Genomic DNA, 115,343 nt, shown 5'->3' on the forward strand with positions numbered 1-115,343 from the left:
ATTAACGTGAAATCTGGCGGCCGAGGCAGACTGTCTGCTTTGGTGGCTGGTGTCTTTTTAATGGTGTTAATCATACTTTTAAACGATTTTCTTGTTCAAATTCCTATGGCTGCATTAGTTGGAGTTATGTTTATGGTTTCAATCGGAACATTTGATTGGTCATCGATTAAAAACATTCATAAAACCCCTATTTCTGATACACTCGTTATGATTGTGACCGTGGGGACGGTTCTTGTGACCCATGATTTATCAAAAGGTGTTTTAGTAGGAATTCTATTAAGTGCAGTTTTCTTTGCTTCTAAGATTTCTAAGGTAAAGGTAACTCCCCTGGCTAAAGAAGGTGCACACAGAAAAGTTTACACTGTTTCAGGACAATTGTTCTTTGCATCAGTTACTGAATTTGTTGAGAGTTTCAATTATTCCGATTCAGTGAAAGAGGTAGCCGTCGATTTGACACAAGCCCATTTATGGGATGATTCAGCTGTCGGCGCTATTGATAAGGTTATTATGAAATACCATCAGAATGGAATTAATGTTCAGTTAATAGGTCTTAATAAAGAGAGTAATAAGCTGCTAGAAAAGCTGGCACTTCACAACAAACCAGACGGTCTTAAAAAGGCAGTCGGGCATTAATAAAAATAGAAACACGCTGATCATTGAAAATCAGCGTGTTTTTTTGTTCAATAGAACTTTTCACAACACAAAACGATCATATTTTTCAAATATTACATCGTTTGTATTCGACATAAACACTTAGCTCGGAGTATTGGATATTTAGGATTTTTAGTACATTTTTGCAAGTTGCAAGGAATATCGTCGAATAACCGTTTTACTCGTCGTAATTTATAGATATGTTCCATTTCATAAGGGTGCTACAATGAAGGCGGATAAGTATTACATAAGCAGAGATTTTAGTTGTAAAGGAGGGATTCCCATGAAAAGAAAACAATGTGTTGCCATGTTATTAGCAGGAGGGAAGGGATCAAGGCTGAAGGAACTAACTAAAAACGTAGCTAAGCCGGCCGTTCCCTTTGGAGGTAAATACCGGATTATTGATTTTGCACTAAGTAATTGCAAAAACTCTAGCATTGATACCATTGGAGTCCTTACACAATATAAACAGGAAAGCCTTCAAAACTATATTGAAGATGGTAAAAAATGGGGGTTAAATCGGAAAATTGGCGGAGTGGCAATACTGCAGCCGAAACAACAAGATCATAAAGAAGGCGGCTATGAAGGTACCGCACATGCCGTTTTCGAAAATCTTCGCTATATTGAAAATCAAAACCCAGAATATGTACTCATTCTTTCAGGTGATCACATTTACAAGATGGATTACAGTCAAATGGTAGAAGAGCATAAGCGTTCTGGAGCAGATGCTACCATATCTGTTATCAAAGTCCCTTGGAGTGAAGCCAGCAGATTCGGAATCATGAATATTGATCCTGAGTCAAATCGGATCATCGAGTTTGAGGAAAAGCCAGTTTATCCCAAATCAAACTTAGCTTCAATGGGGATCTATTTATTTAATTGGTCCATTTTAAAAAAATTCCTAGTTAAAGAAGAAAACAATCCATTATCTACAAAGGATTTCGGCAAGGATGTGATTCCTTCTATGATTCAGGAGAACTGCACCCTGCATGCCTATCATTTTAATGGTTATTGGAAGGATGTTGGTACGGTTCATAGCTTTTGGGAGGCTCATATGGACCTCCTATCCGTAAACACTAACCCGATCCTAAAAGATGAGGAATGGATCATCTATACCAATGGAATGAGCCATCCCCCCATGTATTTAGATGGAAATGCCTCACTGCATCAATCCATAATAAGTGAAGGATGTAAGGTTTATGGAAGCGTGGAAAATTCCGTATTGTTTTACGCTGTGACAGTAGGCCAGGGGGCAATCATTAGGGATTCTGTTGTTTTACCAAATACCATCATTGGGGAAAACGCTGAAATTTATCGCTCTGTTGTTGGAAGTGGAAGTGTGATCTCAGCAAATGCAAAAGTAGGAACATCAGCACCATTTAGTGAAATTACTTTAATAGGAGATAATGAAACAGTTAATCCTCTGGTATATCGATAATATTTTTGCGAAATCACCATGATTTCGCATTTTTTATTGCTTTCATAGAGAGAATAAAAGAGATTTGACTAGATTGTAAATTTGTTTTATTATTATCTCATGTTCAAGATATCCGAAATCAAAATAACTTACAACACTGGTGACCTAAATATAATCTTGGAGGCAGATAGCAATGAAACACGTGTTTAATAAGGGGAAAAATGGAACAAAGACAACTTTTTTGATGCTGCATGGTACAGGCGGAAATGAATTAGATTTACTGCCTTTAGCTGGAATGATTGATAGTGAAGCAGCTGTATTAAGTGTTCGTGGAAATGTTCTAGAAAATGGTATGCCCCGATTCTTTCGAAGACTAGCGGAAGGGGTGTTCGATGAACAGGACCTTATTTTCCGAACAAAGGAATTAAATGAATTTCTTGATGAAGCAGCGGTAAAGTATGAGTTCGACCGAGATAATATCATTGCAATTGGCTACTCAAATGGTGCGAACATTGCAGCAAGTTTACTATTTCACTACGAAAATGCACTCAAGGGTGCAATTCTTCATCATCCAATGGTACCTAGAAGGGGAATTGACCTTCCCAATTTAGAGGGTAAGCACGTATTTATTGCAGCTGGAAACAATGACCCGATTTGTCCACCATCGGAATCAGAGGAATTAAAATCGTTATTAGAAAAAGCAAGTGCACAAGTTGTTCTTCACTGGGAGCAGCGAGGACACCAATTGATCAGAGAAGAAGTAGAAGCAGCCGCAAATTGGTACCATAGATTGTAAAGAGAAAGAAAGCTAATCGAAATTCGATTAGCTTTCTTTCTCTTTTAGGAAATCACCGATTTCATTTGAGAGAATGGCCGCTTCCCATGGGTACCAATAATAGGAAGTACCATCATACTGGATATCATATTTGTAAGCGATCGGCTGCTCTGAATACAAAACAATTTGATAAAAATCGGGGTCACCATTTTCCATATTGGGAGAGTAATTCGATGCTTCCGTACCATTCTGTAATAGTTGAATCAGGTGAGTTATTTCTTCACTACTCGTATATTTACCTAGAAGTTTATTACCTTCAGTTGTATAGGGTTGATAAATTTCCACCTCATATACTTTATCAAGTGCTGCATTCTTAAAATGCCACTGTTGATTATCAAGGTCTCGTGACTGATATACTTTATAGCCATTAATTTGGCTGGAATCCTTTACTGCAATTAAATTCGGCTGCCCCTTAATTGAAAATATTTCCGTTCCTTTTTCATGGAAGGCAGCATCCCCATTCTGAATTTTATAGTTTGGATTTGTAACATTGTCAGCAACTTTATATTTAACACTGCCTAGTTTTTCTCCAAGGTACTTTTCATCTGCAAGGACACCAGAATATATCCCGTCGTAATCAATGTCCTCCCACTTAATAAAATCGACCCAATCAATAACCGCATGACCGTCAAATGGTGTTGAACGGCACCCGGCTAATACAAACAAAAGTAAAATAAATAGAACCCATTTTCTCATCCCATCACCCCTATATCTATTTAGACGGATGATACCCTGAATGGTTCCACTTCTATAGATTATTCTTGATTAAAACAACAGGCAGACCCAATCAGTTTTGGGCTGCCTGTTGTTTATTTTAGTTTATTATATTCATTTTTTATTTCTTCCACTGTCTTATCAATTTGCTCTCCCCAGTGATCATTCACTGTTTTAAAAACGACCTTTCCTTCTTTATCAAGCATTCCGTAGCCTCTATATGCTACATCACCATTTTTCATCCCCATGAAATCAATTAATTCCAAATCGGGATCCGAAACGAAGGGAAGACTTTGACCATAAATGCCTTTTAATTCTTGATATAATTGAAGCTGTTCTTCGGGTAAATCTTTGCTAATGACATAGATTTCTACATCCATATTTTCTAATTTACCGATATTCTCATGCAACTGAACTAGTTGCTGGTGACAGAGTCCTCAGGTGTAGGACGTGATAAAAAAGAAGAGTGTTGGTTTTTCTGAAGGAAATGTTACTTCATTTTTATCCTGGTTATGTAATGTAATCGGCTCGCTAAGAGTTTTATTTCCACATGCTGTGATTAATAAAATAGAAATGATGGCCAAGACAATTAATTTAAACTTCATTGTTTTCTCCTTATCCATATTAATTAACTACTTCATTGTAGTGTAAAGTACTTTATCATTCAAATAATTGCACTTAGTAATCATTCCACAAAAAAACCAGATTGGAATTTCCATTCTGGTTTTTTCCAGCTTATTTCTTCTCAGCAAGCCATGAAGCAACAGCATCAGCGTCTTCGCCCTTAAGAATTCCTCCTGGCATACCGCCTTTACCATTTTCAATAATATTTAAAATTTCATCTTTGGAGTATTGTGAGCCGATTTTATCTAAATCAGGTGCTCCTCCGCTTTTTAAATCTCCACCATGACAAGATGAACAGCTTTGCTGAAAAAGAGCTTCTCCATTACCTGCATCAGCAGTTTGTTCCTGTTCATCGCCAGCTTGCTCCTCTGTCGTTGTGGTATCCTGTTCTGTTTCATCATTACCGCCTCCACAAGCTGTAAGAAAGCCTATAAAAGCAACACAAATTAAACTATAGAGCAATTTTTTCACTTTGATCACCTCCAAGTACTTATAGGTTTTCTTAAATTGACCATGAATATTCTGCAAAGGCACAACGTAGACTAGTATTTGTTCCAATAACGTTCAGGTTCAATAGCTTTAAAAAGTAAAAGAAAATAAAAAAAAGACTTCCCAAAAACACGGGAGGCCATATTCTTAGAGCACGGAGGCAGCTAGCTGACTGTAAACATCCAAGTAATACCAAATTTATCCCTTACTGAGCCATGAAGCTTCGCAAAAAATGTTGGCTCCAGGTCATTATGAATTGTCCCGCCATCCTTGAGAACGTTCCAAGCGTTTTTAGCACGTTCCTCAGAATCAAGTTCAACAGAGATACATACCATGTCTGAACCTTGTAAATCCCGTTTATAATCCGAACCTAAAATAGAACCTGTTTCCGTAATTTTTAATTCAGCATGTAAGACTAGCTCTTTATCACTTTCAGCAATAGGGAAATCAGGACTAGGGGGCATGTCGCCATATTTTTGAATACTGATTATTTGACCGTCAAAAGCCTTTTGGTACCATTTAAATGCCTCATTACATTCTTTATTAAACATTAAATAGGGTTTAATCATATCAATTCTCCTCTATAAGGTTATGAGGTAATTATACCCAAACATTCGTTCTTCTATCAATTTAAAACAGAAAAAAACTGTCGAAGAACATTTCGACAGCTTTTACCGATTTAATTTTCTGAACCCTTATCCCAATATCGAACACTTTCTGTTTTCGATGTAGGATCTCTTTTAACAACGTTTCCTTCTTCATCGTAGTAAACTTCGTATTCCTGATAAATTTCTACGTAATAACCATCCATTTGTTGAACAGTATCTAGCCTATTCTCCAAAACCGGTACGTTCGTTGGCGGTTGTACCTCGACAGGCTGTGCGACAACTTGTTCACTGGCAGAATAGGAATAGCCGCTATAGATAAATGAATAAGGTGAATCGAGATAGGCTACCAGAGCAACAATGATACATAGGATTAAAAACGTAGAGAAATGAGAGAGCATTTTCATTCATCTCAACTCCTTTAACAAGTACATCCTCGTAACCTATCTTATGCATGTCCATATGACATATGCCTAGTTTGTTTTTAAGACGTAAGCTCTTGAACGATAGATTTGGTACATTACTAAGGCTAATAATGAAATAATGGCACCTGATATATAAGGCAGCCCGATGGAAATTGAGAATAACCATCCGCCAAGAGGAGGGCCTGCAATTCTGCCTAAAGAATCAAAGGAAGACAGAAGTCCTGTCGCGCTTCCATGTCCAGAATCTGTTGTTTTCGTAAGCAGGGAAGAGACGCTTGGACGAATGACGCCGTTTCCAATCCCAAAGATGGATAAAAATATCGCTGCTGTTGTAAAACTGTCAACTAGCAGAATTAAGGAAAAACCAATTGCAGATACAACAATTCCACCTTGAATTACTTTACCCTCACCATATTTCTTTGTTAATTTTCCAACCATTCCACCCTGTACCAACGCACCAGCAAAACCCATAATCATGAAAATATACCCTAGCTGAACTGCGCCTAACCCAGCTTTCTTTGCAGCATAATAGGCGAATGTAGCCTCTAATCCTGATAATGACAGAGAGATTAGCAACTGTAATAAAAACAATACCGATGCTGGACCAGAAAATGCCTTCCACCTCGATTGCTGTATACTTTGGTTATTCTCTGTATTATTTTTTTGCAAGGATTCTTTCAATAAAAAGAAAATAATGACTAAGGTTATTAACGAAGATGCCCCAGCTAAATAAAAAGGCAAACTCATGCTTGATTTTGAAAATACGCCGCCAATTGCAGGACCAAATACAAAACCAAGCCCAACGGCCGCTCCAATAATTCCCATTCCTTTACCGCGATTTTCTGGGGTTGTTATATCCGCTACATAAGCCATTGCAGTTGGCATGTTAGCAGAAGATAACATACCGCCAATAATACGTGCAGCAAATAACATCCAAAGCTCCACAGCCATCGCTTGCATAAAGAAGGATAATGATAATCCCGCAATCCCAATCATCATGATTGGTTTACGACCGATACGGTCCGATAACTTACCCCAAAAAGGTGCAAAAATGAGCTGCATGAGTGAATATACAGCCATCAATAAACCCAATTGAGCGGGGGATGCTCCCATTTCTTCAGCATAAAAGGGAAGAACAGGGATGATGATTCCAAATCCAATCATCACTAAGAACATCACTAAAAATAAAATAGGTAAAGCCTTTCTTGTTTCCAAATAACTCCAACTCCTAATTGATCTTAACTGTTCAAATCTTATGTATAAATTTTGATGCAAATTTTGGCTGCTATGCTTAGGATAATAGAAAACACGAATCTAATACAAGCATTTCAATTTTTTATTTAATAAAAATTTGAAAGATACCCTTATCAACTCAAAACCGCCTGTTAGTAAGCAGCTATCAACAAACTATCTATATGCTAGCAGATAGATAACACGAAAGGAATGAAAGAAGCACAAGTCTTAGGACCTGTGCTCGTTATTTTACTGCTTTTCGTGTGGTTTCTGAAGCAAAATCTGCAATAATGACAAGAATCATATAACACAATAACAATAAAGTAATTTGGGTGTAATTAAAATAACTCATCGCAAGTTTAAAATCCATCCCTAGGCCGCCTGCACCCACAAACCCAACAACGATAGTCGTTCTCATAATAACTTCCCATCTATAAAGAATATAGGTAAGAAATCTCGGCAGAACAATAGGCAAAATTCCATAAAAGAGGATTTCAATTTTTGAAGCACCAGCAGCTGCCAGATTACGAATTGGTCTTGGATCCATATCTTCAATAACCTCCGCCCAGAGTTTACCGAGGATTCCAAAGTTGTGGAGGGCGAGGGCTAATGCACCTGGCAGAATCCCAGGTTTGAATATGAAGATAATCATCATTGCCCATACTAATTCCGGGACAGATCTTGAAAAGATGTAAAAGAGTCGAATAACAACATAAAGGATTCTGTTATACCAATTCTTTTTCAGGGTAAGACTGCCATCTGCTATGTTTCTAGCAGCTGGAATGACTGTTAGGAAGGCGACTATTGTTGCGAACCCAATGGCCATGATACTCATTTCTAGTGTCTCCATTGTCAGCTTTAATGCAACTGCCCAGCTTTCTCCATTTAGAAATGCCGGGTTTTCTTGATTGATTCCTAGAAGTCCGCCAAAAAATTTACTTGCATATTCCAGGTTCTTTTCTGAAAGTAACTCTCCTAAATTGGCTTTTTCACCAATGATAATATATAACCAGGAAGCAGTTATCAAGAGCAGTGCAAACAATACGGAGAACCAGCCAAGTTTAATTCCTGTTACTTTTTTATGCTCCGTTAACCCTTTACGGACTATATTGCTCCAGCCATCCACTAATATCACAAGGATAATAAGGAAAAAGACAAACGTCCAAACAGAATCATACTTTAAATCTGCGAGTGCTAATTGAATTTGAAATCCGAGTCCACCCAGACCAACAAAGCTCATAATGGCAGAAGAACGAATCGCACATTCAAAACGGTACATCGAATAACTGATGAAATCTGCCCAAACCAGTGGGAGGTATCCAAAAATAAGAGTTTGCAAACGTGAGGAACCAGCTGCTTTTAAGGCAATAATTGGTTGCTCGGGAACATCATTTAACATATCTGCAAAAATTCGTCCAAGAATTCCGCCATAAGGAATTGCTAGTGCTAGGATTGCTGCATAAGGTGATAGACCAACTGCTGCCACAAACAGCCATGCCCAGATTAATTCATGAATCGAACGTGTAAACCCTAGTATGCCTCTAAAAAAAACCTTGGAAATAAGACGGGAAGTTTTGCTTGACGTTAACGTTCCAGAGGCAAGTACACCTACAATAAAAGCATAAACTATGGCCAGTGACATCCCTGCTGCTGCATAAGCAAGCGTAATCCAAGCAGATTCTAACCCGACTAACAATAAGTCAGGTGCTAAGTTAGGCTTAATTAGCCCTTCAAAGATTTGAAGCATCGTTGGAATACCGCCTGCATGGAAAAGTTCTGAGTTCCAATAAATGGAGGTAAGACTCCAACCGAAAACTGCCAGCAACAGTAAAGTAAGGATGAACCTCTTATGCAAGTGAAGGGAGGGGAGCAACTTCATCATGTTAATCCTGCTCCTTTAGATGATAGAGCTCTTTTAATAGCTCATCACTTACTTTTTCTGTTGGCAAATCAAAAAAGATCTCGCCATTTTTCAAAGAAATAATTCTTGTAAAGTATTTCCGTGCATATTCCACTGAATGGAGACTTGCAATTAATGTTTGATTTTCCTCTGAGACAATTTTTGTCAGCATCGAAAGCACATCGTCTGCACGGGCAGGGTCAAGTGATGCTACTGGTTCATCAGCTAATATAATTTCGGGCTTCTGTACCATTAGTCTTGCCATTGCTACACGTTGTTGTTCACCGCCAGATAATGTAGAGGTTATCTCATAATGTTTATTTCCAAGACCTACTCTTTCAAGAGCTTTAAGTGCTAATTCTTTTTCCTGAGGGATGAGGAGTGAAAATAATGATTTAAAGAATCCCCACTCTGATAATTTACCAGCCAGCACATTATGAATAACGGCGAGAGGACCAATTAAGTCGAATTGTTGGCGAATAACACCTATTTTTTTGGCAAACTTCTTACCTCGTTTATAATCTTTCAGCGGCTTACTATCTATCAGAAGGTCACCGTCCTCAAGCGATAAAATACCCGCAATCGAGTTCAACAGGGTTGTTTTTCCAGCGCCGCTTGGTCCAATTAAGGCAACCAATTCCCCTTGTTTAATAGAAAAAGAAAGGGAAGATAGGGCTATCTTCCGCTCAAAGTGTTTTGATATGTTTTTTGCTTCAATCATCGTTTTTGATGACATGTAACAACACCTACTACTTAATAATCTCTAATTCTTTTGCAACTTTTTCAATCTTTTCATAGTTTTCATTTTTCGTTTCAATAAATTTGTCTGTTTGGAATAAATCAGCAATCTCTTTAGTGTCGCCTGGCATAGTAAGCAGGGCCTCTTTGACCTTTTGCCCAGCATCTTCACCGAATACGTCTCTTACATTGCTATTAATGGTCCAGTTATAATCATAATAGTCTGGAGTAGTATAGAAAACTTTCACTTTGTTTGTATCAACTTTTCCTTCTTTTACAGCGGCTTCCCAAACAGAAATGTTTAATGCCCCCGCTTGGAAAGAACCTGATTCGATTAATTTGTATGTTGTATCATGTGAACCTGAGAAGTTTGGTTTGCCATTGAAATCAGTGTTAGGGTCAATACCATCTTCTGTTAAGAAATAACGCGGCATTAAATGTCCTGAGGTTGAGCTTTCACTGCCAAATGTAAAGGATTTACCTTTTAGATCAGCTAAAGAGTTAATACCTGAGCCTTCCTGGGTAATGAATACAGATTTGAACTCAGCATCACGCGGGCGCTGCACAATGGATTCAGCTTCTGGAACAAGATTTCTAGCTTGAACACTTGTTAAACCGCCAAACCAAGCTAAATGAATTTCACCTCGTTGGAAGCCTGTAACTAACGCGGCATAGTCCACCGAAGGAACAAATTCAACCTTCAATCCTGTTGCTTCACTTAATTCCTTGGCAACAGCATCCATTCCTGTTTGAAGGAAGGCCGCATTTTGATCAGGAATTGCACCTATTTTAAAAACTTCCTCGGTTTTTGTATCTTTTTTCTCTTCATTGTTTTTATTTGTTTTATCTTCAGTTTGCCCACATGCTGCCAATGAAAAAACAAGCATAAATAAAATAATTCCAGATAACCATTTTTTCATATAATCTTTCACCTCATAGTATTGATAGTTTAACACTGTAGTTTGTCCTTGCCATTTGATTATAATGAATAGTGGATTTCTATTAAATTCATTTTATCTATTAAATGAATTAATATTTATCTAAAAAAGCGATATAAAAATATAAGATTAATAGTTTCAAAACCTTGATAACAAAGAAATCTCCCAAACATTTGGTTAGTGATTGAATATTTTTCTGAATTTTTCTTTTGTGACCATTCTTCGACATTCAACACCTTTGCTTCCCAATCCAAACAAATTGAGTAATAGAGGGTTTCTAGGGTAATATTGGAAATAAGAGATAATTTAATATGAGGTGAAGTGTATGAAAATAAAGGGTTTTGGCGGTGTATTTTGGAGAACAAGTAAGATCAATGAACTAAAAAAGTGGTACAGTGAAGTATTAGGAATTTCGATGGATAACGAATGGAATGGTACTATCATTCAACACGATAAAGGAAATGAAACAATCTTTTCTTTTTTTAAAGAGGAAAGCAATTATTTTCCTGCCCCTCAGCCTGTTATGTTAAATTTTCAGGTTGAGAGTATGGATGAATGTTTATCACATTTAGCAAATTTAGGAATTCCATTAGTAAAGGAAACAGAAAAGAGTGAGTTTGGGACTTTTAGCTGGATTGCTGATCCTGATGGCAGATGGATTGAACTTTGGGAAAAATAAACACAAAAATGAATGAGCAGCAGTATGCTCATTCTTTTGTTTAATTAGAGGACAATGTGTCACGATCAACCGCTTGAGGAGGTTTTTCCATCCAGCCTTCATTAATAAATATTTTAGCTCCATCTTGTACGTAAAGCCCAGTATCCATTATAAATTTTCCGTACATAACAGCTAAATCGTGTCTGCCGTTTAGTGACGATGCATTAGCATAAGACCTGACTTTCATACTGAACATATCAATTTTATGAAACAACATAAGTTTATCTGAAAAGGGAGCATATGTTGAATTTTCTACCAAGTCATCCATTAATTGATGAGCAGGCAAATCTTCTTTATGTAAATGCTGTCTGCACGCTTCAAGATGCTTCATCGTTAACTCTTTTCCGCGGTGCATAAAATCTCTGACTTTTTCCGTTTTAGCAGTTTGTCCAAAGCCTATTAATAATGCTTTGCTCGTTGCATTATTTTCAATATTATCAAATAAATGGGCAATCTCTAAACCATGTAAAGGCCGTACATGACCAAGAAAACCATTAAAATATTTTTCTTTTTGCACAAATTCAACCTTTTCAGGGATAGGAATCACTGGAGGTTTCGTTAAAAACCCTTTATCTTTTAATGCTTTGTTTAAAGTAAGTAACAACTCTGTTGTCAAAACATTACATTTTACAATAAATTCACTAATATCTTCTCTTATCATAAGGGGAATAGCAGTAGAATAAAGACTAAGCCCTGCTTTTGCAGTATATTTTAGGTAATGAAGATAAAACTCATCAGCAAATAATCTCGGAGCACCTAGATTCACATCTTCCTCTGTAAAGCCAATCGGGATTGGAAAATGATCATGTTGAAAAATCTTTTCTATATCTTTAATTAATTCCTTCCCAATATTCATGGCGTGTTGGACAATTTCTTTAATTTCATGATCCTTAACGTGCTGAAGGAAATAACTAAGAAGACATTGGGACATCGTATTTCCCATATAAATCGCCCAAAGTTTACCCATTTCAGCTGATGTTAATTTTTCTTCTGGTGCTTCGTTTACTTTAGTGGTAATCTTTATTGGCTTAATGGTCTTCATATAATAATTTCTCCTTACCCTCGTTTCTCCTAGTTTTTTCATCCACTGTAAATCTATTCGTATCAGTAAAGAAATCTCCACAAATAGAAGGTTGCGTAGGCTTCCCAGTTTGTCCAATTAACTGCCAGCTTCATGATTTCGTCTTTGGTTGGTTTTTTCTCCATACATAGCCGCTGTTTTATTGCATTATGCAGACCGACATCATCAATAGGAAAAGCGCTCGGATACCTCAAACACCGCATTAAAACATAATTTGCAGTCCATGGACCAATACCTCGAATGGTAACTAGCATTTTCTCAGCATGGTGATGACTTCCTATATTTAACAACAAATCTTTTGATAACTTTTCTTGTACCATTAATTGAGCAACCCCAATAAGGTATTCAGATTTCCTTTTTGTTAACTGTAAGCTTTCCAATTCTTTAGGTGATAGTGATGCGATTTCCTTTGGTGAAGGAAAGAGCCAATAGGTGACACCATCATGGATTATGCTTCGACCATAGTTTTCCACAAGACGCCTTTTTAAAGTATAAGCAAAAGGGAGGTTAATTTGCTGCCCTAGTATGCCCCAGCAAAGTGCCTCAAATAAATCTGGAATTCCAATTATCCGAAGCCCATAAAATGAATCAACCGCTGGACCAAGTAATGGATCTTCCCTTGCCATGGAATAAAAGGGTTGTAAATCTCTTTCTAAATCAAACCACTCTTTAACATAACGTACGGCCTTATCACGAGTTCCTGCATCAACAGAATTTGTGTCTTCCAAAAAACGAATAATTAAATCTTTTTCACCTTCACAACTAACTTCAATCAATACTGTTTCTTCTCCAATGGAGATGGCCTTACTAATTGAATTATCTTTGATGTAGTATAGGCACTCATTATGATTTCTTGCTAAATAGGAAATATTTTGATGAAAATTGAATTCTTTCGGTAAAAGCAGCTTTATCTCATTACCGTAGTTATCCCATGTTTGGTTCACCATTAACATCATCCTCTTTTCAATGTCATAATAAAGTTATAACATAGAAATAGAAAGTACAATGGAGGCGTTTTTGTTGAAACCTACACTTTTTTGGACCAAATTGGTTTTTGATAATTGGAAGATTTATATGGCTGCCACTACTAAGGGACTTTGTTATGTTGGGTCCCAGGATAAGCCTTTTGAGGAATTGGAAAATTGGGTTAACAAACATTATCCAGGGAGTCCCTTAGTTTTAGATGATGTTGTGATGGAGCCATATGCAGCGGAGTTCAAGGAATTTTTCCAAGGTCTGCGAACTTCTTTTACCGTTTCTCATGACTTAAAGGGAACGGAATTTCAAACAAAAGTATGGAATGCACTTTGTCAAATTCCTTACGGTGAAACTTGGACATATTCTGATATTGCAGATGCCATAGAGAAGCCGTCAGCACTCCGGGCTGTTGGTTCTGCCATTGGGGCCAATCCGGTACTCTTAACCGTACCGTGTCATCGTGTTATTGGAAAGAATGGGAAACTTACTGGGTTTCGTGGGGGATTGGAAATGAAAGAACAGTTATTAAAAATAGAACAACAGAACGCAAATCTACACCACGAACAATAAGTTTGGATTTTTTATACGTTGAAAAAGGAATAGATCCCTATGAAAAAGACATGATATTCTTGGACATACTATTTGTTAGGAACAAGAAAAAAGAGGTGTTATTTCATGGAACAAATACAGGAAGTCAGATTTTGTGAAAACTGCAGCAGAGAAACCGTACATATGGTAAGGGAAGACCCTTTAGAAATTGAGTATATTTGCAAGGAATGCAATGATCATCAAGAAATGTTTAAATCTTTTTTTTAGGCAATATGTAATCAACAGGGAAACACCAAAGAGCCTTTACGAAAGGGCTCTTTCCCTTTGTTTATGAGGAACCCTAACCCCGAACGTACATAACATAATAGTAATACCAAGGAGGGGGTTACTTTGGTTACGAACCATAATAATGTTTCCATTGGAACAATTTCTGGCGGCATTGTTAACTTTGGCGGTGCTATTTATATTTCACCCATTTCCATCACCAAAACAATCTCTGGATCTGGCGAAAATAATACGAGTCCCGATTCTGAGATGAGTTCAGAAATGGATACCGAAAATGAGCCCATTATGAAATTCCCAAAGCGATGCTAATCTAAGCATTGCTTTATTTTTTTGCAAAAAATGCAGTAGTATAAAGCGGTTTGAATGGTAAATAATACATAAGCAAATGTCTGATTGATTAGAGGGTGCTGAAATTGTTCTTTAAAAAGAAGCTGTTTACACCTAAAAGTGGTTTACCAACGAAGAACCAGGATCCTATTCCAGAAACACGCGAAAAAATGTCCGCTGAGTTTAAAAAAAGATTACACTATAGTGCAGATCTCTTAGAGAATGTAGTTGGAAGTTCAGGAATCACTATATTCTCCATTGGCACATTAATCGATAAACCCATGTTTGTTACGTATAAATCTTAAGCATATTCCTGATATTGGTATTCACATCTTTAGGTTCATGGAACAAAATACAAAGGCTAGAATGATGCCGTCTTCAACCATGCAGGAGGTTTTACATAACCATTACACAGTAGGAAAAGAACCCGTAATGCCAATAATAAGTAAAAATGGTAATGAAGGAATTATATTTTCAGGGGTGGCCATCTTTAAAGGCTCTAAGTTAGTTGGCAAAATTAATACTGAACAAAGCTTTTATTTATCCTTAATAACTGATAAATATAAGTCTGGGAGTAAAGATGTTTTGATCGAAAGTGCTAACCCAAAATTAAAGGAAGGGAATGAAAGGACTAACAAAACGGTCGCAGCTTTAGATTCAATAGAAAGCAATAGTAACATCAAGTTAATAAACAATGATAAACCCGAATTTGATATTGATATAAAACTAAACGCGAGATTACTTGAAGTAACGAGTTCGATTGATATCGGAAATCCCCAGAACATGAAGTTGATTGAAACCGAAATTGAGAAGAGCGTGAAAAAGGAAATAGAAAAACTAATAGCCTATTGTCAATCAAAAAATTCAGATGTGTTTGGACTTGGAGATACATATCGAAGCGCTGTTCGCCACTCACACCTTACGGATGAAAAATGGTATAAAATGTATAAGAATGCTAAAGTAAATGTAAAGGTAGAATTTAGTGTTATACGAACTGGACTTAATGAATAATAGAAAAAGCTGCCTGGTTCATATAACCATTGGCAGCTTTTTCTATCATTATGAGGCAATACTTTGACTGCTGGTATTAGAAGCTTGGTTTTCTTTTACAGGCTTCGTCACATTAAACACAATGTTTAAGAATATAGCCGTTAAGCTGCCGGCAACAATTCCATTATTGGTAAGAATCTTTACACTTTCAGGAAGCTGTGCGAAAAGGTCAGGAACAGCGGTAACGCCAAGGCCCATTCCAACAGAACAAGCAATAATTAACAGATTTTCCTGTGAAGCAAATTCTACTTTACTTAACATTTTAATACCATAGGCAATTACCATTCCGAACATGGCCACCATTGCGCCTCCTAAAACAGGGGTAGGGATTACCGTTGTTAACGCACCAATTTTAGGAACGAATCCTAAGATTATTAACATTACACCCATTGTGTAGATGACGTTTTTGGTTTTCACACCTGAAAGCTGTACCAGTCCTACGTTTTGAGAGTAGGTTGTATAAGGGAAGGCATTAAACAAAGAACCTAAAATAATGGCAAGACCTTCTGCACGGTAACCTTTCGTTAAATCGCTCTCCTTAAGCTTTCTGCCAGTGATGTCACTTAAAGCAAAATAGACGCCTGTAGATTCTACTAAACTAACAATCGCAACAAGAGTCATGGTAATAATCGGAGTCCATTCAAACGTAGGAGTACCGAAATAAAAAGGCTTTACCATATGGAACCATGAGGCATCGCCAACAGCAGCAAAATTCACCTTTCCCATTAATGCAGCGGCAATCGTACCACCTGCGAGACCTAGAAGAATCGCAACAGAACGAATAAATCCTTTTGTAAAACGATAGAAGAGGATGATAAATAATAACGTTCCAAAAGCTAAACTAATATTTGATAGACTTCCAAAATCAGGACTTCCTTGTCCGCCAGCAATATTATTCATCGCAACGGGAATCAGGGTAATCCCAATGATGGTAACAACAGAACCTGTGACAACAGGCGGGAAGAATTTGATTAACTTACTGAAGAACTGAGCAATTATAACAACGATTAAACCGGAAACGAGAATTGAACCATAAATGGCTGATACACCGTATTCGCCGCCAATTGCAATCATTGGACCTACCGCAGTAAACGTACAGCCTAACACAATCGGCAAGCCAATTCCGAAAAATCTATTTTGCCAAACCTGTAAAATCGTAGCAATCCCGCACATCAAAATATCAATTGAAACTAGATAGGTTAATTGTTCTCCAGATAGATTTAAAGCTCCACCGACGATAAGAGGGACGATGACTGCTCCTGCATACATGGCTAATACATGTTGAATACCTAGAGATGCAATCTTGAACGGATGTTGTTTCATTATACTAATTCCTCCATTTTCTCTGAGTTAAAGGTTACTTCTCCATTTGATAGAGAGGCGATTCTAGCTAATGACTCAACCCTTAATCCTTTATTCTTCAATTTCTGTGCACCTGGCTGGAAGGATTTTTCAATAACGATACCAATTCCAGCAATGGCTGCTTTGGCTTGTTGAACCATTTCCACTAAAGCAAGAGCAGCCTGGCCGTTAGCAAGAAAGTCATCGATAATAAGAACTTTATCGCTATCATTTATATACTTGGCAGCAATTGCAAGCTCATTCGTTTCATTTTTAGTAAATGAATGAACATTTGCTGTCAGAAGGTCATCTGTTAATGTCACCGATTTTCTTTTTCGAGCGAAAATAACAGGGACTTTCATATATAATCCAGCCATCACAGCAGGGGCAATCCCTGAAGACTCAATTGTTACGATTTTCGTAATTTCTTCAGCTGCAAATCGCTGTGCAAATTCTTTTCCAATTTCATTCATTAGTTGTGGATCAATTTGGTGATTTAAAAAAGAGTCCACCTTTAATACATTCTCATTTATAACTCTGCCATCCTTTTTAATCTTTTCTTCTAGTAATCTCATGTTTATCCCCCTCGAAAAAATAAAAAGCCCAAATGCCATTGCTCACATCAAATTTGAGTGAGGCAATGACATTTGGGCTTTTTAACCAAATGTATAGACGTAAAATACGTCTTTTTCATTACCCACCCATAGTCGGATTGTTAACGGCAATCCGGTAGAAACTTGCAGGCCATATCCCTGCGATTATATGAGTGAAAACTTATGAATTTATACACATTATAACACGGTGAAATAGGAAAGCAATGATTTTTTGGCAAAAGACGAACGAAGGGATGTCCAAAGAGCGTATTGTTCGTGTTAAGAAAACGTTTTACTTATGATCTTCTTTTTTCTTTACCATTTTAACAACCTTATAGCCAGGCTTTATTTTCACACGTTTTGTTTCCTTGTCGGTCTTTACCTGATATAACGTGAATTTTTTCGGCTGGTGCTCAAGCATGTCTATTTTTTTAATCTTTTCATGACGGTAGTATTTTTGAATTTTACGAATTTGTTTCGGCTGTTTCTCTCCAAATAGCCAATCATAGAGGTAAATAAATACCCAGACAAAAATCCCGCCAACGATGATTGTGTATAAAAGTGATGACAATAACTCCACGAAGTACATCCTTTCTTTAGGTAAACAAGAGTATGCCTTTCATTATACATTTTTTCCTCCATTTGAAAAATAACATGAATTCTAATTGGATACTCTAATAATGAAAAATTTTTTTACATTGAATGTCCTCTAGGTATGCACATTTCATAAAAAACGTGATAAAGTATATTACAGAAATCCTTTTATACTGGTATTTATCAGATAACTAACTGTCCACCTGAGACGGACAATTGTTTATCTATTAGCGACAAATAAGGAGGAATATACGTGTCAAGTACGATCTTGGAGCAATTTTTAAACGAAAACCTTGAAGATTTAAAAGGGAAGGGTCTATATAATGTCATCGATCCTTTGGAAAGTCCAAACGGTCCAATGATTACAATAAATGGAAAACAATTGGTCAATCTTTCTTCTAATAACTATTTAGGATTGGCAACCGACGAACGCTTAAAAAAAGCAGCAGCAGATGCACTCGAAACTTACGGTGTAGGTGCCGGGGCTGTTCGTACGATTAACGGAACATTAAAGCTGCATGTGGAACTGGAAGAGAAATTAGCAGAATTTAAACATACAGAAGCGGCAATCGCTTACCAATCAGGCTTCAATTGTAATATGGCAGCCATTTCTGCTGTTATGGATAAAAACGATGCCATTTTATCGGATGAATTAAACCATGCATCGATTATTGACGGCTGCCGTCTATCAAAAGCAAAAATCATTCGTGTTAATCATTCGGATATGGAAGATTTGCGGGCTAAAGCGAAGGAAGCAAAGGAATCTGGTCTTTACAATAAAATCATGGTGATTACCGATGGCGTTTTCTCCATGGATGGAGATATTGCACTATTACCAGAGATCGTAAAAATAGCTGAAGAATTTGACCTTATTACATACGTCGATGATGCACATGGATCAGGTGTCCTTGGTGATGGTGCTGGAACTGTTAAACATTTTGGTTTGTCTGATAAAATCGACTTCCAAATTGGTACCCTTTCAAAGGCAATTGGTGTAGTAGGCGGCTATGTTGCAGGGAAGAAGAATTTAATTGACTGGTTAAAGGTCCGCAGTCGTCCATTCTTATTCTCTACATCCTTAACACCAGCAGATGTAGCAGCAAGCAAGAAATCGATTGAAATTTTAATGGAAAGTAATGAGCTGAACAAAAAGCTTTGGGAAAACGGAGATTATCTCAAAAAAGGCTTAAAGGACTTAGGCTTTAATATTGGAAACAGCGAAACTCCTATTACGCCATGTATTATCGGTGAAGAGGCACTTACGCAGCAATTCAGTAAACGTTTGAATGAAGAGGGAGTATATGCTAAGGCAATTGTTTTCCCAACAGTGCCAAAGGGAACAGGGCGTGTTCGTAATATGCCAACCGCTGCACATACGAAAGAAATGCTTGATCAAGCCATCGCTGTGTATGAGAAAGTCGGTAAGGAAATGGGCATTATTTAATCAGAGAAACCCTACAATGGGCAAGATTTTACGACAAATGTGAAGAGGACGGGGAAGAATGAAACGAATTTTAATTACAGGTGCATTGGGGCAAATCGGTTCTGAGCTTACCATGAAATTACGGGAAACGTATGGTGCTGATAATGTAATTGCTACTGATATTAAAAAGAATGACAGTGAGGCAGCACAGAGCGGTCCCTTCGAAATTGTTGATGTAACTGATTTAAATAGAATGGGAGAAGTAGCAAAGAAATATAAAGTGGATACGGTTATGCATTTAGCCGCATTACTTTCTGCTACCGCAGAGGCAAAGCCCGTTTTAGCCTGGAATTTAAATATGGGCGGTTTGATGAATGCACTAGAAACGGCTAGAGAGCTTAATGCACAATTCTTCACTCCAAGTTCTATTGGTGCATTTGGACCATCAACACCAAAGGACAGCACTCCACAGGACACGATTATGCGTCCCACTACGATGTACGGAGTGAACAAAGTAGCTGGTGAGCTTTTAGGTGATTATTATTATCATAAATTCGGTGTCGACACAAGAGGGCTTCGTTTCCCAGGCTTAATTTCTTATGTGGCACTGCCTGGCGGCGGAACAACAGACTACGCGGTTGAAATTTACTATGAGGCCATAAAAAATGGCCGCTATACCTCATACATCGACAAAGGAACTTACATGGATATGATGTATATGCCGGATGCCCTTAATGCCATTATCGACTTAATGGAGGCGGACCCATGTAAGCTTATCCACCGCAATTCGTTTAATGTTACGGCGATGAGCTTTGACCCCGAAGAAATCGCAAACGAAATCAAAAAACATATACCTCATTTCGAGCTGAAGTATCATGTTGATCCTGTTCGTCAAAGGATTGCCGACAGCTGGCCAAATTCCATCGATGCCATTGCTGCAGAGGAAGAGTGGGGCTTTAAATTCGAATATGATTTAGCTAAAATGACAGAAGATATGCTTCGTAAGCTAACAAACAAATTGACCATGAATAATGCCAAAGCGAGTGAAATTCAATAATTTTTAGATGACCTGATTTATTGGGTCATCTTTTTTTGTAGAGATTAATTTGTAAATTGTAGAACGTGTATGGTTTTGTGTAGGAGCTGTACAGTTTGGCGTAGAAACTGTACGGTTTTTTGTAGAACCTGTACGCTTTTGTGTAGAACCAGCCGCTTTGTGTAGAAACTGTATGGTTTTGTGTAGAAACTGTACGGTTTTGTGTAGAACCAGCAGCTTTATGTAGAACCTGTACGCTTTTATGTAGAACCTGTACACTTTTGTGTAGAACCCGTACGCTTTTGCGTAGAACCTGTCCGCTTTTGCGTAGAACCTGTACGCTTTTCCGTAGAACCTGTACGCTTTTCCGTAGAACCTGTACGCTTTTACGTAGAACCTGTACTGTTATGTAAAGTACCATCTAAATATAGGAACAGCAAAAACAGCGCAGCAAATGCCACGCTGTTATCTTTTTGCATAAATGAGTTTGTCTTTCTTTTCCGTAACTCTGCCAACGATAGCAGCGTGTTGTTTACCTGCAGAATGGAGATTGTCCACATATTGGACAGCTTCTTCTTCACTCATGGAAACAAGAAGGCCGCCAGAAGTTATGGCATCACATAGAACTAACTGTTCCTCAGGGAGTAGGTCTTCATATTCAACATCATCAATAATCCATTTGTGATTTGACTTTGAACCGCCCGGAACCACTCCATCCCTTGCTAACTCTAAAGCACCTTCCAGGATTGGAACTTTTGAATAGAGTATTTCGAAGCTTACGTCACTTCCGCGTGCCATTTCACTGCTGTGTCCCAACAATCCAAAGCCTGTTACATCGGTTACAGCATGTGGGTGATAGTTCGTTAAAACTTCAGCAGCGGTTTTATTTAACTCAGCCATTGTGTCCGTAACCATTTGTTCTTGCTCATGAGTTACCACACTCCGCTTAATTCCAGTGGTAATGATTCCTACGCCAATCGGTTTTGTTAAAACCAAAACATCACCGCACTTGGCACCCACATTCTTCCAAACCTTATCGGGATGAACAATTCCCGTAACAGAAAGGCCAAATTTCGGCTCTTGGTCATCAATAGAATGACCTCCAACGGTAAGTGCTCCAGCTTCCTTTACTTTATCTGCAGCACCGCGGAGAATATCTGATAGCATCTGGGCACCCAGCTTTTTTATTGGATAACCTACTATATTTAAGACTGTTTTTGGTTCTCCGCCCATTGCATAAACGTCACTTAATGCGTTAGCTGCCGTAATCTGTCCAAACATATATGGGTCGTCTACAATTGGAGTAAAATAATCGACCGTCTGAATTAAGGCAATCGAATCCGTTAGTTGATAAACACCTGCATCATCAGAAGTTTCATGACCCACTAGTAACTCTGGTACAGGTTCTTGCTTTGGTAATAGGCGCAAAACTTGCGCGAGGTCCTCAGGACCAATTTTACATCCTCAGCCTGCTTTAGTTGATAAAGAGGTTAGGCGTATTTTCTCTTCTCCACTCATAAATCCACCTCCATTTATTAGTATAACTGTTTCCATTTAAATTCGCACATACTAGAGCTAAGCAAAAGATTTGCAACGTAAAAATCCTTGCGATAAAATATTTTTACTATAGCAATGTAGGAAAGTAGATTTAGACGATCACGGAGGAATACAAATGAGCAACTACCACATTATTGTAGAATTCTGCATGCAATGAAACTACGCACCAAAAGCCGCGAGTTTCGCGGAAGAGCTTTTTACACACTTTAATCGAAAAATTGAAAGAATGGAATTAATCCCTGTATCAGGCGGAGCATTTGAGATAACTGTCAACGGGGAAAAGATTTATTCCAAACTAGATACTGGTGTATTTCCTGATACCGAGGAAATCATTAATAAAATCTCAGAATAATAAAGATAGCCCTCATATCAAATGATGTGAGGGTAAATTTTTTCATAATGTTATTATGTTAACTAGGTGATAAAAAATTATGCCATAAGTATTCCTTAGGGCAGAGTGATATAGCAATTTTTCCCTAAACCTTTTTCAGATTTAGAGATCAAAACCTCTAATATTCCGTTAATATAATTCGCTGTAACTTTTTGATTGATTACCTGAAAGGGGAACTGGATAGTCCGAATTTTTTTATGTTGATTAGAGGATGTGGAAGATTTATCAGCCGTAATAACAAGCTTCCGATCTTCGATAAAAACCTTTATTTCAGAGCTGTTATACTCGTTAAGCAGCGCCTCAACAATCCATTCTTGATCTGTTTCGTATAAATCAATTCGAAATTGAGTCAGATCATCCTGTGTCGTTAGAGGATCCAGGCAGTAGTTTTCCAACCACTTTTCCACAAGGTCAAAGTCAATTGGCTGTATATTTTTTTTGGATTTCATAACGATCCCCCTTGCTTGGTTTATTTTATTCATTCAGAATGAAAATGTGAAATGGTATAATACGAATAAAGCAGGAATAGTAAAGGAGTTTTTGTGGTGAAAGAATGGTTACGTTCAATTCCGGCTGTCCATGAATTACAAAAGCATGAACAGTTTGAAGGTCTCCTAAGGGAGAACCATTTAGACGTTTCTTGGCTGACAAGTAAGCTAAAAGAAGCTGTTGATCAAATCAGGTTGTTATTACTAAATGGAGAGTGGAAGGGTGCTGCTCCAGGCACCAATCAATTTATTGAAGAAGTTTTTCAACTATTAGAAATAAAGGTTAAGAAACAATTTTCTTTTACAATCGAAAAAGTAATCAATGCAACTGGAACGATTCTTCATACAAACCTGGGAAGAGCGAGGCTTAGCGACCATGCCATCCAGCACGTAGTCGAAACAGCACAAAATTACTCCAATCTTGAGTATAAGCTGATTGAAGGTGAGCGCGGCTCCCGGCATAGCCACGTAGAAGCTCTGCTAAAAGAAATTACCGGTGCAGAAGCTGTAATGGTCGTCAACAATAACGCTGCTGCCGTTTATCTTGTTTTAAGAGCGCTTGCAGAAAATAAAGAAGTGATTGTATCTAGAGGTCAGTTAGTAGAAATTGGCGGCTCCTTTCGAATCTCTTCAATAATGGAAGAAAGTGGAGCAAAATTAATAGAAGTTGGAACGACAAATAAAACTCATTTATATGATTATGAAGATGCACTTTCTCCTGAAACGGCGATTGTCATGAAAGTACATACAAGTAATTTTAAGGTAATTGGCTTTACGAAATCAGTTGAGACAGAAGAACTCATTCAGTTATCAAATACTGCTGAGAATGTTATTTTTTATGAAGACCTAGGCAGCGGTGCACTTTTTGACTTTAGAAAACATGGAATTGGCGATGAACCAGTAGTAAGAGAGGTCATCACGATGGGTGCGGATATTGTTACCTTTAGTGGTGATAAGCTGCTGGGCGGTCCGCAAGCAGGGATTATTGCTGGGAAGAAGGAGATTATTGATACTCTCAAAAAACACCAATTAGCAAGAGTAATCCGGGTCGACAAAATGACCTTAGCAGCCCTTGAAGGGACGTTAATTGATTATGCTCGCGGAGAAAAGGGTGTTCAAAACATTCCTACTATCCGTGATTTATTAGTTTCTATCGATGAATTAGACGAAAGATCGAAGAGGTTTGTTACAAACTTGTTACAAGGATCAGATCATTTTCAGGCGAAAATTTACCCTGGTACAAGTCAAGTGGGCGGGGGGACAATGCCTGATGTGCAGCTTCCAACCATGGTCATTTCATTAAAACATCATATCCTTACGGCTGAACAGGTAGGAAGAAAATTGAGAACAGAATTCAAACCAGCCATTATTGGACGAATTCAGAAGGACGAGTTTATCATCGACCTAAGAACAGTAACAGAAGAAGAAGAAAACTATTTGCTTCAATCATTAAGTCAATTATAAATCTAACCCCCTCTACGGTCTAGAGGGGGTTAGAACTATTTCAATGGTCCTAAACTATATAATTTTTTCATCCATGAGAAATGTCCGGATGCGTGCGCCTTCAGCTTTTCTATTGTCTAGCTTCAGGCGCCATCGGCTCGGGGTCATAAGCCAATCCGTCTGAAAGGTTAAAGAACAACCTTCCAGCCGGCTCGTCTTATGCCTGTCGCCGATAGGCAGGCGCCTTCAGCTTTTCTACATATCATGATGTGAATTATGTTTTGCACGAGTATGGTTGCGATTCTTTACTTTTTTAGATCCACTCATTGGCTCTGGCTGGCCAGATATCTTTGGCTGGTTTCTTCTCATATCTTTGCCATCGTTTTTGTTCACCATTTTTCATCCCTCCTATAATGTTAGGATGTAATGCTGAAGAGTTTTTATGCTGAATAATTTATGATTCCGCTGTGCAATTTAACGTTATAAACGATGGAGGGGAGTGAAACTCAATGCAGCAATATCCATATAATAAGGATAAACAGCAGGCCTTTCAGGCTGCTCAGCAAGGTTATGAAGAGGCACAAGGACTTGCAGCGACTATTATAAGTGATAGCGCAAGTTACGGCCATCAATTGAAGCATTTAAAAGAAGAAGTAAATGAAGCTTATCAACAAATTGAAAATGCGCTGGAAGTAGCTTCCGAACACCAAAGAGCACAACTAGAGCGTTTTCAACAAGATTTGCAAAATATCGTAGCAGAAGTAAATCTGCCGGAATAAGATAGGGTTTAAAAAGCAGGGGGCACTCCTGCTTTTCTTTACTTTTATTGGTTTTTCTTTCGTTTTTTATTGTTCATTTTTTCCTTAATAGTTAAAGGCTCATTTGCCATTTCCTCGTTAAAACCAGCTCCTTGACCCTGTCCTTTAGCAGCATTTGCTCCGGGAATTACATGATTTGACTTTCTTCTTTGCATCTCGATTCACCTCCTATGAGAATTCTGTTGAATTCTCATTGATAGTGATAATATTTCCTTTTAAGGAAAAATAAATGACAAGAAAAAAGTTTTTTGAGATAATAAAGCGTACACAATTCTAATCTTTATAATTTTCCAGTTATACGGTCTTATAAGATTTTTCTAAATATTTAGAACACTTTCTCTTAAAATACATAAGAAAAACTTATCAAGTACAATAACTTTCTTGTTATTTACTTATGTAAAAGGTTGTATTAAGATTAGAATTGTGAGAAAAGTAGTGATGGATATGAATATTCAAACTTTTCGACTTTTCGTTAATTTTAGTTAATGATGACGAATGAGGGGGATTCACAATGGTGAAAAATGATGTATTTAACGCACGCACTTCCTTCGAAGTGAACGGTAAACGTTATCACTATTACCGATTAAGTGCACTTGAAGAGGCTGGTCTTGGCAACGTTACTAAATTGCCATATTCCGTAAAAGTATTACTTGAATCTGTGCTTCGTCAATACGATGGCCGTGTCATCGCAAAGGAGCACGTTGAAAACCTAGCAAAATGGGGAACAAATGAACTGAAAGAAGTAGATGTTCCATTCAAGCCGTCACGTGTTATTCTACAGGACTTTACAGGTGTTCCTGCAGTTGTTGACCTAGCTTCATTAAGAAAAGCGATGGCTGACCTTGGCGGAGACCCAGATAAGATTAACCCAGAGAAAACAGTTGACCTCGTTATCGACCATTCTGTACAAGTTGATGCATACGGTTCTGCTGATTCTCTACGTGTTAACATGGATTTAGAATTTGAACGTAATGCTGAGCGTTACCAGTTCCTAAGCTGGGCTCAAAAATCATTCAACAACTATCGCGCTGTTCCACCTGCGACTGGTATCGTACACCAAGTTAACCTTGAGTACTTAGCTGATGTTGTACATGTTGCAGAGACTGCTGATGGTGAACTAGAAGCATACCCAGATACTTTAGTCGGTACTGACTCCCACACAACTATGATCAACGGTATTGGTGTATTAGGCTGGGGTGTCGGCGGTATTGAAGCAGAAGCAGGAATGCTTGGACAGCCTTCTTACTTCCCAGTTCCAGAAGTAGTCGGGGTTAAATTAACTGGCGAGCTTCCAAATGGTGCAACTGCAACTGACTTAGCATTAAAAGTAACTCAAGTGCTTCGCAGCCACGGTGTGGTTGGTAAGTTTGTTGAGTTCTTCGGTCCTGGTGTATCTGTACTTCCATTAGCTGACCGTGCAACGATTGCTAACATGGCTCCAGAATATGGCGCAACATGCGGATTCTTCCCGATTGATGGAGAATCTTTAGAATATATGCGCTTAACTGGCCGTGAAGAAAGCCATATCCAAGTAGTAGAAGAGTACTGCAAAGCGAACAGCCTTTTCTTCGATCCATCTTTTGAGCCAGTATACACTGATGTGATTGAAATCGATCTTTCTGAAATCGAAGCGAATCTTTCTGGTCCTAAGCGTCCACAAGATTTAATTCCACTTTCAAAGATGAAAGAAGAATTCGTTAAGGCAGTATCGGCTCCACAAGGAAACCAAGGCTTCGGCTTACAATCAGATGAAATTGAAAAGTCTGCTGTCGTTAATTTCCAAAATGGAGACGAAACAACTATTAAGACTGGTGCAGTTGCAATCGCTTCTATCACTAGCTGTACAAATACATCTAACCCTTACGTTCTAGTTGGGGCAGGTCTTGTTGCGAAGAAAGCGGTTGAACTTGGAATGGAAGTTCCTAAGTTTGTTAAAACTTCTTTAGCGCCAGGATCTAAAGTTGTAACTGGATATCTTCGTGATTCTGGATTACTTCCATACCTAGAGCAAATCGGCTTCAACCTTGTTGGTTACGGCTGTACAACATGTATCGGTAACTCCGGTCCATTAAAAGAAGAAATCGAAAAGACAATCTCTGAAAACGATCTTTTAGTTACATCTGTTCTTTCAGGTAACCGTAACTTCGAAGGACGTATTCATCCGCTTGTAAAAGCTAACTACCTAGCTTCACCGCCGCTAGTTGTTGCATATGCACTTGCAGGTACTGTGAACATTGATTTCGCTAATGAAGCAATTGGTAAAGATAAAGATGGAAACGATGTATTCTTCAAGGACATCTGGCCGTCAACTGATGAAGTAAATGAAGTTGTTAAAAAGACTGTTACACCTGAATTATTCCGTAAAGAATATGATAATGTCTTTGAAAGCAATGAGCTATGGAATCAAATCAAAACAAGCAACGAACCATTATACTCTTGGGATGAAGATTCCACATATATTGCAAACCCTCCATTCTTTGAAGGCTTATCACCTGAACCAGGTACAGTTGAACCATTAACTGGACTTCGTGTAGTAGGTAAGTTTGGAGATTCTGTAACAACTGACCATATCTCTCCTGCAGGTGCTATTGGTAAAAATACACCAGCTGGAAAGTATTTATTAGAAAAAGGTGTTCAGCCTCGTGACTTCAACTCTTACGGTTCACGCCGTGGTAACCACGAAGTTATGATGCGTGGAACATTTGCTAACATTCGTATCCGTAACCAAATTGCACCAGGTACAGAAGGCGGTTTTACAACTTACTGGCCAACTGGTGAAGTTACATCTATTTACGATGCTTGCATGCAGTACAAAGAAAACGGCACAGGACTTGTTGTTCTGGCTGGTAAAGACTACGGAATGGGCTCATCACGTGACTGGGCTGCTAAAGGTACAAACCTTTTAGGCATTAAGACTGTTATTGCTGAAAGCTTTGAACGTATTCACCGTTCTAACCTTGTGTTAATGGGTGTACTTCCACTTCAATTTAAAGATGGCGATAGCGCTGAAACACTTGGATTAACTGGTAAAGAAACAATCGATGTACAAGTGGATGAAAATGTTAAACCACGTGATCTTCTAAAAGTTACAGCTACTGATGAAGCTGGAAACAAGAAGGAATTTGAAGTACTTGTTCGTTTCGATTCAGAAGTTGAAATTGATTACTACCGTCATGGCGGTATCCTTCCAATGGTACTTCGCGAAAAATTACAAGAAGCATAATATTGCTAACCACCATGCAGCTTTTGCATGGTGGTTTTTTACGAGTAATGACATATATATTAGTGAAAAATATACTATTACTTGTAGTACGAAGGGTGCGATATTAATGGATTTTTCAAAAATCGCTGAAGATAAAATAAAAGAGGCCATAAAGAAGAATGATCTTGAAAATCTTCCTGGTATGGGGCAGCCGCTGGAGTTAAAAGATGACTTTCCTGGAATGTCTGACGAATGGAAAATGGCTTATCGGGTAATAAAGAATGCAGGGTATTCGCCGGAAGATGTAAAAAAAGAAATTTTTAGAATCGAAGAATTGATAGAGTCTTCAACCGACGAAGAAGAGAAAAAACGATTACAAGCTAAACTTGGAAAAAAAAGGATGGAAATGGAGAGATTGCTTGAAAAAAGGGGAACATTAACAAATTCCCGATTTGGGAGTTATGCAAATAAAATTTATAACAAATTAAAATAAGGATTATCTAGAAAGAGAGAGAAAAATGATTCATGATTCTTTCATACAATTATATGGTCATTTTGAAGGAGAACTCGTCCGAATAAATGATGGCTTTCATAACACTGTCTATTCCACTGATAACATCATTTTCAGAGTTACTCCTTCCCGAAGAAGAAGTGAGGTAGATATTACAAACGAACTCATTTTTATTCAGGGTTTATGGAAAAATGAAATCACAGTTTCTTTACCTGTAAAGTCCGTTCGTGGAATGTTGGTCGAGTCACTTGATGATAACCATTTTGTAGTCGCATTCGAAAAAGCTAAAGGAACACCAATTGATGTTACAAATAAGGATGTCTGGAACAAAGAACTTTATTTTCAATGGGGAAAATTATTAGGAAAAGTGCATAGTACTGGAAAAAAAATCAAGGTGGATCGCTCGGTTTGGACGATAAATCAACCTGATTTATTAAATCTATTTCCTAAAATCACAACTGAATCTATAGCACAAAAGTACAAACAACTCTTATACAAGTTAGTAGAGTACCCACAATCTCCTGACCTTTTCGGACTCATTCATAATGATTTTCATCAGGGAAATATTTTTGTACATGATGGAATGCTGACACTTTTTGATTTTGATGATTGTGCTTACCATTGGTTTGCATATGACCTTGCCACTGCCTTTTATCATGCTTATTGGCAAGCATCATCTTTTACACCCGATAACACACATTTCAGCAGGGAATTCTGGGAGCACTTCTTAACCGGCTATCAAGAGGAACATACAATCAGCAAAGCTCTCTTACAGCAAATTCCTATTTTTTTAAAAATAAGAGAGATTTTCTTATATACGTTATTTTACGAGAAATGGGATTTGGAAAATCTAGAGGATTGGCAGAACTATACCCTCACTAATTTAAAGAGGAAAATCGAAGGTGGAAAGCCGTATTCCGATGTTAATTTTACAGAAATAATTGACAACTTGAATAAAGGTAAAATACAATATTAATAACAAACGTAAAGGAATGGTAAAGAGGAATGAAGTTATAATCTTATTTTTTCAGTACATTTATTCGAATAGCGAAAAATGGTGAACCTGAAGAATAGGATTAGTCTGTCCTTTTTTAGTACTTACGTTATAAATTCAATCAAAACATCGTTATTAAAGGCCTTTTTAGGTTTATTAACGTATGTTTTTTGTGAATGCCTTTACGTCTGACTAAAACACTCTCTTCAGGTTCAATGGAAGGGAGTTTTTTTATGAACAAAAATAATTTTTCTATAATAAAAGCTACTGGATTAGAAATGAACTTTAATCTTAGGAAAATCCTAGATAATATTTCCTTTGATATAAAGAGTGGCGAAAGAATTGGCCTCGTAGGGTATAACGGCACCGGAAAAACGACATTGGCCAATATCCTTACAGGTAAAATCACACCTGATAAGGGTTTCGTTGAAAAATCTACTGATTTAAAGATTGGATACCTTACACAATCAATAGATTATGAAGGTAATGAATTATTTGAGGGAGACCTTTTACAGCACTCAAGTAAGTTAGGATTGAAAAAGGTTTCTACATGGGAAGAGAGACGTTTGAACCATTTAAGCGGCGGCGAGAAGTTGAAACTGGCATTATCCAATGTGTGGGCTTCCAAGCCGGGATTCTTGATTCTCGATGAGCCAACTAACCACTTAGATTTTAAAGGGATAGAATGGCTGATTGAAGAGCTTAAAAAATTTAAAGGTCCGGTATTGATCATTTCTCACGACAGGCATTTCTTAGATAAAACGGTGACACGTATTTTTGAAATTGAGAATACAATGATGAATTTCTACAATGGGAACTATAGTGATTATCAGAAGGAAAAGCAGCACAGACGTGAAACCCAAATGCACCATTATGAAGTGCAGCAGCGCAAAAAAGAAGAAATCGAAATGCAAATGGAACAATTGTCGTCCTGGTCTGAAAAAGCCCATAGAACATCAACAAAACAAGGCAGAGATTATGGGAATAAGGAATATCATCGAGTAAAGGCCAAAAAACGCGATGCTCAAGTGAAATCGAAAATGAAACGGCTTCAGAGCGAGCTGGAAAAAAACAAAGTTGATAAACCCATCGAAGAGACAATGGTCAGATTTCAATTTGATTCAAGAGGGAATAGAGGCAAAAGGATTATTGAGGCAAAGAGTGTAACAAAATCGTTTGGGGAAAGAAGCCTGTTCCGCGATTCTCATTTTTATATTAATCATGGAGAACGCATTGGTCTATTAGGGGAAAACGGCTGTGGTAAATCCACCTTAATCAAAATGATTCTCGGTGAAATATCTGTTTCTAGCGGTGAACTATGGAAAAGCGACTCAATAAGGACTGCTTACCTAAGTCAAGATGTTGACGATTTGCCAGGAGATAAAACCGCCTTAGAGGCATTAGGGTTCACAGATCGAGAAAACATTCTTAAGGCTAGGACATTATTCGCCAATCTCGGATTAAAAGAACAATTTATTACGAAGCCCATTCAAACGTTGAGTCTTGGAGAGAGAACAAGGGTGAAATTAGTTGATATCCTCATGAAGGAATACGATGTTCTAATTTTGGATGAACCAACCAACCATCTAGATTTGCCTAGCAGAGAGCAGCTCGAAAAAACCTTGAATGAATTTACAGGTACGACTATAACCGTTTCGCATGATTACTATTTCCTAAATAAGCTATGCGATAAACTTCTTGTATTCGAAAACCAAAGGATTCAACGCTTGGAAATGAAACCAGAAGAGTACTTTAATAAAACCAGCTCTACTGACCTTACAGTTAAAAAAGAAACATTAATGATTATTGAAAATAGAATCGCTACAATCCTTGGTGAATTATCACTTATAGACCAAAAAAACCCTAAATACAGTGAATTAGATGCTGAATTCAAAGAGCTTTTAAAGCAAAAAATAAAATTAATGTAAAATAGCATAAGAATAGCCCCTTTTGGCAGGGGCTATTTCGTTCTTCTTCGTTTAAATGCATAAAACTCTAATATCATCTCTAAGAAGGGTATACTATCATTAAACAATTGTTTTCATAACGGAAAGCAGGGGTTTCAAATGATTATCGAAATTAAATATAAAAAACAAATATGTGATATTGGAAAAAGAGTATATGAAAAAGGATTTGTTGCAGCCAATGATGGAAATATTTCTGTCCGTATTGGCGAGGATGAGTTTCTAATAACTCCAACAAACGTTAGTAAAGGATTCTTAACCCCCGATATGATCATTAAAGTAGATAGTAAAGGAAATGTCCTCGAAGGTGATTATCAACCCACCTCAGAAATGAAAATGCACTTGCTTGTTTATCGTGAGCGGCCGGATGTTCATGCTGTTTTACATGTTCATCCCCCTTATGCAACTGCTTTTGCTATCGCGGGAATTCCTTTAGATCAGGCCATTATGCCGGAAGCTGTTGTATCCCTAGGAACGATCCCATTAGCTCCGTATGGGACACCCTCAACGGATGAAATACCAGAGGCTGTCAAAACACATGTCTATGATCATCAAGGTGTATTATTAGAAAACCATGGTGCCTTGACATGGGGGAAGCACTTAGAAGATGCTTATAATAAAATGGAATCGTTAGAGTTCCTAGCAAAAATCAATTGGATTTCAAGGCAATTAAAAGGTGACCGGGAACTTTCCAAAGAAAATGTTGCCAAGCTGTTGGATCTCAAAATGATGCTGGGAGTAGAAGGAGTTTCCCCACAGGGCGTTGACGTCCCTGAAGGCACTCATGCAATGAAAGTAACTTCTGTGAATGAACAGACATTATCGGAAAGAGATCTTGACCTGATTGTAGACCGGGTTACAACCAGTGTCCTCAATGCCTTAAATAAGTAAAACATTTGCTTTTCTAGTATACTTTTACTAAACTGTTTTTAAATTGTCACATATTTGGCTGATACAACCTTTATTTCAACTGACTTTATAGTGTAAAATCGATGTAGCTATTAATGAATCAAGGGGGTTCGGGATATGGTGAAGAAAGTTATGGCTATTGTTGTGTTGATAGCCTTACTTGGAGTTGCGATTGTACAGGCTATGGATAAAAAGGCTGAACCCGAAATTGCAAGTCAAGAAGCTGCGAATATGGGTGGTTTAAAAGTCGGGGCAAAGGCACCTGATTTTGAACTTAAAACGCTAGCGGGAGAAACTGTTAAACTATCCGATCTAAAAGGAAAAAAAGTTATGCTCAATTTCTGGGCCACTTGGTGTCCGCCATGTAAAGCAGAAATGCCAGCCATGGAGGAATTTCATAAAGAAGCTGGGGATGAGGTTGTTATTTTAGCCGTTAACATTGACCCGCATTTAGATGTAAAGGCTTTTGTAGATGAAAATGGTATTACCTTTCCGATTCCTTTAGATGCTGAAGATAAGGTAAACGAGACTTATCAAGTTTTATCTATTCCAACTACGTATTTTATCGATACGAAGGGCAATATAGGAAACAAATATATCGGGGCCATGAATCTCGATGCCATGGAACAATATGCAAAGGATTTAAAGTAGACATTGGATGTTATTCCAGTGTCTTTTTTTGTTCAAACATATTAGCGCTTTAAAGCATATTTTTCTTTTAATTTTCAAAAAGTTGTAATAATTGAAACCGTTTCCGGGCATAATAACTGCTAGAATAGGAAATAAGGAAGGTGATATACATGAGAAAGCCTAGAAAACGTTCCTTTGCAGAACTTGTGTCAGAAAATAAAAGTCAACTTTTGAAAGATAGAGCTGCAATGGAAAAAATTGAAATGCGTTTAGAAGAAAAGCGACTTGGCAAGGCCGAGTAAGATAAATCACATAGATTACCAATCATGTTCCTCCTTCAAAACGGACAAAATGTTAAGGAGGAGGGATATTACATGAGTAATCCAAAACATAGTCAACAAGGCTTCAGTGAAGATCATCTTGGAACAAAATCCAAGAACTTTGGTGGAAACAAAGGGAAAAAATATCAAGATACATCTGGCAAGCACGCACAAGTTATCCAAACTAAAGGTGAATAAAAGATTCGTTAAGACTCGTCAGGCACAAGCTGAGCGGGTCTTTTTTGTGACTTTCCTAGCAAAAATTTTCAGTGATATTTTTTTCACTTCGATACAAACTATATCTGTAACATGACACCACCTAGGAGGGAAACACTATGACCTATAACAACAAACCGAAACCAGATGACCGCAGTGATAATGCAGAAAAACTTCAGGCAATGATACATGATACACTTGAAAACATTGAAGCTGCAGAAGATTCAAAGGCCTTCACAGATAGCGAAACACAAATCCAACAGATTGACGCGAAAAATGAAAGACGCCGTGAAAGCATCGAATCCTACCGCGCAGAAATTAAGGATGAAGTCTAAAATAATTGCTGAGGACCTGTTCATTTCGTACAGGTCCTTTATTCATTCAATCTTTGGATTTCATGTAGATGGACAGGTTGTGGTAAGATATAAGGGAAATTTTGAAAAGAAGTGATCACATGATACGACAACAAACAAATCAGCCAATTAAGCAGACAGACCCTATTATTGAGTGGGAACAGGAACTGAAAGAAAAAGGCTTTATCGCCAATGAAAATGAACTATTAACAGCGATTAGAGAAGAATCTAATCCTGTCCTTTTATCAAGAATACTAACAGTTGCCGCCCTTTCGCGGCTAGAAAGAAAGCACCAAGATACATTAGCTTTTGCTTGGTTACAAAAAGCATTAGATCTATATCCAGAAAATGAGATGGCAAATTCCTATTTCATCCAATACGATTGGAAAAAGAAAAAAGACATTTTAAACCTTCTCGATTTCCCGGCCATACGGGAAACAGATAATCGAACAGCAAAGAAAAAAGTGGCAGAACAATACATACAAATTTGCCAATCATTCTTAGAGGAAGCAGATGATCATTTAGAGGACCTTACTGAAAAGCGGAATCTTGCGGATGTCTTGGAAAATGAACAACTTTCTCTTCAATATCATAAACTTGCTGAGCTGCTTACTGATGCTATTGAATTTACTGGGAACTTATTAAAGTCATCTGAAGAGTATGAGGAATCCATAAAAGGTGTGTTTCATACAGCCACGTATGTTGACGACTTAAAATTTCATTTATCCAGCCTAGAAGATCTCAAAAAAGAATGGCAGAGTCTCTTTCGAGTTGAAGATGTGGTTGAACAGGATTCCGAAGACGCCCTAGACCAATTAAATGAAATGATTGGGATGGATGTCGTAAAAAAACGCGTCAATGATTTTTACCAGTTCCTAAAATACCAAAAGGATCGGAAAGAGCTTGGATTCCAAACAAAGGATGAATTAAGTCTTAATATGATACTGACTGGTAATCCAGGTACAGGGAAAACAACGATCGCTCGATTATTAGCCAAGATTTATCATGAGCTAGAGGTACTGCCGCGTCCGGAAGTGATTGAGACCGACAGATCACAGCTTGTGGGAGCATTTGTAGGGCAGACTGAGGAAAACGTCCGTGCCGTTGTGGAGAAAGCAATTGGCGGGGTCCTGTTCATTGATGAGGCCTATAGTTTAAAACGCGAAGGGCAAACAGGAAATGACTATGGGCAAACAGCGGTGGACACACTCGTTTCCTTGATGACCGGGAAGGAATATGGCGGGAAATTCGCGGTCATTTTGGCGGGATATCCAGATGAAATGCGTATTTTCTTAGATGCTAATCCTGGATTAAGAAGCAGGTTTCCTCAATCGAACCTTATTCATTTACCCAATTACTCAAATGGGGAATTAATCTCAATTGCTGAGAAAATTGCTTCAGAAAACGATTATATCCTGACAGAAGAAGCAAAGGTTGAAATTAACCATCGCTTAGATCAAGAACGGGTGGATGATACCTTCGGGAATGCACGGTCTGTTCGTAATATAGTGTTAGATGCCATTTTTAAAAAAGGATCATATCACCCCCTGTCTAATGAGAATATTCTCACTTATACCTTATTAGATAAAGAGGATTTTGAAATTGAACAGAACGAACACCGGGAATCACCATTTGAAAAATTAGAGCGATTGATTGGCTTAACTGAGTTAAAAGGGGAATTAGAGACACTCGTTTCCTTTGTGAAAATGCAGCAGTTTAGAAAAGAGAAAAAGCTTCCCACCGTACCTATTCAGCTGCACTCCGTCTTCACAGGAAACCCAGGCACTGGTAAAACCACAGTCGCTAAGATATATGCAGAGCTCCTGAAAGAATGCGGAATGTTGAAACGAGGTCATTTAATTGTAGCAAGCAGAGCCGATTTCGTAGCTGGATATGTTGGTCAAACAGCAGGAAAAACAAAGAAAAAAATCCGTGAAGCTCTTGGGGGAGTATTGTTTATTGACGAAGCCTATTCCCTCCTAAGCCAAACAGCAGGCGATTTTGGCAAGGAAGTAGTCGATACTCTTGTTGATGAGATGACCAAACATAATGAAAACCTTGTGGTGGTCCTAGCAGGTTACCCAAATGAAATGGACCAATTATTAGAAAGTAATCCTGGACTGCGTTCAAGATTTAAGAAATTTTTCCTGTTTCCAGACTATTCTCCGGAGGAGCTGCTGGCAATAATTGAAACGTATGTTGAGAGCTTCCAGTATCATCTAAGTGAAGGAGCAAGAGCTCTCTTGAAACAAAGGATTGAAAGTTATTCTTTCAAAGGGAACGGAAGGTTTGCTACGAATTTGGCCGATGAAATGATACAAGCTCAAAGTATGAGGCTCATGGGTGTAACAGAGGAAGAGGAATTATTAGAAAAAGCCATTCATATTGAAAGTGATGATGTGGAAAAAGCGCTTATTAAATTTCCTTTAAACAGGAAAGGGGAATAGAGTATGGAAAATGTATTTATTTCTACAAGAGAGATTCAACTTTTATATGCGGATACGGACATGATGGGAGTAATCTATCATGCAAATTACTTGAAATATTTTGAGCTTGGAAGAAGCGGTTTGATTGAGGACCTTGGCTATAGTTATGTCGATATGGAAAACGCGGGGTATTTTGCGCCTGTCTATGACATCCAAGCAACCTATAAAAAACCTTTACGGTACGGTGATAGGGGATTCGTAAAGACTTGGATAGAGAAAAATGACGGTCTTAAAACAGTTTATGGCTATTCCATTATTAATGGAGACGAGGAAATTTGTGCAGAGGGAACATCTACACATATTGTGGTTAAAAAGGATAACTTTAGACCGATACCGTTCAAAAAGGCTTTTCCTGAATGGTTCCAGAAATATGAAGAAATAAAGAAGAAGTAACCGTTAGTTTTGGGGTGACAATATGGCATTTGGAATCAACAGGAAGGAAGTTAGAGAGTGGAAACAAAAAATTAATGAAGGTGAAATTGCATTTTTAACCCATTTTTGGCTGGATGACCGCTTCCCAGGATGTAGAACCGTGACCAAGGTAGGCTGCTCTGACCTTGATAAATTAGCTGTATGGGGTCATAAATATGGATTGAAAAAAGAATGGATTCACCACCGCCGTGACGGTTACTCCCATTTTGATTTAATTGGAGATAGACAAAAAGAAATACTACAAAAAGAAGGATTACATCACCATATTTGGTGAAGCAGGAGATGAAACCATGGTTAAGTTGGGAATTATCGGTCTAGGTGGTATTGCAAAAAAAGCTTATCTGCCTGTTTTTAGTAGTTTAGCTGATATGGAGTTCCATCTATTTACAAGAAATAATGATGTTTTATCGGAAATAAGTAAACAATATCGCTTTCCACATACGCATTCTTCTCTTACATCACTTATTGAGAGCGGTATAAAAGGGGCATTTGTCCATTCGTCAACGGAATCGCATGAGCAAATTGTTAGAGAGCTCTTAGAGAATGGAATCCATGTCTATGTTGATAAACCCATTACTTATCACTTGGAAACGACCAAGGACCTCGTGGACCTTGCCGAAAAACAAGGACTTATATTAATGACAGGTTTTAACAGGCGATTTGCTCCATTTTATCAGGCCATGACAGAAATAGATCAACACAATATGGTAATTTTACAAAAGAACCGCCATCAACTCCCAAGTGATATTCGAACCTTTGTTTTTGATGATTTTATCCATGTCCTAGATACGGTTCGATACCTTATGAAAGGCGATATCCAAGAAATTGTCGTTAACGGCAGAGTAGAGAATGACAAACTTCATCATGTAGTCGTTCAATTTATCTCAAAGAACATGACAGGTATCGCAATTATGAATCGAGACAGCGGGGCAGAAGAAGAGAGATTGGAAGTAATGGGACCTGTTGAGAAGAGAGTTGTTCATGATTTAGATAAATTAACAATCTATCGTGATCAAAAGGAAAGCATCCACTCTTTTAACAACTGGGATTCTACTCTATACAAAAGAGGTTTTGTCCAGATTGTTGAAGAGTTTATCAATGCCGCAGCTGCTGACACGAAACCATCTGTTACAGCCAGAGATTCATTACAAACACACGAATTATGTGAGCTGGTTGTTAAACAGCTTGAAAATAGCCAATAGGAAAAGCACACATGACATGCGTTCATGTGTGCTTCATTTATTTTTGTTTATGCCTTTTTATAATCTAGTATAGGTTCTTCATATTTTGCATGATACTCAATAAGTAAATCATGGTCATCGAAGTACCAAAGATCCTTTTCTTCAATATAAAAAGTAATTCCGTCTTCAACCGTTTTTGCTCCTATATTAACGGGTTCATCATTTGATATTCCAAGAGAAAACCCGCTTTGTACGGTACTGCATCCGCCATATCGTACATAGAAACGGACAAAATCACCTGTATTAAGATTTAGCTCTTGTTTGTACCACGCTGCTGCTTCACTGCTGATTTGGATTTTCATCTGTAACTCCTTTCAAATACCTATAGTTTTATTATACATTAAAGCTCCAACATTTATCGATGATGATGCTTATAAAGGAAGTTGAAGCCAATCTATTAGGTAAAAGAAAATTAATACCATGGTATGGGCAATAATAGATGGCAAAATACTTTTACATTTAATTGTTAATATAGCAAATAAGATTCCTAAAAAAAGATAGAACAATACAACTGCCGGAGAGAATCCAAATATAGTGGTATTTATCGCAAAGGCAATACTTGAAAACAGAATAGCATAAATATCATTTGTTATCCCAATAAACTGTGTCAACAAAATACCTCGCCACATTACTTCCTGTCCAATAGCATGAATAAGAGTAAAAGAGATAAGAGCAAAGAAGATATTCATATCTATTCCACGAGCGGTTGTCAAAAGTAAAATAATAATAGCAACAGAAAGAATTGCCAAAATAATATAGAAAATCCTCCTGCCATGTTCCAGCTCTGGTTTTTTCAAAAAGAAACTTACATTTTTATTGAATGTTTTGATTACATAACACATCGATAATATTGGTATGACACACAATAATTGACCAGCCATAAGCCTGGCAAAGGGCATTAAATTAAAACCTTGAATAAATTTATCGGTATAAAAAAGAATAAAATTACCGCCAAAGAAAGCCATAATCGTCCATGCAAATAGACGATTTTCTTCCTTTAGGAAAGCCAGCAATAATAATAACCCCAGGATAAACCACAAGAATTGGCCATAGTAACTTCTAGTAAAAAAATAAATCAAGACAATAAATAAGGTTGATAACAAGAAACCTAGAACGTTCTTTTGTTTCATTTTGAAACATCCTCCAAAATACAGATAAAAAGGCACCGTATTAACGGAGCCATTGAGTCATATGGTCTTTAATTTCCTGATATTTTGCATCAGCATTTTTCAATCCGAAGGAACCTGCCTTTTCTAATGGCACCACTTGATAGTTTTTACTTCTTTGGCTCGAGACATAGGTAGGATAAAAAGCCGGATTGGACAATTCAATGGTATTTCCCGAACTCGTAATCTGTTTCGTTATTTCGATAGAAGCCATGCCGCCGATATCTTTATAATCTCTAACTTGTCCTGAGATGAAATTTCCCAATGAATAAGCAACAAATGATTTTCTGCCATTTCCTCTATCAATCCATTCCATTGGCTGTAGAACATGGGGATGAGAGCCAAAGATTATATCAACTCCTTCATTCGCAAGGAAATTCGCCAAATCCCTTTGCTCATTGGTCGGTATACGTTGATATTCATTTCCCCAATGGATACTCATGATAACAACATCACTTTCTTTCTTTGCACGCTTAATTTCATCACTCATCAAATCGCGATTGATTAGATTAACAAGGAAGTCCTTTCCATCTGGAATGGGAATTCCATTTGTTCCGTATGTATAGGATAGAAATGCTAATTTAATGCCATTTTTATGTATAACTCTTAGCTGCTGGCGATCCTCATGATTCAGAAAACTTCCAACATGAGGCAGCCCGATACTATTCAAATAATCACTAGCGGAAAGAATTCCTTTTTCTCCTTTGTCTAATGTATGATTGTTAGCTGTTGAAACAATATCCACTCCTGAATTGACAAGCGCATCTGCGACCTCGTGTGGACTATTAAACGTCGGATAGCTTGATACACCTATGTCCACACCACCTAACATGCTCTCTTGATTAGCGGTTAGGACATCAGGCATTTCCAATAAGCCTTTAACATTTTCGAAGATTGGGTTGAAATTATATTGGGTTCCATCATAGGCATCTTGATAAACAGTGTCGTGAATCAAAATGTCTCCGATAGCTCCAACCGTAACCTTTTCAGTAAGTGTCCTTTCCATAACAGGCTGCAATCTCGCAGTATGTTCCTTTACTGGATGTATTTTTGCAGCTGCAGCCCTTTTATTTTGCTGCTGAATAAGCAGCAATGCAGTAACAACGATACACATAGAAATAATAATAACCGAAGAAATAATGGCTTTATTTTTCATAGTTCCTCCTTACTTATTAGGTCTCTAGGCAAAATATTTTCAACCATTCTACCAATACTATAATATAATTATGTGCTATATTTCGACTATTTCCTGCATTTTATGAAAAATTTAAGGATGTGATGAGTTTGTTCAAGATTACTGAGAGTGCCCGTAATCTATTGGAAGGAATTATCTTGAAAGAAAAGCAATCTCCAAATGAGGAACTATTGGTTCGGTTAAGCATGGGGATTGGCTGAGGAGGTCCCAAACTAAATCTGTCTCTGGAAGAGCGGAAAATTAATGGAGATCTTCAATTTGAATTTGATGGGGTCCTAATCCTCATTCATGAACAAGATTATGTTTACTTTGACCATACTAAACTGGATTATACTGAGGATGTGATGGGAAATTACTCATTTACATTATTAAAGATATAATAAACGGAGTTCCGCTCGAGGAACTCCGTTTATTTTGCTTATTATTCATCCATTTTTTCAAAAAAATCGATTAGTTCATCAAAGTTCTTTGTTATCTTGCAAGGAAATTTTTCTGGAAGATCATCCACTAAACACTGATAAAATTTAACCACAAATTCTTGATCTGCTGGTGTCGAAGAAACCTCAGTTGTAAACATATAACTCTGATTAAGATCAGTCATATTATCCCCTCCATGGGTTTATCTACCTTTATTTTACTTTACCAAGGATACAGAAAATGACTGTGATTATGAAGTTTTAATGAAAAATGGCTTTAAGGAACCATTTAAGATTCCTTAAAGCCATTTAATTTTAGGTTCTGTTTTATCCATGATTCGCTTAATATTCGCACGGTGCCGATAGATAACAAAGGAGGCCAATAGTGTTACTGCGATTAATAGAGGAATGTCCCCATCAATAACAGCATAAATCACCGCACAAATGCCAGCAAGCATGGAGGATAGTGAAACATATTTAGTGAGATAAAGACTGGCAAAAAAGACTATAAAAATGGTCAAAAACATAAATGGTGCACAAAACAGTAATACGCCTCCAGATGTTGCTACTGCCTTACCGCCTCTAAATCCAGCAAAGACCGGATAGGTGTGTCCAATAACAGCAAAAACCCCGGCAAGTAATGGATTGATCTCAAGACCGAACAAAACCGGTAAGAAAGCTGCTAATGTTCCTTTAAGAATATCTGCCACCGTTACTGCAAGACCAGCCTTGACTCCTAAAGTTCGAAACGTATTCGTTCCGCCTAAATTTCCACTGCCATGCTCGCGTATGTCTGTTTTATAAAAAACTTTACCAATGATTAAGCCAGACGGAATTGATCCAAGCAGATAGGCGAGTATCAAAACTAAAATAATTGGAACCATCAATGTATTCTCCTTCTATAAATAATGCATGTCCTATTTTACCATGTAATGGTTAAAAAACACTACCACACCTTTGTAACAAATTTAAAAAGTGAGTAAAAATTCCTTCTCAATTAGTATTTAATACCGTACGATAGATGTGAGGGGGAAGAACGTTGGCACAAATAGATTATCATAAGAAGAAATCACTAACACCAAAATGGATTCTTGGAGGATTGTTGATAGCGATCGTTATGATTGCATCTTCTATTCTTTTTTTATTATATCCATTTGCTTCAAAGGACATGGCAGAATACTTTACAAAGGAAAATCCAATCCTTTTTGAAGGAACTCAAGAAGGAAACGCAGTAGTTGAGGGGGATTCAATTTTCCTGCCGCTATCCTTTATGCAAGAACACATAGATGATTCTATTATTTTTGACGAGAAATCGAAGTCCATCATCATTACCACAAAAGACAAAGTGATTCAAATGCCTACCGATTCTCTAACTTTCTTTGTAAATCAAAAACCAGTGAATTTGCAGGTATCACCGATTATTTCAAAAGAAGGTCAAATTTTTGTAGCTATTGAACCACTGCTAAGCTTTTATCCTATCCAATATACTGTTTTAAATGATACAGGTGCGGTTTGGTTACAAAAAAATGGTGATCATTATATACAGGGTGAAATATCGGAAAAAGATGTACACTCTGAACAATTAAGGTTACGAACTGAGCCATCCCTACAGTCACCCTATACTGCGGAATTATCGAAACAAGAAACCGTCATGATTGAAGGAGAAAAACAGAACTATTATTTAGTGAGAAAAGAAAATGGCGTAAGCGGATATATCAACAAGAAGTATGTAAAGAAAAACAAAGAAGTTACAATAGCAATCGGAGAGAAAAGTGCAGCTATAGATATTCCTAAGATTAACGGGCCGATCCAACTAACCTGGGAGGCGGTCTATACAAGAAATCCTGATTATACACAAATACCAGATATGCTCGGTCTTAATGTAGTGTCACCAACTTGGTTCTCCTTAGCTGGAAACGATGGTAGCATAAATAATTTAGCTTCTTTGGAATATAGTAAATGGGCACAGTCAAAGGGTTATCAAGTATGGGGGCTGTTTTCGAATTCATTTGACCCGGTGCTTACACATGAAGCGTTAAAAGATTTTGAAACAAGACAGAAGATTATCGTTCAGCTGCTTCATTTCAGTCAAATGTACCAATTACAAGGAATAAATTTTGATATAGAAAATGTAAAGCAGGAAGATGGCACTCTTGTCACCCAATTCATGCGTGAAGCAACTCCTTACTTACACGAAGCAGGATTAGTTGTTTCTATGGATATCACCTTTTATGCGGGTGAAAATAATAATTGGTCATCCTTCTATGAAAGAAGTAAGCTTTCTGGTATTGTAGACTATCTAATTATTATGGCATATGATGAGCATTCAGGTTCATCTCCGGTTGCCGGGAGTGTATCAAGTCTGCCATGGGTTGAGAAAAACCTGGAAAACTTGTTGAATGAGGTTCCAAATGAAAAGCTGATTCTTGGCGTACCATTATACACTAGGCTTTGGAAAGAGCAGCAAAAAGAGGACGGGATAACGGAAGTCACCTCTCAGGCATTGTCGATGACGAAGGTGAAAGAATGGATTGCAGAGAAAGGGCTGCAGCCAGTTTATGATGAAGTAAGCGGTCAAAACTATGTAGAATATTATGCGGAAGAAGAAAATGCAACCTACAAAGTATGGATTGAGGATGAATTATCATTATCTAAACGCGCAAATATTGCTGCTAATTATCAACTAGCTGGAGTAGCTTCCTGGTCCAGAAATTTCGGAGACCAAACCGCTTGGAGTGCAATAAATATAGATCCAAATAAAGCCGTAACAAAGAAATAGACCCCTGGGCTGGTCTATTTCTTTTTGTTTTTATTCATCATGATATTCTGTCAAAGTTAAGAACAATTAGGGTCGAATTAATTACAAATATATGTAGAATTTTCAAACTCTTTGGAGTACCGATTGAAAAGGTTGGTTATTCAGAAATATAATTTAACTATTAATTTAAACCACAGACCATTTAAACCCTGGTATTGATGGGAGTTTTATTATCATTTTGTAAACCAAAAGAGGTGAACGTATGTCTCGAGCTATTAATGAAGTTCGAAAATTCTATCAGACTAACAAAGAAAAAATTCCTTTTTCAGTATCGGATTCAATAGAAGACGCATTATTAATTTTTTTCTCTATCCTTAAGAACCAAGATATTCATGTAGATTTTGAATACCGCGGGCTGCAAATGGCGTATGGCGTTCCCAATGAATTCAGTCAAATTGTTTTACAAATCCTAACAAATGCAAGAGAAAGCTTTGAAATGAACAATATCCAAAACCGGAAGATAAAGATCCAGATTTGCCATACAGAAAATCTTATTATTGTGGAGTTTACCGATAATGAAGGCGGACTTAATCCTGCACATATTTCGGGGTTAATCGAACTTAATTCCACCGCAAAAGAGCATGGAACCGGCAATGGCCTTTATATCTCAAAAATAATTATCGAAAAGATGAATGGGTCCTTAAAGGTTGAGAATACTGAGGATGGGGCAAGATACAGTCTTACTGTACCAAAAGTCTCTTCCGAAAACAAAACATCTTAGTAACCAAAAAGCTTCCGTTTCCCCGGGAGCTATTATTTTTTGAAAACACTCTAATTATGTTATAGTTAGAGTGGATAGTAAAATTAAGGAAATAAAGGAAGTGTATTCATGGCAGTCGAAAATCCATCATTAGAAGAAATAGGAGCTATTCTTAAAAAATCTAAACGTATCGCTGTTGTAGGGTTAAGTGATAAACCAGACCGAACCTCCTATATGGTTTCAGAAGTGATGCAAAAAGCAGGATACGAGATTATTCCTGTGAATCCAACTGTTGATGAAGTACTTGGTGTTAAAGCGGTTGCTTCTTTAAAGGACATTGAAGGACATATCGATATTGTCAATGTATTCCGCCGTTCAGAACAATTGTTCGATGTTGCGAAAGAATTTGATGAAATTGATGCAGATGTTTTTTGGGCCCAACAAGGCTTAGTAAATGAAGAGGCATATGAGTTCTTGAAGGAAAAAGGCTACACTGTGATTATGGACCTCTGCATAAAGGTGGCACATGCTTTAACAAAATAATCATTTGCTTTAAAAAGCTGCTAAATCATTAGCAGTTTTTTACTTTTTTTGGCATCAAAAACTGTTACATAATTATGTTGTTTCAAAATAGGCATTTGCCAAATCGAAATAAATCGCTAAAATAAAGCATAGACATGCCTAAACATGTGGTACAATTAAATGCGGCAAACATTCGTTCTAAATTATGGAAACAACTTTAACACGAATGATAAAATTACTCATAAAGATAGCAAGTAGAAAGTGTTTTTTCTTTTGTAGGGAATGAAAGGGGTATTTAAGTGGCAAGTAATCAGAAAGCTTTTGAATATAATGATGATGCCATACAGGTACTAGAGGGACTGGAGGCCGTCAGGAAGCGACCAGGAATGTACATCGGGAGCACTGATACACGCGGATTACACCATCTTGTATATGAGATCGTCGACAACTCTGTCGATGAGGCTCTTGGAGGTTTTGGAGACCAAATCATTGTAAAAATTCATAAAGATAATTCAATAAGTGTAATGGATAAAGGACGCGGAATGCCGACGGGCATGCATAAAATGGGGAAGCCAACTCCTGAAGTCATTTTAACTGTCCTCCATGCCGGAGGTAAATTTGGTCAAGGCGGATACAAAACCAGCGGCGGTTTACATGGTGTTGGTGCCTCCGTCGTTAATGCATTATCTGAATGGTTAACTGTAACGATAAAAAGAGATGGTTTTGTTTATGAACAGCGCTTTGAAAATGGGGGTAAACCGGTTACTACTTTAGAAAAAATCGGTAAAACCAATCAAACAGGTACAACGATTCACTTTAAACCTGACCCATCCATCTTTTCAACAACCACTTATAATTTTGAAACATTATGTGAGAGGTTAAGAGAATCAGCCTTTCTTTTAAAAGGGTTAAAGATTGAAATTATCGATGACCGAAATGATTTTCATGAAGTTTTTCATTATGAAAATGGGATAGAGGCATTTGTTTCCTACTTAAATGAGGAGAAAGATGTCCTCCATCCAGTGATTAGCTTTGAAGGAAGTCATAATGGGATTGAAGTTGAATTTGCCTTCCAATTTAATGATGGCTACTCAGAGAACATGCTTTCTTTTGTAAATAATGTCCGGACGAAGGATGGAGGTACCCATGAGGTCGGATCGCGAACGGCGATGACACGTATCTTCAATGATTACGCCCGTAAAGTTTCTCTTTTGAAAGAAAAGGATAAAAATCTTGAGGGTGCAGATATTCGTGAGGGACTATCCGCGGTTATTTCAATCCGAGTTCCTGAGCAATTACTACAATTCGAGGGACAGACAAAAGGAAAATTAGGTACGAGTGAAGCTAGATCAGCTGTAGATGCTGTCGTTTCTGAACATCTTACTTATTTCCTTGAAGAAAATCCTGACATTAGCTCGTTATTAATTAAGAAGTCGATTAAAGCTTACCAAGCCCGTGAAGCAGCAAGAAAAGCACGGGAGGATGCTAGAAGCGGTAAAAAGCGCAAACGTTCCGACGCTCTATTATCAGGGAAGCTTACACCTGCTCAGTCAAGAAATCCGCAAAAAAATGAAATATATTTGGTTGAGGGTGACTCTGCCGGCGGTTCTGCAAAACAAGGACGTGACAGACGCTTTCAAGCCGTACTTCCACTGCGGGGTAAGGTCATCAATACAGAAAAAGCTAAGCTGGCAGATATTTTTAAAAATGAAGAAATCAACACGATTATTCATACCGTTGGGGCAGGCGTAGGTGCTGATTTTAATCTAGAGGATGTAAATTATGATAAAGTCGTTATTATGACGGATGCCGATACCGATGGTGCGCATATTCAAGTGCTGCTGTTAACCTTTTTCTATCGATATATGAAACCACTTATTGAAGCAGGAAAAGTGTTTATCGCGCTGCCGCCTTTATATAAAGTAAGTAAAGGAGCAGGTAAAAAAGAAATTATCGAATATGCCTGGAACGAAGAAGAGCTTCAGGATGCCATAAAAAAAGTAGGCAGAGGATATATGATCCAGCGCTATAAGGGTCTTGGAGAAATGAACGCAGACCAGCTTTGGGATACAACCATGAATCCAGAAACTCGGACATTGATTCGAGTGAAAATAGATGATGCTGCTAGAGCAGAAAGGCGTATCACAACGCTAATGGGTGATAAAGTTGACCCTCGCCGTAAATGGATTGAAACCAATGTGGCGTTTGGTTTAGAAGAAGATGATACGATCCTTGATAATGAAAATATTACGGTTGCCGAGGAGGAATCTGACGAATGAGCACAAATGAGAAATTCCGTGACTTACCACTAGAGGATGTAATCGGCGATCGTTTTGGCAGATATAGTAAGTACATCATTCAAGAACGAGCCTTACCTGATGCAAGGGATGGTTTAAAACCCGTGCAGAGGCGCATTCTATATGCAATGCATGTGGAGGGCAACACACATGATAAAGGCTTCCGTAAATCAGCAAAAACAGTGGGTAATGTAATTGGTAACTATCACCCGCATGGTGATTCATCCGTTTATGACGCGATGGTCCGAATGAGCCAGGACTGGAAAGTTCGAAATGTTCTCGTCCAAATGCATGGAAACAACGGAAGTATGGACGGAGATCCCCCGGCTGCAATGCGTTATACAGAGGCCCGTCTTTCTGCAATTGCTGCGGAATTGCTTCGTGATATAGAAAAACAAACAGTCGACTTTATTCCAAACTTTGATGATACCTCAAAGGAACCTACCGTCCTACCAGCCATGTTTCCGAATTTGCTCGTAAACGGGTCAACAGGGATTTCTGCAGGGTACGCAACTGATATTCCGCCTCACAATCTTGGAGAAGTGATTGATGGGGTAATTATGCGTATGGAAAATCCAGATTCAACTGTTGATGAAATAATGACAGTCATTAAGGGTCCTGATTTTCCAACTGGCGGTATCATTCAAGGTATTGAGGGGATTAAAAAGGCCTATGAAACTGGCAAAGGAAAAATCATTGTCCGCAGTAAAGCGGAGATTGAGGACGTACGCGGCGGCAAACAGCAGATTGTCGTAACGGAGATCCCTTATGAAGTCAACAAGGCAAATTTAGTAAAGAGAATCGATGAATTCCGCCTCGACCGAAAAGTCGAGGGAATATCTGAAATTCGCGATGAAACAGACAGAACGGGTCTCCGGATTGTCATTGAACTTAAGAAAGATGCAGATGCGAATGGTGTCCTAAACTATCTATATAAAAATAGTGATTTGCAAGTCACTTACAATTTTAATATGGTCGCGATTGCCAAAAAACATCCAAAATTATTAGGAATTCGTGAATTGTTGGACGCCTATATAGAGCACCAAAAAGAAGTAGTTGTCAGACGAACAAAGTATGAGTTAGATAAAGCAAAAGAACGTCAGCATATCGTTGAAGGGTTAATGAAGGCCTTATCGATTCTAGACGAAGTAATTGCGACAATCCGTGCGTCAAAAGATAAAAGAGATGCAAAAGATAATTTAATTTCCAAGTTTGCATTTACTGAAGCGCAGGCAGAAGCCATTGTTTCTTTACAGCTCTACCGTCTAACCAATACTGATATTACTGCTCTTCAAAATGAAGCGGAAGAATTAGCTAATAAAATTGAAGAATGGACAGCGATTTTATTAAGTGAAAAAAAATTATTATCGGTTATTAAAAAAGAATTAAAAGACGTTAAGAAGCGGTTCGCTGACAATCGTCGTTCGAAGATAGAAGCTGAAATTGAAGAGTTGAAAATTAACCTTGAAGTGACCGTAGCAAGTGAGGATGTCATTGTGACGGTAACGAAAGAAGGCTATATAAAACGTACAAGCCAGCGTTCATATGCTGCTTCAAACGGACAGGACTTGGCGATGAAGGAATCTGACCGGTTATTAGCACAACTAGATGTGAATACCAAGGATGTCGTCCTGCTGTTTACGAATAAAGGGAATTACTTATACTGTCCTGTTCATGAACTTCCAGATATCCGCTGGAAGGATATTGGACAGCATGTTGCCAATATCATCCCTATTGAACGCAACGAAGATATTATCCATGCCATTCCAGTGAAAGATTTTGAGATGGATGGTTATCTCTTGTTTGTCACAAAAAATGGAATGGTCAAGAAAACAGAACTTAAGCAATATAAGGCTCAGCGTTATTCGAAACCATTAGTGGGTGTAAATCTAAAGGATGATGATCAAGTTATTGATGTCCATCTAACCGATGGAACAAAAGAATTATTCTTGATCTCTAATTTCGGCTATGCACTTTGGTTCCATGAAGAAGAAATTAGTGTTGTCGGCGTACGTGCAGCCGGTGTAAAAGGTATTAATCTAAAGGATGGAGATTTTGTTGTTGGCGGGAAGGTTATTTCCCCAGAAACGAAAGAAACCATTGTCATTACTACGCAGCGCGGTTCAGTGAAGCGAATGAAGCTGAAAGAATTTGACATAGCAACACGTGCGAAGCGCGGCGTTGTCATTTTACGAGAATTAAAGGCAAATCCGCATCGTGTAGTTGGTTTTGTTGTTGCAGATGACACAGACACTCTCTTCATACAAACCGAAAAAGGCCACACAGAAACTATCCAAACATCTGAAATTCGCTTAAATGATCGTTATTCTAACGGATCTTTCGTTCTTGATGAAAACGATAATGGAAAAGTGACGTCGATTTGGAAGGTTGAAGGCCCAACGAAAACGAAAGAATAAATTAATCTTTAAAGACTCCCTAAATATTGGGAGTCTTTTTTTCATGTTTTTACCAAAACTGGGGCATACTACCTTTATCAGATACTGGAGGGGAAAAGAATGAAAAAGGAAATAGTACTTATTGCGATTGCATTTTTTCTCATGTCTGTTACGGCAATAACTGGTGTGCATGCCTTTGAAGAAAGAGCCAAAACCATCACCATTTCAAAACATGAATCTGACATTACTGGAGATGGAATCAATGAAGATATTCAATTAATAGGCATTCCATATGAAGATGAAGAGGATTATTTAAGAGAAATTTATATTGATATAACCACCACCGATGAAAAACAATACAAAATACCGCTGGAAAGCGGTTCGAAGGCATCTTTGAAGCTCGTCGATCTTAATCAGGATGGAGTAAAAGATATTTTTTCGAATGTATTAACAGGAGGGAGCGACGGGATCACACTTACAAATTTATATACTTTGAAAAATAATTTAAAAAAAGAATTAAAGGTTCCAGAACCATTAGAAATGGCTAGTACATTCTTAAATGGCTATAAGGCAAAAATAACGATTGCAAAAACAGGTGAAACCTATGAGTTTGATTTAAACGACAGAAAAAAATATTATAAAAAACTAGGACTTTATTATAAAGGACGATTAAATGAACCGACAGAATTATCAGTTAATTCATTTCATTCCTTAAAGCCAGTTAAATTAAAAACAGGCGAGGTTGTTTTAGAAGGAGTACAAAGAATTACTGGGCTTGCTAATGGTGATACCATTGCTTTTGTTGAATCTACATGGAAATATGGAGATGATCAGTGGAACCTCAATTCCACTAAAGTACAACGGAAGCAAGAAAAACAAGCAGGGCAGGGGCAGAACAAATCCTAAATACGGCGAAAAACCACAAATGACACAGGGAAACCTGTGTTTTTTTGTTACTTTCAAGTGAATTTTGCTGTGAATTTAAAAGAGAACTCACGAAGCTCATGAAATGGATACTAGAACTATAATCGCAATGGAGATTCGCAGTACCAATTCTTAAAATTTAATTTTATCTCATTATCTTAAGTATACTTGGATATTGAGATATTAACGATTTTTGTTTACATAATAATATTATGTTAACTAGAATGTTTTTAATATGTCAGCAGCGGAATACACTGCTGACATGGTTAAGATTCTTCCTTTGGCATATCCATTTTATCGACGGCAATTTTTAAATCGTCATTCTTTATATGGGTGTAAATCATCGTGGTTTGAATTGATGAATGGCCTAATTGCCTGCGTAATTTTGGTACATCATTAATTTCAGCATGATACCTTGTGGCAAAGGAATGTCTAAGTTTATGTACCGATAAGGACGGTTTACCAAATGCTGCGGCATACTTTTCAATTAACTTTTCAACGGACCGCGCAGTCAGTCTTCGTGATTTTCCTTTTGGCCCCATTGATGCTGCGATAAATAATGCCTTATTATTCTTTTCAACCTGGTACTTAGTACTTCTGATAGATAAATAAGCTTGGAGATCAGCCATAGCAATCTGACTAAAGAATACAAATTGCTCTTTATTTCCTTTTCTAATTACTCTTACACAGTACTTTTTGTAGTCAATATCATCTAATTCAATACCTACTAACTCAGAAAGACGAAGCCCAGACCCCAAAATTAATGATACAATGGCAGTGTCACGTTCTTTGTTTAATTGATGAAAGTTATAGATTTTTTTGTTATCTTTATTAATTTCACCATAATCATTGGCAACAAATAAACGAAACTTTTCATATTCATCACCAAGAAGAATTTTCCCTTCCATTTTAGCAGCTTTTGTTTCCATACTGTCTTTCACTTCGTTAAATTCAATTTTCGCCATAACATTACGGTTAATGTATGGCTTTAAATCAGGGGTTTCAGCAATGTTTTGGAGATAATTAAACAGTGACTTTAGCGCTGATAATTTCCGATTAATCGTTAATTCTTTATTATTTAATTCGTAATGCAGGAAGTTTAAAAAACTTTCAACCTCAATAACTGTCATTTGCTCTAAACGACTTAATGGAATATCTTTTGAAGCGCCCGTATATAATTGCTCACTGATCATCCAATTAAAAAAGATTTTGTAATCATGACAGTAATTAAATAAAGAAGCTGTTGAAAGCTTTCTTAATTTATGATTGATGTATTCATCGACATACCAGGGCAATTCAGATAAGAGGGACTGCAGTTTTTTAAAATTTTCTTGTTTTGACTGATTTACCATAAAATCACCTCACTTCTATATTTTACTAAATCGCCTTTATTACGTCAAATTTATATTTTACGTAATAAAGTATTTTACATATTATAGCGTGATACTGACTCTTTTTTCCATTTCTTTATCTCCTGCATTCTATCCTCCTCTCTAAAAAAACTTACCGTTAGATACGAAATTCAGCTTTATTTCCGATATAATAAATTGATGATGCTTTTTCAAAGGAGAAATAAAAATGAATCATAAACAGTTGGAAGAAAAAATTATTCAGAACTATCAAGGCGAGGAAAAAATGATGATCCTTGTGTTTGCGCAATGGTGCATCAATCATGATTTAAATCCTGAAGAATTATACTTACGGGCATACCCAAATCAGGCTGCAAACTTAAGCTTACAAGAAGCCATGGAATTAGTGGTCCCTAAAGATGAAGCTGGCGTAATCGGCGACGAAACTTTACTTGGTGTCTTAGCTTTATTTGGAAATGATGATCTTGCATTTGTGGTAACGGAAGAAATTGCTAAAATGAAGTAAATTTCTTTTTTAAAAAACCCAATGACCTCACGGTTCTCTATGGTCATTGGGTTTTAAACCAAATTCTTCTGCAATGAGTTTATACGATTGGATTCGGTCTAATGGGGAGTGCGTTATCGTTACAATCATTATTTCATCCGCAGTATATCTTATCTGTAATTCAAGTAAGCTCTCTTTAACCTGCTCGGGATTACCTATAATCATCCCTTGTTTCTTTTCTTCGTGAAGATCTATTCTCTCATTTCGAAGATATTCCTTTGCTTCTAGGATAGAAGGAACTCCTTTCTGCCCCTCTCCCCTTTTTCTTTGCAGCCCCCACACCAATGAACTTAGTGCTATTTCTTCTGCTTTTTCTGACGTTTCTGCACAAACCGCTATAACCGTTACGATTACTTGTGGAGTGTCAATTTGCTTCCTTGGTTTAAAATGATCTCTATATTGCTTGATAATGGCTGAACCGTCTTGATCACTCATAAACTGTCCAAATACGTAAGAAAGTCCTTTTTCAGCTGCTAGTAATCCACTCTTTTTACTAGTCCCAAGAAGCCATGGCATTGGTGATTCTTTTGGAACTGGAGAAGCTGATACTTTTGCATGGGAATGTTCAGGAGGTATATCATTATCTAAAAAATACAATAGATCTTGCACTGAATTCGGCATATTCCATACCTGTTGTAAAAAGTTATCTGATAGTGCATCGGTTGCTTCTGCAGAACCGCCAGGAGCTCTGCCAATCCCTATATCAATTCGACCAGGAAATAGTGTTGCTAACATATTATAAACCTCAGCGACTTTATAGGGCTTATAATGCGGTAATAATACTGCCCCAGAGCCAATTCGGATTTTCTTTGTATTTGCTCCAATATACCCTAACATTACCTCGGGGGCAGAACATGCAAGACCCGGTAAATCATGATGCTCCGCGATCCAATATCTCTTGTACCCTAAAGTTTCCCCAGCTTGAGCTAACATCATAGATTCTTGCAGTGCCTCTTGTGGTGTCTGATTAGTAGAGATTGGAGCTTGATCCAAAATACTTAACCTCATTCCTTTTCTTCCCTTCTCTCTACCCTTTTACTTCTAGTAATACTAACATAAAATCTCCTACCTGACCTTTAATGTATAAGTTTGTAAAGGAAGTAGAGTACTGATAAATCTTAGCCCTAAACGATAGATCTCTCTCAGGAACTTTTACATCAAATGTACCTTTGTACAATAGTGTTGTGATATCATGATATTCCTCGCTGGTAACCTTAAATTGTACAGAAATTTTTTGTAAACCATTCTCTGTTTTTTCTTCATACTTGTAAACGTTAATTGATGTTTTATTTAAGATAATCTCTTTTACCAAAAGTAACAACTCCTTTTATCACATAAAAATGATAGCACTTAAACGAAAGAAACAACAAATTTTCCTCCTGCCCATTTTAATTATGATATGATAGTAACAGTTAATTTCTTGAGGAGTGAAATCATGAGTGTACATAAAGACTTAATTAAACATGCTAAAAACCAAAATCAAAGTTACCAAGAGTTTCAGGCCTTGGATGAACTGCGTGAAAAATATATTGCAGAAGCAGTTGAATTATGTAAACAAGGAAAACCTTTCTCGACTGATAAAATTAATGAAATAACAAATAAAATGAACAAAATAAATTTGCGCATCATCTCAATTAGAAAAAATGTTACAGTTGATATGGTAAAGGAATACGTAAACACATTAGAAAAAAAATAATCCACTCTCTTGGTGGATTATTTTTTACATATCCCTACTTCCACTTTCCAGAACTGTTTAACATAACATTCGCCTTGACATCTATCTTCATTTCCTGATAGGATTGATATTTGTTTAATGTCTTCCAATCATTGTATTTCATCTTATTGCGTACATATCGATTTATTCCAAGAGGGTCAACTTGCAGTTCCTGTAATTTTTCAATTAGTTTCTTTCCTTCTTGATTAATTTTCTCAGTAAGGATCGTTTCAATCTTTTTTTGAATTTTCGGGTCGGAAACGTCCTCTCTACCTGTATATTCAACCACATCCCCTATCAACTCTATATATATAGTGGCCTTCTTTTTATTTTTAGGTGTTGCTGGAATTTCAGTTCGGTGATTTTTTAGTTCATAATTAAGCATGATTGTGGCCTCTTCTGCCTCACCTACCTCAATTTGTTCAACAAAAACTCCTTGGTTCATCTCTTCCCTGAATAGGAAAAGATACCTAGCTTCTGAAGGTTTAAGAATTTCAATTAGTTTATCTTCATGAAAGAGACCAATGCCATTATAGGTAATGTTATTTTTCTCAACGTTAAAGACTGGCAGAATGGGATCTATCCCGTCATCATAATAGTCTCTAAGAAATTGATAAACATTATAATTCGTTCGTAAATTTTCTCTATTTAATTTTGTTAAAAATTGCTCTAAATAAGTCGCATTTTGGCCTTCGTTTTTTATATTCAGCATGATGACATCGCTGGCTTCTTCTTCAGCTAAAGCCAATTTTAAACGAGTCCCGATACTCGGGTCACGAACAAATGACTGTAAATATGGCAGTATCCCTTCTTTAGCTAACTTCTGGCCAAACATTGCTACGCGAATTTGTCCGCTTTCTAGTTTTTGGTTTGTTTTAAATCTTACTTTTTCCCTAGCCTCTTTACCAGATTTTCCTTCAACCATAATTGTTTTTCGGTCATATTTTCCGTCTTTTGTTATTATCGGGAAGGTTATCGTTAACTTTAAGGGATTTTCTTGGCTATCCGTGATATCAAATCCTACAGCATTAATTAGTGCTAAATCATCTATTATCCGCTGCTCGGCACATCCAGACAATAAAAATAGCATTAAAATTACAAATAGCCTATTCATTGGCTGGGACTCTGTTCACTATTTTCGTAAATAGAATTGTAAGCAATATAAGGATAGGCAGTAAAAAGGCAATCGCTGTAGATGCGTAAGAGATATATAATATCCATTGATCAACATCTTTTATGACCTTAGGTATAAAGGACATGAAAAAGCTGATTATTAGAATCCCCATTAAGAGAAAGTTTGATTTTACCATTTTAAACTGATATTGTAGGAGTTCTTTCGTACCCCATAAATACATAACAGTCGTCATAAGCACCTTTAAGCCAAAAATCGTAAAAGTAAAGTTTTCAACACGTTCTAGGACAGGGAATGATATATACCCTAACAATGTCACCACAGGATACATTTCCTTTAACAATTGATCAAAACTGAAAAAACCAAAACTAACAAAGGTCACACCTAGATAAATAAGTGATGTTATGGAATTTCCTGCGATAATTGATTTTAATTGCTTCTTATCAATCAAATGGATATATAAAATAGATAATTCATAACCCAAAAGAGCTGTATAAATAGATATTCCCCCTGATAAGATATCCGTATCACCTTTAAAAATAAACGGTGTAAGCCGAATAAAGCTAAATTCTGGAAGATGAAAAGCTAATAAAAAAACCGTCCAAACGGTAAAATAAAATAAAACCACCGTAGATTTAGCGATTTGATAAAGTTCCTTTTTTAACAGTAAATAGATTAATATATAAACCATTGAAAATAAGTAAATGAGTGATACGTTATTGTAAAACAATACCTTTAGAATCATGCAAAACTTAACCATAATCATTACCCCTAACAACATCCAGACACCAGCTATCGTTAGATTAAATGGAAGGGTAACCCATTTAGGGAATATCGTTATGATTTCAAACATGGACTTTCCTTTGCTGATTTTAAATACGAGCCAAATGAGAACTAAATTGATATTAACGATGAAATATATAATAATAAGTCCAATCCAGCCGTTTGTACCAAAGGCTTCCGCTACAAAACGAGGTAATGAAAATAAGGTAACACCAGACTGTGTCAAATAAATTAAAATGGAAGCTTGAAAGGGTGATAACTTCTCTTTTATTTGCATGATGGTTAACCCCTTTCAGCTTTTTTCTTAAATGGTCCCCTTATCAATGAGTATTTAAAGAACTTTGGATACATAGGTGATATTGGCAATAAATAGGGAGAATTCAAATTAGTCAAGCTGCTTAAATGAATAATCAAAATCCCCATTCCAAAAATAATCCCAAGGTTACCCCAAAACCCTGATAGTAAAATAAACCCAAAACGTACAATTCTTATCGAGCCACTTAATAAATAGCTTGGTACCACGAAGGAAGCAATTGCAGATGCAGCTACAACAATAATAAGGATATTGCTGGTAATCCCTGCCTGGACTGCGGCCTGCCCGATGACAATACCGCCAACAATACCGATTGTTTGTCCAACTTTTGTTGGAAGCCTTGCTCCTGCTTCTCTCAGCAGTTCTAACAAGAACTCTAAAAAAAGCGCTTCAAGCACAGGTGGAAATGGCACTTTACTACGTGACTCCAGCAATGTCGGCAGTAATGCCTGTGGAATCATTTCATAATGATAGGTTGTAACGGATACATATAGGGCAGTAAATAACAACGTAACTAAAATGGCAATATATCGTGTTATTCTAATAAAAGTACTGACAATCCATCTTTGCCCAAAATCATCCATTGATTCCATAAAATCAAAAAAACTCACGGGTGTACAAAAAGCGTATGGACTGTTTTCCATTAACCCTGCAATTTTCCCATCAAATAATTTATATACCGTTACGTCTGGTCTTTCTGTTGTATAAAATTGGGGAAAAGGAGAGTTAGGGTATTCACCAATATATTGCACAAGCATATTCGTATCTACAATTCCATCCGTATGAACGGATAAAATCCGTTTTTTAATTTCTTCTAAATCATTTTGTGACGCTGCACCTTCAATATATAATAGATAAACATTTCTTTTTGCCGTATTCCCTATCTGTAGTTTAATTGTCTTAAGCTTTGAACTCATCACTCTTTTTCGAATTAAAGCCAAATTCATATCAACAGATTCTACAAAGGCATCATGCGCACCAAGAATGACCGTTTCGGATTCCGATGGCGAAATGGAACGATCCTTTCCTTCCTTAAAGGAGAGATCATATGCCTTCTTTTCAGCAAAAAGAATAGCACTGCCAGTTAATATCGCTTCTTCAATACTTTTCATATCCGACAGAACGTTAAACTCTGAGCGATTTAAAAACGCCTTTAACTCTTCTGGAGTAAAATTTCTAATGTTTGATAAGAAATGCTCATAATGATCCTTATTAATGAGATAGCTAAAATAATAAATTTTTAAGAATAAATTTGGAAATTCTGAAACACTTAGATCAGCATTATTATTAAAACCAGTTGTAAATTGTTGTAGTAATGATTCCCCAGCAGAATTTGGTGCTTCTTTCGAAAGTAACTTATGTTCTTCCTGTATTTTAATATCCTTTAATAAGCGATTGCGATCTTTTCGCATTCGCATCCGCCCCATCTTTTTCTTATATTTTTTGCTATCAATGGTAATTTATACATTTATTAGATACCTTCTTAATAACTTAGATAAGGAAGAAAAATCTCATTTAGAGGAGGTTATCGGTGAAGAACTTAAATCCATTTACTCCTTGGGAAGAGCATTATTTCTGGGTAAACATCCTTTTAGATCATGCCATTTTTGTTCGAGATTATCTTTCCCCTGTTGAGGTAAACCTTGTGGAAGAAGCTGTAATGTTTATAGGCAGATTTTCAGAAGTGAGAAACCGGCTGGAGCAGATCCCCAAAAACAGCAATGTGAATACCCATTCCATGGTTGAGTTTTCAAAGCTTTCCGCTCAGGTTTCCTATGATTATTACCGGTTTGAAGGAAAGATTCTTAACTTACAATTAAGTAATAAAATCCTCATCAACATAACCCCAACCTATTTTAACGGGACATTGAATGAAAACGGGGAATATTTAAGGATTCTCCAGTCTTATATGAATGGAACAGATTACCCCCCATTTCCGTTGGTAGATTTATTAGATCTTTGGCTGGAAGATCAAATTGGCCATGCAGCCTTATTAAACCGGGCACTAGATGGTATTGAGCTAATACTTAAAGAAAAAGTGGACACATTAAGTAAACTTTTTTCTGCACATATGTTAAAAAATGACGCAATAAAAGGTTATTTACGTTTTATGCCTCCCCATTTTCCTGTACAAATCGCCTTCGCACGAGAAGTTACCAAAACAGTCCTAGCCTTTAACCAAATGGTGGAACACGTAATAAAGCTATATAAGGGGAAAGAAGTCATAAATGCCACTACTCTGCGTTTCTTAGAGCATCATTTCCCGGAGTCTTGTTATTTTTTAACAAAATTGAGTGCTTTTGTTCCCGATATGGAAAAGCCGCCATGCACGTTAACATCCTATTTTAAAAACTACCATAATAATTTGTAATGTTGGTTAATCCATTCTTTGTTTGCTCATACTAATTTTGGATTCATGATTATTAGAAATGGAGCTGACAAAGGAATGGAATTTGAAGCTAGAAATAGTACAGAAGCGGCCCTTCACGAGTATAAAGCAGGCTTAGGTGTATTTACTCAAAAAATGCCTGAATTTGCAAAGCACTTCAATGCCTTTACTGAAGAATGCTTTAAAGAAGGTGCCCTATCACAGCGTGAAAAACAATTAATAGCATTAGGTATTAGTCTGTATACACAGGATGAATATTGTATTATTTATCATACAAAGGGATGTCTTGATCAAGGTTGTTCTGAACAAGAGATTCTTGAAGCCGTAGGTGTAACAGCGGCATTTGGCGGCGGCGCAGCTATGAGTCAGGCGGTTACACTTGTTCAAGAATGCATCGAGGATTTAAATCAACTGAAACAATAAAACTAACTAAAAACCCATCAAAGAACAAATGTTCTTTGATGGGTTTTTAGTTAATTATTTTTTCTTACCTCTTTCATTAGGAAATTAACAAATTCATCATCTTTAACGAGCCAAACTTCATAATTTCTTTTTAAGTAACTTTCACCTTCCCCAAAACTTTCAAAGGTCTGTTCTAATTTATTTCCATTTCGTTCAATTGCCCACTTCTGTTCATCTACCTGATAAAGGAAGTAAAGATCTTCCCTTCTGTTTTTATACAACGTTCCAAAGGTGGATCCTTTTGTGTTATAACGATTTCGTCTTGCATCTTCTGGAACGGGTTCTAGATGAAAGGTCTCTGTTACAAAGCTTTTATAGGCTTCCTCGATTAATGAGCAGCCAGAAGCTTTTGCATGCCCGCCGCCACCGTACTTGCCTGCTACAGCTGAAACATCCACATGGTCATGAATGGTTCGGAAACCCATTCGTTTCCCGCCAATATTTATGATTGCTATGTAATCGAGATGGGGGTATTCTTTTCCCAGTTCATTCCCTAGCTCCGAGTGATAAGATTCAGCATAGACCACACCTGCATAAAGTCCATCAATTTCAGTCTGAACCAGCTCTCTCCTTTTCCTTCGGATATAACGGTCAATCTTATCTTCTTCCATATCTAAGATTTTCTTTTCAAACTCGTCAAAATGAAAATGTTCACTTGTCCGAAGACGAGAAATCATTTTTTCTTCAAATTCGTCAATGGAAACCAGAAAAAATAACGCATTCAAACGTTGAGCATCTTGATTATTATTTTTCTCCCATTCCCATGTATCATATTGTCTAACCAACTCAACAAATTCAGATATGGCGTCTGATCCTTCAAGTTGCTGATGAGAAAGAAGGTACTGATACAGTAATGAAGTTGCTGAAGTTAACCTCCCTGCTTCATCCTCAACCACAACATGGCCCCATGCATAGTCATTATAATGCAGTGCTGTTTTGTGATGATCGATTAGCTGCACTTTCCCCCCATTTTGATAAAACTCTTCTATACTTTGTTCATTTTTATCATTCACAGACAGGTCTGTAATAAATAAAAAGGTATTTTTATCATCGTTCTCAAAAAACCACTCGACTTCTCGATTTAAACCTGAGATAGAATTGTATCGAATTTTGACATCTTCTCCAAAGGCAAGCTTTGCTAAAATTCCGCACCCTACACCATCCAGGTCATTATGTGACAATAATTTATACATGACTTCACCCTACTTCCTTATAAACGAAAGAATTTCATTTTTCTGCTTTTGGAAAGCATTTCTTCCTAAGTCACTCAGAACATCCATATACTTTATCTCATCAAAAGGAACTTCCTCGCCTAATTCTTCATTAATTCGCAGGTACTGCTCCCTAAGCAGCAGCTGACAGTGATAAGATACAGATTCTGAAGACAAATGCAGTGCCAAATCCAATAGCTTTGGTGTTACCTTCATCGAAGGGAGATGAAAGGGAAGCCACTGATTAATCCCCCAATATTTATCCTTGCCATTTGTAAAATCAATATGCTGTAACCCTGTACCTAACGATAGTATGTGAATTTCGTCCATCCCTTTTTGAAAATAATGAATAGCCTCTGTTAGTCCAACCAACGAAGGATTATTCGCCCAAAGTCCGCCATCAATAGATAAATATTGATCACCTATTTTATTTGGAGGAAAATAAACAGGTGCTGAGCAGGATGAAAGAACCGCATCCCAAAGTTTAATCGATAAATCTTCAGTTTCAGGATGGCCGTAGTTGGAGCGATGGATAAATGGTTTTCCGTGTGTAATGTCTACAGCAGGAATCAGAAGCGGCTTTGTTATGTCCTGCATCATTACTTCACCAAATGCTTTTTTTAATAAATGCCGGAGGGAACGGTCACTATAGACACTTTTAAACAGCCCAACCTTTGCCTGCCTGGTAAAAATTTTTTCACCGTAATGCTTGTAGCTCTCGTATATTTCACTCATTTTTTTATTAAGTGAAACAGAGGCCGCTATAATCGCACCGGTACTTGTACCAGCCACTACATCAAACATTTCACCAACAGAGTGGCCTGCTTCTTCTTCCAATGCCTGCAAAATGGTAATGGCAAAAATACCTCGAATACCACCACCATCTATACATAGTAATTTCATAAAATTCCACCTAATAATATCCACTTTTTCTTAAGTTTGCCCTTTCTTCAATAAACTTATCATTGAATGCTTTCCTCTTTATTTTCCATTGTTTGGGCAATCGCAGAAATGACTGAGCCAACCGCTTGAATCCAGCTCCCATTTATAGACAATGTTTGGCTCTCGGATTCTTGTTTGGACTCATTATTTTCTCTATATCCTTTAAATCTATTTTCGTTTTCACGAATACTTCTGAGCTCTTGTGCTCCGCCAAATGCTTGCATGGAATTCCCGATAATTTGTAAGACATTCCCTGTAATATTGAGGGTTCTAATCGTAGAAGGCTCATCCATTAAATCCTCCGGAAGTGCTATACCTCCACCTACTGCCTGCAGCAAATTACCGTTTATATCCAGCTTAAGTTTATTCTCTTCTGAAATATTTAGTAATATCCCGGCAACCACAGTTGAATTCCCAATCGCTTGGACTTCATTCCCAAGCTTTCCTAAGGTAAAGCCTTCTTGTGCATCTGCTATTAGGGCATTGCCAGTACCTTGAAGAACATTCCCCCATAAGTTCAGACTTTGTTGTGTATCTTCGTTAAGTGATGGTGTAGTTCCCACCGCAGCTGTAACCGTTCCTATGGCTTGAATCCATGCTCCGAAAAGTTCTTTTAGTTGATTATCCATTCCTTATGCCGCCCATCATGTAACATCGTTATAGAATCATATTCATTACAGCCCATGGTTGTTAAAAGAAAAGAAAATAGCCTCCGTTACCGGAGGCTTCATCTGACTAATTCCTTTTCATGATGTGTAAACGTTAAATTATAAATTTGCCTTGGCCTGCCTTTTGAAGTCACCTTTTCAACTCCAGCAATTTCAACTAAATCTGCATCCAGCCACTGAAGGAGAATGCGGTTGGCACTTCTTACCGTAATGGTTAAAATCTCAGCCAGCTCCTGAGCCGTAAAGTAGTCCTTACCTGAACGGTTCACCTGAGCGAGGATTTTACTTAGATATGTTGCTGTCATCCCTGCTTTTTCCGCTCTTTCTAATAGCACCTTATCCGTAATAGACAACTCATACACTAAAGGATTTGTCATCTCGACCGGTCCAATCACACTTCGATCTTCTCTAACGATATAGCATAAGTTTCCCCCTGACTCCTGTGATTGTCGGAGAGCTATACGTGCATGTGTTCCTGCCTCATTGGCAGTAAGACCAAATCCAATTCCAATACTGATTGAAACACCAATTTTAGTTTTAGTGTCTTTTAAAATTGGAATCGTTTTATACCCTTTAGTGACTCTTTCAAAAACACCTCGAGTAGTAACAAACAAATATTCATCTCCACCTAGATTTGTCAGATGGCCATCCAGGCATTCTACGTAATCGAGAAATAATCGATAAATATCAAGTTTAAGCTTTTGAACCTCATGTTCTGAGGATTTTTGATGGATCAGCTGGCTAAATTTATCAATACTAATAATTCCAAACACAATTTGTGATTCTTTATTTCGGCGCTTTTCTGTCGAAAGCAGTGCTCGTTCTAATGATACAACTATGTCTTGTTGAGTAGGGATCACCCACTCATTCGGGATATTTAGTTCTGTTAATGCTTCTGAAACTACTTTAATCCCCGTAAGTGCTCCTTTGCAGCGCCCCTGTTCAAATTTTTCCCGATGAAATTGAACAATTTTTTCCTTTAGGTCTAAAGAAGAATCCTCAAAATAATAGATTTCCTTTACTGATTCACCCAGCTCTTCGATAACGATTCCTACTTCTTGAGAAGATAGGGTATCAATGGACAATTCACCAATGGTTTTAATTCTATCTTTTAATCGGTATAATGCTCTAAATAAACCTGTTCCTTTTAATGGAATATAATGTGCCGGGACCGTGAATCCTGCCTGTTCCTTCGCAAGTTTATAAGGAAGATATCCAGAAAACAGCAGCACTTCAACTTGACCTGACACTTCTTCTGCAAACCTAGGAGCATCATAAATATTATCTGAAGTCATAAAGGTGGGATTGAAGTTTGGGAATCCCTTTAATGCATCCTTAATTTTATCAACGATTATAGTAGGACCGATTACTCCGATTGATATTGTGTGGACCAATTAAGACACCTCCAGGTGAGGAAAAAAGAAATATTAAGATTCATTCGAACAATAATCATTGATCCATTCACTGAGATGTTCCGTTACAAAGGGATCGTCGTTAAGATGAGGATATTCACGATAAACACGATCAATTTCTTCTGATTGACCAGGACTTAATACCTCATTAGAGCTTATACACCAGTTTCCTCTCAGTAATCCCTGGCGGCGGAGGACTTCATTTATCCCGGCAATACTGCCCTTAAATTGATTTGAAGCATCAAAGAACGCAGCATTACTGTCGGTTACTTCAATACCCCGTTGAAGTAGATGTGCAGGAATTTCCCCATTATCACGTACGGCTTTGATTTCATTTAGTAACTCCACTGCTTTATTTGTCCATACGGCCCAGTGTCCTAATAATCCACCTACAATCTTCTTCTCGACTGGTTTGTTATCAACCATGAACTTATATGTGGTCAATAAATCTCCTACGATATTATCATCATTACCCGTATAAAGAGCAATATCATTACTTCTTGAAGAATGGCAGACTGCCCTAATGACATCATTTGTTTGGTACCGGTTAAACGGTGCCATTTTTATCGCCATGACGCCTGGAATCTCAGCAAATTCACGCCAAAATTGATAGCTGAGGATTCTCCCGCCGACAGCCGGCTGAAGGTAGAAGCCAAAAACTGGGATCACATCACAGATCTTTTCTATTCTTTTTAAGAGTTCCAGTTCCGACCAATCATTTAAACCACCCATGCTGACCAGCCCAAGATGATACCCCAAACTGCTGGCTATAGAAGCTTCAGCTAATGCTTGATCTGTTGGACCGCATATTCCCGCTACCTTAATAAATGAGCGCCCTAATGCTGCATGTTCAATTTCATTCGCAGCTAAACGGAGTACAGGTTCATATAGATTCACATCACGGATTTCAAACTGCGTTGTATGCACACCTACTGCCACTCCGCCTGCTCCTGCAGCCATATAATAGCGTGTAAGAGCTTTCTGTCTCTGTTCGTCAAGCTGGCGGTCTTCATTAAGTGCCAGTGGATGTGCTGGGATTACCGTGCCTTCATGAAGAAGATTCATAATCGCAGGAGATAGCTTAGTTCTCATGTATTAAAATCCACCCTTTCTCTCTTGAAAGTGCGTAGGTTTGTTTAAGGTTGCTCCTCCCTCATTTACCCAATCGGCGGTCCAGTCAATCATTTGACGGAGCGAAACTCTTGGATACCCAAATAATTTATGAGACTTTGAGGCATTGCTTAGGAGGGCAGTATTTTGTTCTTGGTTAATAAACATCGGCTGTATTCCGAAAGCTTCTCCAAACTGTTCTCCAAGCCACCTGATGGAAACAGTCTCTGGTCCTGTAATATTTAAAATGGCTGGAGGTGTATCGCAGACCAATAATGAGCGAAGCGCCATTTCGTTGGCATCACCCTGCCAAATCACATTTGCATGTCCCATGCTTAAATCAATCGGCCGCTGTTCTTTGACAGATTTAGCAATTTCTAAAATCACACCATAGCGTAAATCATTAGCGTAATTCAATCTGAAATGGACCATAGGTATTCCAAATTTGTGAGAATAGTAGGTGAATATCCGTTCTCTTCCCAGGCATGATTGTGCATATTCTCCAACAGGTCCTGTTGGATGCTCCTCTGAAGCACCGCTTAATGAGACAGGGGTAAGAGGATAAACATTTCCAGTGGAAAAGGAGACGATCCGTGAATTTCTAAACTTTTCGGCTACTCTCCCTGGTAAATATGCATTCATAGCCCAGGTAAAATGTTCATTGCCAACCGTACCAAACTTATTCCCTGCCATATAAATGATATTCTCAACATCAGGCAGCTCTTGAAGCTCGCGATCGTCTAATAGATTGACAGATAATGTTTCAATTCCTTCAGCATTTAATTCTTGTTTTAATGTCCCTGTTGAAAAACGTGACACCCCAATGACTTTCTTATTCAAGCCTGCTTTATTAATTGCATTTTTCGCAAGTTTTGCGAGGCTGGGACCCATTTTTCCACCTACTCCTAAGATCATTATATCTCCATTTATTTTAGCCATATCACCCAGCAGTGCCTCTGACGGTTCCGCTAATTTTAATTCAAGTTGTTCAATAGTTTGCATTATTCTTCACTCCTCAATATTTTTTCAATTCCTAATTTTAATATCTTGCAATTCCTTTATCGATTCCCGAATGCATTTTTCTGCATTGTGTCCAAAATATTCTAACGAGATAAAGTTTTGATAACCTTTTTCTCTTAATTGATTCAATAACTGCTTATGATCAACATCTCCACCAAAAATAGAGGTAGGAATACTTTGATCCCAGTCTTCATGGTTCCAACGATAGTTTTTCAGATGAACGTGTTGGATAAAGGGATGCAATGTATGAAAAGCTTCCATTTGTTCTAATCGATCCACATAAAGATTAAATCCATCGAATATCAGACTTAAGCGGGGATGATTGACTTCGGAAACAATTTTAGTAATAGATTCAATAGTGTCAGCAAAGGTATTATTATGAATTTCGACTCCCACATTTACATCGTCCTGATCCACTTCCTGTATGGCCTGTTTAAGATGATCGATCGTTCGCTTCCATTGTTCATCACTTACTTCTTTGGATGGATAATGCCCGACAAATGTACGAACTAATGGACAGTTCAGCTGAAAGGCAATATCGGTATAACGTTTAATTTCAGTAACACTATCAATGACTTCCTCTTCACTTTTTGAAAAGTAAGTATAGGGACTTATAGCAGGAATTGATAGATTATAGGAACGAACAAGAGAATTTAAGTTCTGTAATGAGTTGCTTCGCTCTAGGTACTCCTCAATATGTCCAGTCCACAGTTCGACCCCATCCAATCCCAATTGGTACGCGAGCTTTAAGACATTCTCAACACTGTGATCTTTAAACCCAGTGGAGCAAAGGCTTATCTTCAAACAATATCCCCCCTTAATTCCACTGCAAGTTCCTTGCCTGATTGATGTGATTGGTAAATCGTTTCGATTGCTGCAATGACTGACTTTGCATAGGTACCTGAACACTCAGGTTCGCTATTATTCTCAATGCTTTCTAGCAGATCCTCAAATTGCAAGATAAACGGGTTGGAGCTGTTCTCAATGGCGACCTGTCGATACTCTCCATTTTCACTAACCCAGACACCTTTACCGGAAATAAGTTTGATCATCCCTTTTGAAAAAATAATTTCAGTTTCATTCTTAGGAACACCTGGATAACCAGATTGTGAAATAGTTGCCGGAATTCCGTTTGAAGTTTCTAGATAGACCACTCCACTGCCTTCAACGTCACCTTTATTTCCAAAATAACTAACAGATGCTTTGACTTTTGCTATCGTACTCCCTGTGAGCCACTGAATTTTATCAATGGAATGTGCTCCTAAATTCATTAAGATACCGCCGCCTGACTGCTCTTTGTGAAAAAACCAATCCGGCCGATTTTCATAAAAATAATAAAGGTGACGCGTATCATTAATCATCACAAGTTGACCGAATGTGCCAGCTTCAATCATTTCTTTTACTAAAAGGTTTTCTGGGAGGTAGTGCTGTGTATGCCCTACTAATAGTTTGATAGAGTTTCGTTCAGCTTCTTGAATGATGATTTCGCATTCTTTTTTATGTAATGCCATAGGTTTTTCTAGTAAAATATGACATTTACTTTGAGCACACCAAAGTGCTGCTTCCTTATGAAGAAAATGAGGAAGGGCAATCACCACAATATCGGGTTTCTCCTTTATAACCATCTCTTTATAATCGCTATAAGGTGTAAGGTTATAATGAAGAGCCAATCTTCGGGCTTTTTCCTCGTTTATATCTGCAATCGCAATGGGTGTAAGTTTTTGCCTTAGCTCCTGTAATGCTTCTAAATGGTAGTCGGCAATAATCCCAGCGCCAATTAAGGCAATTTTATAAACCATAATAACCATCCTTTCCGTTCAAGGAATAAACTACTTGATCCCTGAAGAACTGTCTCCATGTACAAAGTATTTTTCCGCAAACAGAAATACAATTAAGATTGGAATTAAACTTATTAATGCGGCTGCAACCAAATATTGTTCGTTCCCAAACCACTGGCCGCCCAGTGAAAGAATACCAATTGGCAATGTATAATTTTCTTTTGATGTCAAGTAAATACTTGGTGCTAAAATTTCATTCCATTTTGCCATAAAGGTGAAAATCGCTAGCGTCGCAAGTGCTGGTTTACACATCGGGAGAAAAATCCTCCAATATATTTGAAAAGGACTGCACCCCTCTAATTTGGCTGCCTCTTCATAGTCATTCGGGATATTCATAAACGCTTGCCGCATAAGAAATATCCCAAAAGGCTGTGCAAGCCACTCAAATATCCATAAAGGAACAAGGGTATCTAGAACGCCAAGGTTTTTAAAAATGATAAACTGTGGAATGATGGTAACCACCGGCGGAATCATCATCGTCCCTAAAACGACTAAAAATAGAGAGTTTTTAAATGGAAAGTTGAGTCTCGCAAAAGCGAAAGCGACCATTGAACTCGAGAGCAGTGCACCGATCACAGAAAGAACCGTTACGATTAAACTGTTCATGGTATATTGGCCAAAATCACCCAATTGAAATACTTCCGAATAATTGCTCCATTTAAATGGCTCAGGGATCCACTTTGGCGGAACCATTGTATATTGTGCATATGTTTTTAATGAATTAAAGACAGCTGTTAAAAACGGTAACAACATGATCATAGAACTAATAAAGATAAGCACAAAACTAATAATTTTTTTAAAAGAATAAATCCTATTCATCTAGGGCTGCCTCCTTCTCCTATTTATCATAGTAAACCCACTTATTTTGCAGTTTTACTTGAATAATAGTAAGGGTGAAAAGTATCGCGAACATTACCCAAGCTATGGCCGAGGCATATCCCATATGAAGGAATGAAAATCCTTCGCGGTACAGGTATAACATTAAGACCAAACTTGCATTATTAGGCCCGCCTGCCTGATTTATATCTCCTGCTCCGCCAGTCATAACATAGATCTGTTCAAAAGCCTGGAACGTAGAAATGGTACTTAAGATTAACACCAGGAAAGTTGTTCCTGAAATCATTGGCAAGGTTATATTTCTAAACTTTCTAAATACCCCGGCTCCATCGATTTCAGCTGCTTCATATAGATTATTTGGTACACCTTGTAATCCTGAAAGGAAGATAATCATGATGTACCCAACACCCTTCCATACTGCTACTAATACCAATAGAGGAATAACAAGCATTTCATCTTGTAACCACAGCTGCGGGTCAAGTCCAAGCTTAGTTAATAGATTATTAGCCATACCAAATCGCGGGTTAAAAATCGCGTCAGAAACATACATAATAACAGTCCAGGAAGAAATAACCGGAATAAAATGGGCCATTCGGAAAAACTTTAATCCCTTTAATTTTTGATTTAAAGAAATGGCCAAAACTAGACCTAAAATGGTTTGAGCTGGCACAAATAAAATAGCAAAATAAATAGTATTCCAAAGCGACTTCCAAAACACTGGATCATTGATTAGCTTTTCATAGTTGTCTAATCCAACCCAATTAGGAGGATTTAAAATATCATATTCTGTTAAACTGAAATATAGGGAGGCGATTAATGTTCCAAGGACAAACACCACGAAATGTATAATATAGGGTGATACTAACAACAGTCCCCATTTCCCCTCACTACTAATACCTTTTCTCTTCACAGAACCCAATGAAATCACCTCACTCGTAAGTTTCTCTAGAGAGTATGTATCCCTATTAAAAAATCACCTCCCTTTCTACCAAGAAAGGGAGAGCAGATTAAGTTTGTAAACGTTTTCTATTTACTTTTTATAAAAACCGTCTAATACTTCTTGTATTTCTTTATCAGCTTGTTTTAATGCATCTTCAACTGTGGTTTCACCTAAGAAGGCACGATCTACATTTCCGTTAAACTTAGCCAGCCATTCGCTCCAAACTGCATTTGCGTCTAATGTACCCGCAAACTCAATGCTGTCGATAAAGGCTTGTTTATTGATTTTCTTATCACCAGAGTTTAGGAAAACATCAGAATTTGCAATGGATTTCTTAACAGGTACAGCCTCACCTAAGCTTGCCCATTCCTTTTGAACATCATCTTCTGTTACCCAATATTTAATCCATTCCCAAGCTGCTGCTGCTTTCTTCTCATCAGATTTTGAGTTGATTTGCCATGAGTTCGCAATAACTGGTGCGAACCTTTCTCCAGACGGACCTTTTGGCAAAAGAGTAACATCATAATTAAGTCCAGCTTCGTTTGCTGCCAATACCCTTGCATAAATTCCAAATCGCATTGCTGAAGCTTTACTAGGGAATACCGCTAAAGGACTTTGGAAACTCTTTAGATCAGATGGATCTGTGATAATTCCTTTCTTCATACCATCAACCATCCAATTTACTGCATCCACATTCTCAGGAGAATTTACGATAGACTTTTGCATTGTTTCATCCAAAACACCACCGCCAAATGCTTTCATTACTGGGAACCATCCTTCGGTAATGTTAAAGAATGTCAGTCCGAATTGAGAAACATTTTTAGCGTCAAAATTGGAATCACTAGCGGTATTTCCTTTTGCGTCAACCGTTACCTTTTCAGCAGTTTCCTTCAGATCATCGTATGTCCAATTCTCAGAAGGATAATCTACTTTTGCTTTATCAAACATATCTTTGTTGTAGAAAAGCACTCCTACTTGAATCCCTTGTGGAACGGCCCAATATTTCCCATCGGCGTCTTTGTTAAAATCCATTCCATAGTAATCTTCTTTCTTAATGTCCTTATTGATTAAATCTGTTAGATCTTTCGCAGCACCACGTTCGGCATATTTAGAAACTAATACACCATCAGATAACCAAACATCTGGTGCATTCCCTGCTGCAATCTCTGTATCTAGTTTTTGATAAAATTGACCATAAGGTGAAGATTCTGTTGTTACTTTAATATTTGGATGTTTCTCCATGAATTTCTCAATTAACTCTTGCATTTTTGCGTCAGAGCTTGCTGATGAATAATAACCTAGTTTTAATTCGACTGTATCATCTGAATCTTTTTCTCCGTTGTTGTCTGATGTGTTTGTTTTTTCTTTTGCACAGCCCGTTAGAAACAAAACCAACACTAGCAACACTGACATCATTAATGACAAAAACTTTTTTTGCTTCACAAAAATCCCCCTCAAATTTAATAGATTAAAAATTTCGAAAAAACAATTTATTTATCTTTAATACTAAAGTACCATTGCTTGCCAATTCCGGTCAATGTCTTTTAAATGTCTTTAAATGACTCAATTTACCTGCTAATCTTTAATAGAACCCGGACAAATGGAATCCGGGTTCTATTCTATTTACCTCAACAGCACCTGAACACTTTCATAGGGTTTTCCAGCCAATTCCCATTCCAGCATATTTATATCCCTGATACTATAACCGCTTAGATCAATCTCCACGATATCACTATCTATTGAAGGAACAACCGGGACTGATTGACCATTAAGTAATAGTTTCATAGGACTTTTCCTTACTCCCAACAGGGATAGAGAATACGAAGTTCCATCATTTTTAAACGATATACTTCCCTTTTCTGGAGCTCCTGGCAGGCGGTGAATTAATGTAAAGGCATGAAGCTCTACCACTATTTGATCACCTGCTTGAGTAAATGGCACTGCTATGTTATTCACCTTTACCATTGAAACATTAGAAGCCCGAACAATCATTGCTAATGATTGCAGCTCTGCTTCAGAATCTACGGTAATATTTAACACACCATTAATCACTTCACTGCTTACTGAGTTACTAAAATCAAAAGATTTATCACTAGCTGTTGATACTTTCCCGATAGACAAACTGCCAGTCTCTGCATCTGGCCGATAATACATGTGGTCAGTTTGATTTTCGAGATTTACTGCTATTTGATGTTCACCTGTTTTTGAGGCAGAAATCTTTGCACTATCTTCGGAAGTTGGCTGTAGGACCGTGACAAATTGTGCTTCTTTACCTTCTTGCCTTTGAAGGACGATAGGCGTTTCTTGATTCGGATGATTAGATGGTCCTGGTCCATACGTTTCCACTACTTCTCTTGATCCAAAAGGTAATGACACAATACGAAGTCCCGCCTTTCCTTGACTCCATGAACCTTCCCATGCGTCTTCTGTAATGGTACTTTTTGAATTTGATAATAATTGATAGCCATCTTTGTCTCCAAGTGCTTCACTTCGTACTTCAAGCGGGAGTTCAGTACTAAAATCTCCTAAACCATGTAAAAGATAATCATATTGGTGTTCCTTTTCAGAGTCTGATAGTGTAAACCAATCGATGGCATACTCATCTTCAAGTATAAGCGTCCGCTTGTATTCCACACCATCATAAGCTTGATCAGCCTGTGCAGATATGATTTTTAGGTTTGGTGAATTTATAAATGTATCTAATTCTCCTTCACTTTGTTTCTGCGAAGCACCATTTACCACAACGGTATTATGACTAATGGTTTGTTTATACCATGAAAGGTAAGCAGGGTGGCCATAACTAGGTGTACCAAAGTCTGGTGCCAGCAAATGTCCTTTACCAAATAAATCAATATGCAGCTTATCAGGATGCCCGTGTGAACCTCCATGGGGACCATAATCCATTAACAGGTAATTTTGATCAGAAGTCCCTCCCGAGCGTAAGATAGCATGACCAACACCATCAAAATTACGACTCTCAATTTTCGGGGTATCAACATCTGGAATTTCGTCTACACCTTTAAACAAGGCAAAATCCCCTTCTCTTTTTATGTTATTGGAACCGTATTTTTGTTTTAATAGCCAAGCATATTCTGTCTTTTTGTAATGAGAGTAGGCTGCTTCGTATTCATAAAAGCCTTTTGGTGAAACAGGACCGATTAAGGTAGAGCCGTATTGTCCGCCATCATTATTGGCTGGCACCGTTAAGTTCGGGTAGGCATAACTTAACGGGACATCAAACATTTTCCTAAGGTTTTCATTTGCATACAAGTCATGTCCCCAGCGCTTTGCACCCTCAGCTAAAATGTTAAGCGGTGTTAAGGCATACATATGATAGGCGATGGTTCCTTCCCACCAAAAACCATCACGTAAAACACTTTCTTTCATCAGATATTCAAATCCGTGTTCACTATTTATTGCAAAATCAATCAACTCTTGGTCACCTAACACAAACCCAATCATGCCTATCGCTGCGATATGCCACGCCTGCCAGTTAGAGCGTCCCATGTCGTATTCACTTATGGCATGTGCAGAAGGCTTTAGAAAATTCAACTCGATGTTCGCTTTTTCTTGGTTAGTTAAAACCCCGCTATCATGAATCAAATCATACGCATGACTAACATCAATCATGCTGACGGCTTCATCCAGCGTTTGCCAGTACATTCTGCCGCCTCTAGCTTGAACAGGATAGTTAGGATATACTTCTGCATAGCTTAATAGAATGTCTTTCGCTTTTTTTGCGTATACAAGTTCATCACTTAAACTGTAAGCGGTTGCAAGTGATTTTAAAGCTCGAACAAGCTCATCATGTCTGTAATAGCGCCATGCAGCATCATAAGAAGACCCTGTATAGATTTTATCTTCAGAAGCACAGTAATGCTGGAATGGTTTTGTTGAATCATACGTTAAAGCCGATCCATCCTCACATAGATACCATGTTGGGTGCCCTCCACCCTCTCTAGGTACTGCTGCATCACTAGTTAACCATTTATCTGCTTCAGCTTTTACTTTGCTCCAGTAGGATTTTGCCCACTCCACATTTTGCACTCGATTTTTTGCACGTTCTACCTCATCAGCCCCTACAAATGCATTAGGATGAGATTCCATTGATGGCTGCCAATCTGCGACTTTGTATGCTAATTTAACATTAAAATTTGCCCCCATTTGCAGACGGGAAGAAATCGGGATCGTCATCTGTTTCTCCTCCCCCTTACTTGCATCTGTTGGAATAGTAACAGTGAAGGTTAAGATTTTCCTTTGGTTTGGAGCCAAAGTTCCAGCAGCCTCATCTACTGAAACAATTCCGTCTAATTCAGATGGAATTTGAACTTGGAATTCATCTGTTTCATTGGCTTTGTTACTGATTTCGATACTGTAATTTAATGAACTGCCAGGCAGATTTTGCTTAACAATCTCTCCTGATGGCACGGTAAAGGTTTCTCTCACTAATTCTAACGAGTCAAAATATAAAACCGTATCAGGAGCAGGAACTTGACCTGCTGACCATTTAGCATGAAATTGCAATCTTTGAATTTGATCTAATCCTAGTGGATTCCGTGCTGGCGCTAAATCTTTCAAAGGGATTGAGAGCTTTTTCCACCCTGTCCAATCGACTATAAAACCTGAAGAGTAATAATCCAGCCCTGTTTGACTTGTATCATCAGATTCCAAAATCACGGTTATATTGGACCCAGTAGCTTTTTCTGAATAGAGCCAAACCTGAAGGGTATCAAAACGAGACCAATCCGTTGGAATTGCCGATGTTCTTACCACTGATTTTGTATCGAGATTCATCCACTTACCCGAAAATCTTCCTTCCTTGACTTTCGTACTATCAGTAACAAGAGAAGTCCACTTTGAAACATCTTCAAAACCATCAACCGGTAATCGATCAAGTGCTTGGAGTGTATCGATTGTAAAATCATCAAAAATTAACTCTGTTTCAGGATTTGGGTCTGGCATTCCTGCATACCAGTTTGTATGGAACTTTAAACTATCAATCTTTGAAAATCCTTCCGGAGAATTAGCTTTCGTAAACATATAAAAAGGAATAACCAGTTCTTTCCAGCCTTCCCAATCCACTATGAGGTTATAAATAAAATAGTCTGCTGCTGTGGTTGAAGCAGAGTTGGAATCGAGGATAACAGAAATTCGCTGATCTGTAGCCTTTTTAGAGTGTACCCAAAGCCTTAGAGCTTCATGTCCGCTCCAATCATGGGGAATCTGAGTTGTGCTAACTACTTTTCTATAATTTCCTGAATTGTAGATTTGCCAGCGTCCTGACTGAGTACCTTCTCGGATGGTCGTCTTTTCTGATAATAATCCTCCGCTCCATTGCGTTAGCTGTTCAAAGTTTTGTATCGAGAGTTTTGTAGAAACATCAGGTTCTCCCTCGGCATTGACGATGACACTAGACATCGGTACTTGCAGGACAATTGATAGTAACAACACTGCTATTAATATGAAATGTAAGCCAATTTTGTACTTTTTCCGCAATAACCTTCACTCCATCCCCTATGATTATTTTGAATTTTATACTCCTATTTTTATCATAGGTGCTCCTCCATTTGGAGACAATGTCCTAAAGTCGTCTTAAAATAAAAAACATCTAAGGAGATGAAGATCCTTAGATGTTCAAAGAACTATTAAACTTTTACTATGAAGGCTTTTTCTGTTTTTCCCTCTTCTCGTTTAATGAGAATAATTTCGCCGCTCAAATGTGTCTCTGCAAACTGAAAGCTGCCAGGACCTTGGTGCGAAAATAGGATGATATCTGTTTTTTCTTGTCTCTTTATCTCTAATGCCGTAACCAAATTAGGCGTAATAGTTCTTCCATAAGAATCCTTCACATCAATTTCTGTAACATCTAGATTTTGATCCGCTAATTTTTGATAGGGGAACAAAATGGTTACAAACTTGGTAAATCCTTCTTTCGTTTGCTTAAATATCACCTTATTAGAATCTGATTTCTGATTATAGTGACGGGCGATTTGACATTTTCTTTGTTTAATATCACATTGTGTTAGTGCGATCATTTTGAGGTTAGGGCCTTCGTTAATATCGGTATTAACAATACCTTTATCAGCCTCTATCTCCACGGGCACATTTTCAGCAAAATGGAAATGTTGTTCGTATACGTGCTTTCCATCTGAGTCACATGTATCGATTAAGATCCAAATGTCTGGTTTCACAAATAAAATCTGCCGTAAAACCATAACAGGTTTCTCTAATTTCCAATATCCATTATGCCCGCATTGTATATAATCGTAAGATGGGTGTGTGGTCCAATACGAATTGACGGGTTTAGCAGTTTTCTCCCATGTCCAAGAGTCCTTGTAAGAAGATATGGAGACACCATCAACAATCAGTGTATTATGCTGAAAGGACTCTTTAAAATATTGTCTATCTGCAGTTTCCATATAGGTATAACGTCCGGAGTCTATTAAGAATTCACGTCCATATGCCGACAAGTCTATATGTAAAAAATCATCATGCCCATGTGCTCTAATCAAGTCCATATGTCCGCCATCAAACAACAGATAGTTTGCATCCTTACTCCAATCGCTGCGCATGATTGCATAACCAGAATTCTCTAAGTAATGAGAAGTAAAAAGAGGTACTTGTGTTTCCATGGAATTGTATTGTTCTACTCCATCTTTGCCAAAATACCATATACCATCATAATTCAGTGTTGGATAAGCAATGGTTTTTAGATCTCCCCAATGAAGAAGCACTGCTCCATGACACATGATATCTCTTATGTCTGTATCGTCACTATCACTTAACATAGGCTGATGGCCATTTGGCTTAATAAAGGCTAGTGATGCGGTAAACATTTGAGATAGTTTTTCCTTTAGAGAGCGTGGATACTGAATGTTGTTACGGTCCATTAAGAGTACTGACTCAAAAAGACAATTCAGCACTTCATGATGGTACATTGAACATTGTTCATTGTGCATTCCGTCACCAAAGATTTGCAGATCTGCCATTTTTGTCATACGATTAATCGCCGTTTGTAACCACTCTTTTGATTCCTTTAACTCTGGATAGAGAAGAGCGATTTGCAAGAGACCGTTTGTTTCAAGGAAGCCCCAGTTACTTTGAGCATCATGAGGAGTAAACGCGATGTTTAAATAATACCCATGAAGAATAACGGCTTCTTGAAAAAGCTTCTCTAGTTTTTCTCCCCATAATGAAGATTGGCGTATACAGGAATAGCCTTTAAGCCAATTGACAATTCTGATTCCACTATCAAGTTTACGCCACGTGTCTTTTACGTTATATTGGTTCTTGTCACTGGATGTGACCTCTTCTTCAGTTAATGGATTCTGTGCGATCCAGTCATTCAATAACTTTATATAGCCAGCAGCATATTTCTCATTATTGGTAAGCCAATAAGCTTGACCTAGTTCTGACATATATCTTGCACGATTAAGCATAACGGTCCATTCAAAATCACCATTTAAACGGTACGTCCAATCTATTTGTTTATCAAAAGTAACAGGGGTTTCACAGCGTTCCATGTCCCAGCGATGCGTGTAAATAAATGTATTTTCACATGCTAAATCGGCACGCTGGATTACCTCATTTATTTCATTTGGCCAATCCTTTTTACACGACGAGACAATAAATTCTTTATCCTCAATGCTCCAGAAGTGCCTAGGATTCTGTCTATCACCCTGCATCACTCCACCTCTCCCTTTTTCCTTACTATCCCATCATTTTAAGTAGTATGGTAGTCGAAGGGAATGTCCAAATATAGACCATAAATACTTAAAGTTAGCTAAAAAAAGGCCAGTATCACACTGACCTCATTCCTAGTATCCTGTTAACATGAGCCCTCTTTCAATTAATATTGGATATTCTTCGTGTAGTTGTTTAATATCCTCAAGTTGTTTTTTCAGCAATAACTGTTTTTCAGGCAGCAAATTTTGTTTGACGAGTATTTCCATAACCTCAATCCTTAAGAGCCAATCCTCTTTAAAGGCTGTGGTTAATTTTTCAATCACTTCTTCGAGTACTTCTTCCACATTATTTACTTTGTTTTCGCGAATACTTCTAACTTTTCCATATAATTGTTCTAAAAGTGATAGTTCTCTTTTTCCAAGGGGTTTCGTTTCCACTTCCTCTAAATCACCATAAAATTGTTCAGAATCTGCGGCACCAGCGAATACGGAGGTTATACAATTTCCAACAGCCAAATCATATGTTCCCCAATCATGATGGAATAAAGTTTGATTTCCAAATGTAACTGTACAATTCCCTAACGATATAAGCAGCAGTTTGCCATCCTTACGATAGAAATGCAGCGGAGTCCCAGCCACTTTAACTCCATTCTCATAGAGAATGACAGATTCTTTGCCTAGCTCTATTCCTATTGCTTTAAGGTCCTCATCACTCATTTCCTCTAATGACTTCTGGCTATTTGCTATTTTTCCAATTGGAGCCCCAAAACCGTCTTGATGTGCAGCTTTTCCATGACCAGGCAATTCGGTATTTTGAAAAGATAATGCTGAGGGGCCTTCTGTTTGGATGTATATCGCTTCCCCTTTATCATCCTTTAAGATATTACGTAATGTTCCAGTTAACTGCAGCCCTGAGCTATATTGAATAGTAGCAGTATGGTTCGAACGAAGTGCTTTATCTAAACCTTTTGTTCCACCAACCTTAAATGCCATGGTTTTTGAGAATTCAATTACCGCATCTATTAACTGATCAAAGCTGTCACAAACAAAAAGCTGGGGCTGTGGTTTAGTAATATCAAAACCGGTTTCAATCACCGTTTGCAAGTCGAAAGGAATTTTCTTAACAGAATCTGTTAAACTGCTCCTTCCTTCTGATACCGAAGATAACAATCCAGCACCATAAATTTGCGGATGATCGACACTGCCGATGAGGCCGTATTCAACCGTCCACCAATATAACCGAGATATTTGTTCCGCTTCTGATAGTTCTGTTACCGCACTTTGTTTTTCTTCAAAAACAGCCTTCGCTTCCTCGATTTCTTCATTTGTTGCTGTGCCGCTTTCTAATAAATTCGAATAGGTACGCACGGCCTCAAATAATTCATGCTCTTCATTTGTGGCCAATGCTTTTGAGCCAATTTGCCCAAATAGCTTTACATACTCTGAGAACTTCTCTTCACAAAGAATCGGCGCGTGACCTGCTGCTTCATGAATGATATCCGGTGCTGGGGTATATTGAATATTTTCTAGTTTCCGAATGTCTGAGGCAATTGGCAGAATACCATGTGCTTGAAAATCGAAGAAAATAACCCCTGGGATAAAACCATCAATATTGGCTGCTCCCCACCCAAACGGCTCTAACGCTTTATTCATATCTATAACATTTGGGATTTTCTCAACGGATATCCCAGAAGACTTTAACCCGCCTACATATGCTTGGTGAGCAGTATTCTTTAAATAGTTATGATTTTGTCTCATCACATAACGCCAAACAGCATGGTCAATCGGTGTATATTTTTCATATTGCTGGTCAACCACATATTTTTGTAAGTGTCTCGGAATTTTCCTTACATTCCCCATAAAAGAAACCTCTCCCTCTAGATGAAAATTAACTTTTCGTTTGTAAAAAAAATTCATCATATTTTGCAGCTAATTCAAAATCTAAATGCGTTAATCCCCTTGCATTCCATGAAGAAATCCTTACTGTCACGACCTTATAGTCGATTGAAATAAATGGGTGGTGATTAACCTTTTCAGATTGATTGGCCACAAGGTTTACGAACTCAATACCTTTCAGATAGTCACGAAAACGATATTTTCGCTCAATCCATTTTTCATCTGTTAATCTCCAGTCAGTTACGGAGGATAACTTTTCTTGAACCTCAGAAGGGGTTAATTTTTCCATTCGCTTCGCTCCTTTATACTATTAAAGCGCTTTCAGCACTATTTACAGTCATCAATAAATATTATTCAATTAGAATGAAAAAAACACTGTCAGTTTGTCTTTTGTTTCTAAATGTAAAAGAATCCACCTAAAAACAGGTGGATTCCTACAGTTTATGATCTAGAGGATTCAAAGGTAACATGAATTTGGACAATTTCTGAACGTGTCCCAATGCGCAGCGGCAGTCCCCATACACCATAACCCGATGAAACAATCGATTGCAGGTTCCCTTTCTTCAAATAACCCCAATCATTTTCAAAAATCATGTTCGTAATCAGATTCCCTGGTGCAACCTGGCCTTTATGTGTATGGCCAGAGAGAATCAGGTCAACCCCATTTTTTTCAGCTATATCTAAATCATAAGGCTGATGCTCGAGAAGAAATACGGGTTTCTTTTCATCGACCTGCTTCATTAAGGCTGAGAGTTCAGCTCTCACAACATCCTGGTATCCCCGGTCTTTTCTGCCGACAAGGGTAATACCTTCAGGCAGGTTTAGAACCTCATCATCCAAAACTCTCATACCACTATTATTAAAAATCTCAACTAAATCTACATCATCACGATCATGATTTCCTAAAGAGGCATATACAGGAGCATCGATTTGTTTTAGAATCTCTGGAATTCCTTCTTCTAGAAAAGGTGTGATATCGTCATCAATGATATCCCCTGGAAAAAGGACTAAATCAGGCTGATTAGTATTAATGTATTGAACTAGTTTCTCTGCCTGTCTGCTTCCGGATAAATCCCCAAAATGCATATCAGAAGCCATAATAATTTTCAGGCTTTGTTTCCCTTCTACCTGCTTCGGAATATTAATCTGATACGTTTTGGCTTTTGGACTGTAGGCATTAAACATTCCGAAACAGAAGGAGCAAACAATCACAACCATTACGGTATATCCCGTCCATTTAACAAACTTTTCTTTTTGAATATGCGTAAATCTTCTAATAAAAACGGCGATATTGGCTAAAGGAAGCAGCAAGATTAAAAAATAAAATAACGACAGCCACGCTGCACCAAGCCAAGTGAAAAATAAACTCTCATCTAACCATCTTGAAAAAACAAAAGAATATGCGAAAACAACGAGAATAACCCAGAAGATAATTTTGATACTCTTTCGGTCCCCGCTAATGTTTCTTAACCATACCCAAATATTGTATCCAATGTAAAAAATCAATAAATTATATAGTAGAATAATTCCTATTCCAATAGCCCACACAGAAGTAACTCCTTTTTACTAGTTGTCTTACTTCTATTAGACAATATTTGAGCATAATTAACAATTAATACGAACTAGTGATTTACCATTAATTTGTAAGGCGGATATTACCATCACTTCTTCCTCTAATTATTTGATACAATTTTAAAGTCAGAGAATAATAGGGAGGAATAAAACCTATGAGAAAAAACAAGATCCTCCTAGCCCTGGTAATTCTGCTTACCTTTACAGGGGGAATTTTTACTGGAGTATTATATTCCAAAAATAACACAGAACAAGGTGCAAAACCGCTTAAAATAGAAAATGCTTCAAAATCAAAAAAGTCCCTCGACGAGAAAGCAATCCCAGAGGAGAGTTCAGAGGAATCCAAAGTTTTACTAGGTTATGTACAGGATTTCCGTGATCCGAATGTGGTCGATTATTCAAAGTTAACACATGTAATCTTCTCGTTTGCTCATCCTACACCGGATGGCGGGATTCTATTAAATGGTGATACAGCTATAAATAACTTACGAGCCATGGTTAAGGAAGCTGAGAAACACAATACAAAAGTAATCTTAGCGGTTGGCGGCTGGTTTCATATCAATGGCGGAGAATCCTATGAACCATTTAAAGCAGCCATCAGCAATCCTGACTCTAGAACAAAACTAGTGAGTGAACTTACTAGTTTAGTAGACCGTGAACACCTAGACGGTATCGACATCGATTTCGAACATCCGCGTTCCAAAGCAGATGCTGCAAATTTAGCTGCGTTTGCAAAGGAATTAAGCGATCAGCTTCACCCTAAAGGGAAAGAACTATCCATTGCTGTTTATGCCAAAATTCATGCGGTGACGGGCACCGAAATGGGCTTTGTTGTTTATGAACCATCCACGTTCGAGCACGTCGATCATGTTAATATCATGGCTTATGATGGTCAGTGGGATGGCGGCTATAATGGTGCCAATTTATCGCCTTATCCTTTTACAGAGAAAATAGTAAACTATTGGGCGAATACGTTTGATCAAAACAAACTGCCGAAGGAAAAGCTTGTTTTAGGTGTCCCTTTTTATGCTCAGCCTGAAGACCCTGCCATTAAACAGGTATCTTATAGTGCAATTATTAACAGTAATCCTGCAAATGCTGCAAATGATACTGTGAGTATGAATGGAACCACTTATCATTATAATGGTGCTGAAACCATGAGGAAGAAGACAAATTTAGCACTTGATCATGGCTTTGGCGGGATGATGCTGTGGGAAGCTGGGCATGACAGCATGGGCGATCACAGTTTAACGTCTGTAATATTTAATGAACTTTCAAAAACAAGTGATAATCTCGTAAAGAAATAACAAAAGGCTGCACCCTCTTAGAATGAGGATGCAGCCTTTCTTTTATACTTTTAGGTTCATTAATCTTTCGTTTACTTCTTCTTCCGTTAATCCATGCTCAGCAACATAACGATTCCTTGGATGTGTTCTGCATTCATGTGAACAGCTTCGTAAATGTCGGTGTTCATTTTCCTCAGAACAAAGAATTTTTTTGTTACACTCTGGGTTCGCACAGTTTACATAACGCTCACAAGGCTCACCCGTGAAATAATCTTTACCGACAACCACATGCTCCTTACGATTGACAGGAACGCTAATCCGCTCATCAAACACATAAAGCTGTCCATCCCATAATTCCCCTTGTACTTCTGGGTCTTTACCATAAGTAACAATACCGCCTTCTAATTGTGAAACATCTTCAAATCCTTCATTTAGAAGCCAGCCTGAGAATTTTTCACAACGAATTCCACCAGTACAATAAGTAAGAATTTTCTTTCCTTCAAATTCTTGTTTATTTTCTCTAATCCAATCTGGAAGATCACGGAAGTTTAAAATATCCGGGCGAACAGCACCTCTAAAATGGCCTAAATCATATTCATAGTCATTTCGAGCATCAATCACAACAGTATCTTCTCTTTGCATTGCTTCAAAAAATTCTTTCGGTTTTAAATGCTTTCCTGTTGTGACATGTGGATCGACATCGTCCTCTAGACGTAACGTAACGAGCTCTGGTCTTAGACGAACGCGCATCTTTTTGAAAGCATGCTCATTTGCTTCATCAATTTTAAAGATGGTACCTGCAAAAAGCGGATGCTCGTCCATCCATTTTATATACGCATCTGTTTGTTCAACTGTACCTGAAACCGTACCGTTAATTCCTTCTGCTGCTATAATAATTCTGCCTTTTAGGCCTAATTCATTACAGAACTGGAGATGCTCTTGCTGTGCCTCTTCCGGGTTTTCTATTGTGACATATTTATAATATAATAAGACTCTAAATTCTTGATTCATATTTACCACCTTACTAACTTTTATACATACTTTATATTAATAACCGAATTATTATATCAATAATCATATATAGATTTCAATTGATATGCTTATTCTTCCCATTTTCAAAATAAAAAAGTATCCTGCTATAGATTAATTTGGCAGGATACCTTTTTTATTATAGATAGTAATAATCAACCAAATTGCCAAACGCTGTGACTTAAGTTTCCATATCTATAGCTTCGATGTAATAATTTTGCTTTCCTGCTATCATCTGCTGCACCAAGAGCGTAGAAAATTGGAATAAAGTGTTCATTCCCATACGATGGAACTGCGAATTGTGCATTTGGAGCAAGTGTATGATAAGAAAACAATGAATCCGTATCCCATGTATGAAGGTGATGGGCTAACCAGTCATCAAACTCTAGTGCCCATTGATCAATTTTTCCATTGTCTGCAAAATTTACTGCTCTTAAATTATGAACAGTTCCCCCGCTGCCTATAATTAAAACATCTTTAGCTCGTAATGCCGAAAGTGATTTACCAATGCTATATTGCTCCTCTGGAGTAAGTGCAGGGTTAACAGACATCGCAATGACCGGTACGTCAGCATTCGGGTAAAGTAACCTGAGGACAACCCATGCACCATGATCTAACCCTCGTTTCGGCTCTACTTCAAAAGAAATACCATTTTCTTTAAATAGATCTATGATTTCATTGGAAATTTCTTGTGAACCTTTAGCTGGATACTTAATCGTATAAAGCGCTGGGTCAAACCCGCCGAAATCATAAATGGTATCATACTGGTCAACTTCACTTACCTTTTGTGATCTAGATTCCCAATGAGCAGAAAACAAGACTATTGCCTTTGGACGTGGTAAAGACTTACCCAGTTGATTAATAAATTGAGTATACTCATTGTTTTCAACAGCAAGCAATGGTGCACCGTGAGCAATAAATAGTGATGGCATCATGGTACTGTCCCCTCCTGTATTATAGTGATTGCGCCTGGTTTTTCTGGCCTTTAAATAGTAAGTTATCCACTGCGAAAGTCTTACTGTCGTTAATCACAATAAATAATGCCATTGCAAGTAATGCTAAATCTAATTCCCAGCCTGCACCTTGACCATTTCCTAAAAAACCGCCTGCTAATTTCACTTTGACCGTTGCTCCAAGCATTAATAGTACAAATAATCCTGAAACAATTCTGCTTCCTAGGCCAATAATTAAAGCAAATCCTCCAACCATTTCTACCACAGCAACACCATAAGCAAGAACACCTGGTAAGCCGATTGAATCAAACCAGCCCGCGATATTCTCTATGCCGCCTTGGAATTTCACTAATCCATGGATAAAAAATGTAACTCCTAATACTAAACGTAAAATCAAAGTACTTACTTCTATCTTTTTCATAATTTCTACCTCTCCTTAATGTTTTATTTTTCTAAAATGTGTATGAACCATTTTGTTAACTCCTGCAGGTTAACAACTGCCAATAACATACATAATAAGACCGAAGCAGGATATTGTGTATTTGAACGAAATCCTTTGGACGACGAAGTTCAGATCATCGTTGCTTAATCTCTATCATCCCTCCCTGAAAGTATTTTATTAAATAATAAAGATTCATATTTGAAAACATCTAAATAAAAAAATAAAATGTTTTTATATATGAACATTTGTTGCTTATAGGATAACAGCGAATCTTGTGGATTGTCAATGATATTTTTGCTAATATATAAATATGTTCTATATTAGGAAACTATATAAGGGTGATCAATTTGGATATCGGCGCAAAGATTCGTGCAATAAGAAATCGAAAAAAAATTACCATCGCTCAAATGTGTGAAGGAACTGGACTTTCAAAAGGGTTTATCAGCAATGTTGAAAACAATAACACTTCACCATCCATAAGTACGCTGCAGACGATTGCCAGCTATTTAGAGGTTCCTTTACCTTACTTATTGTTAGAAAAAAAACAGCATTTACGTGTAGTCAGGAAAGATGCAAGGACTATGACCACATTTAATCAGCTGAAAATTGAAACCATATCTTCTATGGGTGGTTTAAGCTTAAGAAGTGTTGAGTTTCCACCTGGCGCGTCTATTGGAGACGCCCACGCGCATGAGGGAGAAGAATGTCATTTAGTGCTAGAAGGAAAAGTATTAGCGGAGCAAGGAGAAGATTCTGTGATATTAGAAGAAGGTGACTCCTTCAGCTGGAATGCAAGTGTTCCACATACAGTGAAAAATATCGGGGATTGTAAAGCGGTTGTTTTGATTGCGGTTTATTCAAATAATGAAAAATAACCATTTAAGACAAGGTGTCCATTTTTAGGACACCCGTTTATTTTAACTGCCCTCGTAATACCATGTTCTATTCTGAATAAATTTTTTACACATGCTGTTTAAGTATAAATACTCCAAATGCGCAAGTGTTTCCCCCACAGCAAAGCGAGTTTCATGGATATTCAAATTTCGAAACAGCTTTTGGCTGACTTCATAGGTGGTTGCCGGCTGTTTTATAGCATCATACGTCTCGGCTAATCTTTCATGATGATGTTGCATTAATTCTTCAATTCTTTGATTGGCATTTCTAAACGGCTTCCCATGCGAAGGAATCACATAATCAACATCCAAAGCTTTAATTTTTTCCAAAGATGTCATAAAATCTTGCAATGGATTAGGATTCCCAATGAACCAATATGAGATATTGGGCGAAATTCTTGGTAAAATATGATCCGTTGAAAATAAAATGCTATTCTCTTTATTAAATAGTGTAATTAACCCATCCGAATGTCCAGGTGTAAAAATAACCTCATATTCGTACTTTCCAAAAATGACCTTCATGCCTTCTTCGAGGAAGTGTTGAACAGAAGGGTATGGTTTTACCTGCAATTCAAAACTGCTTTCATCCTTCGTTAACAACTGAGATAAATTGCCAGGTAACCCGCAGCGATCATAGTTTTCTTTTATGGTTGATAAGGTGCTGTGCTCCCAATAACTTACCCCAGCCCTTGCGTCAATCTCGGACATCCACACTTTTGCATTAGTAAGCTTCTGAAGTGCACCACCATATCCGAAATGATCGGGATGGTAATGAGTTATAATGATATCCGTAACATCATGTTTTTCTATAATAGGTTTCCAAACGTCCCTCGTTACATGATTGTTTAACCCTGTATCGATGATGGTCCATCCTCTTTCACCTTCTGCTATGAAACAATTAACATGATTGAGCCGAAAAGGCAGCGGGATGGTAATTTGTGATACACCAATTTCACTTAACAAAAAAACGACTCCTCCCTTTAGTTTCGTATAATTTGTAAAAAGGAATAAGCAGCAAATTAGACTTCTTTGCCGCTTATTCCCCGACTATTTCTCACTCATTAATTCTTTCAATAATTGTTCCGTTCGCCATTCCGCCGCCTTCACAAATTGCTTGTAATCCATAACGGCCGCCTGTTCTTTCTAATTCATGCATCATCGAAATCATCAATTTTGCACCTGTTGCCCCGAGCGGATGTCCTAAGGCAATTGCTCCACCATTTGGGTTTAATTTCTTTGGATCTGCCTTAATTTCTTCTAACCAGCACATTGGGACTGGTGCAAACGCTTCGTTTACTTCATAGGTATCCATATCCTCAATTGTCAGCCCTGCTTTGGCTAATACTTGTCTCGTTGCCTCAATTGGTCCCGTCAGCATTAACGTTGGATCAGATCCCACTACAGAACGGGCAACAATACGGAAGCGCGGCTTAAGTCCTAATTCCTCCGCTTTTTCCCGTGACATTAATAAAACAGCTGCAGCTCCATCACTCATTTGGCTGGCGTTGCCTGCATGAATCTTGCCGTCTTCTTTAAAGACTGTTTTGAGAGTGGACAACTTTTCCACAGTTGAACCCTTACGAGGTCCTTCATCCTGTTTTACTGCCACCTTACCGCCATCATCTAAAGTCACCTCTAAAGGCATAATTTCTCTGTCAAATCTGCCTTCTTCTATTGCTTTTAACGCCCGATCGTGACTTTCAACTGAATATTCATCCAGCTGCGTGCGTGTAAATCCCCACTGATCCGCAATTCGTTCCGCGGACAATCCTTGGTGGATCATTTCATATTTGGAAGTAAGAGTTTCACTCCAGCCTGATTCCTTACGGGTTGAACCAAGAGGAACACGTGTCATACTTTCTACTCCGCCAGTAATAACGATATCCATATCCCCGCTAAGAATGGCTTGGGAAGCAAAGTGTATCGCTTGCTGGCCAGAACCGCATTGACGATCTAATGTGGTTGCTGGCACATGAATCGGAAAGTCCGCCATTAACGTCGCTGTACGAGCAATATTCAGACCTTGTTCTTCTACCTGCGAAACACAGCCTAAGATAACATCCTGTACAATTCCTGGTGATATCCCTGCACGATTGACTAATTCTTTTAATACCATAGCTGCGAGTTCATCTGGACGAACGGAACTCAAAAGCCCTTTTCTTTTTCCAACCGGCGTACGAACACCCTCTACAATCACAACTTCACGCATTTTATCTTCCTCCATTTTGTTTAATTTTTATATAATTTTGATCTACCTTGGTGCCATACGAATGGCGCCATCCAATCGGATGGTTTCCCCATTAAGCATGACGTTTTCGATGATAGACTGGGTTAATTGAGCATATTCAGAAGGGCGGCCAAGTCTAGATGGAAATGGAACCTGGGACTCCAAGGCTGTTTTTGCCTGTTCAGACAATGAACCAAACAGTGGTGTTTCAATTAATCCAGGTGCGATGGTCATTACTCTAATACCAGACTTCGCTAAGTCTCGTGCAATTGGTAATGTCATACCTACTACACCGCCCTTAGAGGCACTGTAAGCAGCCTGACCAATTTGACCGTCAAATGCTGCAACAGAGGCGGTATTAATAATCACACCTCTTTCACCTTCTTGGTTCGGTGGATTATTTACCATTTGAAGAGCCGCAAGGCGAATAACGTTAAAGCTGCCAATGAGGTTAATTTCAATTACTTTTTTAAAATTATCAAAACTGTGTGCTTGATTCCTGCCTACTGTTTTCTCAGCAACAGCAATTCCTGCACAATTTACCACTGTATTGATGCTGCCAAATCTTGCAATGGCTGAATCGATAGCCTGTTGTACATCTTCCTCACTCGTTACATTTGTTTTAAAGAAAACCGCATTCTCCCCTAAATCTTCAGCTAAAAGGGTCCCTCTTTCTTCTGAGAGGTCCAAAATGGCAGCTTTTCCGCCGTTTTCAACAATATTTCGAACGGTTGCTTCTCCAAGTCCAGAGGCACCACCTGTTACCAAAGCAATAGAATCTTGTATTCTCATTTCCCTTTCCTCCTTCTTTTAATAACCTAGTTCTTTTAGAATTTCCTCAGTATGTTCTCCTAGGCCGGGTGCATGCCGTCTTGTACTAACAATTGAATTTGATAGTTTAATAGGGTTTCCTATTTGTTTCATTACTCCCGCTTCTGGATGTGTGATTTCTTCAATCATTTGACGATGTTTAATTTGTGGATGATCTGCGAGTTCTTCTGGAGTTAAGACTGGGGAGATACAGGCATCAATACCTTCAAAAAGCTTGAGCCATTCTGATAATGTTTTTTGCTGGATGGATTCTTGAACTTCCTGCTTGATTAACCGCTGCTGTTCTAGGGGTGCATCGAGTTGGTCTATAAGATCTTCCTTACCAATAACTTTGCAGAAATTTTTCCAAAACTTATATTCTAGTGCACCAACGGAGATAAAACGATCATCCTTTGTTCTATAAATTTCATAGCACGCTTTCCCGCCGTTTAAGGTCAATTCCCCTCGATTTGGCATTTCACCGGTAGTCCAATAGTTTGGCATAATAGTATGCATCCATGAAAGTGCACCATCTAGCATGGAAATATCAACAAATTGACCTGTGTTCGATTTCTTCGCATCAATAATTGCTAAAAGGATTCCAACTGCAGCCATTAACGCTCCACCGCCGATATCACCGATTTGAACCGATGGAATCAATGGCTTTTCATTTGGAACTCCCTGTAAATGGAGCAGCCCGGAATAGCTTAAGAAATTCAAATCATGTCCAGCTTCTTTTGCAAAGGGTCCGGATTGGCCGTAACCGGTAATACCACAATAAATCAGTTTTGGATTATGTACCTTCAGTTCTTCATATCCAAGCCCAAGCCGGTCCATAACCCCAGGCCGGAATGATTCAATTAGGACATCCGCCGTTTTGATTAAAGAAATGAAAGCCTCTTTATCTCTTTCGACTTTAAGATCAAGGGTAATGCTCCGTTTATTTCGGTTTAGCGAAATAAACATAGCACTTTGATCATCACTTACTCTCGGTTCATACCAGCGGGCATAATCTCCGCTTTCAGGGTCTTCCACTTTTATCACATCAGCACCGTAATCAGCCAGCAATAATGAACAATAAGGACCAGGAAGAAGTCTTGTAAGGTCAAGGACTCGTATACCTTCAAGAGGTAACAAACTATCATCTCCTAAAATACAAATTTTTTGACAACGGTTTCATCTCTATTTTAAATAATAGCAATTTTCTTAAAATTTTACAATCCATTTATTTTTTAAACCAATGTTTAAAATTCATTGATTTTTGAAAATAGCTAACTTATATTTAAACAAAGGGTAAATATGAATTAACTTTCAAAAAAATATAGATTACCAGTTTGAAAAGGTAGGAGGGTTTATGGTATGTCATCTTTCAGAGCACAGAAAATGGCGAAAAAAAAACAGGAAATTCTTCGTTCTGCCGCGGCGGTTCTTGTTGAAAAAGGATACCAAGGGACAACAATGGAAGAAATAGCTGCAAAACTTTTGATGACAAAGGGTTCAATGTATTATTATTTTAAAAATAAGGATGACCTTCTCTATCAATGCCATTTAATGATTATGGAAATTTGTCTCGATGGAATTGACAAAGTTATCAGTAGTGATCTTAGTCCTGTCGAAAAGTTAAAAAGTGCAATCAACGAACATATTCTACTTGCAACTAGGGAAAAATCTATGTTCATGGCTCTTTCAAAGCCTAATCATAATTTCTCAGATGAACAGCTGAAGGAAGTACTTGAGCATAGAAAAAGTTACTCGCACTATTTTGATAGAATTATCCATGAAGGTATTGATAAAAAAGTGTTTAATGCCGTGGATGTGAGAATGGTACGCCTAATTATTTTAGGTGCACTTAACTGGATACAAGAATGGTATGATCAAAATGGTCCTCAAAGCGCAGAAGAAATATCTGAAGCCTACACATCATACTTACTAAAGATGTTATTGGTAGATAAATAAAGTTTATCTACTTTTTTTGATGTGTATTTCTTCGGTCACTACAAACTAAACCCTCCACAATATACATGGAGGGATTAGTCGCTCAACCTATTTTTTCTTCATTTTCTGAACTTAAAAGTACTCTCTTATTTGAAGTCACCGGTGTAAGGCTGGATCGCTTTAATAAATAGTTTAAATGATCCAGCGGCATTGATCCATGTCCCTTACCATCTTCTAGTGTAAATTGAACTGTAATCCCATTATTTGTCGTTACTGTTAACGAGTCTGCAGAATTAAAATTCCCCTTTATATTTTGAGAAATTTGATATTTCGAACCTGTTTCAATCGACATTTGCTATCTCCTTCACCATTATTTAGTCATAGTATTCTCCGATTATTTTTATTCATACAAAAATATTCCATTTAGCCTCAATCAAATATGGTTATAAAAAAAAGATATGATAGAATATCCTTATCTAAGGAGGTGTGAGTATGGAAGGTTTTGGTGATTTACTGAAAGCACAGCGGGATTTCTTTCAAACCGGGAAAACAAAAGATGTTTCATTTCGAATTGAAGCTTTAACTTCATTAGGAAACATGATTCGCTCACATGAAACGGAAATAATGGCAGCACTAAAAAAGGATTTGAATAAGAGTGACTTTGACACTTACGTTACTGAAATGGGTATTTTGCTCGAGGAAATTCGCTTTACTCTCAAACATATTAGAGATTGGACTCAGCCAAAAAGAGTAAAAACAGCGTTAACACAAATGGGTTCTAAGGGCTATATCTATTACGAACCTTATGGCGTAGCATTAATCATTTCTCCATGGAATTATCCGTTACAATTAGCCATAGCGCCTCTAATTGGTGCAATAGCAGCTGGAAATTGTACTGTCCTAAAACCATCTGAACTTACACCAGAGACATCAAACCTTATGGCTGAACTGATCAATAAAACTTTTCCTGAAAACTATATAGCAGTCGTCCAAGGTGATGCCGATACCACTCAGAGTTTATTAAAAGAGAAATTCGATTATATCTTTTTTACTGGCAGTGTTGCTGTTGGAAAGGTCATAATGGAAGCAGCTGCAAAACACCTTACTCCTGTTACCCTAGAGCTCGGAGGGAAAAGTCCATGTATCGTTCATCATGATGCGGATGTTAAATTAGCTGCCAAACGCATAGCATGGGGCAAGTTTATTAATGCTGGCCAAACATGTGTGGCACCCGACTATTTGTATGTCCACAAAAACATTAAGGATGAATTTATCAGAACCCTAAAAGATACTATTAATGAGCTATATAATGATATCGTAAATAACGGTGAATTTACGAGAATAGTCAGTGAACGTCATTTTAACCGGGTAACTAGCTTGCTTTCAGGCGGTGAAATACTCCATGGCGGCAATCATTCTATCGAAACACTAACGATTGAGCCAACCATCCTCGGCGGTGTTACTTGGGATGACCCCGTGATGCAGGAGGAAATATTTGGACCTGTCCTTCCAGTCCTTGAATATGAAAATGACGAAGCCATGATTCAAAAAATTAATGAACACCCAAAACCATTGGCTCTTTATATCTTCTCAGAAAGCAAAGAATTCCAAGGAACCATTTTAAATTCTATCTCGTTTGGCGGCGGCTGTATAAACGATACCGTTATGCATCTTAGTTCTCCATACCTTCCTTTTGGCGGTGTTGGTGAAAGTGGAATTGGTGCTTACCATGGCAGAGGCAGTTTCGATGTCTTCTCCCACCATAAAAGTATTTTAAAGCAAACGACTACCTTTGATTTACCATTCCGATATCCAAATCGTAAAGATGCACTCAAACAAATAAAACGGTTCATTAAATAAGCATACGTAAAAAGCCTTGCAGATGGATGCTACAAGGCTTTTTGTTCATTATATATTTGTTACTCCCTCACGCTGATACATCAATTAACCATTTTTATGGTTTATATTAAACCCAACCTCTGAATTGGGAAGCTTCTGCTACTTTCCTTATCCCAACCATATAGGCTGCTAAACGCATATCAACATGATGGTCCTGAGCTAATTGATAAATACTGTCAAAAGAACTTACCATTACTTTCTCAAGTTTTGCCATTACTTCTTCTTCTGTCCAATAGTAACCTTGATTGTTTTGCACCCATTCAAAATATGAAACTGTTACACCGCCTGCACTGGCAAGAATATCTGGGACAAGAAGTATTCCACGATCTGTTAAGATTTTTGTCGCTTCAAGCGTGGTTGGTCCGTTTGCTGCTTCAACTACTATACTAGCTTTAATGTTAGCAGCATTTTCTTGGGTAATCTGGTTCGAAATCGCAGCAGGTACTAGGATGTCGCAGTCTAATTCAAGTAATTCTTTATTACTGATTGTATTACTGAAAAGCTTTGAGAATGTACCGAAGCTATCCCTTCTATCTAGTAAAAAATTGATATCAAGTCCATTAGGATCATAAACCCCGCCGTATACATCGGAAACAGCAACGACCTTCGCACCTGCATCATGCATAAATTTAGCTAAGTAACTGCCTGCGTTTCCAAAGCCCTGGATAACTACCCTAGCTCCCTGCAATTCTTTTCCTATTTTCATGACTGCTTCATTTATACAAATGGTAACACCACGTGCCGTTGCCGTTTCACGTCCATGAGACCCGCCTAGTACCAATGGTTTACCGGTTATGAATCCTGGTGAGTCAAACTCACGCAAACGGCTGTACTCATCCATCATCCATGCCATGATCTGAGAGTTGGTATAAACATCCGGCGCAGGAATATCCTTAGTTGGCCCAACAATCTGGCTGATTGCACGAACATAGCCGCGACTTAATCTCTCAAGTTCTCTGAAAGACATATTCCTTGGATCACAAATAATACCGCCTTTTCCGCCGCCATAAGGAAGGTTGGTAATTCCACACTTTAGGCTCATCCATATCGATAAGGCTTTTACCTCGGCTTCATCTACATCAGGATGGAACCGAACGCCGCCCTTTGTAGGTCCAACCGCGTCGTTATGCTGCGAACGGTAACCGGTAAATATTTTTACAGTCCCATCATCCATTCGAACTGGAATACGAACCGTTAATAACCGGATCGGTTCTTTTAATAATTCATACATTTCTTTATTGTAGCCTAACTTCGATAATGCTTCTTGAATGACCGTTTGTGTAGAATAGTATAAGTTTAAAGATTCTTTTTCCTTTTCCTGTTCTTTCGCCATTTCATTGATTACCGTCTTAACAGACATGCCAGACACCTCGTAGTTTAATAATAGTTATAATAGTCTTAACCTAAAATTTTTGAAATTTTCTCTACTGCCCAATCAATTTCTTCCTTGGTTATAATTAGCGGAGGAGCAAAGCGAATCACAGTATCATGCGTTTCCTTACACAATAATCCTTCTTCTTTTAATTGCTCACAGTAAGGTCTTGCATTTTCACTCAGTTCCACCCCAATAAATAATCCTCTTCCTCTAATTTCCGTAATGACAGGGTTATTGATTGTTTTTAATTGTTCTATGAAATACTCACCTAATTTAAGTGAACGTTCTGCTAATTTTTCTTCCTCAATTACTTCCAAGGCTGCAATAGACACAGCGCATGCAAGTGGATTTCCACCGAATGTAGAACCATGTGAACCAGGATTAAACACTCCTAATACATCAGAGTTAGCCACTACACAGGAAATAGGGAATACACCGCCACCTAATGCTTTTCCTAAAATTAACATGTCAGGGTTAACGTCTTCCCATTCAGTAGCAAACATTCTTCCTGTCCGGGCTAAACCAACTTGTATTTCATCGGCAATAAATAATACATTCGTTTCTTTACATAAATCAGAAGCTGCTTTCAAGAACCCTTCTGGAGGCAGAATAATCCCTGCTTCTCCTTGTATTGGTTCAATTAGGAATGCAGCTGTATTCGGTGTGATAGCTGCTTTTAACGCTTCAATATCTCCATATGGAATAAGCTTAATGCCTGGAAGCATCGGACCAAATCCTCGCTTATATTCAGGATCAGAGGATAAGGATACTGCACCCATTGTCCTTCCATGGAAGTTACCTGTGCAAGCAATGATTTCCGCTTGATTCTCGGCGATCCCTTTTACATCATAGCCCCAGCGGCGTGCTGCTTTTAGAGCTGTTTCAACCGCTTCTGCACCTGTATTCATTGGAAGTGCCATTTCTTTATTCGTTAATTTACAGATTTTTTCATACCAGGGACCGAGTTGGTCATTATGAAAGGCACGTGAAGTTAACGTTACTTTGTCTGCTTGTTCTTTTAGAGCCTGAATAATTTTAGGATGACGATGTCCTTGGTTTACCGCTGAATAGGCACTTAGCATATCCATATAGCGTTTTCCTTCTGGACTTTCCACCCATACTCCCTCTGCTTTTGAAACTACAATTGGAAGTGGATGATAGTTATTGGCACCAAACTTTTGTGTTTGTTCGATAATTTCTGTAGTTTTATTCATCATGGTTGTCATTTTTTCTTCCTCCTTTATAGCATTTCAGATGTTGTTTTTGCTTGCATGTGAAGAAGTAAATAATCAGGACCGCCTGCTTTAGAGTCTGTCCCTGACATATTGAAACCGCCAAATGGCTGATATCCAACAATTGCTCCTGTACATGTACGGTTAAAGTAAAGATTTCCAACATGGAATTCTTCTCTCGTACGTTCAATATGTTCACGGTTGTTTGAAATTAAAGCCCCTGTTAGACCATAATCTGTGTTGTTAGCGATCTTCATCATATGGTCAAAATCACGAGCTTTTGCGAAAGCAAGAACTGGTCCAAAAATCTCCTCTTGCATAAGGCGGGCATTTTCATCTAAGTCAGCAAAGATTGTTGGCTGGATAAAGTAACCCTCGGAGTCATCGCCTTCTCCGCCAGTCATTAATCTTCCTTCTTGTTTACCAACTGCGATATAATTCATGATTTTCTTAAATGATTTATCATCAATCACTGGACCCATATAATTAGAAAAATCTTCTGGGTTACCGATTGTCAGTGTTTTGGTTAATGCCACAGCTTTTCCAATTACTTCATCATAAACATCTTGATGAACAACAGCTCGGGAGCCTGCTGAACATTTTTGACCAGAGAAACCAAAAGCTGAATAAACAATGCTAGAAGCTGCTAAATCTAAATCAGCATCATTGTCCACAACAACTGTATCCTTACCGCCCATTTCAGCGATGACACGCTTTATCCAAATTTGACCTGGGTTAACTTTTGCAGCTCGCTCATTGATTCTGCAGCCCACTTCTCGAGAGCCAGTAAAAGACACAAAACGAGTTTTTGGATGGTCAACTAAATAATCACCAATCTCCGCACCACTGCCAGGTACAAAGTTTAATACTCCATTTGGAAGTCCTGCCTCATGCATTAGCTCTACAAATTTCGCGGCCACGATTGGTGTTGAGTTTGCTGGCTTAAGAAGTACAGTGTTACCGGAGACAATTGCTGCCACTGTTGTTCCAGCCATAATCGCCAATGGGAAGTTAAATGGTGAAATAATAATCCCTACTCCTAGTGGGATGTAGTGATATTGATTGTATTCCCCATCACGGCTTTGTACAGAAATGCCCTCTTTAATACGCAGCATTTGTCTTCCGTAGTACTCAATAAAATCTATTGCTTCAGCTGTATCTGCGTCCGCTTCCTTCCATGGCTTTCCAGCTTCTTTTACAAGGTAAGCAGAAAATTCATGTTTACGACGACGTAACATTGCTGCTGCACGGAATAATATATTGGCACGGTGTTCCGGCTTACATTTCTTCCAAGATTCAAAAGCAGTTAAAGCTGTTTGCATTGCCTTTTCCGCAAGTTGTTTGTCCGCCATTGAAACGCTTCCGATGATTTCTTCTTTATTTGCTGGATTAATAGAATGAATTTTTTTATCAGTTGTAATAGACTCTCCGCCAATGACAACTGGATATTCTTTTCCTAGCTGAGATTGAACATATGAAAGTGCTTGTTGAAATGCTTGTTTATTTGCTTCCTCTGCAAAATTAGTGAATGGTTCATGTGTATACGGTTTCATTCATTTTTCCCCCTTGTTGTTTGTACAATATATAATAATGCAAGTATCGTGCCAAACATAAAAAACTTATTAATAAGGGATTAATGTTATTAAGCGCAAAATTTTTTTGCGCAAAAATATTAAATATTCTTTTACGCAAAATTTTTTTGCGTTAAGGAAGATTATTTGTTTTAATAAATAGATAGATAAACAATAAGGGGAATGACTTTCATGGAACAAACAAAAATGACAGTAGAATACCTGCAGTATCTTATTTCCATGTATAAAAGGATCTTAGATGAAGTGGATGTTGGGGTCCATGCCGTTGACGCTTCGGGGAATACGGTTATCTATAATCATAAAATGGCACAAATTGAATCGATGGACATCCAAGATGTAATGAATAAAAATCTCCTAGATGTCTTTATGTTTAAAGAAGATCAAACTAGTACACTAGTAAAAGCGCTCCAAGAAGGAAATGAGACAAAAAATGTTAAACAAACCTATTTTAATAACAAAGGTCGAGAAATCACTACCAATAACAACACCATTCCAATTTATGAAAACGAAAAATTGGTGGGTGCAGTTGAAATCGCGAATGACGTAACAAAACTTGAACGTTTAATAAAAGGAAATATCACACGGAAAGGAAGCACTAGATACACTTTTGACAGTATTACCGGAAACAGCACAGTGATGAAGGAAGTGATTGAAGGAGCTAAACGCGCAGCACGAACCTCTTCTTACGTCTTAATTGTAGGAGAAACAGGAACTGGAAAAGAGCTGTTTGCCCAAAGTATACATAATGCGAGTAGTCGTTTTTCTGGCCCCTTCATCTCTCAAAACTGTGCAGCTTTGCCTGATAACTTAATAGAAAGTCTTCTATTTGGCACAAAGCGCGGTGCATTTACCGGAGCCATTGATCAGCCAGGATTATTTGAACAGGCAAATGGCGGAACTTTGTTACTTGATGAGATTAATTCTCTTAACCTAAATCTTCAGGCTAAGCTGCTTCGTGCACTTCAAGAAAAAACCATCCGCCGTGTTGGGGATACAAAGGATACCCCTGTCGATGTTCGTGTAATCGCAAATATTAACGAAGACCCAATCGATGCGATAACAAATAATCACATGCGTAAAGACTTATATTACCGCCTTGGAGTAGTTACTGTCTTTATTCCGCCTTTGAGAGAACGAAAAGAAGATATCCCTCTGCTCGTCCAACATTTTATTAAAAAATATAATGTACGCTTTCAAATGAATGTAATGGGATTATCAGAAGAAGTAAGAAAATCGTTTTTGGACTATGATTGGACCGGTAATGTCCGGGAGCTGGAACATATCATAGAAGCTGCGATGAACATCATCATGGATGATGAAGATATTATTAAATACCCTCATCTACCTTATCAATACCGCAGCAAAATGCACGGAAAAGTAAAGAATATCTCCACGGCTTCAGTGGATAACTTTATTCAAGAACGGGCCGATATACCTGCTTCACTAAAGGATCAAATGGAATATTTCGAAAAGTCCTATATTGAACATGTCTGGAAGAATAATGATCACAATATTTCAAGAACTGCTGATGTACTAGGATTAAGCCGCCAAAGCCTTCAGTATCGAATGAAAAAACTAAATATCAAGAATGACTAACTAGACTAGTATAAATGTCAGGAATCTTTCATAATTTTTGCAGGAATTTGTCGAGAAATAAAGGAATATATAAGCAGGACATAAAAAGGAGGAAAAATATATGAAAAAGATAGTGACACTACTTTGTGCTAGTTTAATTGTTTTATTGATGTTTGTTGGTCCCGGAAATTCAGTAAAAGCCGTAAAACCAAATTTAGTACCAGATTTGTTTTCTTGCGGATGTGACGATCATAGTATCTACCCTATAACAGGTTCCGAAAAGAATAAAATTGTTGCAGAACTTTTAAGCAGCAACGCTTTTCAGACTCAAAAATCGTTGCTCAAAAAGGAGTACACTTTTAAGGGTGTAAACGAAGTACAAGTTGCAAAGGTCGAAGGTGCAAACATTGTAATGGTTGCTGTTCCCTTTTTTAAAAAATCAGGAACTTTAGAATTTGCAATGTTTACAAATGGAGCATTTATAGATATGGCTACTCCGCCAACAGAAGAAGATCACAATCATTAAAATCATTAATAAAAGATAGGGTTGGTATTCCAGCTCTATCTTTTTTCAAATTTATTGACTATCCTCTTACTTATCCGTTATCTCATCAAAAGCAGCCGACACTTTATCAAACTCATCGTGACAATGGCAGGAGTTCTATTTATAGTAAAATGGAAATATTAAAATGAATGTCTTTATTAATAGAGCTTTTGTGGGGACTGCTCCGATGTAAGTTTTAAGTTAAGCAAAAAAACAGGCCCTTAGTATCTTCCTAAGAGCCTGTTTAAAAATTTTATATTAAATATTCACCAATACGAATTTTGTTAATTATATTTTTTGTCAAAGTCAAACTCAATATCCTCCAGTTTAACCACTTTCGTTTTCTTAACCAGTTTATATCCAAAGAATAAACAAAGGAAAAACGGAATTCCTAAGTAAGCCGCTACAACCCCGCCCCAGTCAACCTGGTCCGCAAGAAAGGCTTGAAAATTTTGAGCTAAAATTACGATAATTCCACAAGCAATCGCAAAAATCGGTCCAATCGGAAACCATTTTGCCTTATACGGTAACCTGTCTAGCGAATGCCCTTGGGCAATAAGGGCTTTTCTGAACCGATAATGACTGATGGAAATACCAAGCCAAAAGATAAAACCAGTTATACTGATCGCATTCATTAACCAAATATAGACCATACCATCCCCGAAAAAGGAAGCCAAAAAGGCAAGCGCACCAATAGCACAAGTTAGAATAATACCTGCAACTGGAACTCCACGGTTGTTAAGTTTTCCAAAAATCTTCGGGGCTTGTCCTGCCTTCGCCATTGAATACAACATGCGGGTTGAAGCATATAGGCTGGAATTACCAGCTGATAATACCGCAGTTAAAATAATAGCATTCATAAGAGAAGCCGCAAAGGCTATCCCAGCCTTTTCAAAAATGAGGGTAAATGGACTTACCATCACATTATCATTTTGTAAATTTGGATTGGTATAAGGAATAAGAAGTCCAATCACAGCAATTGCTAAAATATAAAAAATTAGGATTCTCCAGAAAACGCTTTTAATCGCCTTTGGTACATTTTTGGCTGGGTCCTTACTTTCCCCCGCTGTAACCCCCACTATTTCCGTGCCTTGGAAAGAAAAACCTGCTGCAATAAAAACTACAAATACACTTAATATTCCTCCTGAAAAAGGAGCTTTGTCCACTGTAAAGTTTTTAAAACCTACTGCTTCTCCTCCCATAATGCCGAAAATCATCAATAAGCCAACTATAATAAAGATTACGATTGCTGAAACTTTAATTAAAGAAAGCCAATATTCGCCTTCTCCATATCCTTTAACAGACAAATAATTTAATAGGAAAATAAGTGCTAAGAATGAAGCACTCCAAACCAAGGATGGACTATTCGGAAACCAAAATTTCATAATCATGGTAGAGGCAGCTAACTCAGCTGCAATAGTCATTGCCCAGCTAAACCAATATGTCCATCCAATCGCAAAACCAAATGCAGGATCAACAAATTTTGTCCCATATGTACTAAACGCACCACTTGTTGGCATAAAGGCTGCCATTTCTCCTAAGCTTGTCATAACAAAAAAGACCATTGCGCCAACTAAAACATATGCTAGTAACGCTCCTCCAGGTCCAGCACTGCTTATAGCTGCACCGCTGCTAAGGAATAATCCAGTACCAATTGCTCCTCCTATAGCTATCATCGACAAATGACGTGAGCTCAACTCACGTTTTAATGTCTGTTCTTTTGGCTTCTCTACAGATTTCTGGAATCTTTCAACTTCACGCTCTTGTAACATTCTCTTCAGTCCTTTCTCTATTATATTTAAAACGCTTACAAAACAAATAAATCTATTTTAGGCACAAAAAAGGTGTCTACAAGTCATGGTAAATAGACTTGTAGACACTTAAATTTTGTGTCACAAGTTCACCTTCCTTCTCATAAACGCTTACGAGGTTAGCTGTCGGATTCGGACCTCTTGAGTAGCCCTACCTTATAAAGGATTCACCCCTTAGATTAATCAAGCCATATGGTTCCCCCGTACCTAAACGATTTCAGCGATTTAGAAATTTGAAACTATTTTTAATATTATTTTAGTTATTAATATATTAAAAGTAAAATCATTTTATTAATAATAATAATAAATACGTAAGTTCGCAAAAAAACACTGTTATTATTCAAGATATTTGAAACGACTTGCTTATTATTGTATTTCAACTATATTAAAATCATTATAGTAAATTACTTCACTAAGAACTTTACACCCTTTAATACTATTGTAAGTTGCTCTTGCTTCTGCTTGGTTATCAAACTCAAACATTTGAATATTTTTTTCTGAATATACCGTAATAATCCACATTAATATCCCTCCCTTTTTATATAGTTTGCGTTTATCAAGACTGAAACTTCTGAATATTTCAGATAAACTAACCAATCTCTTCAAGTTTTGGCATTAATGATGCATTGGAGTACTTCACCTTTTGAATTGACCATTTTTACTATTAGCACTGTAGAATCTTTATATATCTTGTTATTCTTTGATGCAATAACTATGCCAACTTGATTTCCCGTACGAAATATACGTTTTATGATTGTATATAACCAATTTGCGCAAAATTTTTTTGCCTCCGCAAAATTTCTTTGCATTGTAACTTTCTAAGATTCTCTTCGTAATGTTTATTTGAAATACTTCCTTTGGTTAGTCACACCTACACACCAAGACATTCCTAAATATAAAAAAGCTGGCAGCTGCCAGCTTTTTTAATTACTATTCCTCTTCCTCATCCATAATCTCATCAAAAGCAGCAGAAACTTTATCAAATTCCTCATCACTTTCAATAGCAGATAAGTCTCCATCCTCATCAACTTTTAAGAAGAAAATATCAATATCATCTTCTGTTTCCTCTTTAATGTCTTCAACAAATCCTACAGCTACATAATTCGTGCCTTCTATATTGATGGAAGCTAGTACCTCTACTTCCTGCTCCTGATCAGTTTCATCACTAATCGTAAATATTTCGCCTACTTCAATATTAGCCATTTGAAATCTCCCTCTCATTTAAAAAATAAGCATTTCATTCCATAAGTATTTCTAAGTAAGCCTAAAAAAATGCTTATAGATTACTTATTTTTGTTCAATAACCTTAATAAACTCACGTAGATAGTCAGGTAAATCTGGCGGCCGTCTGCTTGAAACGAGGTGGCCATCTACCACAACCGGTTCGTCATACCAAGTTGCACCCGCATTTTCCATATCATCCTTAATTCCAGGTGTACTTGTTACCTTCTTGCCCTGCAAAATTTTTGCAGAAATTAATACCCAGCCAGCGTGGCAGATTTGGCCAATCGGCTTCTTATTTGTTTCGAAATGCTGCAGGAGTGTTAGAACTTCAGGAAAGCGGCGAATTTTATCTGGCGCCCATCCTCCTGGTACCAAAATAGCATCGTAATTCTCCCCCTTAATTTCACTATAGGAGTAATCCGATTTTGCCGGCACACCATATTTTCCTATGTACTCATCCTGAGCCTTCTCACCCGCTAAGTGAACCACAGCTCCTTCTTCCCTTAGTCTAAGAATCGGATACCAAAGTTCAAGATCCTCAAAATCGTGATGGACAAGACTAACAATTTTCTTACCTTCTAAACGCATCATGCTTCCCTCCTCCTGTTTTATTATGACACATAAAATACAAACCACAAAAAAACACCCCTGATCAGTGGTGTCTACGTTAATACCTCCCGTAACAGGATTCCTAGGGTAATGCCAATAAACATTGATGTAAGTGTCCCTAATAGAAAATACTCTGCCCAGTTCCGGTCATCCATTTGTTTAAAGCGCGCAATAGACTTGGCAGCAACTATAAATCCAATCGCTGGATAAGCACTATAAAAGGTTAGGACTAAAACTAGTAATCTTTCAAGATAGCCAATTAATTTTCCGCGTGAAAGATCATGCTTACCGAAAATCGAATAATTGTATTCCTCAGCCAAAACTCTATTCCCACTATAATTCGTTGTATATTGAGCTTCTTGCCTTTCATTTTTAAACGTATATTTACCTTCAAAGGTTAAAAGCTGATTAGGCAAGGAGCCTAAAAGTATTTTTATTAAATGGCCGCTTACAGTGGTGGCGACAATAATCACGATAAAAGTGAATAAAACGGAGTTAACAGTATTCAACTTCTCTCCATTGTGAAAAAAATCATGAATTTCTCCAAGATTTATTCCTAAAAAGAAATGTCCCGCAAGCAAAATACAGACGAGATGCAACAGCTGGTCAACAATAAAGAAACTTACACGATTTAAATTTTCTTCAATACTAAATTTGATAGTATCATGGTGCTTAATTTTTAGTAAATCAATAACATAATGGGTAATACCGATAAAAAGTAACGGGATAATCAGATTGCTAATAATACTTACTTCTATATTAACTAGGTAAAAAACAATCAGCACAAATCCATTCAAAAGAAAATGATGTCCGATATGCTTTCTAAGATGAATCATTTTATCCTTTACCATTTCATCAGTTTGGAGGTAAAAATCAGCAATAAGATGAGCGAGAATAAGGGATAATACTAACATGAAAACTCCTCTCTACCGTGTATTACATAAGCAAATTTATTTTAATATGATTTCTTATAGATTCCATTAATCCTGCACTTAAAGCTTGTGGTTTTATTGAATGATCGCTATATGATTTTTCCTGCAGAGAGTCCAGGGTGGCAATCAATGTAGTAAAAACATTTAGTATTTCTTCACTCTTCCCTTTTTTATAATGACTCGAAATGGTTGGTGCTGTTTTCCCGAGCAGTTTGGCTACAGCTTTTTGCTGCTCCAAAATTAAGTAATAGGTACAAACCTGCTCTTGAATCTTTGTCTGCCCCTTCATCATAATAAGCTGGACATTTAATAGTGAGTTGATTAATGTTTCAAACTCTGAACGAAACTGATTATAGGGAAAGAATTGATTTTGATAAAATTGATCAAGTTCAAACTTAAATAACGGTCTTACTTGTTCCTCTTTCAGTAAATCATTTGCATACCTTGCCTGTTTGATTAAAGGATGAATCCACCTCTCTATATCTACTTCCTCTAGCTCTTTATCGCTATCACCAAAAGACAGGCCAAAATAAGGGGGATGATCCGAATACTTCCAAATTCTGCTTATAAAAAACGCTAAAATATAGGCAGTGGAATAACCATAACCAGCGAAGATGATTTCATCTCCCGCTCTGTGCTTCACTTTACAATGACCGATTTTCTTAGACCAAATGGTGACCCAGTTCACCAGCTCATCTAAGTACTCAGTCAATTCATCTCCCATGTCACCAGACGAAGAGTTGCTAACATCGAGAATAAAGATTGAGATAGGATAGTTCATGGTTTTCTCCTTCTTCATAAAATTAGATTATATAATCTAATTTTATAAAAATTCGATTATATAGTCAAACTCACGCCTGAATAGATTAAATTGTATGTATCAGGTATTAAATGACTACAAAATCTCTCCATTCTTGCGGAATAAGGTCTTGGTACTGCCTTTGTAAAAATCGATCATCTACCAAAACAATCGTGCCGTGATCCTCTTCTGAACGGATTAATCGCCCGCCAGCTTGGAGCACTTTATTCATACCAGGAAAAACGTAGGCATAGTCATATCCGTTTCTTTCATTCTTGTTAAAATGATCTCTGATAAGATTCCGTTCATAACAAAGCTGCGGCAGACCTACACCTACTACCACCACCCCATTTAAACGGTCCCCCTTTAAATCCACTCCTTCTGAAAAGACCCCGCCAAGTACAGCAAATCCAATTAATGTCCCCGATGGATTGGGCTTGAACTTTTTCAAAAAATCTTCCCTTTCCTCTTCAGACATGCCTGCACCTTGAAGCAAGGTATTAGTTTCCGGAAATTCTTTACTAAACTCTTCATATACAGACAGCAAATATTGATAGGAGGGAAAAAAGATTAGATAATTTCCCGGCCGATTTCGAACTAAAGATTGAATCATGCCTGTAATTGCAGGCTTCGTTCTCTCTCTGTCACGATACCTCGTTGATAAAGGCTTGATAAAAATATCTGTCTGCTCCTTTTTAAATGGAGAAGGGATTGAAAGCGTAAAATCCTCCTGTGTCCCTCCAAGAATATCCTGATAATAAGAAAGGGGTGAAAGAGTGGCCGAAAAAAACACCTTCGAGCGATATCCTTTTCCCATTTTCTGAAGCAATTTCGATGGGTCAATACAAAATAGCTTCAGGGTTACATCATTTTTGTTTCTTTCTCCATAAATGACATAGTGTTCATCGAGTAAATCAACTATTTTCAAGAAAGAATTCACCTGGAAGTATAACTCAAGAAGACTTGGAACTGTTTCTCTTAATAGAAGTATTTCCGCGTCTTCTTTAAATTGATGTAACAGCTTTACCAGTTCTTCATCCAACAGTTCCAGGGTAAATTCATTTAAATCCCCGTTATTCTTTTTTAAAGATATAAACCAAGCATTTATTTTCGAAGCACTCTTATAAATTCCCTTATTGACACCTTTAAATTCTTTTTTCAATTGAAGAAACAACTCCTTGTTTAGTGACGCAGAGAACATCTCTCTTCCACGGTCAACAAGATTGTGTGCTTCATCAATTAATAACAGTGTGGATTTCTTTTGATCTTCAAATAAGCGTTTTAACGATACCCTTGGATCAAAAATATAATTGTAATCACAAATGATTGTGTCGGCTGCATAAGCAAGATCAAGAGAAAATTCAAAAGGACAAACAGTATGTTTACGAGCATATTTCTCGATTACTTCACGATTCATACAGTCTTCATTAGCCGCAATATCTAAAATAGCTTCATTTATTCGATCATAATAGCCATCAGCAAACTCACAATAATCCTTCTGACATTTTGTTTCTTCCTTAAAACATACCTTGTCCTTGGCTGTAATCGTTACATATTTTAAACAAAGCCCCGAGGACTGCATGCGGCATACAGCCTCTTCCGCTGTAGTACGAGTTATGGTCTTAGCAGTCAGATAAAATATTTTGTTTAAGTTCCCTTCTCCAATCGCTTTGACGGCTGGAAACAAAGTTGATATCGTCTTCCCAATTCCGGTGGGTGCTTTTACAAACAAGCTTTTTTCTTCTGAAATAGTCTTATATACACCACCAGCTAATCTCCTTTGTCCAGAACGGTAATTCTCAAAAGGAAAAACCAATTGTTTGCTGCTTTCATTTCGCTCTTTTCGGTGATTATAAAGTAATTTTGCGTAGGGATAATAGGACTCTAATATATCCTGTACAAAACCCTCTAGTTCAGAAATGGAAAAGCTTTTTTTCATAATCCTATTTTCATCACTTTCAGTATGTACATAGGTAAGCTGTACAGAGATCTCCCGTAATTGCTGGTCCCTTGCATATATAAATGCGTACATTTTAGCTTGTGCCCAGTGTACGGGAATTCCATCGTCTGTCAGATTTTCTAAGAGCTGAGAGGTAGATTTTATTTCATCAATAATCACCTCATTATCACGATGTAATAATCCATCACATCTTCCATCAATAGAAAAGACAAGATCGTTGACAGGAAAGTCAGCTCGAAGATAAACTTCCTTTTGGTCAGAGTCCTTATATGTAAGTTGGATTTTTTGGTGTATTCTCGTTCCCTCTAACATCGTGGATTGGGACCTGAACCTAGAATCAATGCTTCCACTGCTATAAACATGCTCCACGAGGGGTCGTACCGCTATTTGAATAGTATTTGACAAGTATATCACCCGATCCAAAATAAGAATATACGTTTGCTTATTTATTATAACAGAAACCAAACCATTTTTGGACACTCACTCAATAATCTGCTCTCACATAATCTAATGTCGAGAGGAGTAAGAAATTATGTATCTCTTTACAAAGGAAAACATACACCAAATAGAGCATGAAGCCTGGAAAAAAGATGCTATGAATAAATTCCATGAGAGGATGATGGACAAAGAACAGCTTTTCCCTTGTATTCCAGCAACAATGGGATACAAACTAAATAGATTTTACTTTGGATTTGTATCAAATCCACAACAGCCTCAAGCTTCCAAACGATTGGCTCACTTGCTTAGGGAATATTCGAATATTTACAAATCCATCGGTACGTATACGTCCTTGATCATCTTTTATGAACCTTCTCCGATATGTTCAGTGGATTTATCTGTAGAAGATTATGAACAGTTGTTTTGGGAGCAATTAAACCAAATTAGTGAAATGGACGAAATGGAATGGCCGAGTCATATTCCAACCGATCCAAATTCTACAATGTGGGAATTTTGTTTTCATGGAGAGCAATACTTTATGTACTGCGCGACTCCTTCTCACATTAATCGAAACAGCAGATACTTCCCCTATTTCATGCTTGCCATCACGCCTAGGTGGGTATTAGAAAAATTCACAGCTTCTCCCCAGCATGCTGAAAAAGTTAAAACAAAAATACGAGAACGGTTGTCCGATTATGATTCCATTTCCATTCACCCGGATTTAAATACGTATGGAAATAACGATAATTATGAATGGAAACAATATTTCCTTCGGGACGACAAAACAACCATATCCCAATGCCCCTTTCATAAAAAAAATAGAGAACAAGAGTGAACTTGTTCTCTATTTTAAGCTTAAGAGCGTATTTGTCCAGTTCCTTCGACAATAGCCTTTGAGGTCGTAATCGCCCGAAGCCCCATTGGTCCCCGTGCGTGCAATTTTTGAGTACTAATGCCTATTTCCGCCCCATACCCGAATTGTTCCCCATCAGTAAATCGAGTAGATGCATTGTGGTATACCACTGCTGCATCGACTGCCTGGAAAAATAATCGAACATTTTCATTTTCTTCACTGATGATGGCTTCAGAATGCTTTGTTCCATACTCGTCAATATGTTGGATGGCTTCCTTCACATTCTTAACCAATTTCACTGCTAGAATGGGAGCTAAAAATTCGGTTTTCCAATCCTCTTCATTTGCCATTTTTACAAAAGGATATTTTGATGCCAGTTCCACATTTCCACGAAGTTCCACCCCTTTTTCATTAAGAGAATGAAGCACATCGGAAACATAAGGCCAGTTTTCATGAATCAGTAAAGTTTCAGCAGCATTGCAAACAGAAACACGGTGCATTTTTGCATTAATACTGATATCCATCGCCATTTGTTTTTGAGCGGTTTCATCAATGAATACATGACAATTACCAACACCTGTTTCGAGGACCGGGACAGTTGCATTTTCTATTACGGATTGAATTAATCCGGCACCTCCACGGGGAATCAACACATCAAGATATTGATTTAGTTTAAACATTTGCGCTGCCGTTTCCCTGCTAGTATCCTCAAGCAGCTGAACAGCATCTGCTGGGATTTTACTTTCAGCGAGTGCCTCGCGCATTACTTTTACAAGTGCCTTGTTTGAATGAAGCGCTGAGCTGCTTCCCCTTAAGAGAACGGCGTTCCCCGCTTTTAAACAAAGGCTTCCTGCATCTACCGTTACATTCGGACGAGCTTCATAGACCATGCCAATGACACCAAGCGGCACACGCACAGTATGAATCTTTAAGCCATTTGGGCGCTCCCAAGCCTCGATTGTTTCACCGATTGGATCTTCGAGTTTAATCAACTGATGTATCCCATCAACAATCTGTTGGATTCTCTTTTCAGTAAGCAATAAGCGATCTAATAAGGAAGAGGTAAATCCCTTTTCCTCTCCAGCTCGAATATCCTTCGCATTCTCTGTTACAATCCATTCCTGTTCACTTAATAAACGATCTGCCATCTTCGCTAAGGCTTCATTTTTTTCTTCACTGGAAAGAATTGAAAGTGTCTTAGAGGCCTCCCTTAACTTCTTAGCTTTTTCAAATAATTCACTCATACCTATACCTCACTTCTCTGCAGACTCACCCAGTTATTTCGATGGATTGCTTCTGCGCGTTTATTGATTGAAAAGTTTTTTGTTTTTTCACCAGGCAGCCCTTTGACCATCTTTAAATTTTTTGCAGAATAATAGATTTGACCTTTCCCTATTAATTCTCCTCTTTGATTATGCACCTCAACAACATCCATAGCATTAAATTCCCCAATGACATTGGTTACACCAACAGGCAGGAGGCTTTTTCCATTTGTAACAATGGCCGCCTCTGCCCCCTCATCAATTTCAATAATACCAGCAGTTTGTGAATGAAAGGCAATCCACTGTTTTTTCATTTGCATTTGGGTTTGGAAAGAGCCGCCAATATAGGTACCGTCTCCCTTACCCTCTAAAATGGATGCAAGCTTTTCCTTACCCTGACCCTTTCCGACAAATACACTGACGCCGAAGGAGAGAGCTTTTTTCGCAGCCATCAGCTTAGATTTCATGCCCCCCGTTCCTACAGCAGAACCACTTTCTCCCGCCTCTTCAAGAAGTTCATCATAAACCCTAGGAATAAAATCATACTTCTTAGCGTCCTTTATGACTTTGGGATTACCGTTATACAGTCCATTTACATCGGTTAGGATGATAAGAGCATTGGCATGCAGGAACCCGCTTACGAGTGCTGACAGCATATCATTGTCACCGAAAGTTAATTCCTCAATCGAGACGGAATCGTTTTCGTTAATAATTGGCATAACGCCCCTTTGTAACAGTTCAGAGATTGTGCTGTATAGATTATGAAACCGCTCCAGGCTGTAAAAATCCTCTCTAGTTAATAGAATTTGAGCTGGAACAATACCAAACTCTTTAAATTGTAAAATATAATGCTGCATTAACAGACCCTGTCCAACGGCTGCAGCTGCTTGCTTTCCTGCTGTAGTTTTTGGCCGATGAGGATACCCTAGTGCACCAAAACCTGCTGCGATTGCTCCGGATGAAATCAGAATAACATCGTGCCCCTGTTTTTTTAAATATGACAGTGCTTCGATGTGATCACGGATTTTTTCTTCAGATATTGTACCTGATGCTGTTGTAAGCGAGCTGCTTCCTATCTTTACAACCACAAGTTGTTTCTTCATCCTACTATTACCTCTCTTATAAAATATAAAAAACGACTCTTCTGTCCCCTATAAAAAGGACGGAAGAGTCGTTTCCGCGGTACCACCTTCATTGATGCCAAGAGCATCCACTTAACCCTTAACGAGGGATATCGGCTTATGTTTACATAAGCGGTGTGAACAGGGCAGGTTCAATCTTTTCCCGTGAGAAACCTTACAGCCTAAGGGTTTCACTCTCTTACACGTTTCCAAATTTACTATTCCCATACCATTAACATTTTGTAATTTTATTTATTATCTATAGAATATACAGAAATGTCAAGTGTATTTTTTGAATATTTAAATTAGTCAATGGTTATTAACTGTCCAATCAAATACTCGCATACCTTTTCTGAATGTAATCTGGCTGCGATATATGGAGGCTGAAGTCCTTTTCCCCTTCCTAACGGAAATCCGAGCCAGAGAATTTGCTGGTCCATTAGTATAAACGGGAAGGTATATCCATTCTCCTGCCAAGAATCTGGCTGTAATTCCGGCCAAGACTTCTCGGAAATAATAGTAAGAGATGCGGACGAACGGCGATTAACTAAAACCTTTATCCATGACTCAGGTAAAACAATATTTACAGGCAGAGAAATGATGATAGATGACACTGCATGTTCTATGTCGTTCTGGACCTTTTCTAATTTTAGGGCATGGATCCACTGCAATTTAGGAAGCTGATTTTTTATCCAAGTGCCAATATCTTTTGTTCTGACACTCTGCTGGTGTTTTTCTTGATGTTCAACAAGCTGTCTAATCGTTTTTCTATTATAGACATGCCTTCGAATAAAGGCGATGTTACAGACATGTATAAATTTTCCCTTTGTTCTTGTAATGGCAACATTAATGAGCCGCTCACTGTCCATTCCCGTTAAAAGCATCCCTGCACGTTCCTGCGGGCTGGAATCCACAGTATCGAAGATCATCACATCTCTCTCACTGCCTTGAAAGCGGTGAACCGTTGCAGAAACAATATCTGCATGTAACACTTCTATTTGATACAAATCCTGCAATAAGAGGTCCATTAAATTCGCTTGTGCTCTGTAAGGCGTTACATAGCCGATAGACCTTGCGCCTCCTAGGTAAGACTCATGAATTAATTGAAAAGAAATCAGTGCCTGCCAGATGTTTGACCTGGAATTAGAGCTTTTCTCAGTTAAACAAAAAGCCCCCATATAGCTTGTATCTAAAAGGACGGATGCACGTTTAGGAAATGGGCTTTTTTCAACGATCTGCATTCTACTTTTCGTGACACTTTCATGGTCGCCTACAAGAGATTGATAAATATATTGATTGGTGAAGGCGGAGATATCTGGGTGCATCCTCCTTTGTTCTTTTAATAAGAATAAGTGGGGATGAAGTTTACCCTCCTCCACCCAATCTACTACACCTGCTCGATGGAAAACATCCTCTTTTAACCACTTTGTTACAAGAGAGTCCCTTCCTGAAGCGATGGGTGGTAATTGTTTAAAATCACCGCAGATGATGACCCTTTTACCAAGTGCAGCCGCAAAAGCAGTCTGTGGTACGTATGCCATACTTGCTTCATCAAGGATCACAATATCAAAATCCCTGCCATAAATTGCGGGATCACTAGCCGCTTTAGCGAGTGTAGAACCCACTACCAAGGCATCCTTAACAAGCTCAACTTCTTTTTGACGGATTTTTTCCAGTACTCTTGCAAGCTTTTTCTCGAGCTCCAGCAGCTGATTGGAATCTCGTTTACTAAAGGAACGGGCTAAATCCTGTTTTAAGTTCTTCCGTTCTTCCACTAAAGCTTCTTTATCCTCAACAAGACTATGTTCTTGCTTTTTAAGAAGCTGACTAGTCGTAAGAGCTTCTTCGCTTGTCTCAGCTACACCCGTGTTATAACCATAACGAAGCACGTCACCTTCACGAAAGCGGTCTTTCTTTTTAATAAATCTTGAAATTTCACTAATTAATACATCCACGGCCTGGTTACTATGGGAAAGAATAAGCACCGTTTTGTCTTGGAAATATTTATTGGCCGCAACCCTTGCTAATGTATACGTTTTTCCGGTCCCCGGGGGGCCCCATACAAAAGTAACAGGATTGTACTTGGAACGTAAAACCAATTCATGTACATTGCTTTTTATCTTTTCTGCGGGATGCTTTTGGGGCATCGACGGGTTCATTAATCTTTGGACTCTTACTCGTTTTTGCTTATTTTTGTTTATTTCATCTAACCGTTCAATGAGTTGTTCCAGCAGTTCCCAAGGATCATGGTAAAGATATGCTTCGGGGATTAAATCTCCTAAAGATTGCTCTATTTGCACAATGATTCCCTTTCCCTCGGATGAAAGGACCCGCCCTCCTTGCTTCATTCCTCCCCATACCAGTGTAATGGAAGAACCCACTGGAACCTTTAATGGGAAAGCAGTGTCAAAATAATAGGTAAATAAACCATCATTCGATAATAATCTTCCATTGGTTATTCTGTATTTGTTACTCCCATATTTTTTCAAGTAGATGATTTCATTTTGTAATGCCTGCTGCCACTCTTTAATATACAAAACCGTTTTCGTCATTTTCTCATCCTTCTAAAAACTTCTTAAAGATTTCCCCATAAATGGTGAATCAACTATAGCATGTTTCTAAAGTAAAAATAAAACTTTATTCCTCTAACAAAATATTACGACAATTATTTTACTCTTCGTAAAGGTTCGTTCGTTATATAATCCATAACATTAGATATCGTTTTCTATTGAACCTTTTTACCTATCTAAAAAACTGAGGAAGTAAGCATTTTGTCACATTAATAAAAATAACCTCGATAAAAATATAACACCGTCCAAATGAGGAAGACAGGAATTATCAATGTGTTGAATGAATAGTTATTTAGTACCAGTAAAACTGGGTTGAGTATTAAAAAAGGATAGAATTAAGTCTTTTTCCTGAGAACGGTTTGTGACTTTGGACTGGTTTATCCCTGGAGTTAGACTCGGATTAAACAGCGGGTATACATAGGCCATTTGCTTTTTAAACCTTTTCTCTAGACTGGATAAGGAGGTAAAAATGAAACGAAGAGAGTTTGTTAAATATGCCGGAGGCGGTCTTGCTGCATTGGTTGTAGGCAGTGTGTTGCCTGCTTGGGTTTCTAATAACTCCCTATTCGCAGTTAAACAAGTTCAAGAACTTAACTTTACTATTACTGATGCTGTAAAAGATATGATCACCCATAACTCGATAAACAAAGCCCAATGTTATTTTTGGCTGTATAAGGAAAAAAACTTCCCAGCTGAAATCCCTGGACCTCATATTTTTACAACTGAAGGAAGTCTTATTAAGGTTTCAATTACAAATGGGCTGGATGAACCACATGCTTTTTTCATACCAGGAATGGTGAACAGTGGTCCTATTGCACCTGGAGCGACAAAGAATATCCAATTTGTGGCTTCCAAGGCAGGGACTTATTTGTATTACGATAATCTTAATGCACCTGTTAATCGAATCATGGGCCTCCATGGTGCATTAATCGTAATGCCTAATCAAGCTGTTGCAGGGCATAAGTTCACACCGTACAGTAATCCGACACCTAGTGTTCAACAGTTATTCGATGATTTTGGGACCACTTCCCACTTTCCTGGTTTAGCATGGGAAGAGGAGGATTTAGCCACTCATACTCCGTCATTCCGACAATACGTATGGGTGCTCCACGCAGCAAGCTCACGGCTATTTGCTGAAGTTGGAAAATATCCGCCCGGAAGAGATTATTCCGCTGCACAATTTATTAGTGCATACCAGCGCGATCGCTTCCGGTCCGATGGTTTGAACCGAAAACCAGACTATTTTACCATTAACGGTCAATCGGGTTGGTTTGCAGCACACAACCCATATATTACACCAAGTCACAGGGTTGGCGAACCAGCATTAGTTCGTATTTTAAACGCAGGTTTGTCCCTGCATTCTCTTCATATCCATGCTAATCACGTTTATGTTACAGGAGTTAACGGGGTCGTACAAAGTAATCCCCTCTGGGTAGACACCTATACAGTAAAACCACTGGATGTTATTGAATGGGCTGTTCCTTTTACAAGGCCGCCAGATGTCCCGAATGAGCGTGGTATTGGTCTGGCTGATAAACCGCTTATTTCTATCGCAAATCCGGAAATTAAAGGGTCTGTTCCGCACCCAGTCTGGCCGCCGACAGAGGAGTTGAACTCCCATTTCCCTAAACTTGGTACTAAAACAGGGGATGTTGATATTTCAGTTCGATTATCGTCAATCTGTTATCCTATGCACGATCATTCCGAAACAAGTCAATCTTCCCAAGGCGGAAACTATGGAATGGGCATGATGAGCGGGTTAGATTTTATCGGAGATCGAAACACTCCCGGCGGGGTTACCACATTCCCTGGTGCTGGTATGTCGCATGGCCCATATCAAACTGGCCCTGCAGCTGGTCATGAGGGAGAACATTAACCTTTACATGAATAAGAGAAAAAAGGAGTAATGCTATGTCATTTACGAATCCCGGATATAAGATTCCCCGAAGGTCAGTAGTTGGTCATGAGGGAGAATGGGTGAAATCATTCGATCCACCGAAGGAGAGTCCGCCAACACCCGAACTCTTGAATCCAACGAATCCAGTTCCTGCTTTTGTCGCCGCAACGATTCCTGGTGCAACAAATCTAATTCCTTTTACTCAAAGACTCCACTTAATGCACGGTACGGATCTCACCATGTGGGATGGCAGGAAACTAGGATTCTTTTTCATCCAAAATCCTGATGTTCCTGAAAGTGCTAACGGATCCTTTCCTGGTCCAACAGTTAGAATTCCACGCGGTGTTGTCTTTCACGGAGAAGTTTACGGTCACGGACAACCGCCCCACACCATTCACTGGCATGGAATTGAGCCTACTGCCATGAACGATGGGGTGGGTCATACGTCTTTTGAAGCTGGAGAATACACATACCAATGGCAGCCTAATCATATTGGCAGTTATTTCTATCATTGCCATCGCAGTACGATTCAGCATTTTGAATTTGGACTATATGGGTTTCTGATTGTCGAACCACCAGATGCTTATGACCCAAGTGATGGGAAAAATGTAGGCGGTTATCCACGCCGAACCGCTGCCAACCTATCGAAATATCCTAATTTTCCTGGATTTATTGGCGGAAATCTAGAAAGCGGTGATCCACATGCTATGACGGTCCCTTATGATGTCGAAGCTCTTTGGGTCATTGATGACATAGACTCGGCTTGGCGTGAACAGGCAGATCATGCGCATCAAACTTTTCCAAAAATGGGTGATGAACCTGGCGTAAATGATGATTTTCATGAAAATGATAGTGGTTCTTACGATTTCTTTGCATTTCATGATTACAATCCTGATTACTTTGTTGTTACGGGTGTTAATTTCCCAGGCAGAATCGGAAGTACCGTATCAATACGACCAGGATTAACGGTTCCCGCTGCCTTAAATAGTGGTGTAGCTGGTATGCAGATTTCTGTTAATGCTAGGAGAAATCAGACCATCCTTGTCCGACTGCTGTGCGCTGCTTATACCAAGGTCAAGGTTACCTTTCCTATTGATGTTGTCGTGATTGCACTCGACGGCCGGTCTCTAGGAGTCCCCCCGTTTGGCCGCTATAATCAGCCATATACAGTACCTGCTGGAAAACCGATTGAAATGTCTACCGCCCAGCGGTTGGATGTGCTGATAAGATCCAATCGGTCACTCAGCTCTTTTGGACAGATTGAATATAGACACCATTTAAGCGATGCATTCCTCTTAAATGGA

Annotated in this window: 110 protein-coding genes, 2 pseudogenes and 2 riboswitches (2 of these 114 cut by a window edge); of the genes and pseudogenes, 45 read left to right on the plus strand and 67 right to left on the minus strand. The window is 38.0% G+C overall.

Going from position 1 to position 115,343, the window contains the following annotated elements; genetic code table 11:
* The 3 genes from SFC47_RS12565 to SFC47_RS12575 form a co-directional block, all read left to right on the plus strand.
* Positions 1–633: the end of a SulP family inorganic anion transporter gene (locus SFC47_RS12565; protein ID WP_411254639.1), read on the plus strand. 846 nt of this gene lie to the left of the window's left edge; 633 of the gene's 1,479 nt are visible here — the last part of the coding sequence; its start codon lies beyond the left edge, outside the window; it ends in the stop codon at positions 631–633.
* A gap of 301 nt (positions 634–934) precedes the next feature.
* Positions 935–2,089, plus strand: a complete 1,155-nt coding sequence (locus tag SFC47_RS12570; protein WP_411254640.1) for a glucose-1-phosphate adenylyltransferase — start codon at positions 935–937, stop codon at positions 2,087–2,089.
* A 172-nt stretch (positions 2,090–2,261) separates the two neighbouring features.
* Positions 2,262–2,864 (plus strand): alpha/beta hydrolase, encoded by a 603-nt coding sequence (locus SFC47_RS12575; protein WP_411254641.1) that lies wholly within the window; start codon positions 2,262–2,264, stop codon positions 2,862–2,864.
* A gap of 27 nt (positions 2,865–2,891) precedes the next feature.
* Here the strand turns inward: SFC47_RS12575 and SFC47_RS12580 are convergent, their stop codons facing one another.
* From SFC47_RS12580 to SFC47_RS12625, 10 genes and pseudogenes are all read right to left on the minus strand, one after another.
* Positions 2,892–3,599 (minus strand): hypothetical protein, encoded by a 708-nt coding sequence (locus SFC47_RS12580; RefSeq protein ID WP_411254642.1) that lies wholly within the window; start codon positions 3,597–3,599, stop codon positions 2,892–2,894.
* Positions 3,600–3,712: 113 nt separating this feature from the next.
* Positions 3,713–4,036, minus strand: a pseudogene (locus SFC47_RS12585) (redoxin domain-containing protein); the annotation flags it as partial.
* Positions 4,037–4,054: 18 nt separating this feature from the next.
* The gene (locus SFC47_RS12590) at positions 4,055–4,222 is read right to left on the minus strand and encodes a hypothetical protein (RefSeq protein ID WP_411254643.1); all 168 of its coding nucleotides are present in this window, start codon (positions 4,220–4,222) and stop codon (positions 4,055–4,057) included.
* Positions 4,223–4,352: 130 nt separating this feature from the next.
* Positions 4,353–4,712 (minus strand): cytochrome c551, encoded by a 360-nt coding sequence (cccB, locus tag SFC47_RS12595; RefSeq protein ID WP_411254644.1) that lies wholly within the window; start codon positions 4,710–4,712, stop codon positions 4,353–4,355.
* A 182-nt stretch (positions 4,713–4,894) separates the two neighbouring features.
* Complete coding sequence (locus SFC47_RS12600) at positions 4,895–5,299, minus strand: VOC family protein (protein ID WP_411254645.1); 405 nt, start codon at positions 5,297–5,299, stop codon at positions 4,895–4,897.
* 110 nt (positions 5,300–5,409) lie between these two features.
* Entirely contained in the window at positions 5,410–5,742 is a 333-nt protein-coding gene (locus SFC47_RS12605) for a hypothetical protein (protein ID WP_411254646.1), read from the minus strand.
* A 66-nt stretch (positions 5,743–5,808) separates the two neighbouring features.
* Positions 5,809–6,975 carry an MFS transporter gene (locus SFC47_RS12610; RefSeq protein WP_411254647.1) on the minus strand — a complete coding sequence of 389 codons (1,167 nt, stop codon included), beginning with the start codon at positions 6,973–6,975 and terminating at the stop codon, positions 5,809–5,811.
* Between the two features lie 262 nt (positions 6,976–7,237).
* Positions 7,238–8,875 (minus strand): PhnE/PtxC family ABC transporter permease, encoded by a 1,638-nt coding sequence (locus SFC47_RS12615; RefSeq protein WP_411254648.1) that lies wholly within the window; start codon positions 8,873–8,875, stop codon positions 7,238–7,240.
* A gap of 1 nt (position 8,876) precedes the next feature.
* On the minus strand, positions 8,877–9,629 hold the full coding sequence (locus SFC47_RS12620) for a phosphonate ABC transporter ATP-binding protein (protein WP_411254649.1): 753 nt from the start codon (positions 9,627–9,629) through the stop codon (positions 8,877–8,879).
* A gap of 13 nt (positions 9,630–9,642) precedes the next feature.
* Entirely contained in the window at positions 9,643–10,551 is a 909-nt protein-coding gene (locus SFC47_RS12625) for a putative selenate ABC transporter substrate-binding protein (protein WP_411254650.1), read from the minus strand.
* Between the two features lie 343 nt (positions 10,552–10,894).
* On the opposite strand from SFC47_RS12625, the gene SFC47_RS12630 reads away from it, so the two are divergent.
* Positions 10,895–11,248 (plus strand): VOC family protein, encoded by a 354-nt coding sequence (locus SFC47_RS12630; protein WP_411254651.1) that lies wholly within the window; start codon positions 10,895–10,897, stop codon positions 11,246–11,248.
* Between the two features lie 40 nt (positions 11,249–11,288).
* On the opposite strand, the gene SFC47_RS12635 is transcribed toward SFC47_RS12630, so the two are convergent.
* Together SFC47_RS12635 and SFC47_RS12640 are read right to left on the minus strand one after the other, a co-directional pair.
* Positions 11,289–12,329 (minus strand): DUF3231 family protein, encoded by a 1,041-nt coding sequence (locus tag SFC47_RS12635; protein WP_411254652.1) that lies wholly within the window; start codon positions 12,327–12,329, stop codon positions 11,289–11,291.
* Between the two features lie 62 nt (positions 12,330–12,391).
* A complete protein-coding gene (locus SFC47_RS12640; protein WP_411254653.1) occupies positions 12,392–13,315 on the minus strand; it encodes a DNA-3-methyladenine glycosylase family protein in 924 nt (307 codons plus the stop codon).
* A 58-nt stretch (positions 13,316–13,373) separates the two neighbouring features.
* On the opposite strand from SFC47_RS12640, the gene SFC47_RS12645 reads away from it, so the two are divergent.
* The 4 genes from SFC47_RS12645 (at position 13,374) to SFC47_RS12660 (ending at position 15,518) form a co-directional block, all read left to right on the plus strand.
* Positions 13,374–13,916: a methylated-DNA--[protein]-cysteine S-methyltransferase gene (locus SFC47_RS12645; RefSeq protein WP_411254654.1), complete on the plus strand. Its 543-nt coding sequence runs from the start codon at positions 13,374–13,376 to the stop codon at positions 13,914–13,916.
* A gap of 369 nt (positions 13,917–14,285) precedes the next feature.
* Positions 14,286–14,489 carry a spore germination protein gene (locus tag SFC47_RS12650; RefSeq protein WP_411254655.1) on the plus strand — a complete coding sequence of 68 codons (204 nt, stop codon included), beginning with the start codon at positions 14,286–14,288 and terminating at the stop codon, positions 14,487–14,489.
* A 104-nt stretch (positions 14,490–14,593) separates the two neighbouring features.
* Positions 14,594–14,812, plus strand: coding sequence for a hypothetical protein (locus tag SFC47_RS12655; protein ID WP_411254656.1), 219 nt, complete (start codon positions 14,594–14,596; stop codon positions 14,810–14,812).
* Positions 14,813–14,849: 37 nt separating this feature from the next.
* Positions 14,850–15,518, plus strand: a complete 669-nt coding sequence (locus SFC47_RS12660; protein ID WP_411254657.1) for a Ger(x)C family spore germination C-terminal domain-containing protein — start codon at positions 14,850–14,852, stop codon at positions 15,516–15,518.
* A gap of 48 nt (positions 15,519–15,566) precedes the next feature.
* Here the strand turns inward: SFC47_RS12660 and SFC47_RS12665 are convergent, their stop codons facing one another.
* From SFC47_RS12665 to SFC47_RS12675, 3 genes are all read right to left on the minus strand, one after another.
* Positions 15,567–16,880, minus strand: coding sequence for a nucleobase:cation symporter-2 family protein (locus SFC47_RS12665; RefSeq protein ID WP_411254658.1), 1,314 nt, complete (start codon positions 16,878–16,880; stop codon positions 15,567–15,569).
* Complete coding sequence (locus SFC47_RS12670) at positions 16,880–17,473, minus strand: xanthine phosphoribosyltransferase (RefSeq protein ID WP_411254659.1); 594 nt, start codon at positions 17,471–17,473, stop codon at positions 16,880–16,882. Before SFC47_RS12670 ends, SFC47_RS12665 begins: the two co-directional genes overlap by 1 nt.
* 109 nt (positions 17,474–17,582) lie before the next feature.
* Positions 17,583–17,684: riboswitch (purine riboswitch) on the minus strand.
* 99 nt (positions 17,685–17,783) lie between these two features.
* On the minus strand, positions 17,784–18,071 hold the full coding sequence (locus SFC47_RS12675) for a hypothetical protein (protein WP_411254660.1): 288 nt from the start codon (positions 18,069–18,071) through the stop codon (positions 17,784–17,786).
* Positions 18,072–18,338: 267 nt separating this feature from the next.
* Between SFC47_RS12675 and SFC47_RS12680 the strand changes: the two genes are divergently transcribed.
* Both SFC47_RS12680 and SFC47_RS12685 read left to right on the plus strand, forming a co-directional pair.
* Complete coding sequence (locus tag SFC47_RS12680) at positions 18,339–19,529, plus strand: glycine C-acetyltransferase (protein WP_411254661.1); 1,191 nt, start codon at positions 18,339–18,341, stop codon at positions 19,527–19,529.
* A 58-nt stretch (positions 19,530–19,587) separates the two neighbouring features.
* On the plus strand, positions 19,588–20,565 hold the full coding sequence (locus SFC47_RS12685; RefSeq protein ID WP_411254662.1) for an L-threonine 3-dehydrogenase: 978 nt from the start codon (positions 19,588–19,590) through the stop codon (positions 20,563–20,565).
* A gap of 444 nt (positions 20,566–21,009) precedes the next feature.
* On the opposite strand, the gene selD is transcribed toward SFC47_RS12685, so the two are convergent.
* On the minus strand, positions 21,010–22,062 hold the full coding sequence (gene selD, locus SFC47_RS12690) for a selenide, water dikinase SelD (protein ID WP_411254663.1): 1,053 nt from the start codon (positions 22,060–22,062) through the stop codon (positions 21,010–21,012).
* Between the two features lie 208 nt (positions 22,063–22,270).
* Between selD and SFC47_RS12695 the strand changes: the two are divergent.
* Positions 22,271–22,453: pseudogene (locus tag SFC47_RS12695) on the plus strand (Rdx family protein); the annotation flags it as partial.
* 95 nt (positions 22,454–22,548) lie between these two features.
* On the opposite strand, the gene SFC47_RS12700 reads toward SFC47_RS12695, so the two are convergent.
* Positions 22,549–22,941, minus strand: coding sequence for an Hsp20/alpha crystallin family protein (locus SFC47_RS12700; RefSeq protein WP_411254664.1), 393 nt, complete (start codon positions 22,939–22,941; stop codon positions 22,549–22,551).
* A 96-nt stretch (positions 22,942–23,037) separates the two neighbouring features.
* On the opposite strand from SFC47_RS12700, the gene selA reads away from it, so the two are divergent.
* Positions 23,038–24,444 (plus strand): L-seryl-tRNA(Sec) selenium transferase, encoded by a 1,407-nt coding sequence (gene selA, locus SFC47_RS12705; protein ID WP_411254665.1) that lies wholly within the window; start codon positions 23,038–23,040, stop codon positions 24,442–24,444.
* Positions 24,445–24,678: 234 nt separating this feature from the next.
* On the opposite strand, the gene SFC47_RS12710 is transcribed toward selA, so the two are convergent.
* Positions 24,679–24,819 (minus strand): small acid-soluble spore protein P, encoded by a 141-nt coding sequence (locus SFC47_RS12710; protein WP_179160818.1) that lies wholly within the window; start codon positions 24,817–24,819, stop codon positions 24,679–24,681.
* Between the two features lie 113 nt (positions 24,820–24,932).
* On the opposite strand from SFC47_RS12710, the gene SFC47_RS12715 reads away from it, so the two are divergent.
* On the plus strand, positions 24,933–25,202 hold the full coding sequence (locus SFC47_RS12715) for a hypothetical protein (RefSeq protein WP_251633346.1): 270 nt from the start codon (positions 24,933–24,935) through the stop codon (positions 25,200–25,202).
* 44 nt (positions 25,203–25,246) lie between these two features.
* Here SFC47_RS12715 and sspO read toward each other — a convergent pair whose 3' ends face one another.
* Complete coding sequence (gene sspO / locus SFC47_RS12720; protein ID WP_045521763.1) at positions 25,247–25,396, minus strand: small acid-soluble spore protein SspO; 150 nt, start codon at positions 25,394–25,396, stop codon at positions 25,247–25,249.
* A gap of 356 nt (positions 25,397–25,752) precedes the next feature.
* Between sspO and acnA the strand changes: the two genes are divergently transcribed.
* The 13 genes from acnA to SFC47_RS12785 all read left to right on the plus strand — a co-directional run bounded on the left by acnA (position 25,753) and on the right by SFC47_RS12785 (position 38,460).
* The gene (gene acnA, locus SFC47_RS12725; RefSeq protein ID WP_411254666.1) at positions 25,753–28,464 is read left to right on the plus strand and encodes an aconitate hydratase AcnA; all 2,712 of its coding nucleotides are present in this window, start codon (positions 25,753–25,755) and stop codon (positions 28,462–28,464) included.
* 106 nt (positions 28,465–28,570) lie between these two features.
* Positions 28,571–28,936 carry a DnaJ family domain-containing protein gene (locus SFC47_RS12730; RefSeq protein WP_411254667.1) on the plus strand — a complete coding sequence of 122 codons (366 nt, stop codon included), beginning with the start codon at positions 28,571–28,573 and terminating at the stop codon, positions 28,934–28,936.
* Between the two features lie 25 nt (positions 28,937–28,961).
* Entirely contained in the window at positions 28,962–29,930 is a 969-nt protein-coding gene (locus SFC47_RS12735) for a phosphotransferase enzyme family protein (RefSeq protein ID WP_411254668.1), read from the plus strand.
* Positions 29,931–30,181: 251 nt separating this feature from the next.
* Positions 30,182–31,876 (plus strand): ribosomal protection-like ABC-F family protein, encoded by a 1,695-nt coding sequence (abc-f, locus tag SFC47_RS12740; RefSeq protein ID WP_411254669.1) that lies wholly within the window; start codon positions 30,182–30,184, stop codon positions 31,874–31,876.
* Positions 31,877–32,014: 138 nt separating this feature from the next.
* Complete coding sequence (locus SFC47_RS12745; protein ID WP_411254670.1) at positions 32,015–32,803, plus strand: class II aldolase/adducin family protein; 789 nt, start codon at positions 32,015–32,017, stop codon at positions 32,801–32,803.
* Positions 32,804–32,938: 135 nt separating this feature from the next.
* Positions 32,939–33,472: a redoxin domain-containing protein gene (locus SFC47_RS12750; protein ID WP_411254671.1), complete on the plus strand. Its 534-nt coding sequence runs from the start codon at positions 32,939–32,941 to the stop codon at positions 33,470–33,472.
* A 149-nt stretch (positions 33,473–33,621) separates the two neighbouring features.
* On the plus strand, positions 33,622–33,753 hold the full coding sequence (locus SFC47_RS12755) for an FbpB family small basic protein (protein ID WP_034672833.1): 132 nt from the start codon (positions 33,622–33,624) through the stop codon (positions 33,751–33,753).
* Between the two features lie 72 nt (positions 33,754–33,825).
* The gene (locus SFC47_RS12760) at positions 33,826–33,969 is read left to right on the plus strand and encodes an acid-soluble spore protein N (protein ID WP_411254672.1); all 144 of its coding nucleotides are present in this window, start codon (positions 33,826–33,828) and stop codon (positions 33,967–33,969) included.
* A gap of 137 nt (positions 33,970–34,106) precedes the next feature.
* Positions 34,107–34,322 carry a small acid-soluble spore protein Tlp gene (gene tlp / locus SFC47_RS12765; protein WP_411254673.1) on the plus strand — a complete coding sequence of 72 codons (216 nt, stop codon included), beginning with the start codon at positions 34,107–34,109 and terminating at the stop codon, positions 34,320–34,322.
* A gap of 119 nt (positions 34,323–34,441) precedes the next feature.
* Positions 34,442–36,787: an AAA family ATPase gene (locus SFC47_RS12770; RefSeq protein WP_411254674.1), complete on the plus strand. Its 2,346-nt coding sequence runs from the start codon at positions 34,442–34,444 to the stop codon at positions 36,785–36,787.
* Between the two features lie 3 nt (positions 36,788–36,790).
* The gene (locus tag SFC47_RS12775) at positions 36,791–37,219 is read left to right on the plus strand and encodes an acyl-CoA thioesterase (RefSeq protein ID WP_411254675.1); all 429 of its coding nucleotides are present in this window, start codon (positions 36,791–36,793) and stop codon (positions 37,217–37,219) included.
* 22 nt (positions 37,220–37,241) lie between these two features.
* On the plus strand, positions 37,242–37,532 hold the full coding sequence (locus SFC47_RS12780) for a hypothetical protein (RefSeq protein ID WP_411254676.1): 291 nt from the start codon (positions 37,242–37,244) through the stop codon (positions 37,530–37,532).
* Between the two features lie 16 nt (positions 37,533–37,548).
* Positions 37,549–38,460: a Gfo/Idh/MocA family protein gene (locus SFC47_RS12785; RefSeq protein ID WP_411254677.1), complete on the plus strand. Its 912-nt coding sequence runs from the start codon at positions 37,549–37,551 to the stop codon at positions 38,458–38,460.
* Positions 38,461–38,507: 47 nt separating this feature from the next.
* On the opposite strand, the gene SFC47_RS12790 is transcribed toward SFC47_RS12785, so the two are convergent.
* From SFC47_RS12790 to plsY, 5 genes are all read right to left on the minus strand, one after another.
* Positions 38,508–38,801 carry a HesB/YadR/YfhF family protein gene (locus SFC47_RS12790; RefSeq protein ID WP_411254678.1) on the minus strand — a complete coding sequence of 98 codons (294 nt, stop codon included), beginning with the start codon at positions 38,799–38,801 and terminating at the stop codon, positions 38,508–38,510.
* A 69-nt stretch (positions 38,802–38,870) separates the two neighbouring features.
* Positions 38,871–39,629, minus strand: coding sequence for a CPBP family intramembrane glutamic endopeptidase (locus SFC47_RS12795; protein WP_411254679.1), 759 nt, complete (start codon positions 39,627–39,629; stop codon positions 38,871–38,873).
* A 40-nt stretch (positions 39,630–39,669) separates the two neighbouring features.
* A complete protein-coding gene (locus tag SFC47_RS12800) occupies positions 39,670–40,821 on the minus strand; it encodes a CapA family protein (protein WP_411254680.1) in 1,152 nt (383 codons plus the stop codon).
* Positions 40,822–41,281: 460 nt separating this feature from the next.
* A complete protein-coding gene (locus SFC47_RS12805; RefSeq protein WP_411254681.1) occupies positions 41,282–41,461 on the minus strand; it encodes a hypothetical protein in 180 nt (59 codons plus the stop codon).
* Between the two features lie 114 nt (positions 41,462–41,575).
* Positions 41,576–42,160 carry a glycerol-3-phosphate 1-O-acyltransferase PlsY gene (plsY, locus tag SFC47_RS12810; protein WP_411254682.1) on the minus strand — a complete coding sequence of 195 codons (585 nt, stop codon included), beginning with the start codon at positions 42,158–42,160 and terminating at the stop codon, positions 41,576–41,578.
* Between the two features lie 155 nt (positions 42,161–42,315).
* On the opposite strand from plsY, the gene SFC47_RS12815 reads away from it, so the two are divergent.
* The 6 genes from SFC47_RS12815 (at position 42,316) to SFC47_RS12840 (ending at position 50,915) form a co-directional block, all read left to right on the plus strand.
* Positions 42,316–44,055 carry a glycosyl hydrolase family 18 protein gene (locus tag SFC47_RS12815; protein WP_411254683.1) on the plus strand — a complete coding sequence of 580 codons (1,740 nt, stop codon included), beginning with the start codon at positions 42,316–42,318 and terminating at the stop codon, positions 44,053–44,055.
* A 241-nt stretch (positions 44,056–44,296) separates the two neighbouring features.
* Positions 44,297–44,815: an ATP-binding protein gene (locus tag SFC47_RS12820; RefSeq protein ID WP_411254684.1), complete on the plus strand. Its 519-nt coding sequence runs from the start codon at positions 44,297–44,299 to the stop codon at positions 44,813–44,815.
* Between the two features lie 108 nt (positions 44,816–44,923).
* Positions 44,924–45,337, plus strand: coding sequence for a CoA-binding protein (locus tag SFC47_RS12825; RefSeq protein ID WP_411254685.1), 414 nt, complete (start codon positions 44,924–44,926; stop codon positions 45,335–45,337).
* Between the two features lie 278 nt (positions 45,338–45,615).
* Positions 45,616–47,595 (plus strand): DNA topoisomerase IV subunit B, encoded by a 1,980-nt coding sequence (gene parE / locus SFC47_RS12830; protein ID WP_411254686.1) that lies wholly within the window; start codon positions 45,616–45,618, stop codon positions 47,593–47,595.
* Complete coding sequence (gene parC / locus SFC47_RS12835; RefSeq protein ID WP_411254687.1) at positions 47,592–50,030, plus strand: DNA topoisomerase IV subunit A; 2,439 nt, start codon at positions 47,592–47,594, stop codon at positions 50,028–50,030. The genes parE and parC overlap by 4 nt, the downstream gene beginning before the upstream one ends.
* 99 nt (positions 50,031–50,129) lie before the next feature.
* Positions 50,130–50,915 carry a hypothetical protein gene (locus SFC47_RS12840; RefSeq protein ID WP_411254688.1) on the plus strand — a complete coding sequence of 262 codons (786 nt, stop codon included), beginning with the start codon at positions 50,130–50,132 and terminating at the stop codon, positions 50,913–50,915.
* A gap of 284 nt (positions 50,916–51,199) precedes the next feature.
* On the opposite strand, the gene xerS is transcribed toward SFC47_RS12840, so the two are convergent.
* A complete protein-coding gene (gene xerS / locus SFC47_RS12845) occupies positions 51,200–52,285 on the minus strand; it encodes a tyrosine recombinase XerS (RefSeq protein WP_411254689.1) in 1,086 nt (361 codons plus the stop codon).
* A gap of 226 nt (positions 52,286–52,511) precedes the next feature.
* Between xerS and SFC47_RS12850 the strand changes: the two genes are divergently transcribed.
* Entirely contained in the window at positions 52,512–52,808 is a 297-nt protein-coding gene (locus tag SFC47_RS12850) for a hypothetical protein (RefSeq protein ID WP_411254690.1), read from the plus strand.
* Positions 52,809–52,835: 27 nt separating this feature from the next.
* Here the strand turns inward: SFC47_RS12850 and SFC47_RS12855 are convergent, their stop codons facing one another.
* Together SFC47_RS12855 and SFC47_RS12860 are read right to left on the minus strand one after the other, a co-directional pair.
* A complete protein-coding gene (locus SFC47_RS12855) occupies positions 52,836–53,855 on the minus strand; it encodes an LLM class flavin-dependent oxidoreductase (RefSeq protein WP_411254691.1) in 1,020 nt (339 codons plus the stop codon).
* Between the two features lie 19 nt (positions 53,856–53,874).
* Positions 53,875–54,159, minus strand: coding sequence for a DUF3219 family protein (locus SFC47_RS12860; RefSeq protein ID WP_411254692.1), 285 nt, complete (start codon positions 54,157–54,159; stop codon positions 53,875–53,877).
* A gap of 123 nt (positions 54,160–54,282) precedes the next feature.
* Here SFC47_RS12860 and SFC47_RS12865 point away from each other — a divergent pair, with 123 nt between their 5' ends.
* Positions 54,283–54,543, plus strand: coding sequence for a DUF2533 family protein (locus SFC47_RS12865; RefSeq protein ID WP_411254693.1), 261 nt, complete (start codon positions 54,283–54,285; stop codon positions 54,541–54,543).
* Between the two features lie 34 nt (positions 54,544–54,577).
* On the opposite strand, the gene SFC47_RS12870 is transcribed toward SFC47_RS12865, so the two are convergent.
* From SFC47_RS12870 to SFC47_RS12880, 3 genes are read right to left on the minus strand one after another with little or no spacing between them, the layout of a single operon-like run.
* Positions 54,578–55,675 (minus strand): Ger(x)C family spore germination protein, encoded by a 1,098-nt coding sequence (locus SFC47_RS12870; RefSeq protein ID WP_411254694.1) that lies wholly within the window; start codon positions 55,673–55,675, stop codon positions 54,578–54,580.
* The gene (locus SFC47_RS12875) at positions 55,668–56,753 is read right to left on the minus strand and encodes a GerAB/ArcD/ProY family transporter (RefSeq protein ID WP_411254695.1); all 1,086 of its coding nucleotides are present in this window, start codon (positions 56,751–56,753) and stop codon (positions 55,668–55,670) included. The genes SFC47_RS12870 and SFC47_RS12875 overlap by 8 nt, the downstream gene beginning before the upstream one ends.
* A 5-nt stretch (positions 56,754–56,758) precedes the next feature.
* Positions 56,759–58,201, minus strand: coding sequence for a spore germination protein (locus tag SFC47_RS12880; protein WP_411254696.1), 1,443 nt, complete (start codon positions 58,199–58,201; stop codon positions 56,759–56,761).
* Positions 58,202–58,320: 119 nt separating this feature from the next.
* Here SFC47_RS12880 and SFC47_RS12885 point away from each other — a divergent pair, with 119 nt between their 5' ends.
* Both SFC47_RS12885 and SFC47_RS12890 read left to right on the plus strand, forming a co-directional pair.
* Positions 58,321–59,160, plus strand: a complete 840-nt coding sequence (locus SFC47_RS12885) for a DUF2935 domain-containing protein (RefSeq protein ID WP_411254697.1) — start codon at positions 58,321–58,323, stop codon at positions 59,158–59,160.
* A gap of 75 nt (positions 59,161–59,235) precedes the next feature.
* Positions 59,236–59,601 (plus strand): carboxymuconolactone decarboxylase family protein, encoded by a 366-nt coding sequence (locus tag SFC47_RS12890; protein ID WP_095246885.1) that lies wholly within the window; start codon positions 59,236–59,238, stop codon positions 59,599–59,601.
* A 50-nt stretch (positions 59,602–59,651) separates the two neighbouring features.
* Here SFC47_RS12890 and SFC47_RS12895 read toward each other — a convergent pair whose 3' ends face one another.
* From SFC47_RS12895 to SFC47_RS12970, 16 genes are all read right to left on the minus strand, one after another.
* Complete coding sequence (locus SFC47_RS12895) at positions 59,652–60,833, minus strand: DHH family phosphoesterase (RefSeq protein WP_411254698.1); 1,182 nt, start codon at positions 60,831–60,833, stop codon at positions 59,652–59,654.
* 9 nt (positions 60,834–60,842) lie between these two features.
* On the minus strand, positions 60,843–61,754 hold the full coding sequence (locus SFC47_RS12900) for a CBASS cGAMP-activated phospholipase (protein WP_411254699.1): 912 nt from the start codon (positions 61,752–61,754) through the stop codon (positions 60,843–60,845).
* 59 nt (positions 61,755–61,813) lie between these two features.
* A complete protein-coding gene (locus SFC47_RS12905) occupies positions 61,814–62,422 on the minus strand; it encodes a DUF6944 family repetitive protein (protein ID WP_411254700.1) in 609 nt (202 codons plus the stop codon).
* A gap of 98 nt (positions 62,423–62,520) precedes the next feature.
* Positions 62,521–63,855 (minus strand): GGDEF domain-containing protein, encoded by a 1,335-nt coding sequence (locus tag SFC47_RS12910; protein WP_411254701.1) that lies wholly within the window; start codon positions 63,853–63,855, stop codon positions 62,521–62,523.
* A gap of 33 nt (positions 63,856–63,888) precedes the next feature.
* Positions 63,889–64,965, minus strand: coding sequence for a dihydrodipicolinate synthase family protein (locus SFC47_RS12915; protein ID WP_411254702.1), 1,077 nt, complete (start codon positions 64,963–64,965; stop codon positions 63,889–63,891).
* Positions 64,966–64,968: 3 nt separating this feature from the next.
* Positions 64,969–65,985 carry an NAD-dependent epimerase/dehydratase family protein gene (locus SFC47_RS12920; protein ID WP_411254703.1) on the minus strand — a complete coding sequence of 339 codons (1,017 nt, stop codon included), beginning with the start codon at positions 65,983–65,985 and terminating at the stop codon, positions 64,969–64,971.
* 24 nt (positions 65,986–66,009) lie between these two features.
* On the minus strand, positions 66,010–66,807 hold the full coding sequence (locus SFC47_RS12925; protein WP_411254704.1) for a sugar phosphate isomerase/epimerase family protein: 798 nt from the start codon (positions 66,805–66,807) through the stop codon (positions 66,010–66,012).
* Entirely contained in the window at positions 66,804–67,802 is a 999-nt protein-coding gene (locus SFC47_RS12930) for a Gfo/Idh/MocA family protein (protein WP_411254705.1), read from the minus strand. Before SFC47_RS12930 ends, SFC47_RS12925 begins: the two co-directional genes overlap by 4 nt.
* Before the next feature lie 30 nt (positions 67,803–67,832).
* Positions 67,833–68,660, minus strand: a complete 828-nt coding sequence (locus SFC47_RS12935; protein ID WP_411254706.1) for a carbohydrate ABC transporter permease — start codon at positions 68,658–68,660, stop codon at positions 67,833–67,835.
* 19 nt (positions 68,661–68,679) lie between these two features.
* A complete protein-coding gene (locus SFC47_RS12940) occupies positions 68,680–69,588 on the minus strand; it encodes a carbohydrate ABC transporter permease (RefSeq protein ID WP_411254707.1) in 909 nt (302 codons plus the stop codon).
* 120 nt (positions 69,589–69,708) lie between these two features.
* Positions 69,709–71,061 carry an ABC transporter substrate-binding protein gene (locus SFC47_RS12945; RefSeq protein ID WP_411254708.1) on the minus strand — a complete coding sequence of 451 codons (1,353 nt, stop codon included), beginning with the start codon at positions 71,059–71,061 and terminating at the stop codon, positions 69,709–69,711.
* A gap of 180 nt (positions 71,062–71,241) precedes the next feature.
* The gene (locus tag SFC47_RS12950) at positions 71,242–75,114 is read right to left on the minus strand and encodes a heparinase II/III domain-containing protein (protein ID WP_411254709.1); all 3,873 of its coding nucleotides are present in this window, start codon (positions 75,112–75,114) and stop codon (positions 71,242–71,244) included.
* Between the two features lie 149 nt (positions 75,115–75,263).
* Positions 75,264–77,303: an alginate lyase family protein gene (locus tag SFC47_RS12955; RefSeq protein ID WP_411254710.1), complete on the minus strand. Its 2,040-nt coding sequence runs from the start codon at positions 77,301–77,303 to the stop codon at positions 75,264–75,266.
* A 132-nt stretch (positions 77,304–77,435) separates the two neighbouring features.
* The gene (locus SFC47_RS12960) at positions 77,436–79,163 is read right to left on the minus strand and encodes an aromatic amino acid hydroxylase (protein ID WP_411254711.1); all 1,728 of its coding nucleotides are present in this window, start codon (positions 79,161–79,163) and stop codon (positions 77,436–77,438) included.
* Positions 79,164–79,191: 28 nt separating this feature from the next.
* Positions 79,192–79,488 carry a 4a-hydroxytetrahydrobiopterin dehydratase gene (locus SFC47_RS12965; protein WP_411254712.1) on the minus strand — a complete coding sequence of 99 codons (297 nt, stop codon included), beginning with the start codon at positions 79,486–79,488 and terminating at the stop codon, positions 79,192–79,194.
* Positions 79,489–79,640: 152 nt separating this feature from the next.
* On the minus strand, positions 79,641–80,705 hold the full coding sequence (locus tag SFC47_RS12970) for a metallophosphoesterase (protein ID WP_411254713.1): 1,065 nt from the start codon (positions 80,703–80,705) through the stop codon (positions 79,641–79,643).
* A 221-nt stretch (positions 80,706–80,926) separates the two neighbouring features.
* Here SFC47_RS12970 and SFC47_RS12975 point away from each other — a divergent pair, with 221 nt between their 5' ends.
* The gene (locus SFC47_RS12975; RefSeq protein ID WP_411254714.1) at positions 80,927–82,078 is read left to right on the plus strand and encodes a glycoside hydrolase family 18 protein; all 1,152 of its coding nucleotides are present in this window, start codon (positions 80,927–80,929) and stop codon (positions 82,076–82,078) included.
* 42 nt (positions 82,079–82,120) lie between these two features.
* Here SFC47_RS12975 and trhO read toward each other — a convergent pair whose 3' ends face one another.
* From trhO to SFC47_RS12990, 3 genes are all read right to left on the minus strand, one after another.
* On the minus strand, positions 82,121–83,068 hold the full coding sequence (gene trhO, locus SFC47_RS12980; protein WP_411254715.1) for an oxygen-dependent tRNA uridine(34) hydroxylase TrhO: 948 nt from the start codon (positions 83,066–83,068) through the stop codon (positions 82,121–82,123).
* Between the two features lie 173 nt (positions 83,069–83,241).
* On the minus strand, positions 83,242–84,021 hold the full coding sequence (locus tag SFC47_RS12985) for a DODA-type extradiol aromatic ring-opening family dioxygenase (protein ID WP_411254716.1): 780 nt from the start codon (positions 84,019–84,021) through the stop codon (positions 83,242–83,244).
* Between the two features lie 19 nt (positions 84,022–84,040).
* Positions 84,041–84,463: a DoxX family protein gene (locus SFC47_RS12990; RefSeq protein ID WP_411254974.1), complete on the minus strand. Its 423-nt coding sequence runs from the start codon at positions 84,461–84,463 to the stop codon at positions 84,041–84,043.
* A gap of 365 nt (positions 84,464–84,828) precedes the next feature.
* On the opposite strand from SFC47_RS12990, the gene SFC47_RS12995 reads away from it, so the two are divergent.
* Positions 84,829–85,356 carry a helix-turn-helix domain-containing protein gene (locus SFC47_RS12995; protein WP_411254717.1) on the plus strand — a complete coding sequence of 176 codons (528 nt, stop codon included), beginning with the start codon at positions 84,829–84,831 and terminating at the stop codon, positions 85,354–85,356.
* Positions 85,357–85,398: 42 nt separating this feature from the next.
* Here the strand turns inward: SFC47_RS12995 and SFC47_RS13000 are convergent, their stop codons facing one another.
* From SFC47_RS13000 to SFC47_RS13015, 4 genes are all read right to left on the minus strand, one after another.
* Complete coding sequence (locus SFC47_RS13000; RefSeq protein WP_411254718.1) at positions 85,399–86,337, minus strand: MBL fold metallo-hydrolase; 939 nt, start codon at positions 86,335–86,337, stop codon at positions 85,399–85,401.
* Positions 86,338–86,428: 91 nt separating this feature from the next.
* Entirely contained in the window at positions 86,429–87,583 is a 1,155-nt protein-coding gene (locus SFC47_RS13005) for a thiolase family protein (protein ID WP_411254719.1), read from the minus strand.
* Between the two features lie 42 nt (positions 87,584–87,625).
* Positions 87,626–88,393, minus strand: coding sequence for a 3-hydroxyacyl-CoA dehydrogenase (locus SFC47_RS13010; protein WP_411254720.1), 768 nt, complete (start codon positions 88,391–88,393; stop codon positions 87,626–87,628).
* 18 nt (positions 88,394–88,411) lie between these two features.
* Complete coding sequence (locus tag SFC47_RS13015; RefSeq protein WP_411254721.1) at positions 88,412–89,548, minus strand: CaiB/BaiF CoA transferase family protein; 1,137 nt, start codon at positions 89,546–89,548, stop codon at positions 88,412–88,414.
* Positions 89,549–89,770: 222 nt separating this feature from the next.
* On the opposite strand from SFC47_RS13015, the gene SFC47_RS13020 reads away from it, so the two are divergent.
* Positions 89,771–90,367 carry a TetR/AcrR family transcriptional regulator gene (locus SFC47_RS13020; protein ID WP_411254722.1) on the plus strand — a complete coding sequence of 199 codons (597 nt, stop codon included), beginning with the start codon at positions 89,771–89,773 and terminating at the stop codon, positions 90,365–90,367.
* Positions 90,368–90,449: 82 nt separating this feature from the next.
* Here the strand turns inward: SFC47_RS13020 and SFC47_RS13025 are convergent, their stop codons facing one another.
* Positions 90,450–90,698, minus strand: a complete 249-nt coding sequence (locus tag SFC47_RS13025; RefSeq protein ID WP_411254723.1) for a hypothetical protein — start codon at positions 90,696–90,698, stop codon at positions 90,450–90,452.
* 140 nt (positions 90,699–90,838) lie between these two features.
* Between SFC47_RS13025 and SFC47_RS13030 the strand changes: the two genes are divergently transcribed.
* A complete protein-coding gene (locus SFC47_RS13030) occupies positions 90,839–92,206 on the plus strand; it encodes an aldehyde dehydrogenase (protein WP_411254724.1) in 1,368 nt (455 codons plus the stop codon).
* 106 nt (positions 92,207–92,312) lie between these two features.
* Here the strand turns inward: SFC47_RS13030 and SFC47_RS13035 are convergent, their stop codons facing one another.
* The 3 genes from SFC47_RS13035 to pruA all read right to left on the minus strand — a co-directional run bounded on the left by SFC47_RS13035 (position 92,313) and on the right by pruA (position 96,405).
* Entirely contained in the window at positions 92,313–93,578 is a 1,266-nt protein-coding gene (locus SFC47_RS13035; RefSeq protein WP_411254975.1) for a Glu/Leu/Phe/Val family dehydrogenase, read from the minus strand.
* Positions 93,579–93,643: 65 nt separating this feature from the next.
* A complete protein-coding gene (locus tag SFC47_RS13040; protein ID WP_411254725.1) occupies positions 93,644–94,846 on the minus strand; it encodes an ornithine--oxo-acid transaminase in 1,203 nt (400 codons plus the stop codon).
* A gap of 14 nt (positions 94,847–94,860) precedes the next feature.
* Positions 94,861–96,405, minus strand: a complete 1,545-nt coding sequence (pruA, locus tag SFC47_RS13045; RefSeq protein ID WP_411254726.1) for an L-glutamate gamma-semialdehyde dehydrogenase — start codon at positions 96,403–96,405, stop codon at positions 94,861–94,863.
* 210 nt (positions 96,406–96,615) lie between these two features.
* On the opposite strand from pruA, the gene SFC47_RS13050 reads away from it, so the two are divergent.
* Positions 96,616–98,040: a sigma-54 interaction domain-containing protein gene (locus SFC47_RS13050; protein ID WP_411254727.1), complete on the plus strand. Its 1,425-nt coding sequence runs from the start codon at positions 96,616–96,618 to the stop codon at positions 98,038–98,040.
* Between the two features lie 100 nt (positions 98,041–98,140).
* Entirely contained in the window at positions 98,141–98,545 is a 405-nt protein-coding gene (locus SFC47_RS13055; RefSeq protein WP_411254728.1) for a hypothetical protein, read from the plus strand.
* 302 nt (positions 98,546–98,847) lie between these two features.
* On the opposite strand, the gene SFC47_RS13060 is transcribed toward SFC47_RS13055, so the two are convergent.
* The 7 genes from SFC47_RS13060 to SFC47_RS13090 all read right to left on the minus strand — a co-directional run bounded on the left by SFC47_RS13060 (position 98,848) and on the right by SFC47_RS13090 (position 106,303).
* Positions 98,848–100,239: an amino acid permease gene (locus SFC47_RS13060; protein ID WP_411254976.1), complete on the minus strand. Its 1,392-nt coding sequence runs from the start codon at positions 100,237–100,239 to the stop codon at positions 98,848–98,850.
* A 228-nt stretch (positions 100,240–100,467) separates the two neighbouring features.
* Positions 100,468–100,607: riboswitch (cyclic di-AMP (ydaO/yuaA leader) on the minus strand.
* Positions 100,608–100,740: 133 nt separating this feature from the next.
* Positions 100,741–100,896 (minus strand): hypothetical protein, encoded by a 156-nt coding sequence (locus SFC47_RS13065; RefSeq protein ID WP_411254729.1) that lies wholly within the window; start codon positions 100,894–100,896, stop codon positions 100,741–100,743.
* Positions 100,897–101,304: 408 nt separating this feature from the next.
* On the minus strand, positions 101,305–101,577 hold the full coding sequence (locus SFC47_RS13070; protein WP_411254730.1) for a DUF1292 domain-containing protein: 273 nt from the start codon (positions 101,575–101,577) through the stop codon (positions 101,305–101,307).
* Between the two features lie 84 nt (positions 101,578–101,661).
* Complete coding sequence (locus SFC47_RS13075) at positions 101,662–102,186, minus strand: type 1 glutamine amidotransferase domain-containing protein (protein ID WP_411254977.1); 525 nt, start codon at positions 102,184–102,186, stop codon at positions 101,662–101,664.
* Between the two features lie 74 nt (positions 102,187–102,260).
* Positions 102,261–103,121: a DUF3307 domain-containing protein gene (locus SFC47_RS13080; protein WP_411254731.1), complete on the minus strand. Its 861-nt coding sequence runs from the start codon at positions 103,119–103,121 to the stop codon at positions 102,261–102,263.
* A 22-nt stretch (positions 103,122–103,143) separates the two neighbouring features.
* A complete protein-coding gene (locus SFC47_RS13085) occupies positions 103,144–103,920 on the minus strand; it encodes a hypothetical protein (protein WP_411254732.1) in 777 nt (258 codons plus the stop codon).
* A 106-nt stretch (positions 103,921–104,026) separates the two neighbouring features.
* Positions 104,027–106,303, minus strand: a complete 2,277-nt coding sequence (locus tag SFC47_RS13090; RefSeq protein ID WP_411254733.1) for an ATP-dependent DNA helicase — start codon at positions 106,301–106,303, stop codon at positions 104,027–104,029.
* A 127-nt stretch (positions 106,304–106,430) separates the two neighbouring features.
* Between SFC47_RS13090 and SFC47_RS13095 the strand changes: the two genes are divergently transcribed.
* A complete protein-coding gene (locus tag SFC47_RS13095) occupies positions 106,431–107,171 on the plus strand; it encodes a YqcI/YcgG family protein (RefSeq protein ID WP_411254734.1) in 741 nt (246 codons plus the stop codon).
* A gap of 20 nt (positions 107,172–107,191) precedes the next feature.
* On the opposite strand, the gene SFC47_RS13100 is transcribed toward SFC47_RS13095, so the two are convergent.
* From SFC47_RS13100 to SFC47_RS13110, 3 genes are all read right to left on the minus strand, one after another.
* Positions 107,192–108,433, minus strand: a complete 1,242-nt coding sequence (locus SFC47_RS13100) for a glutamate-5-semialdehyde dehydrogenase (protein ID WP_411254735.1) — start codon at positions 108,431–108,433, stop codon at positions 107,192–107,194.
* Between the two features lie 2 nt (positions 108,434–108,435).
* Positions 108,436–109,554: a glutamate 5-kinase gene (gene proB, locus SFC47_RS13105; protein ID WP_411254736.1), complete on the minus strand. Its 1,119-nt coding sequence runs from the start codon at positions 109,552–109,554 to the stop codon at positions 108,436–108,438.
* A 323-nt stretch (positions 109,555–109,877) separates the two neighbouring features.
* Positions 109,878–112,124, minus strand: coding sequence for a DEAD/DEAH box helicase (locus SFC47_RS13110; RefSeq protein WP_411254737.1), 2,247 nt, complete (start codon positions 112,122–112,124; stop codon positions 109,878–109,880).
* Positions 112,125–112,611: 487 nt separating this feature from the next.
* On the opposite strand from SFC47_RS13110, the gene SFC47_RS13115 reads away from it, so the two are divergent.
* The gene (locus tag SFC47_RS13115) at positions 112,612–114,018 is read left to right on the plus strand and encodes a multicopper oxidase domain-containing protein (protein WP_411254738.1); all 1,407 of its coding nucleotides are present in this window, start codon (positions 112,612–112,614) and stop codon (positions 114,016–114,018) included.
* Positions 114,019–114,053: 35 nt separating this feature from the next.
* Positions 114,054–115,343: the 5' portion of a multicopper oxidase domain-containing protein gene (locus SFC47_RS13120; RefSeq protein ID WP_411254739.1), read on the plus strand. The gene runs 24 nt beyond the window's last position; 1,290 of the gene's 1,314 nt are visible here — the first part of the coding sequence; its start codon is at positions 114,054–114,056; the stop codon falls past the right edge of the window.

It is taken from the genome of Neobacillus niacini (assembly GCF_046591715.1).
GTDB classification, from domain to species: domain Bacteria; phylum Bacillota; class Bacilli; order Bacillales; family Cytobacillaceae; genus Neobacillus; species Neobacillus niacini_L.

What these genes read in the sequence shown, in the direction of transcription:
- SFC47_RS12570 (WP_411254640.1), top strand. Translation starts at nt 935, where the DNA reads ATGAAAAGAAAACAATGTGTTGCCATGTTATTAGCAGGAGGGAAGGGA.
- SFC47_RS12575 (WP_411254641.1), top strand. Translation starts at nt 2,262, where the DNA reads ATGAAACACGTGTTTAATAAGGGGAAAAATGGAACAAAGACAACTTTT.
- SFC47_RS12580 (WP_411254642.1), bottom strand. Translation starts at nt 3,599, where the DNA reads ATGAGAAAATGGGTTCTATTTATTTTACTTTTGTTTGTATTAGCCGGG.
- SFC47_RS12590 (WP_411254643.1), bottom strand. Translation starts at nt 4,222, where the DNA reads ATGAAGTTTAAATTAATTGTCTTGGCCATCATTTCTATTTTATTAATC.
- SFC47_RS12600 (WP_411254645.1), bottom strand. Translation starts at nt 5,299, where the DNA reads ATGATTAAACCCTATTTAATGTTTAATAAAGAATGTAATGAGGCATTT.
- SFC47_RS12605 (WP_411254646.1), bottom strand. Translation starts at nt 5,742, where the DNA reads ATGAAAATGCTCTCTCATTTCTCTACGTTTTTAATCCTATGTATCATT.
- SFC47_RS12615 (WP_411254648.1), bottom strand. Translation starts at nt 8,875, where the DNA reads ATGATGAAGTTGCTCCCCTCCCTTCACTTGCATAAGAGGTTCATCCTT.
- SFC47_RS12620 (WP_411254649.1), bottom strand. Translation starts at nt 9,629, where the DNA reads ATGTCATCAAAAACGATGATTGAAGCAAAAAACATATCAAAACACTTT.
- SFC47_RS12625 (WP_411254650.1), bottom strand. Translation starts at nt 10,551, where the DNA reads ATGAAAAAATGGTTATCTGGAATTATTTTATTTATGCTTGTTTTTTCA.
- SFC47_RS12630 (WP_411254651.1), top strand. Translation starts at nt 10,895, where the DNA reads ATGAAAATAAAGGGTTTTGGCGGTGTATTTTGGAGAACAAGTAAGATC.
- SFC47_RS12635 (WP_411254652.1), bottom strand. Translation starts at nt 12,329, where the DNA reads ATGAAGACCATTAAGCCAATAAAGATTACCACTAAAGTAAACGAAGCA.
- SFC47_RS12640 (WP_411254653.1), bottom strand. Translation starts at nt 13,315, where the DNA reads ATGGTGAACCAAACATGGGATAACTACGGTAATGAGATAAAGCTGCTT.
- SFC47_RS12645 (WP_411254654.1), top strand. Translation starts at nt 13,374, where the DNA reads ATGGAGGCGTTTTTGTTGAAACCTACACTTTTTTGGACCAAATTGGTT.
- SFC47_RS12660 (WP_411254657.1), top strand. Translation starts at nt 14,850, where the DNA reads ATGGAACAAAATACAAAGGCTAGAATGATGCCGTCTTCAACCATGCAG.
- SFC47_RS12665 (WP_411254658.1), bottom strand. Translation starts at nt 16,880, where the DNA reads ATGAAACAACATCCGTTCAAGATTGCATCTCTAGGTATTCAACATGTA.
- SFC47_RS12670 (WP_411254659.1), bottom strand. Translation starts at nt 17,473, where the DNA reads ATGAGATTACTAGAAGAAAAGATTAAAAAGGATGGCAGAGTTATAAAT.
- SFC47_RS12685 (WP_411254662.1), top strand. Translation starts at nt 19,588, where the DNA reads ATGAAACGAATTTTAATTACAGGTGCATTGGGGCAAATCGGTTCTGAG.
- SFC47_RS12700 (WP_411254664.1), bottom strand. Translation starts at nt 22,941, where the DNA reads ATGAAATCCAAAAAAAATATACAGCCAATTGACTTTGACCTTGTGGAA.
- SFC47_RS12710 (WP_179160818.1), bottom strand. Translation starts at nt 24,819, where the DNA reads ATGGTGAACAAAAACGATGGCAAAGATATGAGAAGAAACCAGCCAAAG.
- SFC47_RS12715 (WP_251633346.1), top strand. Translation starts at nt 24,933, where the DNA reads ATGCAGCAATATCCATATAATAAGGATAAACAGCAGGCCTTTCAGGCT.
- sspO (WP_045521763.1), bottom strand. Translation starts at nt 25,396, where the DNA reads ATGCAAAGAAGAAAGTCAAATCATGTAATTCCCGGAGCAAATGCTGCT.
- acnA (WP_411254666.1), top strand. Translation starts at nt 25,753, where the DNA reads ATGGTGAAAAATGATGTATTTAACGCACGCACTTCCTTCGAAGTGAAC.
- SFC47_RS12730 (WP_411254667.1), top strand. Translation starts at nt 28,571, where the DNA reads ATGGATTTTTCAAAAATCGCTGAAGATAAAATAAAAGAGGCCATAAAG.
- SFC47_RS12735 (WP_411254668.1), top strand. Translation starts at nt 28,962, where the DNA reads ATGATTCATGATTCTTTCATACAATTATATGGTCATTTTGAAGGAGAA.
- abc-f (WP_411254669.1), top strand. Translation starts at nt 30,182, where the DNA reads ATGAACAAAAATAATTTTTCTATAATAAAAGCTACTGGATTAGAAATG.
- SFC47_RS12745 (WP_411254670.1), top strand. Translation starts at nt 32,015, where the DNA reads ATGATTATCGAAATTAAATATAAAAAACAAATATGTGATATTGGAAAA.
- SFC47_RS12750 (WP_411254671.1), top strand. Translation starts at nt 32,939, where the DNA reads ATGGTGAAGAAAGTTATGGCTATTGTTGTGTTGATAGCCTTACTTGGA.
- SFC47_RS12755 (WP_034672833.1), top strand. Translation starts at nt 33,622, where the DNA reads ATGAGAAAGCCTAGAAAACGTTCCTTTGCAGAACTTGTGTCAGAAAAT.
- SFC47_RS12760 (WP_411254672.1), top strand. Translation starts at nt 33,826, where the DNA reads ATGAGTAATCCAAAACATAGTCAACAAGGCTTCAGTGAAGATCATCTT.
- tlp (WP_411254673.1), top strand. Translation starts at nt 34,107, where the DNA reads ATGACCTATAACAACAAACCGAAACCAGATGACCGCAGTGATAATGCA.
- SFC47_RS12770 (WP_411254674.1), top strand. Translation starts at nt 34,442, where the DNA reads ATGATACGACAACAAACAAATCAGCCAATTAAGCAGACAGACCCTATT.
- SFC47_RS12775 (WP_411254675.1), top strand. Translation starts at nt 36,791, where the DNA reads ATGGAAAATGTATTTATTTCTACAAGAGAGATTCAACTTTTATATGCG.
- SFC47_RS12780 (WP_411254676.1), top strand. Translation starts at nt 37,242, where the DNA reads ATGGCATTTGGAATCAACAGGAAGGAAGTTAGAGAGTGGAAACAAAAA.
- SFC47_RS12785 (WP_411254677.1), top strand. Translation starts at nt 37,549, where the DNA reads ATGGTTAAGTTGGGAATTATCGGTCTAGGTGGTATTGCAAAAAAAGCT.
- SFC47_RS12790 (WP_411254678.1), bottom strand. Translation starts at nt 38,801, where the DNA reads ATGAAAATCCAAATCAGCAGTGAAGCAGCAGCGTGGTACAAACAAGAG.
- SFC47_RS12795 (WP_411254679.1), bottom strand. Translation starts at nt 39,629, where the DNA reads ATGAAACAAAAGAACGTTCTAGGTTTCTTGTTATCAACCTTATTTATT.
- SFC47_RS12800 (WP_411254680.1), bottom strand. Translation starts at nt 40,821, where the DNA reads ATGAAAAATAAAGCCATTATTTCTTCGGTTATTATTATTTCTATGTGT.
- SFC47_RS12805 (WP_411254681.1), bottom strand. Translation starts at nt 41,461, where the DNA reads ATGACTGATCTTAATCAGAGTTATATGTTTACAACTGAGGTTTCTTCG.
- plsY (WP_411254682.1), bottom strand. Translation starts at nt 42,160, where the DNA reads ATGGTTCCAATTATTTTAGTTTTGATACTCGCCTATCTGCTTGGATCA.
- SFC47_RS12820 (WP_411254684.1), top strand. Translation starts at nt 44,297, where the DNA reads ATGTCTCGAGCTATTAATGAAGTTCGAAAATTCTATCAGACTAACAAA.
- SFC47_RS12825 (WP_411254685.1), top strand. Translation starts at nt 44,924, where the DNA reads ATGGCAGTCGAAAATCCATCATTAGAAGAAATAGGAGCTATTCTTAAA.
- parC (WP_411254687.1), top strand. Translation starts at nt 47,592, where the DNA reads ATGAGCACAAATGAGAAATTCCGTGACTTACCACTAGAGGATGTAATC.
- SFC47_RS12840 (WP_411254688.1), top strand. Translation starts at nt 50,130, where the DNA reads ATGAAAAAGGAAATAGTACTTATTGCGATTGCATTTTTTCTCATGTCT.
- xerS (WP_411254689.1), bottom strand. Translation starts at nt 52,285, where the DNA reads ATGGTAAATCAGTCAAAACAAGAAAATTTTAAAAAACTGCAGTCCCTC.
- SFC47_RS12850 (WP_411254690.1), top strand. Translation starts at nt 52,512, where the DNA reads ATGAATCATAAACAGTTGGAAGAAAAAATTATTCAGAACTATCAAGGC.
- SFC47_RS12855 (WP_411254691.1), bottom strand. Translation starts at nt 53,855, where the DNA reads ATGAGGTTAAGTATTTTGGATCAAGCTCCAATCTCTACTAATCAGACA.
- SFC47_RS12865 (WP_411254693.1), top strand. Translation starts at nt 54,283, where the DNA reads ATGAGTGTACATAAAGACTTAATTAAACATGCTAAAAACCAAAATCAA.
- SFC47_RS12870 (WP_411254694.1), bottom strand. Translation starts at nt 55,675, where the DNA reads ATGAATAGGCTATTTGTAATTTTAATGCTATTTTTATTGTCTGGATGT.
- SFC47_RS12875 (WP_411254695.1), bottom strand. Translation starts at nt 56,753, where the DNA reads ATGCAAATAAAAGAGAAGTTATCACCCTTTCAAGCTTCCATTTTAATT.
- SFC47_RS12880 (WP_411254696.1), bottom strand. Translation starts at nt 58,201, where the DNA reads ATGCGAAAAGATCGCAATCGCTTATTAAAGGATATTAAAATACAGGAA.
- SFC47_RS12890 (WP_095246885.1), top strand. Translation starts at nt 59,236, where the DNA reads ATGGAATTTGAAGCTAGAAATAGTACAGAAGCGGCCCTTCACGAGTAT.
- SFC47_RS12895 (WP_411254698.1), bottom strand. Translation starts at nt 60,833, where the DNA reads ATGTATAAATTATTGTCACATAATGACCTGGATGGTGTAGGGTGCGGA.
- SFC47_RS12900 (WP_411254699.1), bottom strand. Translation starts at nt 61,754, where the DNA reads ATGAAATTACTATGTATAGATGGTGGTGGTATTCGAGGTATTTTTGCC.
- SFC47_RS12905 (WP_411254700.1), bottom strand. Translation starts at nt 62,422, where the DNA reads ATGGATAATCAACTAAAAGAACTTTTCGGAGCATGGATTCAAGCCATA.
- SFC47_RS12915 (WP_411254702.1), bottom strand. Translation starts at nt 64,965, where the DNA reads ATGAGAACTAAGCTATCTCCTGCGATTATGAATCTTCTTCATGAAGGC.
- SFC47_RS12920 (WP_411254703.1), bottom strand. Translation starts at nt 65,985, where the DNA reads ATGCAAACTATTGAACAACTTGAATTAAAATTAGCGGAACCGTCAGAG.
- SFC47_RS12930 (WP_411254705.1), bottom strand. Translation starts at nt 67,802, where the DNA reads ATGGTTTATAAAATTGCCTTAATTGGCGCTGGGATTATTGCCGACTAC.
- SFC47_RS12935 (WP_411254706.1), bottom strand. Translation starts at nt 68,660, where the DNA reads ATGAATAGGATTTATTCTTTTAAAAAAATTATTAGTTTTGTGCTTATC.
- SFC47_RS12955 (WP_411254710.1), bottom strand. Translation starts at nt 77,303, where the DNA reads ATGCAGGGTGATAGACAGAATCCTAGGCACTTCTGGAGCATTGAGGAT.
- SFC47_RS12960 (WP_411254711.1), bottom strand. Translation starts at nt 79,163, where the DNA reads ATGGGGAATGTAAGGAAAATTCCGAGACACTTACAAAAATATGTGGTT.
- SFC47_RS12965 (WP_411254712.1), bottom strand. Translation starts at nt 79,488, where the DNA reads ATGGAAAAATTAACCCCTTCTGAGGTTCAAGAAAAGTTATCCTCCGTA.
- SFC47_RS12975 (WP_411254714.1), top strand. Translation starts at nt 80,927, where the DNA reads ATGAGAAAAAACAAGATCCTCCTAGCCCTGGTAATTCTGCTTACCTTT.
- trhO (WP_411254715.1), bottom strand. Translation starts at nt 83,068, where the DNA reads ATGAATCAAGAATTTAGAGTCTTATTATATTATAAATATGTCACAATA.
- SFC47_RS12985 (WP_411254716.1), bottom strand. Translation starts at nt 84,021, where the DNA reads ATGATGCCATCACTATTTATTGCTCACGGTGCACCATTGCTTGCTGTT.
- SFC47_RS13005 (WP_411254719.1), bottom strand. Translation starts at nt 87,583, where the DNA reads ATGCGTGAAGTTGTGATTGTAGAGGGTGTTCGTACGCCGGTTGGAAAA.
- SFC47_RS13010 (WP_411254720.1), bottom strand. Translation starts at nt 88,393, where the DNA reads ATGAGAATACAAGATTCTATTGCTTTGGTAACAGGTGGTGCCTCTGGA.
- SFC47_RS13020 (WP_411254722.1), top strand. Translation starts at nt 89,771, where the DNA reads ATGTCATCTTTCAGAGCACAGAAAATGGCGAAAAAAAAACAGGAAATT.
- SFC47_RS13025 (WP_411254723.1), bottom strand. Translation starts at nt 90,698, where the DNA reads ATGTCGATTGAAACAGGTTCGAAATATCAAATTTCTCAAAATATAAAG.
- SFC47_RS13030 (WP_411254724.1), top strand. Translation starts at nt 90,839, where the DNA reads ATGGAAGGTTTTGGTGATTTACTGAAAGCACAGCGGGATTTCTTTCAA.
- SFC47_RS13035 (WP_411254975.1), bottom strand. Translation starts at nt 93,578, where the DNA reads ATGGCGAAAGAACAGGAAAAGGAAAAAGAATCTTTAAACTTATACTAT.
- SFC47_RS13040 (WP_411254725.1), bottom strand. Translation starts at nt 94,846, where the DNA reads ATGACAACCATGATGAATAAAACTACAGAAATTATCGAACAAACACAA.
- pruA (WP_411254726.1), bottom strand. Translation starts at nt 96,405, where the DNA reads ATGAAACCGTATACACATGAACCATTCACTAATTTTGCAGAGGAAGCA.
- SFC47_RS13050 (WP_411254727.1), top strand. Translation starts at nt 96,616, where the DNA reads ATGGAACAAACAAAAATGACAGTAGAATACCTGCAGTATCTTATTTCC.
- SFC47_RS13055 (WP_411254728.1), top strand. Translation starts at nt 98,141, where the DNA reads ATGAAAAAGATAGTGACACTACTTTGTGCTAGTTTAATTGTTTTATTG.
- SFC47_RS13060 (WP_411254976.1), bottom strand. Translation starts at nt 100,239, where the DNA reads ATGATAGCTATAGGAGGAGCAATTGGTACTGGATTATTCCTTAGCAGC.
- SFC47_RS13065 (WP_411254729.1), bottom strand. Translation starts at nt 100,896, where the DNA reads ATGTGGATTATTACGGTATATTCAGAAAAAAATATTCAAATGTTTGAG.
- SFC47_RS13070 (WP_411254730.1), bottom strand. Translation starts at nt 101,577, where the DNA reads ATGGCTAATATTGAAGTAGGCGAAATATTTACGATTAGTGATGAAACT.
- SFC47_RS13075 (WP_411254977.1), bottom strand. Translation starts at nt 102,186, where the DNA reads ATGCGTTTAGAAGGTAAGAAAATTGTTAGTCTTGTCCATCACGATTTT.
- SFC47_RS13080 (WP_411254731.1), bottom strand. Translation starts at nt 103,121, where the DNA reads ATGTTAGTATTATCCCTTATTCTCGCTCATCTTATTGCTGATTTTTAC.
- SFC47_RS13085 (WP_411254732.1), bottom strand. Translation starts at nt 103,920, where the DNA reads ATGAACTATCCTATCTCAATCTTTATTCTCGATGTTAGCAACTCTTCG.
- SFC47_RS13095 (WP_411254734.1), top strand. Translation starts at nt 106,431, where the DNA reads ATGTATCTCTTTACAAAGGAAAACATACACCAAATAGAGCATGAAGCC.
- SFC47_RS13100 (WP_411254735.1), bottom strand. Translation starts at nt 108,433, where the DNA reads ATGAGTGAATTATTTGAAAAAGCTAAGAAGTTAAGGGAGGCCTCTAAG.
- proB (WP_411254736.1), bottom strand. Translation starts at nt 109,554, where the DNA reads ATGAAGAAACAACTTGTGGTTGTAAAGATAGGAAGCAGCTCGCTTACA.
- SFC47_RS13110 (WP_411254737.1), bottom strand. Translation starts at nt 112,124, where the DNA reads ATGACGAAAACGGTTTTGTATATTAAAGAGTGGCAGCAGGCATTACAA.
- SFC47_RS13115 (WP_411254738.1), top strand. Translation starts at nt 112,612, where the DNA reads ATGAAACGAAGAGAGTTTGTTAAATATGCCGGAGGCGGTCTTGCTGCA.